Genomic DNA, 100,271 nt, shown 5'->3' on the forward strand with positions numbered 1-100,271 from the left:
AGTGAGACAGAGGCTCTCCATTTTCTTTAGGTCAGTCCAGCTGTCGCTTATCGTGTTGGTATCTGTCCAGTTCTTTTTTGAGATAACCGTTACGCACATGATCAGGCACATCAAGAAGCTTCTCATTCTCCTCTTGTGTCACGTTGACCATTCGGTCTTTTTTGTCTTTGCGGCCAATGTTGAGCTCACTCATGAGATCATCAGGGCTGGAGACCAGAACGTTTTGCGGTGCTACATCCAGAACCACACCAAAAGCGCCATATACAAAACACTTTTCGTCACTCACAACAGAGGTGCAAATCCCATCTTTATTGTCTAGATATTCGGTTCCCTGAGCTGAAAAGCAGCCTTTTTGATTGATAAAATCATCCATGGAACCAGTACGCACAATAAACTTGAATGGCGCAGCACAACCACCTCGCTTTTGCAGGTCTGGTCTTGCAGCGGGGTCAGTGAAGTTCTCTCGTTCCCAAGTTTCGAGAAAGGCCTTCGTCTTCTCGTCCGGCTCGGCTTTGACCAGCTCAACTTTATGCTCTTGGGACTTTTTTCGCATAAATACTGCGCCGAGTTTGTCGAGTTTGGACACATGTGGACTTTCGCTAGCTCCGACGCCGGTAACTTCGGGCAGAGCGTGCAGCCAATTGACTTCCTTTTGATAGTTCTGAAGCGTTTTATTGAGTTTCTTCAGGATCTTGTTCGCAGAATCCACCTGAAAGTTCTCACAAAGCGTCTCTGCTTCACTGATCAAGCCGTTGGCTTCTTGATCAAGACTGAGGAATTTCTTGTGCCTTTTGCTCGGGATCTTCTTAGCAATGGCAAGGCTATCAACAATAGGTAATTCAATCGCCAGCTGAGCGAGGTCTTCCTTCACCCAGGGGATCTGCGCTTCCAAACCTTTATGGTTGGACTGAGCAACAGCAATGAGCTGCTCCATAGAGGAAACATTCTCTTGAATTTTGGAAAGCCTCGCCTCCGCGTTTTGGGGCTTTCGGCCTTTCAGCTCTTTTCGTGCAGCTGCAATACCCGAGCGTGCAGACTGACCTGCTTTTTTGAAAGGTGAGAAAACAGCGCTTTGGTTCTTGATCAACTCCGTGTTTGCGTACAGAGCATCTGCCGCTTTCTCCATAGAAGCGAGTTTTTCCAGTAGACTTGTAGGAGCGTTCACAACGTCGGCTTGGTGATGTTGTCCGACCTGCTCGCCCCCCTCTTCAGCAAAGGTCAGGTTCAAGTGACGAGCCATGTCGTTGGCCCATTTATGCTCTTGTTTGCTCAGTGTTTGCGGGGGCATCCATCAACTCCAAAGCATGAGTGTTTGCCTCCCACCAACTATTTAATGAGGCGAACACCAGTATTTTTCACGCTTTCAGTAAAGTACTACGCCCTCTCAAACGAATGATTTCCAGAATTTACGTATTTTCCCTCAAACTGGAGCTAAATGCTGTGATGGTGTGCAGAGGCTTTTAGCAAGCCTCTACTCGATCCACTCTACTGACTGCCCGTGCGGCCCAGTCCAGGCACGGGGTGTGCCGTTTTCGCAGAGGAGGAAGCGGCCTGAAGGGCGCGGGCCGGAGACTTTGTCGGCGAGTTGAGGAAGGACACCGGGGGCCTCGTTAGAAATCCAGTGAGCGTTGGAGTTGAGCATCAGATCGACAAAAGCATCCCGCTTGCTCGTGTCTCGGATGTAGTAGAGGACGGCGCTATGGAAGACCACTGATGTAGTGCCTGCTGGGATTTGCTCCAGCAAGGCTGGCAGATCAGCGAGAAGATCTCCTTTAACGAGTTGGATTTTCTGCTGCTTTGCCACTACGGTTGCTTTTTGTAGGCGGTGTAAGCGGTCCTCCTGCCCCGGCCAGATGAGCGTTTGGAGCCATGCTGAGGTGTCCTCATCCTGAAGGTTCAACGGGTTCAACTCCACCCCTGCACGCCAGGCGACTTCTGGTAGTTTGGTTGGCAGAGGGACATTACCAGCCGCCTGGCAATGCAACACTGGTGTATCGGGTGAATTCGTCTCAGGCGCCAGTGTGTGTGCGCCGTTGTTGTAGTCATAGGCATAGCGGTCGGGCAGCAAGCAGAGACCCGCGGACGCACCGACTTCGATCAATGAAAGTGGTTGTGGGAGGCGGGCGAGGAGTGGAAGAAGAACAGCGCAACGGCCAGCTTCGTTGGTCTGCGTGCTGCGCTTCATCATCTCTTGTTTGATGGCAGCGCTATGTCGTTGCAGAATTTCATCCAGCTCTGCCACTTCAGGAATGCGTCCTGTAACCCATCTTATAGCCGCAAAAAGGAGGTTGGGTTGCTGTTTGGCTTCCGGCAAAAGCATCAGGAAATCGTGGAAGATTGGCGAGCCGGCTATATGTGTCGCCCATTCTTCATAAATAGGTGAATTATCTTTGGCTTCATTAGAAGCAAAACCCAAGTATCCACGTTCAATCAATGAGGATAATATAGTCATGAAATTCCCTTTAAAAACATAAGGAAAGTCTAAGCTGGATATGCCTTCTGACGCAAATAAGCCCTTAGTGGAATGGGCCTGAAGAACCTCGTGCCGCCAGCGTTAGAGGAAGGCAGCACGAGGGGTGCTGGGAGGCCTTAGATTGGGTCTGCCAGCAGGTTCTTTTTGATATGGGCCAGTTCCTCGTCAGAAATGCCCAACGCATCGCGGCGATAGTTCTCAAAGCTGCCGTAGTCTTCTTTCATCGCTGCCAGCGCAGCAGTGATCTGCTCTTTGTGAGCACCAAAGGTTGGGCGCAGGGAATGTGGGCCGTTTGCGACCAGTTTGCTGAGTTCATCAAAGGTGTAGAGATTGGTGGTGAGGTAGTCACGCATGACATCTTCCTCGGAAAAGCCGAGAGACAACATCAGTACTGCTGCAACATAACCGGTGCGGTCTTTGCCACCAGCGCAGTGGAACATGAGCGGGTAGTTCTGCTCTTCCAAGAGCACGTGCATGAAACATGAGATCTGCGGCGTGAACTTGCGGGCGAAGTCCTTATAGCGGTCAATCCGAATGCGGTAGATGTCTATATCGTGGTCTTTGAGAAGCTGGTCAATCTCCTCAAACTTACCACTGAACCAGAGCGGACGGATTTGAGAGGCCACGTCCAGCGGCATGATTTTGGCGATGTCTGCCGGATCTGAACCGATTGGTAGGTTGATGTTAAAATCAACGGAGGAGATATGCTTATTGGGGTGCTTGTCCAACTCATCCAGAGCGCGCAGGTCAATGATGGTTTCGATGCCCAATGCGCTCAACTTTTCCTGATCAGCTTCAGTCAAGTTGTCCAACTGGTCAGAGCGGAAGATCAGCTGAGGCTTCAAAACCGGGCCATCTTTTGAGGTAGTCAGAGACCGGAAGTTCTCCAGTTTCTCGATTGGTTTAATAATCTCGATGGCATCGCAGTTGGATGGAATATCGATTGGCAGTTTGGTCTCACATGGCGCTGATTGTGCCATGGCAAGGCCTGCAGTCATGAGTGAGCCAATCATTGTTGCCGTTGCCAGCCCGATTATTCTTCGCATGGTCAATCCTCTCTGTTCGCAAATTTGGGTGACATAAAGATCAGTTTGACCTATGCAGTAAAGTTGAACTCCATCAGAATTTCAGATCGTGTTGAGGTTGGATGCCCAGTGTTGACCAGTTGGAAGCGTTTGTGACTGCCGCAGAGTTAGGGTCTTTCTCTGCTGCTGCACGACGGTTGGGTAAGGCTCAATCCGCTGTAAGTGCTGCAATTTCCAATCTGGAGATTGATCTTGGCTCCGATCTTTTTGATCGCAGCAGTTACCGTGCAGAGCTGACTGTCTCGGGTGTTTCCTTACTGGATTATGCAAGATCTATTTTGCAGAGCAGGCAGGACTTGCTTGTGAAGGCTGGCGCCCTTAGTGAAGGGGCAGAAGGCAGCCTCAAAGTGGTGTTTGAGTATGGGACCTATGTTTCTGAGATTAATCAGGTTTTTCATGATTTCGACAAGCAGTTTTCGAAGGTAGAGTTGCATGTCCAAACCACCTCTTTTGGTGATGTATTTTCCAGGCTGACGGAAGAGAGCGCTCAACTGGGGATTATTATCGAGCGGCACCCCTACAAGGAAGGCTACCACTTCCGTGGGCTTGGATTTGAGCGCCGGATTCCGGTTTGCCACAAGGACCATCCTCTCGCCGAGCTGAAAGAAGTCCGGTTGGTGGACTTGCGCGGGTACAGACAGATTATTTCTGGGACAGAGACTGACCGAAACTCACCTGAGTTTTCACGCCAGAAAGGGCCGCATCTGCTGATTACAGATAATCCGCGCGTGGCACACACCATGGTGCATGGCGGTGTGGGCTGGGCAGAGTTGCCTGCGCAGATGGTGGATGATGAGGTGAAGGCTGGTGCGCTGAAAGAGCTTTTCTATGATTTTCAGCAGAATGCCATTCTTAACAAGGTCTCTCTTGTCTGGGGCAAACAGCAGGCGCAAGCCCCTGCCTGTAAGTGGCTGATCAACCGGGTGTGCCAACTGCACCAGAAGACTTGGGTTTAGCGTCAGCGACCTTCTCAAAATACATTGCGAGCCTCTTTGTGCGCCTTTATCAGCTCTTCTACAAACACCCTGGTCTTGGCTGGGCGAAAGCGGCTGTTTGGGAAGAGCGCGTAAATTCCGCCTTCCTTATGGTGCCAATCCGGCAAAACCCGTTGCAAGCGACCTGATGCCAGATCTTCGCGGACCTGAAAGGACGGAAGGAGACACAGACCGCCGTGACTGAGAGCACATGCGTGCGAAGTCAGTGTGTTCCGGACTGTGATCGGCGGATTTTGGAGTACAAATTGCACCTCCTCCCCTTCAGCTGATTGCCACGATATTCCCGCAGGCAGCTTGCAGTGGTAGATCCAGTCTTTATCTTGCAGATCGGTTGGTGTTGAGATCGGTCCCATCGCTTCAACATATTGCGGTGAGGCCACAGTAAACTGCTGGAAACTGCCTATTTTCCTTGCGATGGCAGAGCTATCTTCCAACCAACCAACGCGGATGGAGACATCTATTTTCTCTTTAAGCTGGTCCAGTTTTTCATCCGTGAAGACCGCATTGACCCTGATTTTTGGATATTTTACCCTCAATCGCATGAGCGCTTTGGCGACGACGCACTGGCCATAATCTTCTGGCGCTGTCACTGTGAGTAAACCGCTGGGAACCTCTTGTTCATGCTGGAGTTCCTGCACCGCTCGTTCTGCCTGATCGAGAATTTCTGCGGCGTTTTCATAAAACCGCTGCCCTGCTTCTGTCACTTGAAGAGAGCGTGTTGTGCGCACCAGTAAGGCTGCGCCGAGCTCGTCTTCCAGTTTTGCGACTTGGTGACTGACGATGGCTTTTCCCAGGCCGAGCTTTTTCGCCGCTGCGGTGAAGGAACCACTTTCGACGACTTCAACAAAATGGCGGAGGCGATTGAGATTGTAGAGGCTCATATAATTGTCTCTATTTTGCAGACAGTATGTCGAAATTATCTGCATTCTACAGATAGTCAAGTTGTCCTAGGTTCCCCTGCAACAAGGAGAAACTTATGACGCACTCATTCCTCTACATCTACGATCCGCTATGTGGGTGGTGTTACGGCACAACTCCCAGACTGGCGGACTTGGCGAAGGACTACGAGGTTGAGATGTTACCAGCGGGCTTGTTTAGCGGTGCTGGAGCTCGCCCTCTGGATCGTTCTTTTGCCTCTTATGCATGGGCTTCTGACCAGAAGATTGCAAAGTTGACAGGGCAGACTTTCAGCAGTGCTTATCAAAGTCAGGCCCTGAATGGTGACGGGCAAGCACTAGATTCAACATTTGCGACACTCGCTATGACCGCATACTCGATCGTAGAACCAGCACGAGGGCCAGAGGCGCTGAAACTCATCCAAAAAGCGCGGTATGTGGCTAGTGAAGACATCACTGATCTTTCATTGCTGGTAGGCCTGCTCTCCGGTTCAGACTTTGCAGATGCAGCTGCCCTGCTTCAAAGCCATATGACGTCTGTTGAAGCAGAGACCGCACGGCGTGTTGCTCATGGCCAGATGGTTTTGAACCAGATGGGTGGGCGTGGTGCACCAGCACTTATTGCAGACGCACACGGCGAACGCATGCTGCTGCCCTCTGATCTGCTTTTCGGCTCTCATGAACAGCTAATGGGGGCTTTGAACAGCTTCTCTCACAGCATTCAGCAGGATTTTCCTGCTCTTTAACCCCAAGGAAAACAAATGATTAAATCTCTTGCTCTTGCTGCAAGCCTTGCAGCAACCGCTACTCTTGCGCCTGTTGCAACCTATGCTCAGGATACGACCGCCCTAACTTTTGAGGTCTACAACCCGGGTGATGAAGGTCTTTTCCCTGTTACCTCCACATTGATTGAAGGCCCAAGCGAAGCTGTTCTGGTAGATGCGCAGTTTCAACGCGGTGATACTCAAAACCTGATTTCAATCATCAAGGAGAGCGGTAAAACACTGACGTCCATTTATATCAGCCATGGTGATCCTGATTACTACTTCGGGTTGGATGTGCTGCGCGCAGCATTTCCTGATGCCAAGATTATTGCCACGCAGCCTACTGTCGAGAAGATCAAAGCCACTATTGAAGGCAAGTTTGCTTTTTGGGGGCCGATCCTGAAAGAAGATGCACCTCAGGATTTGGTCATTCCAGAAGCGATTGGCGGTAACGAGCTCAAAGTGGATGGAACACCAATTGAGATCTTTGGTCTTGAGGGACATGATCCATCTCACACCAGCCTTTGGGTTCCTTCAGAACGCACTGTTCTGGGTGGGGTACTTGTCTTTGACAACTCTCATATCTGGCAGGCTGATAACCCAACATCAGAGAAACGCGAAGACTGGCAGAAGAGCCTTGATGATCTTCTTGCTCTGAATCCGAAACGTGTGATCCCAGGTCATTTTATGGGCAAGACCAACAGCCAGACGGTGGGTTCTATTGCGTTCACAAAAGCCTATATCGCTGCGGTTGAGAAGAATGCAGCTCTTGCGAAAAACTCTGAAGAACTGGTGACATTGATGAAAGCAGAGTTTCCTGCACTGGAAGAGCGCAGAACCAGTGACCTTGCTCTTGGAGCCAAGGTGGTGATGGGCGAGATGAAATGGCCTGCTGAATAATCGAAGGCTTCAAGCCCTCGCAGTTTTCTGCGGGGGCTTTCCTGTCATTGTTTTCTAATTGAGCTTACTCAGGCACAAGTACGTTTCTTTCTACTCGCTCTTCTTACAGCAGAGCAATCCAGCGGCGGGAGATTTCCAGTCCCAACGCGTCGGTTCTTGGGCCGAACTTTGGGCCCTGCTCTTCCAGAATTTCGTTCCAGTGCGGCACCAGTTCGTTGATTGGGCCATGGAAGCAGCCGTTCCAATGGTTCACCTGATCGACAGAGCATTCGAAATGGAACTGGATGGCGTATGTGGCGCGGCCCATTTTGAAGGCCTGATTGGGTGTCATCTCGCTGGATGCCAGATGTACGGCGTCTTTTGGCAGAGTGTAAGTGTCTGTGTGCAGAATGAAGATGTGGTCGTCTTCCTCGAAGGCGGAGATGACGGGATCTTGTTTGCCTTGCTCTGAGACTTGCAGTGGTAGCCAGCCAGCTTCCACCGGATTGCCCAAAATGTTCTCACCGCCGAATGCACGTGCGATCAACTGGCTCCCGAGGCAGATGCCCATCACTGGTTTATCGGCTTCGTGAAATGCAAGGATCGTGTCACACACATCTTTCAGGAATGGGAACTCTTCATCCGCTCTGGCATGTTGCAAGCCGCCCAGAACAACCAGTCCGTTGAACTTTGAGATGTCAGTGGGAAGCGGATCATTTTGTGCCATGACACGCAGATCAATGGGCATTTTCGCGTGATCCAGCGCCTGTCCCAACAGGCCAAGCGTTACGTTTTCGCAGTTTTCAATAACGAGAACGGTCATTCCAACTTCCTGTCATAAGCAGCTGTGCTTTCTTTGTTGGGCATGCCGCATTTATCATTGTTTTGTAGAAATCCGACCTAAAGCCTCTGTGGGCTTCTTAAGGACGGGTTCTAAGCTTCGTTTTCAAAGGCTCGCTTCATGCGTTGTTCCAAACCGCGAACGACCAGAGACAGCGAGACTGTCATGATGAGGTAGAGATACGCAACCACATTGTAAGTTTCGAAAAACTGAAATGTGGAGGCAGAATAGATTTTGCCAAGCTGGGTGATATCTTGCACACCAAGCACGGAAACCAACGCACTTTCCTTGATGAGTGCGATGAAGTCATTTCCAAGTGGCGGCAGGATGTTCTTGAATGCTTGCGGCCAGATGATGAAGCGGAACGTATGCCATCTGGAAAGGCCAAGTGCCCGGCCTGCTTCCAGTTGACCGTCATCCACGCTCTCAATACCTGCGCGAAAAATCTCCGCAATGAAGGCAGAGTAGCCGATGGATAGTGCAATGATCGCACGCCAAAGCATGGAAAGATCGCGCACCCGCAGCTTGTCGACGATCTCCCATTCAATCAGCGGCCCCATGAGCCAGTTGTAAGCTGCAACCATTTGTGGGGCACCGACAAAGGCAATGTAGAAGAGCAGCACCAGCATGGGTACACCGCGCATGATCTCGGTATAGAACGAACACAACTCACGGATAGCGCGGTGTTTAGACCCTCGTCCTAATGCGATGACGAGTCCTACAATGCTGGCGATGATGAAAGAGACAAAGGTGACAAACAGGGTAATGCCGACACCTCTGAGAAGGGTCTCAAAGATCTGGCGATAATCACCGTTGGCGGCGATGAGCCAGAGAAAGAAAACTGCAAGAACAAATGATGCGAGCAACCACCAGGGAAGCTTGTTCAACCGGGATCTTGTGGCAGAACGCATGCCCATCGCGTTTCCTTTAAATCTCGTTTGAATTTCCTGAAGTGATGCGGAAATCCGTAGTCATACCAGAAGCAGATTGCTGGGTGTATTTGCGTGCGAAAATCGGTTTTGACGCTTCTGCAATACCCAGACACAAAATGGCGGGTCGCAAGTACCCGCCAAAATCAACCAGGTTATTGCTAGTTCTTGGACTTATAGTCGAAGAACCATTTTTGGTTCAGGGCATCCATGGTGCCGTCTTCGCGCATGGAGTTAAGTGCTGCGTTGATCGGCTCGCGCAGATCAGAACCCGGTGTCAGAATGAAGCCGAAATCTTCAGAGCCGATTGGACCGCCAACAACTTTAAAACTGTCTGGCGATGCACCCATGTAGCCTGCTGCTGCAGTTGCATCCATCAGCACCATGTCGACATCATCAGCACGCAATGCCTGAACAGAAGCACCAAAGGTTTCGAACAGTTGGATGCGCTTGTTGTTTTCATCGCCATCCAACACAGCATAAACAGCGGTGTAGAAGTTTGTGGTACCCGGCTGCGCGCCAACCAACAAGCCCGGATCGTCAGCAAAAGCTTTAGAGTTGTCGAAGCGGTCTTCATTCGCCCGCACCAGCATGAACATCTCGGAGGTCATGTAAGGATCGGTGAAGTCGATCTGCTTTTCACGCTCTTCGTTGATGGTGATACCATCCATGCCCACATCAAACTGACCCTGACGAACAGCTTCAATCATGCTGTCCCATGAGGCCAAGCGCCAGTCGACCTTCATGTTGAGGCGTTTCGCAATTTCGTTGAACGCGTCATATTCCCAACCGATGCCTTCACCGGTCTTGGGGTCTGCAAAGTTCAAAGGTGTGTATGCATTTTCGGTTACTGCAACAACGATGCGGCCCTTCAGATCTGGCAGATCCGTAGCGGAAGCTGCTGCTCCAAAACCGACAGAAAGAGCAAGAGTTGCTAATGCTAGTTTAAATTTCTTCATCATCGGGTATGTCCCCTCCAAGGAAAATTTGGCCACCACGTAGAAAAAACTGGCAGAATCACACCCGGCAGATGTTGACAGTTAGCCGATCTGTGAGCAATAGGATGCAGGTGATTGACCTGTAAAATACCGTAGTTAGCTTGAGTATTTACCCTGCAAATGCAGAGGCGGTCAACGAAAGCCTTGGTGATTTCCTAGGTTGTGCTACTGGTGTTAGAAGATACGGCTAAATGTCGTGGTGAACTTTTATAGACGGATATGTCGGTGCAAAAAGATCCCCTGAACAACGACGAGCCCTATCTTGAGGATGAGCACCACATGCCACTGGGCATAAGTTTGCTCAACTGGATCTCTGTCGGATTCCTGATCTATTTTCTTCTTTGTGCTGTAGGCCTTATTGAAGCGGGCTTTGTTGCTATTGGTCATCAGACAGCCGAGCAGATTTTTTCCTATGCTACCAATCCAATTGCAGGCGTGCTGGTTGGCGTTCTCACCACATCTTTAGTGCAGAGTTCTTCTGTCACCACGTCTATTGTGGTTGGCTTAGTTGCAGCAGGAATGCCGATCTCCATTGCTATTCCTATTGTGATTGGGGCCAACTTTGGAACGACACTCACAAACACATTCGTGAGCCTTGGTTATGCGCGGGATCGTGCAGATTTCCGGCGCGCCTTTAGTGCGGCGACGGTTCACGATGCGTTCAACCTGATTTGCCTGCTGATCTTTCTCCCGCTGGAGTTGGCCTTTGGCTTTTTGCAGAAGATCGCTATGGCTGTTGGTGAATTCTTTACGGCGCTCGATCCTGCCGACAATCTGATCACCGCAAACTTCAACTTCGTCAATTACTTAACCGAGCCCGTCATTGGAGAAATCCGTGAGCTAGCCTATGGGCTGGCGCAACCGTGGAACGGCCTCGTGATTGCGGCAATTGGTTTTGTGATGATTGTTATCAGCATCACGTTTGTGAGCCAGCTGCTCAAGCTATTGCTTGCCGGACATGCACGTCGTCTGGCTGAGACGATGACGTCTGTCGCTCCGTCCTCCGGCATTTTCACAGGGCTGATCGCGACCTTGCTGCTGCAGTCATCTTCAGCAACAACCAGTCTTATTGTGCCGCTGGCGGGTTCTGGTGTTCTGACAACAAAGCAGGTTTATCCGTTCACACTTGGCGCAAATATTGGCACTTGTTTAACAGCAATTCTGGCTGCATTTGCTGTGACTGGTCAGCGAGAGCTGGCGTTTGAGATCGCGATTGTTCATCTGGTCTATAACGTACTGGGTGTTGTGTTGATCTACAGTTTGCCATTCACGCGCTATTTGCCCGTACGCCTTGCCGAGTTTGTTGGTGACTTGGGTGCCCGTCGGTTTGTAGTTGCCGCCAGTTATGTGGTCGGTATTTTCTTTTTGATCCCCGCTCTTGGCATCTTCCTACTGAGCAGATAACCTAGCTCCAGTCATCTTTCCTTATTGCAGCGCTGTGCTCTTTCGTGTGCCAAAAGCTGCTCTCTATTTACATGAGCTTGTTGTTATGCCTTTGCAAAACCGTGTTGCTCCCAATGGTGAGCTGTGTGCTGTCCCTGCCCGTGGCATGTTCATGGGCAATCGTGGTGGCCGTATTCATGATCCAGAAACGCAGAAACTGACTGGCCGAACGCATGCCTCTCGCAGGTGGCTGTGTTGCTCTACCACCTATAAAGACTGGCACCGTGATGTCTGGGGCAAGTTTTATACGGAACTCTTCTTCTTTGACGAGGTGACTGCGCTGGCCGCAGGCCATCGGCCTTGTTTCTTTTGCCGCAAGGAGGATGCACGGCGCTTTGCAGAGCATTGGAAGTGCTGCGAAGGATTAGAGGTGCCGCCAAGCTCTGACGAAATGGATCTGGTTTTGCATTCGCAACGGTGCGGCCACAAGAAATCACCGGCTTCCCTTCCGCAGATCAATCCGCACGAGAATTGGCCGGAAGGTACTGTGGTTCATTGTGGCGACAAGTTTTATGCTCTGAGGAACCGTAAATGGTGGAGCTGGAGTTTTGAGGGATACACGGCGGCTGCCCGGGAGTTGCCCGAGGACGTTACTCTTATTACGCCGCCACAGATCATTGCGATCCTGAGAGATGGCTACAGCCCGAAATGGGGCATCTTTAATCTCTAATACTGACCTATAGACCTCTAAAGCATTCGTTTTTCAAATGAATAGATGACGTTTATTCATTTGTTTCATCTCGCGATTTCATGCAGGAAGTTGCTTGGAACACTTTGAATTGGCAGGAATATTTCATGACAAGTGCTAGCGACGTTGATGCAGGCATTGCTATTTCTCAAAAGCCTCAAGCACTTAGTATGTTCGATCTCGCCCTTTATGGCACAACCGTATTTGCGTGGGGCTTCAGCTGGTACGCCTTGAAGTTGCAGGCGGTCATTACCCCTGAGATTGCACTTTTCTGGCGGTTTCTGTTTGCGACAATCCTAATGTGGGGCTGGGCCATTTTTGGCGGCCATAAGATGGCCTTTCCGCTGCGGGCTCATCTGAGCTTTGCGGGGCTTGGTCTGCTGCTGTTTTCAACCAACTTCCTTTTGTTTTATCACGGCTCAAGAGAGCTGCCTTCAGGTTTGCTATCAGTGGTGTTTTCGCTTGCATCCGTGTTCAACATCGTACTTGGCTTCGTTTTATTCAAACAGAAAGTAAGCCGTGCGCTTGTGGTTGGTGCCATTCTTGGTTTCTCGGGTATTTGTCTGATGTTTTATCAAGAGATTGCGGGCAATACCTGGAATATCGCAGCGTTGGGCGGGCTTGGTCTGTGTGCTTTGGGGACCTTAAGCTTCTGTTTTGGCAACATCGTCTCTGCACGTGCGACTGCCAAAAAGATCTCGGTTATCTCAGCCAGTGCATGGGGTATGGTGTACGGCACTGTCCTTCTTGGTGTGAACGGCCTGCTACAAGGTGCCAGCTTTGAGGTTCCGTTTACGCCGGAGTTTATCTGGAGCTTCCTTTATATGGTGGTCATCGGCTCCATCGTTGCCTTTGGGGCTTATCTGACATTGCTCGGCCGGATCGGTTCTGCACGCGCAGGCTATGCGACAGTGATGTTCCCGATTGTGGCGCTTGGCGTTTCCACCGCGATGGAAGGTTACACCTGGACTGCAACATCCATTCTTGGCCTGATGTTTGCGCTGGGTGGCAACTGGATCGTGCTCAGCCGTTCTGCCAAAAAATAAGCCCGGCGTTTTGAACCACCAGACTTAAAGCACTTCAGTAGAGAAGTCGCTTATTCAGCGGCTTCTGTTTCCATTCCGTTATACTCCATCGTAACGTTGCCAATGGACGCTACGATGTGATGGCAAAGCGCATCATGAACCGGCTCGATTGCCATTTGAGATCTGATGATGGTGATATCGCAAGGTGGCAGTGGCGGCAGGCCTTCTTTTTCTCCAAGAATACGCTGTCCCTGACGCAACGCACTGGCTGGCAGGATCGCGATGGCCAGTCCGGCATTCACAGCACCAGCAAGAGCTGCGGCGCTGGCGCTGGTATAAACCACCTGATGCTGAACGTTCAGATGATCAAGCGCAGCAACGCCTGCCTGTCTCCATGAGCAAGTTGTTGGACCAACCGCAAGGCGCAATGGGCGCTGATCATGAACGATATGCTCACGAGAGCCAATCCATTGTAGAGGCTCACGGCGCACAATCTGTCCCGGTACACTGGTACAGTCACCGCTTGTGACGATTCCCACATCCAGATCACCCTTTTGGATTCGGCGCCCAATTTCGTTAGAGCTGGAACATTCCACATCCAAATTGATGCAAGGGTTCAGCCGATTAAATGCTGCAAGTACTTGTGGCAACAGTCGTTCTGCGTAGTCATCAGGTAAACCTAACCGGATTCGTCCGGCGATCTCAGGTTCATGAAACGCAGAGAGCGTTTCATCATTTAAAGCAACCATGCGCCGCGCATATTCGACAAGACGTCTTCCGTGCTCTGTTATCCTAGAGTTACGTCCGTCTTTCACAAATATTGGTTGTCCGATACGTTCCTCAAGCTTCTTCATTTGCATGGAAACAGCGGACTGAGTTTTATGTACGGCATCGCCAGCCTTGGTAAAACTTCCCAATTCTGCGACGGCCAGAAATGTTCTCAATTGATCAACATCGATCGAATAAGGCATGGGCTCCCTCCCATTTAACGATGATCAATCAATCACGATCTTGAATGGATTTCAATCGAAAACATTCTCTTGTTTGTCTAGAACTTTTCGGTGATATTTGACTCATCGAACGACACCGTTCCCTCTTTTTTAACCCCCTATACCAGTTCCAATGGATGGCCAGAGCAGCCTATCCAAACGGGAGAGTGATACCATGACGCTTGCATTCCCTACCCCTTCTGAATATCGCAACCCAAATCGCGCTAATGCAGGCACCTTTGAACCACTGACGCTGGCTCACACGTTGCACGTGCTGACAGCTTTGCCTCTAAAGCTCTGGAAACACTACCAGGATCGTCGCGCAATGGTTGAGCTTACACGCTTGGAAGACCGTATGCTGGACGACATCGGCATTACCCGCGATGACGTTTTCAGCGCGCTTTCTGCTGGAGATGGCAAAGACCCAAGCTGGCATCTGCGTATTCGCGCCAGTGAACGCCGCTGTGCCGAAATGGAAAAGCGCCGCCAACGCGCATAATTTTGTGGGAGCCTCAATTGGCGGCTCTACCCCTAATTGAACCGCCAAAAATTCATCACCCACATATGAAAAGGGCCTGCATTGCGCAGGCCCTTTTTCTTTTCCAATAGACGGAACTTATTCTTAGCAAGCTACTCAGGCAGAGGCTGCGGTTTTCTCGAAGGACTTCGCCAGATAATCACTCAAAGCGTTTGCTGCTTTGAAATGGCTTTCCTTACCGCGAACCAGCTTCACCACGTAGTTTGGCAGCATTGGCAGGCCTTCCAGTTCCAGCAGCCCGGCATCCGATGCAACAAGGGATGAACGCGGCTGAATTGTAATTGCCATGCCACTTGCTGCTGTCATTTCAACAAGACCTGGGTTGCTTGAACTGTATTGGATACGGAATGCGCGTTCGTCATCCTCAAGCGCTTCAACAGCTGCTTTTCGAATTCGACATTGTTCCAAGCCAACAGCCAATGGCAGTTCTCTTTCACTGGCAAGTTTGAAATTGCTACCAGCTGCCCAGACGAGACGCTCGCTGGAAAGAACACTCCCCTCACCAGCTTCAGCTTCGTCTGCAAGGCTGCCGATGATGGCAAGATCCAGTTTGCCTTCTCCCAAAGCCTTACGAAGATCTGCTGCCGGTGCGCAGACGATGGATGCTTCAGCTTTTGGATTGTTCTTAGAGAACTCGAAGATAATCTTTGCAGTTCTGGTTTCGTCAATGCCTTCCGCAAGACCAAGACGAACCTTACCGGTCACTTCGCGCTCCGAGAACATAGCTAAAGTCTCGTCATTCAAACGCAGCATCTGACGGGCATGGCGCAACAATAGCTCACCATCCTCTGTCAGTTTTGAGTGCCGCCCTTCTCTCCGGAAGACCGTGCGCTCAAGCTTATCTTCCATGCGACGCATTTGCATGGAAATCGCTGATTGCGTTTTATCAAGTTCTTCTGCTGCTCGTGTGAAGCTCCCAGTATCCGCAATCATTACCAGAGTTCGCAGAGAATCTAAGTCTAATAGTGCTGTCATGTCCCCAATCCATAACAATTTGATATGAATATACAGCAAACTGGTGGAAAGAAAACCGAGAGTTGGAATATATTACTTTATTATCGCAGTCTTTTCCCTCTCTTAGGGAGTTTAGAGCGACTCATCACAATAATTAATATAATCAAACTTGCTCTTATATTCGATTAGACTCTCGAAAGAATCCAATAGTCAAAATAAAAACCGAACGAGAACAATCAATCTGGAGTTACGATATAAAAAACATCTAGTAATTCTCTCTAGGATAGAGACTTATGCTAGATTAATTCATGTAAGTTTATATCATCTTGGACGATCAGGCTAGTTCTGAACTCTCGATCTGAACGGAAACGGAGGAAATTGCAGTAAACAACTTCCTCAATTCGTGATCTTTATCACAAAAAGTTATCCTCAGGTATATGTGAAATATTGTTACCTATGTGGTCGATTTGGCCAAAAAACGTCGCAATATTGCTGCCAAGCCTTGCTCTGAGCTTGTTGCATTGCTGCCAAACCTCCAGACAAAGATGGTACATGCGAATCCTTCGCAGTGGATTGATGCGCCTGACAGCTTGATCCGTTCTCCGGAGACGATGGCTTCTTGGCTCGCGTGTTTTGCGTTGTAGATTCTTCTGGTGACTCATTGTGCTCATCAGAAGCTGAGCTCGTGCCCTGCAGAACATTTGTCCAGAATTCGAGCATCGGATTTTCTAAGGGCATCATCTGCGACCAGAAAGCTTCCTGTGCATCCAAGATTGGGTTACGAGCAGCATCCGTGTCCTGATGTAACTCTGGACACCCTTTTGCAAAGCCTTGCAAGTAGGCCTCCATCATAGTGCGCTGCGGCCCTGCCAGATAATTCTTCAGCATGTTGCCGTAGGATAGCATCAACAGAATCGGCATCAACTCCATCCAGCTTTCGACATTCATGGCATCTTTGCGGTTGAGATGACGTTGCATGGCTGCACTGATGTTCTTATCACCTGAGAACATGCTCATGATTTGAGAGAACATTGCCTGTTGTGGCAACCCGGTCATCCCTTGCCACTTAGACGGATCAGCCCAATTCATGTATGGAAACTCGGCTGCACCAGCAGATGTTGTTCCCGACTTTCCAGAGGGCGTTCTCTCTGTCTGCATAAAGGGCATTAAGCCGTGGCTGGTTTCGCAATAGTCCCTATAGGCTTTTGCATAGTTTTGGCTGAACATTTCCATAAGGGAAAACATATTGTTATTGGGGTTTCGTAACATGAGGTTTTCCCCTCGTAAGCTTCTCACGGCTATTTAATCACTCAACAGACGTAACGTCAGTTCCCTAATTTTGGATGTAGTATTCTGCAATTATTATGTCTAAGAGACGAAATTTGATTGAACTGGGTTCAATAGTGGTACCCGCACTAAACAATCCGGTAGACATCAACTGCCTCCTCACGCCCACGCAACTGATAGTCTCCCAAATGGTTCGTATGAGATTTATCACTGAGATGGTCCACAGTCGCGTTGCTGGCAAGGGCGATCACTCTGGCCTCCGGATCAACCTTCTTTCCAAGCTCCTGAAGGCGCGCGGCCACATTCACGGCATCTCCGACCACAGTATAGTTCATCCGCTCAATCGCGCCGATGTTGCCGACAACCACCGTTCCTGTGTGAACGCCAATGCGCAATCGCGGCTTCTCAATCGTCCCTTCTTCGCTTTCAAGCTCTGTCTCCAACCTTTGCGCAATGAGGCGTACCGCATCAATGGCTGATTGCGCGTGGTTTTCCATAGTTTCCGGTGCACCCCAAAATGCCATGCATCCATCACCGATGTATTTATCGATGGTTCCATGGGTTTGGCTGATGCAATCCGCAAGCTCCTGAAAATGGGTATTAAGTAAGGACGTAGTTTCCTCCGCTGTCAGCTTGGAGGCAACGCCTGTGAACCCGGCTATGTCAGAGAAAAGGATTGTCATTTCACGCAGCTCGGTGCTGTTGAGGCCTTCGAACTCTCGCTCCAACAACACTCTTACAAGGTCTTTTGGTACATATCTTGAGAAGGCGCTGAGGGCTACAGCTGCTGAGTTAAAAGCCTGGTTTGCCTGATCTACCTCTTTAAGACGCGACCTAGGTAATGCATTCAACCCTTCCATGTTCAATTTTCTGATTGCATTTGCTTGCGTTCCAAGAGCCACAAATGGTCCTGCAAGTCTTCGACCAATCAAAAACATAAGAAGCACACCGACAGCCAGAAAAGCAGTGGCTGCAACAAAGATTTTGTGCAAGTTCTCGAACGGAACACTGAACTCAGACGCTAATACATAGCTTCCGATGATTATAGGGAACCGATTTCCGTTTCTCAGGTCGTCATAAAGATACAGATAGGTGCCATGGGTGGTTGTGTCGATGTGGGCTTCATAACTGGTATTGAGAGACCTGCGCTTGGCATTTTCGGACCAGATACTGCTCAGAGGTGTGTCTTTCAGATCTGAGATCAATGGGATCGGCTTGGCTTTGCTCGGCTTGAAGCTCAGAAACGCTTGCTCTGAGCTCGCCAGGACCTGATCTCGTCCGTAGAGGATAAACGGAATCTGAGAAGCCCGCCATTTAATGCGAGCCATCAGTTGACCGAGTAGAGATATTGGGTAATCCAACGTGAGTTTAGAGATTGTATTGTCGACCGGATTTCTAATGTAGACTGCAAACTGCATAAACGTTTCGCCTATGCCCTCATCATAATACGGCGGAGCCCAGCGATGATTGCCAACTTCCATATCCTGTTCATTAGGAGGCATGACCATCGCTTGCTGAACCGGTTGGTCCGCATGATCCAGCTGTACTGAAATCTGACGCCCCGTCGGGAAGGTGTAGGAAATCCGCTTAATGTTGGTCTGGCGGGACAGGATGGAAATCAACTGCTCACGCAAAGCAACAGGCGCGTTGTAGATCAGTGGGTCTGACAAGACTTCAGCTGCCAGCAGCCCCATCCGTTCTTCGTTACGGAAGAAATCTTCAACAACCTCAAGACCACGTTCGACAATGAGAGCCCCAGTTTCGCGCATAATGACGGTTGTCTGACGGTTTGTGGCATCAGATACATAAAGGAGCATGGAACCGCCAATTAAGGCCAGCAGCATCGCCGCACCAATGCTGAAGACGGCGGAGATGGACAGGCGCCATCTCTTGCGGTCTTTCTTTTTTGAGCTCTCTTTTTGGGGCTGCTTTTCAGCGTTAGCAGTCTTGTTGTTCAGGTCCATTCAGGCCTCCATTTAGAGGTACCTTAGAACCAATCTCCCAATTTTGCCTGAACAACGGCCAAAGCCGCGACGGCAGCTGTGTCTGCTCTTAAAATCCGTGGGCCAAGCGGGATAGCATGTACAAATGGTTTGTTATGCAAAAGCGCACGCTCTTCCTCAGAGAAACCGCCTTCCGGGCCGATTAATACGGCCAGAGGTCCTTTAGGAACATCTTTCAGTGCCTCCAACGGATTGTGCGTCCCATGGCCTTCGTCACAGAAGATAATCTGACGATCACCTTCTTCTTGCTCCCACGCAGAAAGAAGTTTCTTAAGTTGCTGCGGCTCCAATACGGAGGGGATTGAAAGCACGCCGCACTGTTCACAAGCTTCAAGCGCATTGGATTCCATGCGCTCCAGCTTCACCTTTGGGTTTTGGGTGAACTGGGTGAGCACCGGGCGTAAGCGCCCTGCTCCCATCTCCACGGCCTTTTGAACCATGTAATCCAGACGCGCCAGTTTCAGCGGTGCAAACAGATAGTCCAAGTCTGGCATTGGTGTCTGCTCACGCAGCTGCTCAGTCACAATCAGCTGACAGGACTTACGCCCCGTCGGCAGTATCTGAGCCCGCCACTCTCCATGCTTGCCGTTGAAGACGAGCACATCGCCTCCCTCCTTCATGCGAAGGACATTCAGAAGGTAGTTGGCCTGTGCGCGGTCTGCCTCCAATTGAAGGCCTGCGCGGAGATCTTGATCGACAAATAAGCGTTGCATGCGAAACTCATAGCGGGACATGGGGGCACCATATGCCAAGCACACGGCAGATGCCACTTTGCGCTTAAAGATTTGCTGGTGAGAACTCAATGTCTCAACAGGTGGAAGCGCTTCTCACGGTTCCCCTTTGCAATTGTCGCGGGCTACACTAAGAGAGAATGGTTTACTTTTTGCCGCATATGAAAGAAGTCTGACATTGTCTGAGCGCTCCAACATTGCTGAATATACCGTCTCCGAGATTTCCGGTGATATCAAACGCGAGCTTGAGGACAAGTTTGGTTATATCCGTGTGCGGGGCGAGTTGGGTCGTGTGAGCAAACCAGCTTCAGGGCATATCTATCTTGATGTAAAAGACGACAAGTCCGTGCTTTCCGGCATTATCTGGCGTGGTAATGCTTCACGGCTCAAAGTTCAGCCAGAGCAAGGTCTTGAAGTCATTGCAACGGGTAAAATCACCACCTTTCCCGGGCAATCCAAGTACCAGATGGTGATTGATAGCCTTGAACCAGCTGGCGCTGGAGCGTTGATGGCACTGCTGGAAGAACGCAAGCGCAAACTGGCGGCAGAAGGTTTGTTTGCAGAAGAGCGCAAGGTTGCCTTACCACGTATGCCACGCGTGATTGGTGTTGTTACGTCCCCAACTGGCGCGGTTATTCGCGATATTTTGCACCGCATCAGTGACCGTTTTCCTCTGCATGTTTTGGTTTGGCCAGTTCGCGTTCAGGGTGAGAGCTGCGGCTCCGAAGTTGCTGCTGGTATTCGTGGTTTTAACGCACTTGAGGCAAACGGAGCGATCCCACGCCCTGACGTTCTGATCGTTGCGCGTGGTGGTGGCTCGATTGAAGACCTCTGGGGCTTTAATGATGAAGCTGTGGTTCGTGCGGCAGCAGACTCTCAAATCCCACTGATTTCAGCTGTTGGCCACGAGACAGATTGGACACTGATTGATTTGGCCGCCGATGTGCGCGCACCAACACCAACTGGTGCGGCTGAGTTTGCAGTTCCGGTAAAGGCTGAGATGACGGCTCAGGTAGATGATTTATCTCGCCGTCTTTCAACGGGTCTGTTACGCTTGATCCAAACGCGCCGAACAGAACTGCGGGCGGCAAGTGCTGCACTTCCTGCTCCACGAGACCTTCTCGCTCTTCCACGCCAGCGCTTTGATATGGTGGCAGGTCGTCTTGAGCACGGCCTGAAGATGAACACGCAAATCCACCGGAACTCTTTGACAGCAGTTTCTTCCGGATTGCGTCCAATCACACTCGAACGGCAAGTTACGCAAGGCCGCGAGCGGCTGCAGGTCTTGAAAGGTCGAGCCATTGCAGCATTTTCCAACCAGGTGCATCGACAGCGTTTACGTCTCACCAACTCTGCCGGACTTTTAGGATCACTAAGCTATGAACGAGTGATCGAACGTGGTTACGCTGTGGTGCGTGATGAGAATGATGTTCCACTGGCCGGCGCTCAAGAGGTTCAGGCAGGGCAAGCCCTGAAGCTGGAGATGAAGGGCGGTACTGTTGGAGCTGTGGCTGATGGAGGTGGTGTAACACCAACACCAACACGAGCAGTAAAGCCGGTGTCAGAACCTGTCGTGGAGGCTACTGCGAAGCCAACTTCTCCTCCAAAGAACTTAGAGGAACACGTGGCTCAGACGAAAGCAAAGCAGGCTAAACCCGCTCCGAGAAAGAAGAAAAGTGTGGTTGATCCAGACGCACAAGGCAGCTTGTTTTAGAAGTTATTACGGTGGAATACCCACTATATCCTCATTATTGCGTGATTAAGAGATCAGGACTATATTGAGGAAGAGAAAGGGAGCTACCGCCCCCTTTCCCGATGGCTTATTTTAGAATTGCACGGAACTAGAGTACCAGTCTGTTCCGTGCTTTTTTTATTTTGAACTTAAATTCAAGCTTCATCCAGCTACCACCTCCTTCACCAGACATTGCTACAATCGGAGTGCCTAATCTCTCCGATTGCGTGGACTGGCTCACGCTGCTGCTTTGCAAAGGAGATGGGTTTCTGGATGCTATCGAACCTCGGTAGAAATCAATATCCGAGAGAGTTGGGGTATGCGTCACTTCGAGCGCCCCTAAAGAAGATCAGGCTGAGACACTCGATAACTCAACAGGCTCCTTAAGCAAGGCAAGATGGAAGCTTCCGTTTTGCTTGAAACCGATAGCCTCATAAGCTTTTGCTGCCGCGGGATTATCGGTGAACAGAACCGATCTCCGTACACCTTGCTTCTTCACAAGATCCAGTGTGAGTGCAACGACGGCTCTGGCATATCCATTGTTGCGATGTTCTGGTGGTGTCCAGACAGGGCCAACTTGCACGATTTCTGCGAGGGTTGCATTAAACCCACTCAGCGCAACAGGTTGCTCTCTGTCCAGCAAGACCCATGCATTGCCGCTTTTTTGCATTTCCATTACGCGATTTGTGATGTGTTTGTCATGCTCTTCGCTGGCTTCACCGTCAAAGGCTTCCAGCTCATACGCTTTTAGCCAATCGAACAGTAATGACGCATCAGCTTCTGATGTTGCAATCAGACTGAATTGATCACTAGTTGATTTCTCAGAGAGTTGCAGGTCCTCCAAGGCCAGTTGATAGAGGCCTTCACTGCGGTTGGTATTATAGGCATTTGCGGGAAAGTTCAGTTTGTTCAACACAAAACTGGCTTGCTCACCATCAGCAACCATTCCGGCAACCGGGCGATTAACAACTTCACGGAAGTACGTGGTGAGAGTTTCCAGAGCGTTCAAGTCAGGTGCCTGAGACATCAAGTTACCGTTCCAGAACTGTGCCAAAACACCCTTTAACTCGTCGGCTTCATCATAAGCGCCCCAATACTCTCCCGAGTAGAGCTCACTCGTGTACTCAAGGCCCGCTTTTTCGATGTTGTTGAGCAAAAACATTGAGCTGTAGACGTGGTTCATCAAGAACGACCAGACTACCTCTTGATGTTGATTGGATAATTTTTTGATTTTCATGGCAATGCTCTTTGTTGGAAACCACAGAGTATGGCGCAATAAAAAACCCCGGTCCACGGACCGGGGTTTCCCATTATCTCAATTGATCATCCATTTTACATCAAGGATGGCAAGAAGGTGATGATTGCCGGAAAGGCCACCAAGACAGCTACGGTCACCACATCCGCTACAAAGAACGGTGTCGCGCCGCGGAAGACTTCCTGAACCGGAATGTCTGGACGCACACCGGAGACCACGAAACAGTTCAAGCCAATGGGCGGTGTAATCAAGCAGAGCTCTGCCATCTTCACAACGATGATGCCGAACCAGATTGCACAGGCTGCACCGGACATGCCGAGTGTGCTTTCTGCCGCGCTGACATCGAGACCACCATTCAGTGCCATGATCGCCGGGAAGACTACTGGAAGAGTGAGAACCAGCATACCGATTGCATCCATGAACATTCCAAGCACAGCATACCCAAGCAGAATGCAAACAATGATCATCATTGGTGGATAATCGAGTGCAACAATGAACTCACGGAATGCATCCGGAAGGCCTGCGAAGCCGAGGAAACGGACATAGACGAGTACGCCCCAGATGAGCGTGAAGATCATCACCGTCAGCTTTGCTGTCTCGTGAAGGGCCAGGAAAAGCTGCTTGGTACGCATGCCTTTGTAAAACGCAGCCAACAACACCACGAACGCGCCACATGCACCAGCTTCTGTTGGTGTCGCAAAGCCAAAATAGAGGCTGCTGAAAATGATCAGGATCACGCCAATGATAGGGAACGTGCCAGGTACAGATTCAAAGCGCTCTTTCCAGCTGTAGCCACCGATGGCAGGTGCTCCGCCCTGCCATGCAGCGATGACGTAAATGATGGCTGCATAGATGAGAACGGAAACAACACCGGGCAAGAAACCTGCCATGAGGAGTTTACCAACACTCTCTTCCACCAAAATGGCGTAGATCACGAGGATCGCACTTGGCGGGATAAGCGAGGCCAATGTTCCACCAGCTGCAACCACTGCTGCAGAGAGGCGTTTGGAATAGCCTGCCTCCAGCATTTCAGGGATCGCAACACGGGCGAACACAGCGGAAGTTGCGGTTGATGCGCCTGATACAGCCGCAAAACCTGCTGTGGCGAAGACAGTTCCGATTGCCAAACCGCCCGGAAGCCAGCCCAGCCAGCGTTTTGAGGCTTCAAACAGCTGCTTTGTCAGGCCAGCGTAATAGGCCAGAAAGCCGATCAGGATGAAGGTGGGCAAAACGGACAGTGCATAGGTCACAGACTTGGAATGCGGGATCGTGCCAGCCATTTTTGCAGCGGTCATGACACCGCGTTCAAACCCGAGGCGCATGGAAAAGATCGCGACCATGCCCATAATGCCGACGAACGCTGCCGCAAAGGCAACGCGAACACCAATGATGACGAGAAGCAAGAGCATCCCGGTCATGATGAGACCGATATCAAACGGGGTCATGATGCACCTCCATGGGCAGGTGTTCTCATTTCAGGCCCTTCTTCTCCGTTTTCAGCAGAATGGAATGTCTCCTCAATCTCAGCTTTTGCATGCTGAGCAGCATCCATCACGTGTGGCAAATCCAATACTGAGGCTGACGGGTTGATGATCAGGCGGGAGTAGCCAAACAGCTGAAGAACGAGACGAAGCCACAACAATGACAATGCAAGTGGAACAATAAACTTGGACGGCCAGGTCGGGATGGAAATATCCATCGTGCTGTCCCCAAAGGTCCATGCACGATCAAAGTGCAGGAAGGAGCCATACATCAATACCGATACAACGAGCAGAATTGCCAGCACGCCAAGGAACTCTGCAATCCACTGAGTACGGCCTTTGAAGACGCCGATTACCAACTCCATACGGATGTGGCCGCCAACACGCTGGCAATAAGCGATGCCCATGAACGCGAATACGGCCATGGCTTGCTCTGTAATATCAATAAAACCGGGTACGGGCTGGTTGAACAAGTTGCGTCCAGCGACTTGAACGACAGCCAGCAACATCAAGACGAGGATGGACGTCGCAGCAATGAGATTGAACAGGTTTTCGATTTTCCCCAATACACCATTAAAGCGGAGATAGGCCATATCCGACTTGGGATATGCGGGGCCGTTTGATTTGGACATATTATCAGCCCGATTTTAAGAGAAATGTTGTGCCCTGCTCTGAGCGAATACATTCGAGCAGGCTCTTAAATAAACCTCCGATGTGCAGCGCCATCGGATTAAAAAAGGCGCACCAAACAAAGTGCGCCTTTTGATAGGTAATTACTTACCTGCAATTGTGTTTTGTACAAGCGTGAGAAGTTCTGCTGCTGGAAGACCCTTTGCAGACATGTCTTCAACCCACTTGTCCCAGATAGGCTTGCCGGCAACAGCCTTGAAGCCTTCAAGCTCTTCTTCGGTAAAGGAGATTTGCTTTACACCGTTTGCTTCCAGAGCTGGATAGAACTTGTCGTAGACCTTTGCGTAGGTGTCCAGGTAGTGCTGAACTGCAGGAGCTACACTTTCATCCAGTGCCTTTTGGAACTCAGGTGACAGCATGTCGTAGGCGTCATTGCTGACGACAACCGGGCAGCTCACGGTGCCTGGGTTCAGGTTGTTGGTCCACCAGCTGCCAGCTTCAACTGTTTTGAATGACAGGTGTGCATGAGGCGCAAAAGCAACTGCCTGCACGGTGCCAGAATCAATCGCCTGATACGCCTCAGAAGCTGTCACGGTTGTTGGAACAGCGCCAATGGTCTTCATCGCATTACCAACGCCACCAAGAGCACGTACACGCATGCCTTCAAAGTCGGCCAGCTTTGCAGGTGCATCGCCCTTACCCAGCAGGTTGTACTGCGGCATTGGAGATGGCATCAACAGCTTTGCATTCCAACGACCCAGGTCTTTTTGAACTGCAGGGTGATTGTAGAGCGCGAAATCTACCTTTACCTGAGTTTCCAGATCCGGCACGCCGAGGAATGGCAGATCGGTGGTGGTCAATGTCGGGTTTTTGTCTGCATGGTAAGATGCACAGAACTGTGCCATCTCGAACGCACCGATGGAGATACCATCAAGGTTTTCGCGAGATTTGGAGAGCGCTCCACCGTAATGCAGCTTGATTTCGAATTTGCCGTTTGTGCGTGCTGCCACTTCTTCCGATAGCTTTTCAACGTGCTCGGTAAATGCACGTCGTTTGCCCCACAACGAGACATTCCAGGTCACATCTGCAGCCAGAGCTTCGCCCACAAATGCGGAGTCCATTGTTGCTGCGAGCGCAGCTGTCGCAACCTTAAGATTTTTCATTTATAAACTCCCGAAAATAAATTGGCCGTCCTTGCAATAGGCGCAAATCCAGCCCCTCCCTGAATTCCGTCAGATATAGAAATATCACAATTTTCTCAGTAATAAACCTTAGTAATTCGAAGATTTAATGACTATTCACATGCCCCTAGGTTCATTCGTTTAAAATATCTTTGCAGGGTGCAAGTGTATAAAAACTCTGCTTTTATTCAGCCAATGAGTTCTTCTTTGCCTAAAGTATAAAGACTTTAAGTATACCTATTTGGGTCGAAACTGGACTACCTTACACTCCCTAACTTATAATAATAGTGAAACTGCATTATTTTTCAAAACCTTATCCCAATGATTAAGGTTGATAAGGATCAAAGCAGCTATTGCAATGCTGACCTAATATTTCAGGCGAGGGACAACCTCCCGTACCGCTAAGAAATAGAGGGCAAGGAGACAAGGCTTATGGCAATCAAGGACATTCTCACCATTACAGACCTGAACGGCGATCAAACAGCATCTAAGGTTGCTGTTGAATTTGCCCGTCAAGCAGGTGCACATGCGACGGGGCTTGCGCTGGCATTCGAACCAATCGTGCCCGGTTTTCTGGCTGCACCAATGCCAACCGATTATTTGCAGGTTGCTAAAAATCAGGCCATCGATGCTGCCAAGACTTCTACTGAGAAGTTCAAAGGCTATGCAGAACTCGCTGGGATCTCCACTGAAACTCGTGTGGAAGAGATCGTCACTGGTGGCAGCCTTGAATCCATCATGGGTCATTGCCGCTTGAGCGACATGGTTGTGATTGGTCAGGACAACCCTGAAGCACCTGAGCCAATGCGCGAAATGCTGATCGAAGGTCTGCTGTTCGAATCTGGCGTACCTACGCTGATCGTTCCATTCATCTCCAAAGGTGATTTTAAGCCGAAGAAAGTTGTTTTGGCTTGGGATGGCAGCGCGACAGCAGCACGTGCAGTGCATGCAGCGCTTCCAATTCTGGAAATGGCAGAGCATGTTACAATCGTGATCGTGAACAAAGGTCTGCCTCTTGAAGGCGAACCAGGGTCCGACATTGCAACGTATCTTGCCCGCCACGATCTTGAGATCAATGTTGATGTGATCAACAACCCACCAATTGGTGTTGGCGATGCGCTTCTCAACTACGTCTCAGAAAATGGAACAGACCTGCTTGTTATGGGTGGTTACGGCCACAGCCGCATGCGCGAATATCTCGTAGGTGGAGCGACCCGTGACATTCTGCATTCCATGACTATTCCAGTTCTGATGGCTCACTAATCTAGTCGGGGGACGTCCCATTTTGTCTCCCGATCCTTGCCCATTTTGAAAGGAAGAGAGGTGTCGCTTTGCTGTCGCACCTCTCTTCTATTTTGAAGATCGAACGCCCTTCAGCTCCTTTATGAGAGGCATCGGTCTGAATTGAATGCCTGAGTAACAGCACCTAAAACTCAACAGAGTTTGACGGGAAATGCGCTATGACGATCTGCAATCTAGAGGGTTTGACCTCTCCACGCTCCATTGCCATTGTTGGCCCAAACAGCAAGCAGGAGGTGGTCCTGCAGCGTCTCATCGACAGCCTTGTCGGTTGCGGTTTTTCTGGTCCAAGAGCATTTATTGGCTTGTCCGGAACTTCGGCAGATGGATTTAGGAGTATCGCTTCTATTCCAGAGGTGGATGGCAAAGCAGATCTTGCCATTTTACTGGGAGATCATACTACAGCAGCAGATGACATCAGGCTTCTCGGCGAGCAAGGCACACGCGCAGTGGTTATTCCCGCAAGCGGCTTTGACAGCTGGCGCGATGAACATCTTGATGCGCTTTTGAAAGCGGCACATCCATACAATATTCGAATTCTCGGTCCGGGTAGCCTCGGGATCGCCTCCCCGCATTCCAAGCTCTCTACGCTCCTGACAAGCGAGCAAGCTTTGAAGGGGGAGCTGGCGCTTATTTCCCGCTCCGGCACCATCTTCAACACCACATTGTCCTGGGCCAAAGCTAACTCCATCGGGTTCTCCGGCGTTGTTTCTCTTGGCCGCCGTTTGGATGTAGACGTCTCTGACTTGCTGAACTGGTACGCGCAGGATTATCGGACCAAAGCGATCCTTGTGCACCTTGAAACCATTGCAAACCCGCGCAAGTTTATGTCAGCTGCACGGGCGGCAGCCCGGTCTAAACCAGTAATCGTTATTCGCAGTGGTGCGAGCCGTGACCAACACATTTCAGGTACCGCCCACTCCAGCCGTCTGGCAACGCGCGATTCTGTTTATGATGCCGCTTTGCAGCGTGCTGGCGTGCTTCGTGTTTACGACCTAGATGAGATGTTTGAAGCAGCAGAGACTGTCACCCGTGTTGCTCCATCAGCGGGGCGGCGTCTTTCTATCATCGCGAATGGTCGTAGTCTGGCAACGCTGGCTGCTGATCGCCTTGCGAAGGTTGGTGGCAAGCTGGCTCCTATCAGTGAGGAAACCAAAGAGAAGCTGTGCTCTTTGACACGGACTGACGCGCGGCCGGACAATCCGATGGTCTTGCCTGAAGCAGCAAGCCCTGAAGAGTTCAAAGAGGGTATCAGCGCTCTTTTGAAAGACCCGAACTCTGACGGTGTGCTGGCGATAGCTGCACCAACAGCATTTGAAGATTTCTCTAAGGTTGCAAAAGCCTTTGCTGAGGCCGGTCAGGAAGATCGCAAACGGCTTGGCAAGCATCAGGCTTTTGTGACTACGCTGGCTGGTGGTGCCAATATTCCGCGGCAGGTTCTGGATGAAGCGCGTGTGCCTTGTTATCCAAGCCCGTCTGGCGCAATTCGTTCCTTTATGCATCTGGTTCGATACAAGGAAGCAAAGGATCATCTTTCTGCTGTCCCAGACAGCCTGCCCAGCGATTATAAGCCCAACTTGCGGCTGGCGAAAGAGACTATCCGCGTTGCGCTGGAGAATGGACAGAAGTGGCTTACACCTTTGCAGACGCGGGAACTTCTGCGAGCCTATTCAGTCAATCAGGTAGAGTTGCATCTGGTCAAAACCGTTGAGGAAGCTGCCAAGGTTGCTGAGGTTTTGTTCGACAAACATGATCAGCTTGTTCTTAAAGTCAGCAGCCCTGATTTAACCTTCAAGTCTGATGTTGGCGGCGTGCATCTTGGCGTTGACAGCGTTGCTGGCGTGAAAGCAACTTTTGAGAAGATCCTTGGCAATGTGAAGCACTCCTACCCGCATGCTGACATTACCGGTGTTGAAATCCAACCAATGGTGACACGCAGGTTTGGATTAGAAACCTATGCTGGCCTTGCAGATGATCCGGTGTTTGGTCCTGTGGTCGTGTTTGGCAAAGGCGGCACATCCGTTGAGGTGGTTGGTGACCGGGCGATTGATCTAGTGCCGATTGACCTTAACCTCGCCAAGGCAATGATTTCACGTACGAGCACAGCCAAGCTGTTGAAGGGATTCCGTAATCGACCGTCTGCCAACGTTGCAGCGGTGGAGCACCTTTTGGTGAAGCTCTCTCAAATCGCCGTTGATTTCCCGGAAGTGCGGGAGCTGGATCTGAACCCAGTTGTGGTCGATGAGAATGGCATTGTTGTCCTTGATGCGCGTGTCGCGATCAGTGCTCCGGAAAAACGTCCGGGACGACAAGGCGCATCTCGCCTGTCTATCGTGCCATACCCTGTTGAATGGGAACACACACACAAGCTGAAGGACGGTAAGACGATCCTGATCCGGCCAATCCGACCTGAAGACCAAGGCAAACTGAAGAACTTCTTTGAGAAGGTTTCGGTTGAAGACTTGCGCCTGCGTTTCTTTGCTCCAGTCAAAGAATTCTCGCACACGTTTCTAGCTCGTCTCGTGCAGTTGGACTATGCGCGGGCTATGGCATTTTCGGCTATTGATCCTGAAACGGGCGATATTTTGGGAGTAGTCCGGCTTCATGCAAACCCAGACCATACTGAGGGCGAGTATGCGGTGATGGTTCAGTCCAACCTCAAAGGCATGGGCCTTGGTTGGGTTTTGATGAAGTTGATTATTCGTTATGCGAAAGTGGATGGTATCCAGACCGTCAAAGGCGAGGTTTTACGCGAGAACACCACCATGCTGGATATGTGCCGCAGTCTCGGCTTCCGCGTAAAGCGCTCTCCTGATGATGATGCGCTTGCGGATGTTGTTCTGGACGTCACTACGCTTGATCGGGAGACGATGAGTTAGATCACCGTCTCCGATATTTTCAGATTAACTGGTCGCCATAGAGGCTTCGCGGATCTGCGACAGCGAACGGATTGGCGTGATCGCTTCTGGGTCCAGATGCAGATGCAACAGAGCTGGCTTGCCGCTTGCTTTTGCAGCTTCAAAGGCGGGACCGAACTCATCAGCCGTTTTCACTGTGCTTGAGTGGAAGCCATAGGCTTTTGCAACATCAGCAAAGTTTGGATTGTGCAGTGTGGTTGCGCTGATGCGCCCTGGATACTCACGTTCCTGATGCATGCGGATTGTGCCGTAGATGCCGTTGTCGACAACAACTACAATAATGTTTGCACCCTCCTGCGCTGCAGTACCCAGCTCCTGAATGGTCATCTGCAGACATCCGTCACCCGCAAAACAGACCACATCACGCTCAGGGAACTTGAGCTTGGCTGCTACGGCTGCTGGTAGGCCATAGCCCATTGAGCCGGAGGTTGGAGCCAGCTGCGTGTTATATTTGCGGAAGCGATGGAAGCGATGCACCCAAGTGGCGTAGTTGCCCGCACCATTGGTGAAGATGGTGAAGTCATCGAGGTTGTTCTCAATCCACTCCATCACCTCAGCCATTTGCAGATCACCCGTCACCGTTGGGCGAGCACCTGACCATGCCAGATAATCCGCATGCGCTTCTTCAACCTGTGCTTTCCAGCCAGCTTGCTGCTTTATGTCTAACTCTGCCAGAGCTTCGCAGAAGCCTGCAGGGCTGGCGTTGATACCCAGCGTTGGCATGTACATGCGCCCAAGTTCCTCTGCACCCGGATGGATGTGAACGACCTTTTGTGCCGGTACTGGAATGTTCAGCATGGAATAAGACTGGCTTGGCATCTCGGAGAGGATATCGCCGAGCAGAACAATGAGATCTGAGTTCTCGATGCGAGCTTTGAGCTTCGGGTTGATGCCAATGCCCACATCACCAGCGTAGCAGGTATGGCCGTTGTCAAAGAGCATTTGGCGGCGGAACGATACGCCAACCGGCAAACTGGGCTTTTCAGCAAAAGCCTTAAAGGTGTCACAGGTCTCTTCTGACCAGCGGGAACCGCCGAGAATGAAGAATGGACGCTCAGCCCCTTCCAGCAGTTGTTTAAACTCTTCCATCTGATGATTGGACGGATAAGTCTCAATTGGGCGCATAGCCGGAACACGTTGTGCTTCTGCCAGTTCGATCAGCATATCTTCTGGCAAGGCCAAAACGACAGGACCGGGACGGCCTGATGTTGCGACATGGTAAGCGCGCGAGATCATTTCCGGGATGCGGTCCGCTTGATCAATCTCAGCAACCCATTTGGCGATGCTGCCAAACATCTGACGGTAGTTGACTTCCTGGAAGGCATCCCGCTCGCGCATATCGCGGGCGATCTGGCCAACAAACAGGATCATCGGCGTGGAATCCTGCTGCGCAATGTGCACGCCAGCAGATGCGTTGGTTGCACCCGGACCGCGTGTCACCATGCAAATGCCCGGTTTGCCGGTCATTTTACCCCAAGCCTCTGCCATCATGGCGGCGCCGCCTTCCTGACGGCACAGGGTTATTGGAACGGAGGCATCATACAGCGCATCCAGAACAGCAAGATAGCTCTCACCCGGCACACAGAAGACACGCTCGGCGCCCTGATCTTCCAGCGCATCCACGATTAACTGACCACCGGTCCGCATTGTCTGGCTCATCCCTCACTCCAGTCCTAATTCGATTGAGGCGAAGATACGCGGATTATGCTCTCGTGAAAATCTGCAGTATTTCTCTTTATTATTCCTAGATGGAATGAACTGGGCAAAACACAGTGTGAATGATGAAGCCTGCATGACAGATTGAGTAGTTTGTTGAGTTACCCCTGTTTTTCACTTTCACAATAAATCTATGGCCCTAGAATACCTCCTAAGCTCGATTGATAGATTGGCAATTGCAGCCTGAAGGTGCACAACACCTCCAGAGAGTTTGCTTTCGCGTAGTTTTGATGGATGGACTCATGACCGCTGACAGTTTTGACGTGGATACTCTGACCCAAAGCGACATCATCAGCTTTTTCACCTCTCCGGAGGCGCACCGGGGGCAAGAGGTCAAGCGCATCGACACACATGCCAATATTGCCTTTCTTGTTGGAAATGATGCCTACAAGATGAAGCGGGATGTGAAGTTTCCGTTCCTTGACTATTCCACTTTAGAGAAGCGGAAAACGGCTTGTGAAGCCGAGATCAAACTCAACAGTCAGTATGCCCCGCAGATTTACCGCAGCACTCTGCCGATCACGTTGGAGCAGGATGGCTCTTTGGAGCTGGCCGGTCATGGCGCTGTCGTTGAATGGGTGGTCCATATGAACCGCTTTAACGAGCACCTCGGGCTGGACAGGGTTGCTGAGGAAAAGGGTATCAGCAGAGAGCTGGCGGTAGACTTAGCGAAACTGATGGTAGATGCCCATAGCCGGACAACACAGCGGGAAGCCCAGCCGTGGATTGATGATCTGCTCAATTACACCAACCAAAACCTTGAGGCATTTCAAGAGTTCCCGCAGTTTTTTCCCAGTGACCAAGTGTTGGCACTGGACGAAGCTGCACGCAAAGAGCACCAGCATATCGAGGGCATGATCCGGGACCGCGGCGAGTTGGGGCTCGTGCGTCTCAATCATGGCGATGCTCACCTTGCCAATATCGTTATGCATGACGGGAAGCCGCTTCTGTTTGATGCGGTTGAGTTTGATGATGCGATCGCGACGGGAGATGTTCTTTATGATCTCGCCTTTTTACTACTAGACCTATGTGAGCGAAAAGAGCCCGAAGCAGCTAATGTGGTGCTATACACCTATCTCCAGCTGGCGCGACAGCCAAAGCATCTGGAGGACATCCGCGTCTTAAGGTTCTACCTGATGATGCGAGCTGCGATCCGCGCCAAGATCGGGGCAGCGGCGTCATTGCACCAAGAAGGTGAAACACGGCGGAAGACAGAGTATCAGGCACAAGAGTATTTTGAGATTTGCCAGAGAGCACTTGAGCCGACTCCACCCGTGCTTTGTGTGATTGGCGGTCTTTCCGGCACTGGTAAAACCACGCTTGCTCAAGGGCTGGCCCCCTTACTTGGGCGCATGCCGGGAGCCGTGCATCTGCGTACGGATGTTTTGCGTAAGGAGATGCTGGAGATCGGTGAGGTGGAGACTGCTGGTAAAGAGACATACACACCAGAGTTTTCTAATAAGGTCTATACTGAGTTGCTGCATCGGGCTGAAGTGGTGTTGGCAGCCGGGCACTCCGTCATTATCGATGGGGTTTATAGCAAGCCGGCAGAAAGAGACTCAGTTGAGCAACTTGCCATAAAGACGGGTGCAGAATTTCAGGGGATCTGGCTGGAAGCTGATGTGGAGACGCTTATCAACCGTGTTGATGCGCGACACGGCGACGCATCAGATGCAGACTCTGAGGTGGTGCGGCTGCAGCAAAGTTACGACCTGGGCGAGATTCACTGGGTTAGGCTGGATAGCGCTAAATCCAAAGAAGCTGTTTTAGAACAAGCGCGTAGAGTGACAAGGCTGCCTCAATTACAGTAATATTCAATTTTTTATAATAATTCCAAAGTGATAGCAGCACTCTATTATGCGGGAATCTTCCCTTTTTGTTTGATTCCCGTCATTGCAAGTCATTCGCAATTGCAGTTTTATGTCTTCAAGAAATAAGATTTTGGAGACGTTGATGTCTTTGCTAGCCAGAGAAACATTCGAGCAAGCACCCCATAAAGAAGTCTTCGCGCCTTACCGCGAAACATTCGTTCCACCTGTACAGGCCAAGCCGCTGACAGAAGCGCGTGCAGGTGTTGAGTTGAAAGTTGTTCGCCTTGGGCGAAACCGGGCAGATGCCCTGAAGTTGCGCTCTCTTGGCCTGACGAGTGACCGTCCACTTTCTATTTTTGAAGGCAGCGGCAAGCGGGCACGTATCCTTTCCATCGGCTCTCAGCGCGTGGCAGTTGGCGTTGATCTGGCTGACACCATTTTGGTGGAAGAGGTTAGCCAATGAGCTGCCACGACACCGGCTCTTGTCGCTGTGAAGACAAACCCCAAGTTCATTTGCTTGGAACTGCCAACTCCGGCAAATCCAGCCTGTTCAACAAGTTGACTGGCCGCAGTCAGGTTATCGGCAATTGGCCCGGTGTTACTGTTGATCGTAAGACTGGCATTTGCCAGACTCAGACCACCACGCTCGCCCTGCTGGACCTGCCGGGTGTTGCGACACTTTCCTCCCCTGAAGATGACCGAATTGACGAGCGTATAACCCGTCAGGCGCTTTTGTCTGATCGCCCGGCTGCACTGGCCGTTGTGCTTGATCCGATTGCGCTGGAGCGTTCTCTCGCTATTTTGCTGCAGGCCCTCGCATTTGATGTGCCAATCGTTGCAGTGATGACCAAAGCAGATCTTTGGCCTGCAGGTGTTTTGCAGTCAGCTGCTGATCGCCTCTCAGCTGCACTTGCTATGCCGGTGATCGCAACTTCAGTACACGACGAACATTCTCTGGCTGGTTTGCGTGATGAATTGTCGACTGCCGTTCGCTCACCAGATGTCCCTTCCCGTTTGCTGACAGATCCGTTTGATCTGATTGAGCCTGTCAAAGAGCTCGCAGATGAGATCGCCAGACTAGCTCCGGCCTTGTCAGATCAATCCATGCCATTAGCGCATCGGTTGATGGAAGGAGACAAGCTGGCGCGTGAGATGGTGCCTGCTGCTGTGCTGGAGAAGGCTCAAGCTGTTTCCAATAGATGTGAGCTTCGCCTGCAAGATCCAACTGAGCTGGTGATGGCGACGAGTTACTTCAATCGTGCTTATTCCCTCGCGCAATTGATGGAACTGCCTGAGCCACAGGATGTGCGCAGCTTCTCAGATAAGATTGACCGCTTTGTGCTTTCCAAGTGGGCTGGCCCGTTTGTGTTCCTTGGTGCGATGTATGCGATGTTCTTCATCGCGATTAATGTTTCCTCCTACTTCATCGATCTGTTTGATGGATTGGGAGACGCCTTGTTTATTCAGACGCCGTTGAGCCTGCTTTATGCAGTTGGGCTTGAAGGTGGTGCCCTGGAAATGCTGATCACAGCGCTTGGCGGAGGTTTACAAACTGTCGGTACGTTCGCCCCTATCGTCGGTTTGCTTTTCCTCTGTCAGATTTTCCTTGAACAGAGCGGCTACATGGCTCGTGCAGCGGTGGTTGCAGATGGCCTTATGCGCCGGATCGGACTGCCTGGTCGTGCCTTCCTGCCGCTTATTCTGGGTTTTGGTTGCACTGTACCTGCTGTTGTGGCGACCCGTACGCTGGAGACGGAACGCGAGCGGGTGGTGACATCCATGATGGCGCCGTTCATGTCCTGCGGTGCACGTCTGCCGGTTTATGCGCTGTTTGCTGCTGCGTTCTTCCCAGTCAATGGCCAAAACATCGTGTTCGCGCTTTATCTGCTGGGCGTTGGCGTTGCTGTCTTTACAGGCTGGGCGCTGTCCAAATCCTTCTATAAAGGGCAATCCACCAGTCTTGCGATTGAGCTGCCGACCTATCAGATGCCACAGTTTGCGCAGGTGATGAAGTTGGTCTGGACGCGTCTGAAGGTTTTCCTGTTTGGCGCTGGTAAGATCATTGTCACGGTAGTCGCTGTTCTGACTATTTTGAATTCCGTTGACTTCAAAGGAAACGTTGGCAACGAGGCCAATGGCAACTCTGTTCTGGCAGTGGTTTCCAAGCAAGTAACCCCAATCTTCGCTCCTATGGGTCTGAGTGAAGATGACTGGCCAGCCACAGTCGGTCTGGTAACTGGCATCTTTGCGAAGGAAGCTGTGGTCGGTACCTTGCAAACGCTCTACGTCACCACTGATGAAGAAGGTGGAGCTCCTGCACCGCTGGAAACCGCGCAAGAGGCCATCAATACCTTTACGACCAGCATTGTGGATTTGACTTCGCAGATGCTTGATCCGCTTGGCATCGACATTGGTGATACCTCCAGCTTCAATGTGGCTGCAGAAGAGCAAGAGGTTGAGGTTGGCTTGTTCACTGCACTTGCAGCGCACTTTGACGGAAAGGTCGGTGCATTCGCCTACATGGTTGCTGTGCTGCTTTACATTCCCTGCACTGCGGCTCTAGCAACTATCTGGCGTGAGGTTGGTCGCAACTGGGCTCTGTTTGCTGCAGGTTGGACCACCTTGCTGGCTTACTCCGGCGCTTCTCTGGCTTACCAGATTGGCACCTTTGCCCGTCACCCAACATCTTCTGCGCTCTGGATCATTGGACTCCTGGCCGCGATTGCCAGTGTGCTGGTCTTCATGCGCCAGAAAGCAGAGAGTACCATTGCTCATCAGGCAGCACTGGAGGCAGCAGAATAAGATGTTGCAACAGATCGAAGGTGTTTTGGCAAAGCGCGGCGGCGCCACCGTGGGTGAGATCGCTCAGGATATGAACATCCCAAGTGACTTTGCCATGGCGATGGTTTCGCAGCTCAAAGCATTGGGGCGCATTGAGGAAGTGGGATGCTCCTCAAGCTCCGCCTCCAGCAGCTGTGCAAGCTCCTGTGGGGGATGCAGCTTTGCGCCGACGGTTCAGTATCAGCTCAAACAGTAAGCTCTGCTTAAGCAAATAAACACAAACAGGAGAGTAAAGACCGGTTCTTTGCTCTCCTGTTTTGCATTTGGGCTTTCAATTGAACCACAGTCACAGGCCCCTTGCATCTCAGTAATTGCAGTTGAAACACGTTGCTTGGCATTCTGACCTTCGGACCGTCATAGATTTGGCAATTAACGTGAGGATGCGATGACCTTTAACCAAGCTGTCAGAACCTGTTTCAAGAAGTATGCTCACTTCTATGGTCGTGCATCCCGCTCTGAGTTCTGGTGGTGGGTCCTCTTCAGCGTCATTATGAGCATGCTCGCAGCTGGTGTTGACGGGTTGATCCTTGAAAGTCTTTTTCAGCAAATTCCTGAGAGCAATCAGCACACCACGCAGCCAATAGGTTTGATCATCTCAGCTATATTGCTCCTGCCGGGGTTAGCCGTGGGCGTTCGTCGCCTTCATGATGTGAATTATTCCGGGTTTTGGTTATTTCTCTGGCTCTTGCCAATCATAGGCTGGGTGTTCTTACTCTATCTTCACATCCTGCCATCCCGAGAAGTTGTGATTGCCCGTTATCAGTGTTTCCGCAACATCTCAGTGATTGCCGAGAGTTTGTGTTCCTTGGCATTCTGGCATTCAGGCTGCGAGCGCAGCAGAGCAACAATATGAGGACGCGATGACCTTTGAACGAGCTATCAGAACTTGTTTCAAGAAGTATGTGCAGTTCACAGGCCGCGCACCGCGATCCGAATACTGGTGGTGGGCACTGTTCGTTTTCATCGTGATGGTTGCGTCTCACCTAATCGATAATTTTGTGATCGCCCCTACTCTGGGATTGCCTGCGGGCAGTGTACAGGACGGGGCCCCGTTGAGCTCCATCTTGAGCATCGCGCTCTTCCTGCCCAATCTGGCTGTGGCCGTGCGGCGGCTGCATGACATCAATCGATCTGGCTTTTGGTTGCTGATCGCTTTCATACCGATTCTAGGTGGTTTGCTGCTGCTTTACTGGTTTGTGCAGCCATCATTCCATGGCAAAACGAAATATTAGAATTAATACAAACTGGATAGTGCTATGTCGGATCGGGCATAAGCAGAAATTATGCGACACTTTGCATAGCGCATAGCTCCTAATGCAACTCACTTTTTCAAGGAAACAGTTACTACAGCAAAGACAAGTGCCCTATCTTTTGGGGTGCACTGGTCATGGATCGCGGAAAAAACATAATTATTAACAGTGTTCCGCTACGGAATTCCATGATTTAAAATTAGCACATCCCATCGACAGGTGGTCACATGGACAGTTTAGCAGTTGATCTAGCTCGATTCCAATTTGCTTTTACAATCGCGTTCCATATCATATTTCCGGCCTTTACTATAGGCTTGGCGAGTTTTCTTGCCGTGCTTGAAGGCTTATGGCTATGGACAGGTCGCGATGTATACTTGCGGGTCTTCAAGTTCTGGATCGTAATCTTTGCACTATCTTTTGCCATGGGTGTCGTTTCCGGCATCGTCATGGCGTATCAATTTGGCACCAACTGGTCTGCCTTTGCAGACAAAACCGGATCGGTCATTGGGCCGCTCATGGGGTATGAGGTGCTCACTGCCTTCTTCCTGGAAGCTGGTTTCCTCGGTATCATGTTGTTTGGTATGAACCGCGTGGGCAAGAAGCTGCACTTCTTTGCCACTGTGGTTGTTGCCATTGGCACCGCCCTTTCCGCTTTCTGGATTCTTTCCGTCAACAGCTGGATGCAGACACCAGCAGGCTACGCCATGAATGACGTGGGCCAGTTTGTGCCCGCCGATTGGTGGGAGATAATCTTCAACCCCTCCTTCCCCTATCGGCTCGTGCATATGGTGCTGGCAGCTTACCTGACCACCGCCTTCGTGGTTGGTGCCGTGGGTGCCTATCATCTGCTGAAGAACCGCTTTAATGCGGCGGCGCAGGTGATGTTCTCCATGGCCATGTGGATGATGATTGTTGTCACGCCAATCCAGATGCTTGCCGGGGACTATCACGGCCTCAACACTCTGGAGCATCAGCCTGCCAAGATTGCAGCTATGGAGGGTCACTTTGATTCTCAGGGCCCTGCCCCGCTCATCCTCTTTGGATGGCCGGATACGGAAGCTGGAGAAACAAAGTACAAGATTGAAGTCCCTTATCTCTCCAGCATTATTCTGACCCACAGCCTCGATGGTGTTGTCCCTGGTTTGAATGAGTTTCCACGGGAAGACTGGCCACCGGCAGCGATCGTGTTTGTGTCTTTCCGCATCATGGTTGGTATTGGTGTCTTGATGTTGCTGGTTGGCGTATGGGGCCTATGGTCTCGGATCCGTGGCCGGCTTTATGAGAGTGAATGGCTTCAGCGAGCTTCCATCGTTATGGGGCCTGCTGGTTTCGTCGCTGTCATAGCTGGTTGGACAACAACGGAAGTTGGCCGCCAACCTTACACGGTCTACGGGTTGCTCAGGACGTCAGAATCCGTCTCACCCGTTGAAGCGCCTGCCGTCTGGGCTTCGCTGGTCATCTTTGTAGCGGTGTACTGTATCGTCTTTGGCGTTGGTATCTTCTACATCTTCCGATCCATGGCGAAGTCTCCGGACGCGAGCCAGGGCGTTGAGGAAGGCGTACCCGTCAGAACCGCAGGCATCACTCCTGCGCAGGCCCTGCAACCACATGAGGGAGATCGTTCCCATGATTCTTGATTATCCACTCATTTGGGGTTTTCTCATTGCAGTCGCGATCTTCGCCTATGTGATTTTGGATGGCTTTGATCTTGGCATCGGGATCTTGTACCCGACCACCAAAGACGCTGATGAACGCACATTGATGATGAACAGTGTTGCCCCTGTCTGGGATGGCAATGAGACCTGGCTCGTCCTTGGTGGCGGTGGTTTGTTTGCCGTGTTCCCGCTGGCCTATTCAGTCATCATGCCTGCGGTCTACGCACCGATTATTGGCATGTTGATCGGGCTGATCTTCAGAGGCGTTGCCTTTGAGTTCCGCTTCAAGTCATCTGTTGAGCGCAGACCTTTCTGGGATATATCTTTCTTTGCAGGGTCTATCGTTGCTGCGTTCTGTCAGGGACTGGTGCTTGGCACGCTTGTGCAAGGCATTGAGGTGGTTGACCGCACTTATGCCGGCGGCTGGTGGGATTGGCTGACACCATTTTCTGTCATGACCGGTTTTGCCGTGATCTCCGGCTACGCCCTGCTTGGCGCTACATGGCTGGTGATGAAGCTGGAAGGTGTGCCGCAAGCGCATTTCCGCCGTGTCTCGAAGTACGCCGCTCTTATTCTGATTGGCTTCCTTCTGCTGGTCAGCATGTGGATGCCATTCATCAATGAGAGCATTATGGAGAAGTGGTTCAGCTTCCCATATCTGCTTTACACATTCCCGGTTCCACTTCTTGTGGCAGTCACCACGCTGGTGCTGTGGCGGGCTTTGATGAGCGATGCGGATTACACACCATTCCTCGCGTCACTTGTGATCTTCCTGCTGACCTATGTGGGACTTGGGATCAACATCTTCCCGTATGTGGTGCCAAATGTTTACACCCTTTGGGAAGCAGCTGCGCCTGACAGTAGTCTGAAATTCCTGCTTGTGGGAGCGGTCATCCTCATCCCGATGATCCTCGCCTATACGGCCTACGCGTACTACGTGTTCCGTGGCAAGATCAAATCAACGGAAGGGTATCACTGATGAGCCTCGATAAAACCGGCGAAATTGACCAACCTTTATGGAAGCGGTTGCTTTGGTTTGCAGCCCTTTGGGTGGCAGGCGTTGCCTCCATCGCAGTGGTCTCTTACGCCTTAAGAAGTCTGATCATTTAACAGACCCAGCAAAAAATAAGGGCGTGCTATCCCCACAGCACGCCCTTCTCCCAATGAACCGCTCGCGGTTCCTCCTCCGCTACGGCTCGAACCTGTCCTGAGCCGAATATCTCCCGAAAATTCGCCTCTCATATTTCAGGGGTGTACTGTGATATGTTTTAAAAATCCTTTCAATGCGTCAAAACCCGCAGTTAGGCGATTTTATTGACTAAAACTGGCGAAAAATGAGCAAATCAAGGAGATGCTAATATGTGGGAGGTCTGTGGTTGTATTGCGCTCATCGCCTGCCCACCCCTTCTGATTGTCCAGAGTGATGTCTTGCAACCATGCCCCTGTCATGAAAAGCTCACTTGTTGTTTGAGGTAAGACGGATTAGTCAGCAGCGCAATTTCCGCTGATGCAGGCTTATTCATCGCTTCGAGTTTATTCTGACTTGCAGCCTATTTTTTGGGGTACCACACATGATCTTTGCGCAGCTTACCGACATTCACATCAAGGCTGACGGAAAATTCGCCTACAACTGTGTTGATACGCTTTCTCATTTGCGTCAGGCCGTTGCGCACCTCAACGCGTTTCGTCCACGACTTGATTTTGTGGTGATCAGCGGCGATTTAGTGGATTTGGGCAATGCAGATGAGTATGAGCTGTTCCGGCAAGAGATCGATCAGCTGGATATGCCGTTTTACGTGATCCCCGGTAATCACGATCACCGGGATGCAATGCGGGATGCGTTTGCGGATCATGACTACCTGACTTCAGAGGGTGCGCTTCAGTTTTCCATTGAGAAAGACGGCCTGCGCATTATCGGGCTGGATACGACAATTCCGGGCAAGCATGACGGCCATTTTGATGCTGATAAGCAAGCATGGCTGCGCGATGAACTGGAAGCACACAAAGAACAGCCAACTTTGGTGTTCATGCATCACCCACCGTTCAAGACGGGTATTCAGCATATGGATGATATTATGCTGATGCGCGCTGATGAGGATTTCTGGCCTGTGGTTACAGGGCAATCACAAATCCGACAGATTGCTTGTGGTCATGTTCACCGGGCAATCGAGGTCTTCAAGAACGGCATTCCAGTGAGCATCTGCCCTGCTTCAGGCCATCAGGTCACGCTTGATTTGGATCCGGACGGGGAACCTGGCTTTGTTATGGACCCACCAGCGGTGCGTGTGTTCCGCTGGTCCGAGGGCGAACTGATCAACCATTTGAGTTTTATCGGCGGTTTTGGTGGTCAACACCCATTCTTTGATAAGGATGGCAAACTGATTGATTAGGCTGGGTCTTTCTCAGTTATGAGATTAGCTTCATTCTCAACAATATTCCATGAGACGGCAGCGCCCATTTCCTGCAGTGCCTCCTTCTGCAGTTTCCATGCCTTCTGATTTTGGGCGAGAATGGCGGGGTCGCAAAGTTCGACGCGGTACCCTCTGTTAAGCGCACCGATTGTTGTATTCTTGACGCAGGCATTACCGTCCAGACCTGTCATGATCAGGTGGTCAATTTCATGATCTCTCAGGAACTCAGAGAGTGCCGGCTCGCCAAAAGCGTCACTCTTTGATTTCACGAGATCCAGATCTGGCTCAATAGTTATGCGTGGATCTATCTTTAGGCCATCAGAGCCTTTTGCCCCCAAACCTCCTCCCAACAGGCGGACCAGAAGGTTGGTGTACCATCCCTTGTAAACTTGCCGGATGGAGATGACGGGCCAGCCTTTTTGCTGTGCCAGCTCACCAAGCGCGTTTATGTAGTTGAGGCGGGCTTGCAAATAGTCGGGCTCCCAACTTCGAGAGCTTGTTTTCTTGGTGAAGTCACTTTGAACATCAATCACCAGCAGCGCAGTGCCTCTGCGGCCTTCGAACATGATCGACGGGCCGTTGGTTGGCGTTTGAATGTTGAGGACACCCCAAAAGGTATAGGCAGCAAGTGCTGCCACGCAAAGTAAAGCTCCTAAAACCAGAATAAGCACCGTTTGCTCCCCCAAGCCAAGACATGCCAGTTCCCACACCATATCATGCTGCTGAGGGGGTCTGACATTTCCAAATTTTGGGGAGCAAAGCCGTCAGGACCTGCACACAATCCAGCTGGTGCTATTGGTACCGACGGCGGTCTTCGATCTTAGTAAGTTTCGTTCTCAGCCGGAAATTGCTCGCGGCGAACGTCATTTGCAAACGCCTTTACACCTTGCTCGATCTGAGATTTCAGTTCAGCGTACTTGCGTACGAACTTTGGTGTCTTGTCGAACATCCCGAGCATGTCATCGGTGACGAGGATCTGGCCGTCGCAGTCAACAGAAGCACCGATACCGATGGTCGGGATTGGCACGCTGTCAGAAATTTCGCGGGCGACTTCGTCTTTTGTGCCTTCAACAACAACACAGAATGCACCAGCATCGGCCACCTGACGTGCGCATTCCAGCTGTTCTTTGCGGCTTTCTTCGCTTTTGCCAGCAACCTTATAGCCGCCTTCAACATGCAGATACTGCGGGCGCAGGCCGATGTGAGCCACGACAGGAATGCCGCGGTCTACGAGAAAGCGGATGGTTTCTGGCGCTGCGGAATTGTATTCCAGCTTGACGGCCTGACAGCCGGTTTCCTGCATCACGCGCAATGCGTTGCGGTATGCGGCCTGTGGGCTTTCTTCAAAGGAGCCGAAAGGCATATCAACGACAACAAGTGCGTTTTGAGAGCCACGCATAACGGCTTTGCCGTGCATGATCATCATGTCCAGCGTGACTGCTGTCGTGTCTGGCAAGCCGTGGAGCACCATGCCGACACTGTCGCCCACCAGCAGCAGATCGCAGTGCTCATCCAGCATCTGTGCGATTGGTGCAGTGTAGGCCGTGAGGCAGACCAGCTTGTGATGGCCTTTTGCCTTCATGATGTCTTTAATGGTTTTCCGCCGAGTCGCAGATGTATGAGACATTGTTTTAGGTGCCCGTTTCGTTCATCCAAAGCAGCTGGCCCTTTGTCTGGAGCAATCCAACTGCCTTCATTCTTTGTTATTCCGCGCACTCATTGCCAGTCCGTTCAGCATCAAACCGGCGTACGCCTATTATTATTGGTTTTTGATCTGTGCCTGTGCTTTCAGACTTATGTCTTTGCGCGACCTCACCGAAAGCCACTCTTTGTCTTTCGGAATTGCGCAGCGCAACATGTGCTTCCTGCGCCTTTATAAGGAATTTTCGGAGAATATAAAATAACGTTGAGATACCCAATGGGACTTTTGGTGCGGTATGTGCCATTCACAGTTGAATTGCGGACTTTCTAAACTGGCTTGGTGTCTCCCCTGTCCATTGCTTAAATGCCCTTCGAAACACCCTTGGATCCGAATAGCCGAGCTCTGCTGCGATCTGTTCAGATGACAAGCGCGACCATAAGAGCAGCTCCATGGCTTGCGACTGGCGGATCTGCGAGAGGATATCGCGGAAGGAGACTTTAAAAGCGGCTAGTTTTCGCCGAAAACTGCGTTCACCCATGGAGAACCCACCCGCAATTTCTTCGATAGATGGGTTGCTTTTCAGGCTACGGCGGACTTCTTCTTCCACGGTTTTAAGGAAGCCCAGACGGTTGCTTTCTTCCTGCATCATGCCCGCCAGAAGTGTTTCAACTTCCTGCACAACAAACTTGTCTGCGGTTGCCAGCGGACGTTGCAGGTGCTCTGCGTCAAAAAATATTGCATTTCGTGACGCATCAAACCTGACAGATGGTCCGAGTGCCTCCTGATAGAGGCTTTTCTTTGCTGGCGGTGCCTGCATCATCTCAATGCGCCGGATGGCTTGCTTGCTTCCTGTTGTGAAGCGGACAACACCCACCATGGCGGCAAACAGTTCCTGCACAAAGAACGTGAGCAATACTGGCTCATGGAACCGGCTGCGCGCAATCATTTTGATCGCATTATCTGTTGCAGGTTCCAGATCAATCTCCAGCATGCTTCCGGTCAGGCGGTGGTACTTGATGCCGAACTCAAGCGCCGCTCTTCCCGTTGCACTTGCCATAACACCAAGGCTGACGAGCCCGAGAGAGGTGATGGACTGACGGTGGCCGACAGCAAGGCCAAGGCTTTCATCTCCCGTCAACGCCAGTGCCTTGAGGATGATGAGACGGCTCTGTTGATAGGTCAGGCGGGCCTCATGAGACAGAAGCACCGAGGGGTCAGTGTTTTGGCTCAGGAATGTGTGAGGCAGCACCTTTTCTGCGGCGATGCCGCGTTGCTCCAGCTCCTGCAACAGATAGCGCAACAGGTGTGGTGGAACCTTTGAATGCTGCGCCACTTCTGGCGGTGCCAACTGGCCGAATTCAGAATGCATGTCCTCTCCCAATGCAGTCATGCTACGGAAACACGGGAGTGACCGCAAGATATGACCGAATTTGTCCGCCCTACGTCCGTATATGTCCTTCTAAAACTGCCTTCTCTTGCCGTAGGGTAAGATTTTCACAGTTCGGGGAGGGAACGGTGGAGATTATAGATAGGGGTGACGCGGTCTGCATTGTTGGTGCAGGCCCGGCGGGGCTTGTGATGGCCCGGGCATTACAGCACAACGGCATTGAATGGGATCAGTTTGACCCAAACCCGGATGTGGGTGGTCTCTGGGACATCAAGCACGATGGTACAGCCATTTATGAGAGCGCGCATTTTATCAGCTCTCGCAGCTTGTCTGGCTTTGCAGATTTTCCGATGCCAGACCATTTCGCAGATTATCCCAAGCACACCGAGATCCTGAAGTACCTGCACGACTTCGCTGAGGCTTATGGGCTGCGTGAGAAGATTACCTTCTCAACTAAGATCGAAAAACTGACCAAGACCGAGAAGGATCGCTGGCAGGTTCATCTCTCCAACGGGGAGTGCCGCGAGTATAAGGCCGTGGTTTGCGCTACGGGCTCGCAATGGCAGGCCAACATGCCGGAGCTGCAAGGCTCCTTTGATGGTGAGATCCGCCATAGCCAGACTTACAAGAACATTCGTGAGTTTGACGGTAAGCGTGTGCTGGTGATTGGAGCGGGCAATTCTGGCTGTGATATTGCCTGTGATGCGGGTGTCTTGGGGGAGAAGGCTTTCATCTCCATGCGGCGCGGCTATTACATCATTCCCAAGCATGTGTTTGGCATGCCTGCGGACGTGTTTGCTGATGGCGGCCCTGATCTGCCTGTCTGGATGATCCGCCCGTTCTTCACGCTGTTGCTGCGTATGTTCAACGGTACTTTGCAGCGGTTTGGCATCCCCAAACCGGATCATAAGCTGTTTGAGACGCATCCGTTGCTCAACACTCAACTGGTGCATTCATTGCAACATGGTGATGTGACCGTGAAGCCGGATGTGGACCATCTGGATGGCTCAGACGTGGTGTTTAAAGATGGCAGCCGGGAAGAGATTGACCTGATCCTGTGCGCGACCGGTTTCAACCAGCATCTGGACTTTGCAGGCGAATATTTCAGCTATGAGGGTGGGCGGCCCAAGATGTTTATTCAGGCAGCCTCCCGCGAGCACAAAAACCTGTTTGGCATCAGCTATATCGAGACCAACTCCGGCGCCTACAAGCGGTTTGACTATATGGCTGGGCTGGTTGCCAACTATCTGAAGGACCAGCAAGACAATCCATCTCGTGCCAGCCAATTGGCCGCAATCATCCGCAGTGAAACACCGGATCTTTCTGGTGGCATCCACTTTTTGAAGACGGACCGACATGCAGGTTATTGTGATGCCACAGCGCACACCAAGTATGTGAAGAAGCTTTACAAGCGGATGGGCTGGACCTTCCCGGAGGATATTCGCTTCAAGCGGGCTGCGCCTAAGCCAAAGGGTTCGTCGAGCCCGAAGAAAGCGGAGGTGGCTGCATGAGCACCTATCGTTTTCAGGGGCGTACGGCGGTGATCACTGGTGGTGGTGGTGACATCGCAGGGCACATCGCCACGCGTTTGCATGAGCGGGGAATGAACCTCGTGCTGGCAGACAAGAATGGCCGGGCTGCGCGGGAACTTCAGGCCCGGCTGGATAACTTGCGGGTTCATGTGTTTGAGGGAGATCTGACACAGCGCGAGGAGATGGAACGTCTTTTGCGCGAGGTGGAAGAGAACTTTGGCGTGCTGGATGTGCTCATCAATAATATGGCGATCACCAAGGTTGATCGCTTTCATGAGCGCACGCCAGAGAGCATCGAAGAAGAGATCACCATCAACATGGTCGCCCCTTTGTTACTGAGCCGATTGGCGGTGCCTTATCTGCTAAAGGGCGATGATCCACGTATCATCACAACCACTTCGCTTGGTGGCATACAGCCGCTTCGCGAAACACCGATTTATGCGGCAACTAAGTTTGGTCTACGAGGCGCCATGCTTTCGTTCGCGCTGGATGAAGACCTGCACGGCATCAAAGTGAGTTGCGTTCTGCCAACTGCTACAGATACTTACATGCTGCGGCAGGAAGCGTTGGAAGGTGGCAGCGTGCTCAACTTCATTGATGAGCCACAATCGCCCAGCGTGGTGGCTGATCAGTTCGTGAAGCATCTGGAAAAGCCATGTCTGGAGCGCTACCCAAAAGCCAGCGACTCCTGGCTGACACGTCTGGCCATGCTGTTGCCCAACATGATGCCTCGTATTCTGCCGTTCTTTGAAAAGAAAGGACGACGAGGCATGGCCAAATATGTGGCTTCACTGCGCAGACAAGGATTGCTGGTGGAAGTCGACGGCAAGCTTTATCAGCGGCAACGGCTTTATCTGGACAAGCCGGAAATGGAGCAAGAGCTGGAGAAGAGCTGAGTGCCAACGACAGACTGCCAAGAATAAATGCAAGACGCATAGTCCTGTAAGGCAAAACGCAAATCACATAACTCAAAGACCTGAGTGTCCTTACCGGCCCCATCGCCATATGCAGGATGTCTTAAATGTCACAGTGCACGCATAAGTAGGCCTCTATGGTTGGCATCTAATCTATAACATTGGTGCCTCATGCCTATTTCGAATTTAGCCCCATCACCGATCTCCTCCTCCAGTGAACAGGTGCATACTGCGCCTGATGTTCGTCCTTCTGACGCTCAGGAGGTAACTCAGCCGCGTGCAGAACCTTCGAAAGACAACAAAACGGGGTATTTCTACGCACCGTTCGCCTCTGACGATATACTCAAAATGGTTTCTGGCACCAATTTATCGAGGGACAAGGCAGGCAAAGATTTGCGCTCTCTTATTGTTGCGACAAACGCTGACAAGGCTGAACTCGAAATACAGAAGTATCAACTCGCTGAGAAAATCTACCAAGAAGCTGGTGACCTTGCCTCTGGTTTTAACTCCTACATGGCGGACAATGATCTCTCGGAAGATGGCTTCATAGCCGCGTGTGGTCCTGATAAATTTGAAGACATGCTGAGTGCTGCAAGTGATCATGCATGGCGTGCTGATGCACTATTGCGAGTCAACGTAATCAGTAACGAGGAAACGGGCATCCTAAGTACGCTGAAAAAGGGCGAAGACAAGCTCTATATTGCGGGACATGGACTACAGGGTGCAGCAGGTATTACTTCAAAGACGAGCTCAAGCGAAATAGGCTACAAAGTTGCATGGTCTCAAGACATAGCCAAAGAACTTGCGCATGGAGGGTTGAACAAGTCTTTTTCTGATATTCGCGTGGTATCATGCTTTGGTGCAGATGCGCGATTGCCCACATCTTTCGCGCCAGAAGATTTGGCAATCGCATCCGAAACAAAAATCAATAGTTTTCTGTTCATCGAAGTAGACAGAGAACAGGCATTTGCTCAATACTTAGCGAATGACCTTAAGAAGGCTGGTTTTGAACACCCAGAGGTTTCTGGCTACCATGGCGCAGGAAAAGGTTACTCCGATGACACTCATAATTACCAATCCCTTTCCACAACACACGGCGAAGAAATGGTAAGAAGTTCATCCGTGCGGCAGGTTTTTATTCCGGTCTGAACTCGCGTCTAAAGCCTGTCCCGCAGGCTGTAGTAGAGCATGCCGAGGACCATCAGGGGCCATCGTAAATGGCGGCCACCGGGGAAGGCGTGGGTTGGGACTTTTTCCAGGATGTCAAACCGGCTGGCTTGCCCGTCGATCGCTTCTGCCATGAGCTGACCTGCCAGTGTTGCCATGGCGACACCATGACCGGAGAAGCCGCTGGCGTTGAGCATGTTGGGGGCCAGTTTAGCGAAATATGGCATGCGGTTGAGCGTGATGCCCAGTGTTCCGCCCCAGCCATATTCGATGGGTACGTCCTTGAGCTGCGGATAGACCTGCAGCATAGGTTTGCGAACGAAAGCCTTTATATCGCGCGGGAACTGGAAGCTGTAGCTTTCCCCTCCCCCAAACAAGAGACGGTTGTCTGCTGACAGATGGTAGTAGTTGATCACGAACCGGGAGTCTGCCACGGCGACATCATTGGCGATCAGCGAGCGGGCCAGATCGTCTCCCAGTGGTTCGGTGGCAATGATGTAATTGTTGATGGGCATAACCCGCGCCGCGACGCGCTTCTCAAGGCTATCAATATAACCGTTGCAGGCAAAGACCACGTAGCGGGCAGTGACTTGTCCATTGGCGAGCTTCAACTTAGCTGGCTCGCCCTTTTCGACCTCCAGCACCTCTGACTTTTCAAAGATCTGTACGCCAGCATTCTGGCAAGCCCCAGCAAGACCCAACGCGAAGTTGAACGGGTGCAGGTGAGCTGCCCCCATATCCAGCGTGCCACCATGATACGCCGTTGTATCTAGCATCTCTTGTATTTCGGCAGAGTCTACGAAGCGGATTTCATCGTAGCCGTAGGTATCTGCCAGCTTTTCAGCATAGGCCTTGCTGTGACTTACATAGCTTTGTTTGTGATCTGCGTGGAGAATTCCCGGTTTCAGGTCGCACTGGATCTGGTGTTTTGCAATGAGATCTTTCGTCAGGGACTTGGCGATTTCAGCAAGGTTCCAGAGTTCTTTGGCACGCTCCAGACCAACAAGGCTTTCCAGCTCGTCCTGATCTTTTCGCTGGCCGCTGCCAAGCTGGCCACCGTTGCGGCCTGAGGCTCCCCATCCAACACGGTGCGCGTCGAGAAGATGGACTTTGTAACCACGTTCAGCCAAATGCAACGCAGAAGACAGGCCCGTATAGCCAGCGCCGATGACGCAAACATCGCAGGTATGCTCACCTTCCAGCGTTAGAAAGGAGAGTTGCTTGTTTGCTGTCGCAGCGTAGTAGGAGGCTGGGTATTGGCCTGCCTTATCATTGGCGTGAAGAAAACCTTGCGAAATAGCCATGTACATCCCTGAGGAGGCTCAGGGCCTATACCCGAGCCTCTGAAACGCTGCAGGACAGGAGTTAGTGCCCTTCTTGCTTTTCTTTCACTGCTGCCTGCTGAATGAAGTTTACGATCATGTGTGCGACCTCGCCAATCTGCATGGGCGCTTCCGAGGAGGCGATTGCATGATCGGCAATGTCTTCAGGCAGTGTGTCACCGCGGCGTTCTTTAAACAGGGCGACAGAGTAGTCTTTATTAAACTCAGGATGCCCTTGTAGGGTGAGTGCCCTGCCCTTGTAATCAATCGCTGCAAACTCGCAGAAATCTGAGGACGCGATAACCTCTCCATCTGCTGGCAGTTTTGTCACCTGATCCTGATGATAAGCTTCAATGGAGAAACTGGTCAGCCCCTCTGGCACCCAATTGGGATTTTCCAGAACATAGTAGGTGAAGACCCCGCAGCCCCAGCCTTTGTTGGACTTTTCGGCTTTACCGCCCAGCGCTTCTGCAAGGATCTGATGTCCGAAGCAAATGCCGACAATTGGCACGTGCTCATCATAGGCTGTTTTCAGAAAGGTCTTAAGCCGGTCGATCCACTCAAGATCATCATAGACACCGTGCTTGGAGCCCGTGATCAGCCAGCCATCGCAGTCATGAACGTTTTGAGGCAGTTGGCCATCCACTACAGGGTAAGACATGTAATGCCAGTTGCCCCCCTGATCCTTCAGGAGCGTTTCGAACATTGACGGGTAATCACCGAATGTCTTGCTCAGGTTTTCGGGTGGTCGGCCAACTTCCAAAATTCCAAGTTTAAAGGTCAAAGAGCACTCCAAAATTCAAAGAGGCAAACGCCGCATAATATATCGGATTGGACTGCTTAGTTATATCCTGTCGGCTTTGCCTATGTAAACTCTTGGAGGCCACATCAGGCAAATTCTCATGCTGCACTTTTGTGCTGCCTCGTCAGGATCAGTTTGCTCAGCTGGAAGGCAGGCAAGTGACTGATCGCATGCTTCAGGGCTTCCTGCTCTGGCGTTGCTTCAAAGTCAGGTAGCAGTTCGTCAAAGCGGATGGTGTCCATCCAGTGCGGGGTATCCCAGAGATATCGCATCTCCAAAAGGTGTTTTGCCAAGGGCCAGAAAGGCTGGCTCAGGCGGATCATCCACCAGCTGAACTGTTTGATGGTCACATTCTGTTTGGTGACAGTGGTGAGCGTTTTGCTGAGTTCGTTGCCCGTCCAAGTGTAACCGGGGAAGGAGATGTCTTCATAAGCGTTCAACTGATCTCGCATTTCCAGCAGTTGAACGGCAGCACGCGTCATATCCGGCAAATACGCCCATGCATGAGGAACATCGGTTTTGCCGGGATAGATGAGCTTTCCCTTCTCCAACCTGGTGGTCATGATCAGATCAAACCAGTTGCCGCTGGCGGAGGTGTCGATGAAATCTCCAGCTCTGAGCAGAATAGTCCGAACGCCTGATGTCTTGTAAAGGCGTTCCAGTTCTATTCTGATCACGCCCAGCTCATTGGTTGCATTGTGGGGTGTTTGCAGGCCGATGGGTGAGTGCATGCCTGGGCCAAAGCAGTAGTTGTTTCCCGGGATGATAACCGTGGCATTGGCATGTTTGGCTGCTTCTATCACTTGGTGGGTAAACGGAAGCACATCCCGCTTCCATTGCGGGTATTGCGGGTTTGCACCATTCACGATGACATCAACGCCTTCTGCCGCCTTTTTCATATCTTGATTAGCACGATCAAAGGCTCGGGTTTCCCAGCCAGCAGCTTTCAACTGCTCAATCATATTTTTTGAAAATCTGCCAGAGGCACCTAAAATCAAAGCTACAGGTCTCATGACCGCTCCTGTCCAACACACTTTTCTAAATTGCGTATTCTTAGCCGAAGACCGGCACTACTTTTCGGGAATACGCTTTACGCAAGATAGTAGGCGCTTCATTTACTATGTAAATTCGAATGAATTGCAGATATGATATTCAATTATGAATAGTAGACTACATCATCTTTCCTGGGATTTGATCGGTGTTTTTGTGGTCGTTGCGGAGACGGGCAGTCTTTCGGCTGCAGCCAAGCAGATGAACCAGAGCCAGCCGACAATCGGGCGGCAAGTGAAGGCGATTGAGGTGGAGCTGGGCGTCTCCTTGTTCTACCGTCATCAACGCGGGCTTGGCTTGACTGAAGATGGCCAAGCATTGCTGCCACACGCCAAGGCTATGCATTCAGCAGCAGCACAGTTTCTGCTTCATGCAGAAGAGCGCAAGCAAAGCGGGTTTGCTGGGCCTGTGCGCGTCACGGCCAGTCAGGTGATTTCTAACTATGTGTTGCCAAAGCTGATCGCCGAGTTTCGGCAGAGCTATTCTGAGATCCAGATTGACCTCCTCCCCTCTGACGATGCGCAAAATCTGTTGTTTCAGGAAGCTGACATCGCGGTGCGCATGTTTACTCCGACACAGCTGGACATCGTTGCTAAGAAGATTGGTGAGACACCGCTGGGGTTATTTGCAAGCCGCACGTTTATTGAGCGGGTTGGTATGCCGACAACGCGAGAGGAGCTGTTTGCGCTGGACTGGATCGGCTATGACCAATCTGACCTGATCCTGCGCGGGATGCGGGAAGCTGGCCTGAACGTCAATCGGGACTTCTTTAGTGTCCGGTGTGATGACAGGGTGACTTACTGGGAATTGGTGCGTGCCGGATGCGGGGTTGGTCTTGGTCAGATTGGAATCGGCCTTGAGGATGACAGCCTTGTGCGCCTTGATCTGGTGGACCCATTGCCTGCTTTGCCTGTTTGGCTAGCTTCGCCGCACACTCTCAAGCAAATTCCGCGCATAAAGCTGTTTTTTGACTTCTTAGCCGGGAAACTGCCTAAGCTATTGTGATTGAGGGGTTCTGGGTGCTGAACCTCACTGGTCTCGCGTTTTACCCCTAAGAATGCATGGGATAACTTGCCGTAGGGGAAATTATCCCACTATCCCCTTTCGTACACACGCTCACTCTCAAACTTTCGGATATGTTGGTTTGGAGAGAAACGCTGTGTTCATTGAGAAACTTGAGATTCCGGACAATCAGAATTTTAAGGCGCTGATCTTATAGCGAATGCTTTGGTAAATACACTCCTGCTATTTTTGCCCCCTTATTTGACAGTACAAGTTCCCGAGATTGCCACATTTTACTCAGGGTGTTTTCTTAGATCCCACAAGAACACCGAAACTTCTTAGCGGGAACTGAGAGATTACTTGATACCTGTAATGCTTTGTATCTACTAATCTTTCTGCTTCTCGCAAGAAGACCAAACAAAGCGTGGCCCCTCGAAAGACAAATAAATGAAACTGCGATTACTGTCATAAATCAAGGGAACACGCCGTGAGTGATTTTCGCTTGTCCAGCCCTCATGCCCTCAATACTGAGGAAGGTAGCCATCCAATGCATGAGGTGCTGGACGCCCTGATTGAAAGCGTCGCTTATGTCTCCCGCGCCCATGGGAATTTCCTCAGTAAAACAGCGTTGACTGCCGGGCTTCCGCTGATCAATGGGCGGTTACAATTCTCTCAGGTAGAAAAAGCCTCCGAGAATTGCGGGTTACAAGCCGAAAAGCAACAGATTGCTCTTAGCAAGATCTCCAGCAGCAGCCTTCCGTGCCTGCTGGTGTTTCATGACAGAGCCTTGCGCCTGCTGGTGGGCTATGATGCAACCACACGGCAGGCCAAACTGCTGGATCCTTTAGATTTAGAAAGACCGCAGTATCTCAGCTTGGATATTTTACAGCGGGCGTACTCCGGGTATGCGATCCTGTTTTCCTCTCTTCATGCACGCGACAACAGTGGGCAGGTTCATCAAAACGACAAGCATTGGTTCTGGTCCGAATTCACGCGGTTCTGGCCTGACTATGGAAATGTTGCGCTCGGGACCTTGCTGATCAACTGCCTTGCCCTCGCCTCTCCCTTGTTCATCATGAATGTCTATGACCGCATCCTGCCCAACTTCGCTGTGGCGTCGCTATGGGCTCTGACGATTGGCGTGGCGTTGGCGCTGGCGGGAGATAGTTTGCTGAAGGTGGCACGATCATCCATCCTCAACAGCCTTGGTAAAAGGGCAGATCAGCGGCTGGCTTCCAAGATTTTCTCTCATGTGCAGAACATTGATTTTTCTGCCAAAACCAAGAGTGCCGGAGAATACGCCGGGACTGTTCATGACTATGAAAAGCTCCGCGAGTTCTTCAGCTCAACAGCGTTAATCGCCCTGCTGGACTTCTGCTTTGTCGGGCTTTTCATCTGCATCCTGTTTTTCATCGTTGGCCCTATCGCCTGGATTCCTCTGCTTGCCGTGCCCGTGGTTTGCCTGCTTAATCTGGCGGCTCAATTGCCTTTGGAGCGAACCGTTCAAGCTTCAAGCCTTGAGGGGAATAAGCGGCAGAACATTTTGATGGAGACATTGGGCGGGCATGAGACAGTGCGTGCTCTCAATGCAGAAGCTCATATGCAATCCCGCTGGGAGCAGTCTGTCGAGCGCAGCAGCGAGATCCTGTTGCAGAACCGTCATTGGTCCAATCTGGCGATGGTGGGAACAGGGCATGTGCAGGGCATGGTGTCGGTGCTGATTATTGTCTGGGGTGTTTATCAGGTTGAGGCGGGTGCCGTGAACATGGGCGGGCTGATTGCTGCGATGATGCTGTCGTCGCGTGTACTGGCACCGATCTCCTCTATCGCCAATGCACTGGTTCGGTTTCGTCAAGTGCTGCACAGCTATCACCAGCTTGGAGATTTGCTGAACCAGCCAACAGAACGCAAAACAGGGAAAGCAACTGCAAATCTGCGGTGCTGCCGTGGTGAAGTTCAGTTTCAAAATGTCAGCTTCTCTTATCCCCTCAGTGAGAAAGCCAGCCTGACCCACTGCAATTTCTCGATTGAGCCTGGGGATACGATTGGGCTGGTTGGGTGTGTCGGGTCCGGAAAATCGACCGTAGGCCGGCTGATGAGCGGGCTTCGGTATCCTTCTGAGGGTGCTGTTCTCATTGATGGAATTGACACGCGCCAGTTTGATCCATCAGACCTGCGCCATTTTGTTGGGTATCTGTCTCAGGACAACACGCTGTTTCAGGGCACGTTGAGAGACAATCTTTGCCTTGGATTGCCACATCTTACCAACGAGGAGATCGAGGAAGTTTGCCATGTAACGGGGCTACATAGTCTCGTGAACAGGCATCCGGCTGGTTACAATCTGATTGTGGGTGAAAACGGAGTTGCGCTTTCTGGTGGGCAGCGGCAATGTGTGGCGTTGGCTCGTGTTCTTTTGCGTAAACCTAAGATCCTGTTTCTGGATGAGCCTTCCAGTCAGCTGGACCTTTCTGCGGAGCAGCGTTTGTTGCGTGGCTTGCGGCGCTATAACAACGGCTCTCTGACACTCATTATCAGCACGCACCGCCCTTCCCTCCTGAAGCTCACCAATCGGCTGATCGCTCTGGATCAAGGCCGCATCATTGCAGATGGGCCGAGCGAGGAAGTGAAGCAATCCATGCAGCAACCGCGTCTGCATGAAGTGCCACAGCCTGCGCAGGTTCCGATTGAAGAAAGGCTGAGAGCATGAAGGGCTGGTCGCTTCCCGTTACACCGCTGCATTTACCAGAGTTTCACAGCCCAAAGCAGTCCAGAATTCTGATCTTCACATGTGCCGCAATTATGCTGCTGTTGTTCGTCTGGTCTGCATTTGCCCATGTGGAAGAAGTCACACGAGGCAATGGACGCATCATCCCTTCCCGTCAGATGCAGATTGTGCAAGCTCCAGAACGCGGGATTGTCTCTGAGGTGTTGTTCTATGAAGGCGAAATCGTTGAGCAAGGCGCGGTTCTGGTGAAGTTGGATAATACCGGCTTTGCTTCTCAATTAGGGGAGCTACTGCAGAAGAAATATGCGTTGCAGGCTCGTCTTGCACGGTTGACCGCTGAGGCCCGTCAGGCAAATCTTGCGCTTGATCTTTCAAACACGCCTGCCGATATTGCCGCATTCTTGCAGCGAGAGCTGGCGGTTTATAAGGCTCGTAAAGAGCAACTCACTGCGGAAGTTGCGGTGCTTCGAAGTCAGTTTAGCCAGAAAGAGCAGGATCTGAAGCAGCTTGAAGCTGAAGCACAGATGCTGAGCGCCAATCTGACCATCATTGCGCGGGAACTGGAGATCAACCAGCAGCTCTATAAACGTGGTGTCCTGCCAGAAATCGAGTTTTTGCGGCTCAAGCGACAGTACATAACTCTGGAGGGGGAGCGGCAGATGCTGGAGGCTTCTCTTGCAAGTGCCCGCTCTGCCAAGGAAGAGGTTCTACAAAAGGTAGCGTCTGCGCAGACGGCGTTTGCCTCTCAAGCACAGTCAGATCTGGTGGCGACCAAAGCGGAACTTGCTGTGATTGAGGAGCGGCTGCGTGGGGCGGAGGATCGGGTGCATCGCAGTGCGTTGGTGGCACCCGTTCGCGGGGTGATCAACAAACTTAATGTCAGCACCATTGGGGCGGTGGTTCAGACTGGTGAGCCACTGATAGAGATTGTTCCGCTGGAAGATACTTTGCTGATTGCTGCAAAAATCCAGCCGCAACATGTGGCCTTCCTGCATCCGGGTCAGGATGTGAGCGTGAAGATCACGGCCTATGATTATTCTATCTATGGCGGATTGGACGGGGTGTTGGAGCGGATCAGTCCGGACACGTCAGAGGACGATCGGGGACAGGCGTTTTTCAAGGTGATTGTGCGCACGAAGCAAAACCATCTGGGATCAGAGCAAAACCCACTGCCCATCACGCCGGGCATGACTGCGAGCATTGATATTCTGACCGGTGAGAAAAGCGTGCTGAGCTATCTCGCCAAACCACTGCTCAAGGTGAAAGCGGAGGCATTTCGCGAGCGGTGAGACAGCAACTCTTCTCGCAACAAACTAGAGCATATGCGAGAGGAATGAGAAGGACTTGTAGTCCGGTGCCAGCAACAGCATATCGGCTAAGTCAGTGTTCTGCAGAGAGGCCACGGACTGTTGAAGTCCCATCAGCGCAGCTGGATTGGACAGGCTCATGCGCAGCACTTCTTCTGCCGGAAACTGAAGCTCAGTTATCATGCGCGCAACAGACTCCAGCATGGTGACGTGTGCCCCTGCCAGAGACCCGGCTTTGTTGATGAGCTTGCCGTCTTCCAGATAGACCTGATGACCGTAAAGGTTGAAGTTTTCCGGTCCGCCGACAGTTGGCATCGCATCGCTGATGATGATCATATGATCTTTGACAGGGCGCGCACGAATGGCAAGGCGAAGCATGTCGTCAGCCACATGGTGCCCGTCTACGATCAGCGAGCAATAGGCGGTGCTGTTAATGCCCGTTCCAACGGCTCCCGGCTCTCGGTTGACCATCTGGGACATGCCGTTGAACAGGTGTGTGAAGAGGTTTGCGCCCTCTTCCAGAACTGGTTTAATCTGCGCTGCGCCTGCATCAGTATGGCCGATAGAGACAACTGCGCCCATCTCGACCAGTCTGGCAACACCCCCTTTGGCAACGCCTTCTGGTGCGAGCGTCATGAGAACCGGGATGTCCCGATCTCGCAGGTCGCGGACCAACTGCAAACTGCGCTCATTGAGCGGACGAACCCAGCTGGCTTCGTGGGTGCCTTTACGCTCTACGCTGATATGCGGGCCTTCGATATGGATGCCTTTGATGCCATGCGTGCCGTAAGCATCCTTCATGGCCTCAACGGCGTCCTCCAGCACATTTGGCGCGTCGGTGATGACTGTTGGCAGCAAGGCTGTGGTGCCGAATTGGCGGTGCGCCGCTGCAATAGCAGCCAGACCTTCGGGTGATGGAGAGGTGTTGTAAAGAACACCGCCGCCACCGTTGATCTGGATATCAAAGAAGCCCGGTGTAATGAGGCCAGAGAGCTTTTTCACGATCGCATCGACGGGCAACTGGTCTGCTGAAGACAAGCCTGCGCATTTGCCATCCACGAGATGAATGGCGGTATCGGTCAGCAGGTTCTGGCCGTCAAACAGCTTATCTGGACACAGCCAGATATCTTGGTTGCCCGGTGCGGTGCTCATAGAGCCTCCTCAAGCTGAGGTGCCTCAACTCTCTCAAAGAAATATGGGTCCAATGCCTGCTGGATTTCAGCAAGCACCAGCGCCTTCTCTATGCCAAAACCATGGCGCTGCAAAGCCCGTGCACGTTCAACAGTGCGAGATGCAAACAGTTGAAGCTGCAGTACCTTTGGAATCTCATGGGTTTGGAGGGCAGCAAAGAGTGCCTTAAGGGCATCCTGCACCTTCTCCTGAGGCCAGTAATACCGGATGCGATCTGCATAACTGAAGTGGCGCAGCAGGCGCAGTTCCTGATCAGATCCCTGATAGTGGGAGCGCCAGTACTTGGGCTCTGACAGCATTTCAGCTTCCAGAATCTTTGAGATTTTTGGCGCAGTGCGCTTGTCCTCTTCCAGCCAGTCCAGCATCTGGTCCAGCGCATAGATAGCCTGCCTGTAGGCGAAGGTGAGCGCAGGGCCGACTTTCAGGATCGCAAAGCCCATGTTGGCAAGGCGTGGGAACGCATTGTCCAGCTGGTAGTCGGTGCTGTGCGCTTCGAACACAACGTTCTGGAACGCGTCAAGCGCTGCTCGCAGAGCTTTGCCGTCATCAGCGGGTAGATGATCGATGTGGAAGGGTGAGAACTCGACGCCCGGCTGCACGACGAGACCGCAGATACGGCCTTTTGCATCCTGCAGGCCCAGCTCATCGAACTTCTCAAAATGCATTTGCAAGGTACGGGAAGCACGCGCGGGTGGGGTTGGCTCAATGATATGAGCCTCGCCTTCTTCACGCGCGCCTCCGGGAGGAGGAACTTCCGTACCGACGATGTAACTGAGACGGCTTGGGTCTGGTGCATATTCTTCGCAAACAGCAGCCAATTGCGCAGCACGGCTGGCGCTGAGTTCGTCACCGACCTGAGCCTCTTCGCCTGCGCACCCTTCGGAGCAATCCAGATGGATTTTGGTGAAGCCGGCCTGAACGTAGGCTTTCATCAACTCCTTGGCTTTTGCCATGGCCTGATCGGCTGACATAGAGCGCCATGCTTGCGGGCCGAGATGGTCACCGCCGAGGATGAGCGCGTCCTCCGGCAATCCGGCAGTTACGCAAATGCTTTTGACGTAGCTGACAAAGTCGGCTGGCTTCATGCCTGTGTAGCCGCCGTCCTGATTGACTTGGTTGCTGGTCGCTTCCAGTAGCAGGGTCGTGCCTTTTTCTGCTGCGAGCAGAGCGGAGGCAAGGATGACATCCGGCTGAGCGGAGCAGATGGAGGGAAGCGCGGCTCTGGCGCCTGCGCGGTTGGCAGTGATCACCTCAAGCAAAGGGTTGCTCATGACGGCTCCTCCAGTATTTGATAGTTTTGGACAGCAGCAAGCGCTGCTCCGCGTGTACCACTGCTATCGCCATATTCTGCAACACGGATTTCCGGCGGTTCAGTCTGGTCCAGCAAATGGCCGGGCAGAGCTTGCGCAATGAGACGATCAATGTTCGGGATTTTGGAAAGGCCACCACCGAGCACAATGCAGTCCGGATCTACCGTGCATTGAAGCGCCGCAACCAGTTCAGCTGCGATGTGTGCCCACATGCGTAAGACCTCTTGCATCTGCGGATCGCCTGAAGCTGCGGCGGTGGTGATGGTCTTTGCATCCTCTTCTTTGCCGGTGACATGTTTGGCGAGGCGGCGCATTCCGGGGCCAGCCAGATAGGTCTCAAAGCAGCCGGTGCGACCACAGCCGCATTGGATGCCGTCGAGCCCGAGTTCCTTCATAGTCATGTAGGGAATGCCGAGGTGACCATATTCTCCAGCCGCGCCATTCAGACCCGAGATCAACGTGCCGTTGGAGCAATAGCCTCCGCCGACGCCTGTGCCGATGATCAGGCCGAAGACGCTGGCGTAGCTGCGCCCAGCGCCGAGCATGGCTTCAGAGAGGGCAAAGCAGTTGCAGTCGTTTTCAAATGCGACGGCTCTGCCCAGTTTATCGATCAGGTCCTGATGGACGGTGCGGCCTGAGGCCAGCAGATTGGCGGTGAGGAACTTGCCGGTTCGTTTGGAATGGAAGCCGGGAATACCGACGCCAACCGGCAAGCCTTTTGAGCCTGCGGTTTCTTCCAGCCACACGACCATCTCACAGAGGGCATCAACCAGATTTTCGTAGGAATCCTGAGGGGTTGGAATGCGTTTGGTTTCAACCACAGCCCAATCACTATCAAAAGCGGTTGCCTCAATTTTGGTGCCGCCCAGATCAATGCCGCCAGCTCGAACCATATCAGGCCTCTTCCAATGCGTAGAGCTTGACGCCCGAGACAACGCGGGTCAGCGTGCCCTGCCCTTCAAACGGATTGTCGACGTTGAAGTCAAGCTGATCAGACCATGCCACACCCAGCCATTGGGCAATAAGTACATGGAGCACAGACATCCAGCCATCCTCCAGTTTGCATGGAATGTGCACATCTGCCTTCGCAGAGTTGCCAATGGCGATGACCGTGTGCTCGCCAAACTGCGCCCTCACCTCGTCTGCCAGATCTTCGTCATAGCGGCGGGAATGCAGGTGGTTGGAGAGGAACACGAAGACCGTGGTCTGTGCATCAACAAAAGACTTTGGTCCATGCCGGAAGCCGAGGGAACTATCCCAGATAGACGGGATTTTGCCTGCAGCGAGTTCCATCACCTTCAGCGCGCTTTCGCGGGCAACAAAGGCAAGCGGGCCGGAGCCTACGAAGACGGCGCGCTGTGGGATGGTGAGTTTGCCTGCCAATTGATCCGCTGCAGCCAGAACAATCTCAGCTGCATGGCTGATCTCGTGGATGTTGGCGGTAAATTCTTCCGGCGTTTCCTGCCCAAACACTGCCATGGCTGTCAGGATCATGGTGGTGAAACTGGAGGTCATAGCGAAGCCGCTGTCGTGGCATTCATCTGGCAGAACGATCACGCGTTGGCTGGCCTTTGAAGCAGGCTGGCGGGTTGCCAGAGCGCTGTCCTTGTTGCAGGTGATGTTAAGCCGTGGCGCTTCGGGGAAGATCGCGTCCAGCAAGTCCAGCGTGCCGATGGACTCGGTGGAGTTGCCGGAACGACCAAAAGAGACAACCAGCGGGATCACGCCATTGCGTTTAAACACGTGCGGGGCACTGACAAGATCTGTTGAAGGAACGGAGCGCATTGGAAGAACGGAGGTTGCGTCCAGCGCTCTGCACAGAAGGTCGCCAATATAGGCGGATGTGCCTGCCCCGCAGAACCAGACTTCCGTGGCTCCGGAGTTGGCAACCCATTCGCTCAGATCACTCAGACGCGCAGCGAATTCCTGTCCCCAACTTGCCCAGATTTGCGGTTGCGCCTGAATTTCGCGCGTAGTTGCCCATTTGGTCAGATCGACCATCGCAGCATTCCTTCATAAAATCAAATAGTTAAAGTTACCTTAGAAAGTGTTTCCGGTTGGTCTGGATCCAGACCCAACTGGAGAGCAGTTTCCAAAATCACTGGGTACAATGCACGCAGCAGCATGGCCGAGCTTGCTGCGGGGGTAAGGCCCTGCGCACCAACGGTTTCTGGTGTCAGGCGAAAAACATTTGCGCCGACAGAGCGGAACCGCTCTTCAGCCAGGCTCAGGCTCTGGTTGCTGACCTCTTCCCCCGTATCCAGGATGAGGACACAGAGCGGTTTTGTGGCCAGTTGCAGCGGGCCGTGCAGCACTTCAGCAGCGGAATACGCTTCTGCATGAATGGCTGTTGTTTCCTTCAGTTTCAGCGCAACTTCCTGCGCTGCACCAAAGCCACACCCGCGTCCGATCACATACACATGCGGTGTGGATTTCACGGCTTCAATGATCTCGTCAGCCTGCTCAAGTTTCGCCTCAGCGCTGGCCAGCATGGCTTTTGCTGCTGCTTCACAGGCTTTGGCGTAGTCTGGTTTGAGCGCGGCCAGCATAGCCATTCCAGCGGCAATGGTGCAGATGACTGTTTTGGTGGCTGGAACGGCTTGTTCCAGCCCTGCTTTGATATCAACGCAGGCGTCCGTCTCAGTTGCTAACGGAGAACCCGGTGTGTTGGTGATGGCGAGCGTTTTGCCGCCGCCGTTTTTGAACCCGATTGCAGCACTGGCCAGATCTTTGCTTCCTCCGGATTGGGAGAAAATAAGGGCGCCAGCATTGCCCAACTGCAATCCATTCCCCAGACTGAACACAGAGGGCGGCAGTGTTGTTACCGGCTTTTGCAGTTCAGCCATCAGTTCATAGGAGATCAGGTTGGCGGCTGCATCTGAGCTTCCACGCGCAATGGTGTAGAACGTGTCGAGCTTGTCCAGCGCTGCTGCTTTGACACTCTCAGTGAGGTCCTGACGGACCCCTTCTGCGAATGCCGGAATTGCCTGATCTATCTCAGCGCGCATGTACGCGCCGGGGAGTTTGGTCACTGTATTGATTCCATCTTTTTTGTTGTTGCTGCGGTTTCCCGCAGGTTGAAACTGTCGAATTTCTGCCAATAGGACGTCAGGTCCACGACCTGACCAGTTGTGCGCGCCTGATCCAGTGCCAGTGCGGCAACGCCTGCTTCCAGCGCATCCACGACGGAAACTGGCAGGCTGTCCATTTCACCGCGCAGATAGGCGCAGAGGTCCTGACACATCATGTCATCAGCGCCGTAGTGCGCGCCGGGGCGGTCAATGGACTTGTTGTAATCTTCGTCCACCAATGTGCCGCGGGTGTGGGCATCAGTTACTTTCAGGTAACCACGCACGAAGTCACCTTCTGCCATGCCCTTGGTGCCAATCACGCAGAACCGGCGGTGTTCGTCCGGTACGTTGATGTTGGTGTGGAAGGCCATGGTGGCGCCGCTCTCGTATTCGAGGATCGCGGTCTGGTGATCAACGATATCTCCATCAGAGAGGAACGGGTCTTCCGCAGCTTCCCAGATGGACTCTTTAACATGATACACTTTCGTATCTGTTTCTTTTGCTGGTGCATTGCTTGGGACAAAGGACTTTCTGCCGCCAAAGCTGGCTACACGGCTTGGGCGTGAGCCGGTCACCATGTTGTAGATATCAAGATCGTGGCAGCATTTTTCCAGCATAAAGCCGCCGGAGTATTTTTCATGACGGCGCCAGTCACGCATGAAGAAAGCCCCATGATACGGCGCAATATGCTCGTTGGCCTCAATGGAAACCACATCACCGATCTGGCCAGCCGCCTGCGCTGCGCGCAGATCTCTTGCATGCTGGGCGTAGCGGAGAACCAGACCGATGAGCACCTGATCTGCACCGTGTTTGGAAAGCAGCTCTGCCAGTTCCATGGTCTCGCTCATGGAGATCACAACAGGCTTTTCTGCAAACATGCGGATGCCAGCTTCCAGCCCGAGGCGGATGTGCTCCAGATGCATATGGTTTGGAGAGCTGACGAACAACAGGTCCGCCTTTTCACCAGCCAGCATCTCTTCCAGCGTGCCATAAGGCTTGATGGCCTCGTGGTTTCTGAGGCGTTCAATCTGGTGCGGTTTGGGGTCTACATAGGCCACCACTTCCGCTTCACTCATGTGAGCCTGCAGTCTTTCCAGAACACTGACAGCTCGCAAACCCAAACCAACAACGATGATACGCATGTGTTTCTCCTATGCGAGTTCCAGAGCACCAAGGCGTTGCAGTGCAATACCTTTTTCGTCAAAGACGTAGGCATCCTCCGGCTTGATACTGAGTTTTATAGATGTGCCTTCAGGGATCTCTGCCATGCCTGGCAAAGATGCACAAAACGCACCGTCACCCTCTACTTTACCGTAGGCGATGGAATGCGCTCCCAAGCGCTCCAGCACTTCTACATGCATGGAAACTGGTCCATTCTCATCAAGCTGCATATGCTCAGGGCGGATGCCAATATCCACATTGTCACCGGCCTTCACGCCCTCAGACGACACTGGCATGCTCATGACACCACCATTGGCAAGTTTCACGTGCAGCATGCGATCTTCAACGCAGCTGACGATGGCGGGCAGGAAGTTCATTTTTGGATGGCCGATGAAGCCAGCCACGAATTTGTTGCGCGGGCGCAGGTACAGGTCCATCGGGGTGCCGCACTGTTCCACCACACCGCCGTTGAGCACCACAATGCGGTCGGCCATGGTCATGGCTTCCACTTGATCGTGGGTGACGTAAATCATTGTGGTGTCTAGGCTTTTATGGAGCTTGGAGAGTTCCACACGCATGTCCCCGCGCAGCGCTGCATCAAGGTTTGAGAGCGGCTCGTCAAACAGGAACACTTTTGGATTGCGAACAATAGAGCGGCCAATGGCAACACGCTGGCGCTGACCACCGGAGAGCTGTCCCGGCTTGTGGTTCAGGCGCTCTTCCAGTTGCAGGATAGCGGCGGCCTTGTTGACGCGGTCCTTGATCTCCTCTTCCGGGCGTTTTGCTACGCGCAGCGGAAAGGCGATGTTTTCGAAAACTGAGAGGTGAGGATAGAGCGCGTAGCTTTGGAACACCATGGAGATGCCACGGTCAATAGGGTGGTCATCGGAAACGTCTTTGCCATCAATGATGATGGAGCCTTCAGAGGCTATTTCCAAACCTGCCACGATCCGCAGGAGCGTTGTTTTTCCGCAGCCAGAAGGGCCAACGAAGACGACGAATTCCTTATCCTCAATGGACAGGTTGACGTCTTTCAACACGGTTGTTGGTCCAAATGATTTTTCGATGTTTTGTAGCTGGAGCGTGGCCATAATATTCGTCTTCTCGCACTAATGAACGGGGAGAGGCTGTCGCCAGCCTCTCCGGGTTTTGCTTACTTGAACTCTTCGAGTTCTTCAGCGGCGATTGCCACTAGGTTTTCAGCGGTATCGTCTTTCAGGATGATGCCCTGAATCATGGAGTTGATGGTTGTCTGCATCGCTTTGTAATCAACAAAGAGAGGCTCCGGACCACCAGTTGGGATGGAGTCTACAAAGACTGCCCAGTATGGGTCATCCATGTAGTAAGGCTTCTCGTAGCCCAGCTCTTCGTATTTCAGGATTGGTGTCAGACCCCAACCGTCTGGTTTGTCCAGTGTGTACTGAGAGTCGCCTGTGGTCATCATGCGCGCAAATTCCATCGCCAGTTCTTCATGGCCAGAGCCTTTGAAGACAGCGAGGGAGTCGGTGATGAGAAGCGTACCACTGACACCACTTGGACCTGCTGGAATTGGTGCAGCCTTGGTGGTGATGCCTTCTTTATGCTGACCGCGTGCCCAAGGGCCGTCGATGTACATGCCGACTTTGTTGTCGTTGAACAGATCGCGGACCTGCGTGCGTTCAAATGCGGTTGGGCCTTCCTGAGCAACTTCCACCAGCTTGCCGTAGAACTTCAGAGTTTCCAGAGTGTTCTTGGAATCCAGAGTGATTTCGTTGGTGGATGGATCGATGACCTGACCGCCGTTGGAATACAGGTAGTTCAGGAACTGGTGCATGGTGTTGTCGAAGTCTTTGCCCGTCAGACCGACACCTGCTTTACCAGTTTTGTCCTTGATGGTCTTCGCAGCCGCATACATTTCGTCCCAGGTCTTTGGTGCTTCACATGCAAGACCGGCTTCCTCGAAGATGTCACAGTTGAGGAACAGACCCTTGGTGGAAAATGCACGCGGGAAGCCCCAGAACTTGTCGCGATAGCTCACGGTGTTCAAAACGCCTGGCTGATAGGCTTTCTGCTGATCTTCTGAGATCTTCACGTCAACAACGAGGTTGTTGTCTGCCAGCTGTTTGAGCGTACGAGAGCCCATGTACGACACAGATGGCGGGCTGCCAGCAGATGCAAGTTTCAGAGACTTATCCTGACAGGTACCCCATGGAAGGCTTTCCATGTTGACTGTGTTGCCTGGATTGGCAGCTTCGAATGCAGCGATAACCTTGCGATCTTCATCCAACCCGTTGTCCCCACAACGGATGAAATGTAGCTCAGCTGATTGTGCAAATGTTGCTGCCATCATTGCGCCTGCCCCTGCAGCCGCTGCAAATAGTAGTTTGGTTCTCATGGTTTCTCCTCCCAGTAGTAACCATTGACACTTTTGAAAATCACTCCTTGATCGCACCGGCTGTGAGGCCGGCCACCAAGTAGCGCTGTAAAAATAGGAAAATTACGAGTACGGGCAGTATTCCAACAATGCTTGCTGCCATCATCTGGTTCCATTTGACTGACTGATAGCCAATGAACTCGAGGATGCCCGCTGGCAGAGGCATGAACTCCTTGACGCTGTTGAACGTGATAGCGAACAAGAACTGCTGTGCGTAGGCTGACAGGAACACAGCCACACCCACGACAATGAGACCGGGAACCGCCAAAGGCAGAACAACGCGGCGCAGAGTGTACAGACGGCTGGCGCCATCCATGAAAGCTGCTTCTTCCAGTTCGCGCGGGATTTTCTCCAGATAGGATTTCAGGAGCCAGATTCCCATTGGCACCAGAAACGCTGCACCGGGAACAATCATGGCGAAATAGGTGTTCAGCAGGCCGTAGTTTCTCAGGAGCTTGTACAGCGGAATAAGCAGGACAGCACCGGAGAACATGTTAACCGCCAGAAAGATGCCGAGGCTGAGTGATTTGCCTTTGAAATCAAACCGGGCATAGGCATAAGCGGCGGGAATGACGAAGGCCAAAGCCAGAGCTGTCACCGAGATGGAGATCAGCATGCTGTTTGCGATGTAGCGCGGCAGCATTGGCACTGTCTCCCACATCTGGGAGTAGGCTTTGAACGAGAAGTCGTCTGACCAGAACTGATAGGGCGAGCGGAACAGGTGTTCCAGTGGCCGCAGCGAGGTCATGAACATCTCAAAAAACGGCAGCAGAATGAAGCCGAGGAATAGCACCACGCAGAAGTAGAGAAATACTTTATGTGGCAGCGAGTAACGATCCATCATTTTAGGCTGCCTCGAAACGTTTTTTGATCTGGTGAAGTGCGAACAGATAGACCAGCGAGAACACGCTAAGCAGTGTCACCACGATCACAGCACGGGCTGCCCCCTGCCCGAACTTGAAGTTAGCAATGGCCATCTTGTAGGTGTCAATGATCAGCGTTGTGGTTGCGTTGCGCGGGCCGCCTTCCGTCAAGATCCAGATGATCTCAAAGGAGTTGAAGGTCCAGATGATCGACAGGATCGACATGGTGATGATCACCGGCAAGATTTGCGGAATGGTGATGCGGCGGAAGCGGTACCATCGGGACGCCCCGTCCACATAGGCTGCTTCATAAAGATCGCGCGGCACGCCCTGCATGGCTGCCAGCATGAAGATGGTCACCATAGGCAGGCCTACCCAAACATCGGTCACAACAGCGGAGTAAAACGCGCTTTGCTTGTAGGCGAGGAACTCAAACGGGCCATCCAGAATGCCTACGTATTGCAAGGCTCCTGAGATGATGCCGAAGTGGCCGTTGTAGAGCCACAACCAGCCGAAACAGCCAATCGCAACAGGCACGATCCACGGCGGCATGACCAGCATGCGGAACAGCGCCCGCCCCGGAATTGCCGCGTTGAGCAGCGTTGCACCGATCAGGCCGAAAATGATTTTGAATGAGACAGACAGGAACATCCAATAGAACGTTCTGGACACTGTCTGACCGAATTTGCGAGAGCTGAGCAGCTTCTCATAGTTGGCAGTGCCGATGTAGGCTTCGCCGCCAATGTTGGCGTTGGTGAAAGACAAACGGACTGTCTCTACCAGCGGCCAGGCCACGACTAATACGAGATACAATGCTGCCGGAGCAATCAGTAGCCATGCAAAGGTTGCCTGTGAGCGCATGAGCCCTTGCAGCATCCCTTGTTTCTTTTGTGCCGAACCGCCGCGCTCGCCCTGATAAGGCAGCAGGTCCCCTGACGCATGTGTCATGCGCTCTCCCCAATTCCCAAAGGTGATCGCTTGTCACTCGCCGCTTGCGTCTTGTTATCGCCAGGGAGACGAACCGCGTGTTTTTTGCGAGCACCAAAATAATACCAAAACAAATCCATTTGTCTACCATTTCAGTACCTCCTGTGAAATATTTCTGTTTCGGACGAAAAAACTCCGATTTTTCAAGAAAATCGCAAGGGGATAAGCTTCATTTCTTTCATTGGTATCCCATCGGTATTGTTTTGCATTGGTATCAAAAAGGTATTATAGATAATACGGATTCACATAAAGAAGAGCAGAATGAGCGCACAAGAAGATACCCATACCGATCTGTTCTCAACGACATCCTGGCAGCAGAGGAGTGGCGGTCCACGCTACTTACAGCTTTACCGACACCTTGAATCTGCCATTAAAGATGGACGGTTAGCAGCAGCGACCACTCTGCCAGCCGAGCGTGAGCTGGCGACACTGACCGGGCTGTCCCGCGTGACGATTCGCAAGGCCATTTCGCAGTTGGTGGTGGATGGTCTGGTGATTCAGCGCCGAGGCTCAGGTTCTTATGTGGCTCCGCAGATGAAGCGCATGGAACAGTCCTTGTCGGCGCTTACCAGCTTTACCGAGGACATGCAGCGGCGCGGGAAGACATCCTCCTCCGAGACACTGTCCTGCGGGATTTACCTTCCCTCACCTGAGGAAATTGTTGCGCTTGGGCTTGCGTCTGACGGTCAGGTTTCGCGGATTACCCGTCTGCGCCGTGCGGATGGTATTCCGTTAGCAATTGAGACCAGTTCGCTCTCAACCGAGTTTGTGCCTGATCCGTCACGGATTGAAACGTCTCTCTATGAGAAATTGTCTTTGAACGGTATGCGCCCTTCCCGTGCTATCCAGCGTATCTCCGCCTGCAAGCTGACAGAAGAGCAAGCTGACTTGCTGGAAGTTTGTGAAGGGGATGCGGCGCTTTACATTGACCGCACGGCTTATCTGGCGAGTGGCCGGGCGATCGAGTTGACCATAGGCGTTTATCGCGGTGATATCTATGATTTTGTTGCAGAATTGCGCAACGTCTGAGATGTCGAAAGCCCCGCATCATAGACCATAAGCGGGGCTTTTGCTGTTTAGTCCCTTACATCCTGACCCCACCCGATGGCAGAGAACAGCTTGCTGTAGCACGCAGCCTTTTGTGTGATCTCATCTGCATCCGGTTTGTTGGCGCGGGTCGCCCAGCCGATTTCAGAAATACCCAGAATGCGCGGAGTCATCATGGTTTCCATGTTGGCGTCTCGCAGGACGACCTCTGACCACAGGCAACCCTGAGCGCCGATGATCTTGTCTTCCAGCTCGGGCTCATTTTCCGGCACCGGATCCCAGCTCACACTGTCTGCAAGGCTGGTGATGCCGGCCCAGTTGAGGCCCATCTCGTTGAAGTTGCTGGAAGGTGCAATGTCCCAATAGGCGTGCGCAGCTGGGGTCATCACCACCGAGTATCCTTTACGGGCTGCTTCCAGCCCCGGTCCTTGTTGTGTCCACGAGAACAGGATGGAGTCATTGTTGATGCCTCCATTGGCACCTTTGGCCGCTTCTTCCCACGCTGCGGGGCGTACGCCCAGCGAGCGCACATACAACGCCAGCTTGTCCATCATCCAGCCTTGCACATCATCCGCTGTTTTGAGGCCCTGCTCTGCCTTCAACTGTTCGATGGCAGGAGACCTGGTCCATGCTGCTGGCGGGCGCTCATCACAGCCAAGGTGCAAGTGAGCAAACGGGAAGATGCCAGAGATTTCCCTGGCCAGCGCTTCCATATAGGTCCATGCTTCTGGCAAGGCGGGATTGATAGTGTTGTTCAGGTAGCCGTGGACGGAGATTTCACCGCTTTCATCCGCAGCATCGCGCAGTTCCGGGTGGATTTGAAGAACCGCCCAGGAGTGAGCTGGAACTTCGATTTCCGGCAGGATTTCGATGTTCAATGCTTTGGCGTGGTCCACCAGTCGCTTGGCGAAGGCTTTGGAATAGGTGCCGCCTTGTGGTCCGTCTGCTGCACCGTAAATGCCCGGTACGACACGACCTTCACCGCGCATGCCTGACTTCTTCCAAAGTTCCGGATAGCTGTCCACTTCCAGACGGAAGGCTTCATCATCACAGAAGTGCCAGTGGAAGCGGTTGAGTTTGAACAAGGCCAGCATATCGACAAGCCGAAGCAGTGTCTCCGGCTCGTAGTAGTGGCGTGCGCAATCCAGATGCTGGCCGCGCCATTCAAACCGTGGTGCATCGGAAATCTGGCCGCAAGGGATGGTTCCACCGTAGATCAGCTTGAGGTTGAGCAGTGTGATGGAACCGTAAAAAGCACCGGCTGCCGCTGATGCAGAGAGTGTGATGCCCTCTGGCGTGATTGTCAGTTCGTAGGCGTCTTCGGCGAGTTCTTCGTTTTTGGTAAAGCGAAGCGCAACGCCATCCTCAGATAGGAACGGACCAATGTTGTTGCGCTCTGCAAGGGCCTCCACAGCGTCCGTGCTGTCGGCCTCGCCTTCGGCATCCCAAGAACGGTCCAGCTTGTAACCTGCGCTTACGTCCAGCGCGTCACCGGAGGGCTGCCAGCTTTGCGGGGCTGGGACAAGCATCAATTCGCGGGATGTGGGATCGGCCTGTTGTTCAGGCAGTTTGGTGGTGAAGGCCTGATCAATGCCGCGCGGGGCGAGCTGGACTGGCGCAATGCTGCCATCCTCCATGCGCAGGTAAGCGCCTTTTGGCAGCCAGCTGCGGTTGGAGGGGTTCATGCTTCGCTTATATTTGAGCGTGAACGCCAGAGCCTGCCCTGTTCCCAGTACATCTCTGTCAAAGCCAAGCTCTATGTAGCCCGCAGTCATTTTCTTGACAGTGGCACCTTCAACCACCTCACAGGGCGCAAGCATGCTGAAGCACAAAGTGTAGTTGGAGATGGGTGCATCGCACTTGGCAGAGAGGATGCAGTTGATCTGCCGATCCTCCGTTCTCCATGTTTCCATTCTGATTGTAGTATCAGCACAGGCAGCAGCTTCCATGCCCACGTCTCCTCACCAATTTCAGGATGTTGCAGTGAGCACACCAAAGGCAACGGGTCGCCTGAGCGCATGCTCTAACTGCTTGAATTTGCGACTGTCCTTGTTAGAAAATCAGGTTTCATTTCCTAAAGAACACGCAGTAGCATAGCTTCTACTTGGCTGGGCCTGTCAACACCTTGGCAGACAAATAAATCCATAATTTTGAATTGGTATTACTTTCAAAGTTCGCGGATAGTTACTTTATTTTGCACAGCTGAAACTTACACGATCGCTCATGATGACAAATCCCTCACAAACTTTTCAGGTTGTGTAAGTCTTTGACTGCAATTCTGTTTTCCAACGCGGTCACCTACCTTGTTGCATCAATACCGGAGCAAGGCATGGTGGTTGTTAGAGCTTTCCGGCTGATAGGCGATCAGCCTGTAAAATTTAGGACCAGTTATTCAAGGTGGCGCTCCTCACTTCGCGATTAAGACCTCATTTGCGGCTGGGAAACGTGTTGGGTTCTATACTTGCAAGAGCGTGTTGAGTTGTCTGCGAAAGGCCAAAGAGGATGGAACGCAAGAGTGTACGGACCCGAGATGGGGTGAAACTCTCCTATCTGACAGGCGGGCAAGGACGGCCTGTCTTTTTGCTGGGTGGCTGGAGCCAGACGGCATCTGTATATGAAGGACAGTTCGCCGACTTTTGCCAGGGCCATACGGTTTATGCTCTTGAGAACCGGGGGCACGGCGCATCACAAAAGCCCACGGATGGTTATCGGATCCATCGGTTTGCCAAGGATCTGTTTGATGTGGTTGAGGCCTTGGACCTTCGCGATTTCGACGCGGTTGGCCATTCGCTTTCCGTCGCCATGCTCTGGGCATATCTTGATATGTTCGGGGCTGAACGCCCTGCGCGCCGTCTGATTTTTATCGACGAACCAGCGGCCCTCATGGCACGGCCCTCCTGGACACAACAAGAGATCAACGAGGCAGGTTCTATCCACCCCACTTTGGAGTCACTTGATGAGATGGTGGTGGCTATTCGCAGGACCCGCAGTGTTGAGGATCATCTTGAGATTATTAGCGGAATGTTCACCAGCAAGGTTAGTGATGCTGCCTTGCGCGCATTGGCAGCCGAGAACCTGACATTGCCCCGCGTGCATGCTGCTGCTCTTATCGAAAACCTCATGATGCAAGACTGGCGGGCCTTTTTGCCTAACATTCACCAGCGCACTCTGGTGTTTACAGGCGAGGCCAGTTGGCATCCGCTGGCTTCACAGCAGTTCATCGCGGAGACGATGCACAATGCCTCTCTTGAGGTGATCCGCGAGGCCGATGGTGGGAGCCACTTTCTGATGTTTGAAACCCCAGCGCTCTTTAATGAGAAGGCTCTGGGGTTTCTTAATGACTGATTAGCTGCCTCAGCATATCAGTCCATTATCAGGGACTGAACTTGCGGTCATTTCTGCTGTTTGTTCAACATCTGCTAATCTGGGTTTCCAGTTGCTTACCGTCTCGGAGAAAGAAGAAAGTGCATCTTGCAGTTCTACATGCTCCAACGCTTTGAGCGGATGGCGCCACACCAAAGCAACGATATCTTGCTCGATTGCAAAGCATGCGCCCTTTGTCTCATCCCAACTGAAGTTTGCATTGAGCAAGCGCAGCAGAAAATTGGCATTTCTGGTTTGCGAGTCCAACGTGATAACTGGAGCGAAGAGAACCAGCTGCTCAGTAAATGGACAATAATCTGCTGAGGCCGTCAGGTCTTGCGAGAAAACAAGAAGCCAACTGGCATCGTCTAACTCACGGCAATAGGCACCCTGCCATGAGGCCGAAAGCTTTTCCATGGTCTCTTTGAAGAAAACTCTACTCATCTTTTCTTCAAACACCTTGAAGCGAGCAGCCACCGGTTGCTAATCATACCGCTTTCCAAGCTTCTGTTGTCAGTGGCGGTTGGCTGGCTATTATCAACTGTTGCATCTTGAGGACTGTTGATGTTTTAAACACTGCAAAGTCCTCTCTTCCTTCAGGTGTCTCAAAACGCAACTCATTTCCGAGTGTCAACGCAAGGGTCTCCTTTTTGCTATCGAAGTTTGGTAAGCGATCATCAACACCGATCAGCGAAAGGGCTGTGTTGGCTACGCTCTGAGAGTTTTGCTCTGAGATATAGATATGTTGCTGCAGTCCGATATCAGTACCACCACTTTGGTTTGATGATAGTTTCATTACTTCGTTGGTTGGAAGATTAGCTGGAGAATTTAGGTAATCTAAGCGGGCAGAGAGCGCATAAATATTCCGTCCATAGGCTTTGGTTTGAGGGTTAGTAGAAACCCATGCACCTGTTGCACCCGTGCCTGACCTTGGCTGTATTTTTTTAATTTTCCCTTCAGAGGCAACACCAAACAGGCCATCCTCTTTAGTACAGTGATAATACTTGGGAATGTTCACTGACTGACCTGCGTCAGCTTTCTTTTCTAAATCCGACAGGAAATCATGGGCGCGCCTTTCATCAAGAACTGAAAGATCAAGACCGGATTTTACCTCGCGCAGGACTTCACTCTGCGTTTTAATTCCAGTTTCGCCGTATAAGAGCTTTTCAGAGAGAGCATCAACTTTCCCTCCAGTACGAGCCTGGACGGACTGGGCAAATTGAGCGTACTGGCTTCCCTCCCAGCTTGCCTGCTTATGGTGAGCTTTGTCATCTGCAAGATTGGCCAGCACATCAAGGCTTTCTAAACGGCCTGCGATAGACGCACGATGGGCATTGGTTAGTGTCTGCGACTGAGAGACCAGTTTATGAAGGTTTGAAAGTTTGTGCAAATCAGAGGCTCGATCCAAACCACCCTGATTTTTCTCAATCAAGCTAACCAGTTTATCCAGTTTTTTATAAACGCCAGCTTCCTGCTTTAAGTCTGGCTGGGAACTGCCCGATATACCGGAGGCATCACTGACAACAAGTTTGTGCTTGTTACTCAGCAAGGTCCGGTGGGAAGTCTCTAAGTCAAAATCCAGCTTGGCGCTGCCGTCGGACTGAAAAACTCCAAGTTGAGTGATGGCTGCACGTACGTTTTCAACGGTCAAAGTATGCTCCTCAAATCAAATCGACAGAAATCTCGATCTGAATGAAAGCATTTGTTGCAAAACTGATCAGTTACAATCAGCACACTAAGTAAGATATTGACAGTTCAATTCTTGGTTGACGTCATCAGAGACCACTTACTGTGTTTTCAGCGTGCTTTTGGAGATCATGTAGGCTGCTCCGGCCAATGCTGTGCCGGCGAAGGCATCCATAGCTGCGCGAGAACGGGCGGAGACTGCGAATTTGGAGGCCCGAGTTCCGAGATAAGCGTAAAACAGCAGTGCCGGATATTCGAGCGCGATGTTGAAGACGGCCAGTGCCATCATGCGCAGGGCCATGCCATCACCTTCGCCAGCAAACACAGGCAGCATTGCGCCAAATGACAGGACGGATTTCGGATTTGCACCCTGCATTGCGAATGAGGTGAGGAACAGCTTCAGAGTGGATGCTGGCTTCTGTTCTTTTGCTTCGCCCAGCGAGGCTGAGAAAGCGGCTTTGAAAGAGCCATATGCAAGATACAATAGATAAGCTACGCCAATCCATTTGACCGTCTCAAACAGAACCGGGAAAGACAGCAGCAGCGCGCTCATGCCTCCCGCAGCGAGGAGCGCATACATGAGGTTGGCTCCGAACACACCCGCCATGCTGGCGTGGGTTTTACCAATACCGTTTGTGATGCTGTCGCCAACCACTTTCAGGACCGCGGGACCGGGTGTGAAATTGAGCGCCATGAAGGTGACGATAAAACCAAAAATGAGTGTGGCATCAAAAGAGCGAAGAAGCTCCATGGTTTTTCCAATTCAACGCTAGAAACACATAAATAACGCAAAGCAACGCACATACGAACGCAACCCCAATTCTGGAATGCGAAGGGGAGATGACTGATGGTTCATCTCCCCTCGCGCGCGGATTAGAAATTCACTTGCCGTAAGCCTTAAGGCCCGCCTCTCCAAACGTGGCACTGTGAGTTTCTGTAGCCGCCCCCTCTCCGCGCGCTGTCTGTGCAAACTCTGTTGGTCGGCACATTCGCAAGGGGCATGCCAAACTAACGATGACGCACCGATCTTCTGATAACTCATTGATGAATATGTGTATATTTCCGGATGTAACTCATTGAAGGAGGATCCAAGAAATCGATAATACTGCCCATTGTTTGATCAGATTGCCCACCGGCTAAGCAATCAGGCATAAAGAAACCCGGCGTTTGAGACACCGGGTTTGTCTTTTTCTGAGATGCAGCAGGTCTGTTCAGGCAGGCTCTGTGATCTTTACAGGTTCGGCCATTTTGCAGGTCTGGCTGATTAGATTGCGCAGTTTTTGTCTTGTCTCCGAACAGGTTAGCTGACCGTCGTCATTGGTCTTTGATGCCATATTACCGACAGCGACATATCGCGGATGCACCCAACAACCGTGGTCAGCTGCAAACGACGCCAGACGCGGAAGCATTCTTACACCCCCGAATGGACCCGGTGCGGCGGCTAGCAGACTGACCACTTTTCCCTCAAGCACGGAGTGGGATTTGCCAGCTGCCCGCCTGGACGCCCAGGTGAATATGTTATGGAGATGCGGGGTGTGGAAGCCGTTGTATTCGGGAGAGGAGATCAGAATTACATCAGCAGCTTCAATCTGTTGCCGTAGCATCGAGAGCTGGTTCTGAACGGCGGCATCTGCTTCAAGATCGGAATGGTAGAGGGGAAAAGAGGCAAGCTGGTGCGGCAGGCTGGTCGTTTGATGGTTCAGGTTATGCGCTTCTTCTTCAGCCGCATCCAGCAGGCTCTTATTCAACGAGCCTTCTCTGGTGCTTCCTGAGATGAGGAGGATATTCATGGGAAACTCCATATGACAATATTTTTATTTTTATATACATTTTTGTTTCTTTATTATGCAAGCACAAAAAAAGCGGCACTGAACTTCAGCACCGCTTTTTGAAATTTGACCGTAAACACTTCTTTATTCCAGCGAACACTTAAAGCAGTTTGCATTTAAGCTGAAACACTTGCACTGCTTTAGTCTTTGTTTTTGCGTACCTTTATCCGAAAACCGGTTTCCACTTTTCGGAGATACGCTGTAGGGTTTGATTGGCCTCAATCAAACCGAACGCACTTTAGGAGAAGAAGCGCTCAGTGATCTGCAGCATGATCTGATGACCACCCCAAACGCCAAGGATCGCTACACAACCAGACAGAACTGGTGGAGCGGGAATAGGCAGTTTGATTGCGGTGAAGATCGCTCCAATAATGAAGCCAGCAAGTGTTGACATAAGCAGTTCAGCCATGGTGTCTCCCGTTAATTCTTTCTTATTGTTCAGAAAACTCTGTTTTCTTTGAACTACAGCCCTTGCTTTTACTGCGCGCCCATACCCCTGCAGTCCCCTGAGTGTATGACCGAAAACCGTGAAGGACAGCCAGCTAAGGTCCTTGAATATTCAGGTCGCCCGACAAGGCGGACCCTACCCTGTAATTGCACTTTTAACGCAAAAAAAATCATTTGCAGAAAAAATATTCAAAATGCGATCAGTTACCGCACTGTCATTTTCATTAGTTCATTTAAATCAATATGTTGGACAGCAATCATTTATGTTAGTTCTGCGTAAAACTCCTGCATCTTCTTGCAAAACTTCTACTTATCGCCATTTTCATGAGCTCAGAATTGTGTTGTCAGCCCATCTCTCTGCCTTTACGTTAAAGTCAACATAAGCGCCTTTGCGGTCCTTTACTGGTATTCGCTCAGGCCTGCAGCTCGACGCTTTTTTGTTGCACGACCATTCTTTTGGAATGCAGTGCGAGGGGGAATAAAATGGCAGAGTATAATGTGACGGCGCTGGCTATTCCGCTGTTTCTGTTTTTTATGCTGATGGAATACGCCTACCTGCGCATGAGCGGGCGGGACCTGCACCGGTTTAGCGATAACATTGCCAGCCTTTCCATGGGCATTTGCCTGCTGGTTTCAGATGCGCTGCTAAAAACCTTTACATTCTCGGTGTTTATCTGGGCGTGGTCATCTTATCGGCTGTTTGACTTTGGCTCAACCAGTTGGGCCACATGGGTCCTGTTCTTCTTTGGTGTGGACTTCTGCTATTACTGGTTCCACCGCATTGCACACACCTACAATTTTCTTTGGGGCGCCCATGTGGGGCATCACCAAAGTGAGGAGTATAACCTGACCACGGCGCTGCGGCAGAGTGCGTTTCAGTATGCGTTCTCGTGGGTCTTCTATCTGCCTCTCGCCTTCCTCGGCTGCCCGCCGGAAGTGTTCCTTGTGCAATTTATGCTGCTGAAGGCCTATCAGTTCTGGCTGCACACCCAGGCGATTGATCGTATCCCCCTGATGGAAGGTGTGTTTTCCACGCCCTCAAGTCACCGTGTCCACCATGCCAAGAACCCAATTTACATCGACAAGAACTTCGGCGGCACGCTGGTGATTTGGGATCGGATGTTTGGCAGCTGGCAGCCGGAGGAGGCAGAGCATCCTTGCCATTATGGCACCACAACGCCGCTGAAAACGTGGAATCCGGTGAAAGCCAACTTGCAGCACTGGTCCATGCTGTTTCGCGACAGCCTTCATACGCGCAGCTGGTGGGACAAGGTCCGGCTGTGGTTCAAACCAACGGGATGGCGACCAGAAGACAGGCGGCGAAACACCAGTAAACTGCAGAAAACAGGCGTCACCAACCGCCCTAAATTTGATCCGGTGATCTCACCGCTGACCAAGCTGTATTGTGGCATTTCATTCGCGTTGCTGGTGCTGCTGGTGACCATGTTTATCTTCCTGTCCCCTCAACTGAGCGCGCGGGAGCTGGCGTTTGGTGTGGTGCTTATTCTGGCTGGTCTCGTGATGATCTCGCAGTTTCTGGAGGGCAAGTATCAACTGCGCTTTGTTGAGGTCCCACGCGTACCAGCTCTGCTCTGGTTTCTCACCGTGCTTTGGACTTTGCCGATTTCGACGCAGGTCTCGCAGCGGATGGATGTTGCAAAAGGGGTTTCGCCTGAGATTAAACTCTCTGAAGAAACAACGCTTTCTGCACTGCCGTGGCTGGAGAAGCCAGCGGTTTTGGATGGCAGCACACCTGCGGTGCAGCAGGTGACGTGGCATCCTGACGGGGAGCAAGGACAGCTGGAATATACGCTGCGCTATGAGCTTTCCTCTTTCCCGGAGCATGTTGCGAACATCATATCAGCTCGCAACGCGCTGGAAGAAAGCAGTCGGGTCTGGTTGCAGGAGCAGCTTTAGGCGGTCCTCTTATCCCCCTTGCGGGGCAGTGACATAGGGGAGGTGTCCGGATTTGATCCAGAGCTTGGCGCCCTCTTCACCTGCTGTGATGTTGAGGTCATAACCGACGGGAACGCGGAGCCATGCGTGTTTGGGAAGGTCCTCTCCGTCTTCGATGATTGAGCCTTCCAGCACGAAGATCTCTGCTCCGCCTTCGGCCTCAACCGCGTGGTTTGCACCTGCCTGCCAGTGCTCCATGCGCACGTTCTCGCGCTCATCCTGAAACAGAGGGGAGACGGCAACACCTTCGCGCGTAGCATCGTTTACGCGGCCAAGTTTGTTGGTGTCCACGCGCACATGGGTGCGGTCTGCAAGGTCGAACTGCCAGAGTTTGACGAGGATGGTACAGCCGGGTTCAGAGGCTGGTGTGTGTTTGGATTCAGGTGGGTTGCGGATGTAGGAGCCAGTTGGGAAATCCCCGTGCTCATCCTGAAATACTCCCGCCAGAACAAAGAACTCTTCCCCGCCTGTATGAACATGCTCAGAAAAATGGCTGCCGGGTGCGAAGCGGACAACGGTGGTTGCTCGTGCAACTTCATCTCCCAAACGATCAAGCGGCCTGCGCTCAACGCCTTTCATTGGGGACGCGACCCAAGGAATATCATCGCTGAACTCAACCACTCGCTTTGAAAAATCACCGTTGATCTTCACTGAAGCCTCCATCACATGATGCTCTCAAGTTAAGCACACTTGTCGCTCATTTACAGATGTTAGCGTGCTGTTAGGGATCACTTCATTGTTAAGCTGTTTGTTGCATTCCGTTCCCAGCAGTCCCTTGTTAGGCTTCCGGCGATTTTCTGATGCACTGCACTGTGCAACTACGGGACGCCTGACCATGAGCCTGCTGGCAGATTTACTTTCTACCCTTTTTGATCGTCGTTATGTTTTTATGGGCAAGCGGGATGAGCGCCCCCTTACCGAGCTTTGCAATGCCTTGATGAGCAGTCAGGGAGACGTTTCCGGAGCGGCCATTGCTCACGAGATTCTGGATGGTTATGCCACCACAGACACTGAGGGAAAGCGGGCGTTTTTTGAGCATTTGAACCGCGAAATGGACATCGATCCAGAAAAGCTGGAGAGTGTTGTTTCCAGTTATAAAACAGAGCGGACGGAAGCCAATTATCGAAAGCTTGTGGAAGCTGCAGAGCCTAAGCGGCAAGAGTTGGCACGGCGGCTCAATCAGGTTCCCGGTGCCACTCATCAGCTGGTACACATGCGCAAGGATTTGCTGGGCTTCATGAAGGAGCAGCCGAATCTGGCGCGCACCGATCTGGATTTCCAGCACCTGTTCAACTCGTGGTTCAACCGTGGTTTTCTGGTGCTGCGGCCCATCAGCTGGGACAGTCCGGCGCAGATTCTGGAAAAGATCATCGCCTATGAGGCCGTGCATGCCATTGATAGTTGGGATGATTTGCGCCGTCGTTTGCAACCGGAAGACCGGCGGTGTTTTGCCTTCTTCCATCCCTCATTGCCAGATGAGCCGCTGATCTTTGTGGAAGTGGCGCTGACCAAGGGGGTGCCCTCGTCCATTCAAGGCGTGCTTGCAGAAGAGCGGGATATTGTGCCGGTTGATGAGGTGGATACGGCAGTTTTCTATTCGATCTCCAACTGTCAGAGCGGGCTGGCCGGTGTTTCCTTTGGCAACTCGCTGATCAAGCAGGTGGTACAGGACCTTTCGCGTGAGCTCAGTCAGCTGAAGACGTTTGTGACGCTGTCCCCGCTCCCTACTTTCTGCAAGTGGGCCAAAGAGCAAGAGATTGAGCTGCCGGAGACTGATGCAGCCCTTAAAGAACTCGCTGCTTATTACCTTCTTGAAGGCAAGCGGAAGAACGATATGCCGTTTGATCCGGTAGCACGGTTCCATCTTTACAACGGCGCGCTGGTGCATGACGTGCATGTGGGGGCGGATACTTCTGAGAACGGCAAGAAGCAATCGGCGGGGGTAATGGTGAATTACCTGTATGATCTACAGAAGATCTCACAGAACCACGAAGTGTTTGCAAATAAGAAGGAAATTGTGGCGTCCAAACGGGTGCAGACGCTCGCGAAGGCTGGTGTGGTGCAGACAGCATCCCAGCCCAAGAGCGATGTTGCCTAGTCGACAATCTTTCTGAGTGCTTTGTTCAGCGGGGCAAGCCTGCGCGGCATGGGCAGGTAGACATCCTCAAACAGCTTCTTGTAGAGCTGAACCGTTTTCGGGTCCGGCTGAAACACTTCATTCTGCCGTGTCATGGCTTTCATGGCCTGCGTGAAGTCGGGATGGACTCCAGCGCCAACACTTGCAGCAATGGCAGCGCCCAGACCAGCGGTCTCAAAAGTATGCGGGCGCTCGGTGGGCAGGCCGAAGATGTCTGCGGTGATCTGCATGATGGCGTCAGACTGAGAGCCACCGCCGGAGACACGTAAGACTTTGATCTTCTCACCGCTTTTACGTTCGATCCGCTTCAATCCACGATGTAATTCCAGCGTTATGCCCTCAATGATCGCGCGGTAGATGTGGCCTCTGGTGTGCACATCCCCAAAGCCGATAATCGCGCCTTTGACTGGCGTGGAACGTCCGTTGTCACGGCCCCATTTGGGCAGTAACGTCAAGCCATGGGACCCGGGAGGCGTGCTGTTGAGCAAGTCGTCAAAGAACACTTCGACCGGACTGCCAATCTCTTTGGCTTTCTCCTGCTCCGGGTGGCCAAACTCTTCCTTGAACCAGTTGACCATCCAGTACCCCAGAATGACAGAGGTTTCTGGTGTGAACATACGCGGCATACCCCCGGCATAGGCAGGTAGAGGGCGCTCCACTTCGAAGTATTTTCTGGAATGAATGGTCGCCGTTGCCCGTGTGCCGTAGCTCAGGCAGCCGACGCTGGCATCCACTGCGCCGCAGCCGACGGCTTCACATGCCTTATCAGCAGCTGCGGAGATGACTGGTAACCCTTCTGGCAGTCCAGTGTGCTGGGCAGCTTCTTCACTCACATAGCCGATTGGATTTCCGGGCTCGATGAGTTCTGGCAGGTGGCTGCGTTTGAAGGCGAAGAGCTTCCAGAGAAAGTGGTTATCACTCGCCCATTGCTGCTTTTTGTAATCGTAGGGAATGTAGCCAACCTGTGCGCCAGTTGAATCGCGAAAAAGGTCTGTCAGCTTGAAGTTGAGGTAGCCGGAAACCTGCAGGAACTTATAGGTTTTCTTCCAAATTCCGGGCTGGTTGACTGCGATCCAGTTCACTTCACATTCGCTACGTACGCTCTTGATAGATCGGGACAAGCCTGCCACGCCAAAGATTGTTTTCCAAAGCAGTGGCAATGGTTTCTGTTGGTCTTCAATGCGCTCGTCCATCCATGTGATGGCAGGACGCAGAGGGATGCCTCTCTCATCAACTGAGATTTGCGTGCCGCGCTGTGTGGTGACACTCATGGCTTTGACGGCAGCGGGGTCAGCTCCTCTATCCCACAGTTCACGGCAGCAGCGGCCCAGCAGCTCCCACAGGATTAGCGGATCAATTTCTGACCAACCGGGATTATCACTTCGATAATCCGTGATCGGCTTTTGTACTTTGGACAGGAGTGTCCCGTCTGGAGAGAACAGCAAGGCGCGGATGCTCTGGCTGCCGCAGTCGATGGCGAGAAGCGTTTCCGTCATCCTGCGGTCACCTCATGCATCATTTCCTGCTCTTGGGATGCCTGTGTTGTTGGCAAGCTGTAGTGGTCTCGCCAAATCTTCTGATATCGCGACCACTCATCCTGCCATTTGTCCATGGACCACCCCAGTTTATCTCTCAGTTGTGTTTCCAGCTCATCAGCTAATGCGGCCCCGCCGTTCTCCAACACTAAGCCAATTCGTGTGCGGCGCAAAAGGAGATCGTCCAAATGCACGACTTCTTCATTCACGACGGCCCATTCAAGCTCTGCCCAAATGCGGTTTGTGCCACTGATGAAGGAAAGCCCCTTGGGAGACATTGCTGCGATAAGCGCTGGAAAATCAGCACCATAGTAGCCCTGTAATCGCTTGAGTTCGGCTTCTGGTAACCCGATATTGCCCTTCGTTTCAATGGGAGGTTCGAACACACACTCGCCTGCCCGCGCAATGCTCTTGCCTTTCAGATAAGTCGTACAGGTTTCCAGCACTTGCTCGGCCATCACGCGGAAGGTGGTGAGCTTTCCGCCTGTCACGGTGATGATGCCATCATCATCCCACACCACATGGTCGCGTTTGGCTTTTGACGGCTGTAATTCTTTGGGGTCTTCGCCCTCATTGCCTACGATTGGCCGGACGCCGGACCATGTTGAAATGACGTCTTTCTCAGTAAGCTTTGTGCCGGGGAAGTTGTGGTTGGCACCATCAAGCAGATACGCCACCTCCTCCGATTTGATGGCGGCTTCCTGATCCAGATCCGCAGAGTGATCCAGATCGGTCGTCCCGATTACCGTACGGCCCAACCACGGGTAGATGAAGACGCCGCGCTTGTCCTGCGGGTGCAGATAGGTCAGGCATTGATGCACTGGCATACGCCAGGACGGGACGACTATATGACTGCCACGTAAAGGGCGAATGCGTTTGGTCTGGCCCAGTTGCTCACGCAGGCCATCCGCCCAAACTCCGGTCGCGTTGACGACTGTTTTGGTTGAGATGGCAAAGACTTCGCTGGTTTCCTGATCTTGCACTTCAAGGAGTTTTGATCCTTCCCCCTCACTATGGATCATCTTCACGGCAGCATAGTTGAGCGTGGTTGCACCGCTGCGTCTGGCATCAGCAAGGACGCGCAGGACAAGGCGGCTGTCATCTGTGAGGGCATCAGTATATTGCGCTGAGCCAAGCAAACCGGTTTCATTGAGCCCCGGTAACGCAGCGATGGTCTGGTTGCGGTCCAGATATTTGTGGTCGCGTTTCCTGGCGAAGTATCCGTAGATGTTGAGGAGGACAGAGAAGGCACGGCGGGTTGGAAACTGCTTTTCACGGAACGGAAAAAGGTAGCTCATGGGCTCGATGAGACCGGGGGCTTCCTTCATCAACCTTTCACGTTCCCGTACAGATTCCCGTGCCAGCCGGAACTCGCCCTGAGATAGGTAACGTAGGCCGCCATGCACCATCTTGGAGGAGCGGCTGGACGCGCCCCATGCATAGTCCTGCTTTTCCAGCAGCAGAACATCGAGGCCAGATCGTGCTGCCATCAATGCAACACCAGCTCCGGTGATGCCACCGCCAACAACAACCATGTCCCACGGCTTGCTGCGCTCTCTTATGAGTGACAGCTTTTCGTGCCTGCTAAGTTGTCCTGTATTCGCCATTGCCCCCTCCTCTAATACTGAGATTTATGCGGGTTCTGTGTTGCCTACGGTTTCCTCGGAGATCAGAACACCGGGGTTCATGCGGTGGTCTGGATCGAAGTTGTTGCTGAGGGCTTTCAGAGCACTCATGCCCAGCACGCCTTTTTCCGCTGGCAGATACGGGGCGTGGTCACGTCCGACACCATGCTGGTGGCTGATGGTTCCGCCGTGGGCAACCACGGTTTCAGATGCGACTTTCTTGATGATTTTCCAGCGTTCCAGTGTCTCTTCATAGGTGCTGGCAACTGGGAACAGATAAGTGGTGTATGCGCTGGAGCCTTGCGGATAGACGTGAGACAGATGCGTGAAGGCGAACACGGGAATGCCTTGTTCCTTCAGTGCTTTGGTGACGCTTTGTTCGACCACGTTGATGTATGGACGCAGGGCTGACCAATCCATTGCCGTCTCAAAGGTATCGACGCCCACACCATGCTCCCACAAGGGGTGGCGCAGGTAGGGTCCTTTGAAGCGGCCTTCCTTCCATTTGTCGCCCAACATCTTGGAGAGAACGCGCTTGGCACCATGTTGCTTCAGGTAGGTATTCGCGAGTTTCAGGTTTACGGAGACTTGCTTCTTTGATCCTGTCAGCCCGAAGGTGAGCATGCATTTTTGATCTGTCAGGCCCTTGAGCTTGAAGAGCATGTTGAGCTTGGAGAGCTTCTTCTCTGGCACCGCCAGTTTCAGGCTCACATCGGTTTCTGTTGCGTTGCTCAGGCGCATCATGGAGAGCGGAACGCGGCCTTGCGTGATGGCTTGGACAGCAGCGACACCGCTTTCCCAATCCGGCATGAAGACCGTGTAGAACTGCTCCGCCTCAGCCAATGGCGTGACGCGCAGTTTTACTTCAGTCAGGATGCCAAGTGTGCCTTCTGAGCCGAGCACCATTTCCCGCAGATCAGGGCCAGCAGATGATGCGGGGAGACTTGGAATTTCCAATGTTCCCTTTGGCGTTTCCAGCGTACCACCGGCAAAGAGCTGCTCAATGCGGCCATACCGCAGAGATTGCTGGCCAGAGGAACGTGTGACGACCCAGCCACCTGCGGTGGAAAGCTCAAAGCTTTGCGGGAAGTGGCCGAGCGTGTAACCGATGGCTGCCAGTTGAGCTTCCAGATCCGGCCCGCGCACGCCAGCTCCGAAAGTCGCGATCTGACTTTCCTTATCGAAGTCCAACAGACGATTCATGCGCGTGAGTGCAATGGTGATCTGTGGTTTCCCACTGGCAGGACATGCCAGATGGCCGACAACGGACGTGCCTCCACCATACGGGACGAGGATGACATCTTGCTGCGCTGCCCAGTCCATAAGCTCACGGATTTGCTGGGAGGTTTCCGGGAAAGCGACTGCATCGGGGATGTTTTCAAACATGCCACTGCGCATTTGCAGCCAATCCGAAAAGCTCTGCCCAGATGCATGCCTTATGCGCGTTGAGGGCGTTTTATCCAGTAAGGGATGGTCTGGTGCGCGAGACGCCGGAACACGCTCAATGGCGCTTTGCAAGGTGGCGTCAGATAACGGATGTGTCTCGCCTAAAAGCTCTGCGATCAAGGCCTTAGCAAAATCGGCCAGCTCCGCCTGGTGCGTATCATCGCCCCAACCGTTCCATCTTCTCATCTTCGTCGCTCCCCCACACGTATAAACTGTGCTGCGTGACGCATGCTACACAGAGTTTACGCATAGGGAAACTATGCAAGTGGATTATTTTGAGTGATGGCTAAAATACGCCGCGTTACACGATAATCTTCTGGCTCATCTGTTTGCCGACCCCAAAAACGCGCTTATAGCGTTCAATTTCTTCTCGTGATCCCATAGCCTTATTGGGATTGTCGGAGAGCTTGACCGTTGGTTTGCCGTTTGCAGAAATGGCTTTGCAAACCAATGAGAACGGCGCCAAGGCATCATCTGGCACCAGACCGCGGAAGTCGTTGGTAAGCATGGTTCCCCAACCAAAACTACACCGGACGCGGCCATGGAACTTGCGCTGGAGGTGGGCGATCATGTCTTCGTCCAACCCATCAGAGAAGATGACGCGCTTTTGTGTTGGATCCTCTCCGCAGGCTTTCCACCATTTGATTGCTGCTTCTGCGCCTTTGACTGGGTCACCGCTGTCGATGCGGATGCCTGTCCAGGAAGACAGCCAGTTCGGAGCACGTTTCAGGAAGCCTTCGGTCCCAAACGTGTCTGGCAAGATAATGCGCAGGTTGCCGTCGTGCTCTTCCTGCCAGTCATTCAGCACCTGATACGGTGCGTCGGCCAGTTCCTCGTCACTTTCTGCCAGAGCGGAATAGACCATTGGCAGTTCGTGCGCGTTGGTGCCGATTGCTTCCACTTCGCGGCGCATTGCGATCAGGCAGTTGGATGTGCCGACAAACTTTTTGCCGAGGCCTTCCATCATGGCCTGCACGCACCAGTCCTGCCACAGATAGGAGTGGCGGCGGCGGGTGCCAAAATCTGCCAGTGACAGGTCTTCAACCTTGCGCAGGCATTCGACTTTTTCCCAGAGTTTGGTCATGGCGCGGGCATACAGGACCTGCAACTCAAACCGGCCCATGTTTTTGAGCACCGCGCGGGAGCGTAGTTCCATCAGCACGGCAAGAGCCGGAACTTCCCAGAGCATCACGGCAGGCCAGTCGCCTTCAAAGGTGAGCTCGTACTGATCGTCTTTGACTTCCAGATGATAGGGCGGCAGGCGCAGGTTTTCGAACCACTCCAGAAACTCGGCACGGAACATGGAACGCTTGCCGTAGAACATGTTGCCGCGCAGCCATGTGCTTTCCCCGCGAGACAGGGAGAGCGTGCGGATGTGGTCCAGCTGGTCCCGAAGTTCCTTTTCATCAATGAGCTTTGCCAGCGGAATGTGCTGCGCTCTGTTGATGAGGCTGAAGGTGACCTGCGTGTTCGGCTTTTTCAGAAAGACCGACTGTGCCATGAGCAGCTTGTAGAAGTCGGTGTCGATCAGGGAGCGAACAATCGGGTCGATTTTCCAATTGTGGTTATAAACGCGGGAGGCAATATCAATCATTGTGCAACCATCTCGCCAGAGAATTTGACGCCGTGGCTTTGCATCTCATTCAAAGCCTCTTTCAGGGATCCGTTCAGGTCAATCGCTCTGCAGGCATCCAGGTGTACAATCACGTTGAACCCCAGCTTTGCCGCATCCACAGCTGAGAACCGGACGCAGAAATCTGTCGCCAGACCAACCATGTGTAGCGTATCGACCCCGCGCTCACGCAGGTAAGCCGACAGGCCTGTTGGGGTAGTGTGGTCGTTCTCGAAGAACGCGGAGTAGCTGTCGATGTGCGGGCGGAAGCCTTTGCGCAGGATAAGGTCCGCGCTGTCGGTCTTCAGGTCTTTGTGAAACGCTGCGCCGTTTGTGCCCTGCACGCAATGGTTTGGCCAGAGAACCTGCGGGCCATAAGGCATATCGGTCATATCATATTGCTGCTTGGCGTCGTGATTGTCCGCAAAGGATTTATGGTGCTGCGGGTGCCAGTCTTGCGTCAACACTTTGACGGAAAACTCGTTTTGCAGCTCATTGACCAAGGGGACGATCTGCTCACCGTGCTTCACAGCCAGAGCTCCGCCCGAACAGAAATCGTTCTGAATATCAATCATAATCAGAGCTTCGTTTGCCGGTCGTGTCATGGTTGCTTCCTGTTCGCGATGAGTAGTCCTGTATGAGTTTCGCAGAGCAAAATGCGAGGACGTTTAGATACACCGAAGTGGCCAGCGCGAAATATTGCGATAATCTCCGCCAAACTCAAGCAAAATATGCGGGATTAATCCGCAACCAGAGGTAAAATCTATAATTTAGGCAATGTGTGTCTTGGGCGCCTTACTCCAAGGCCATCTTTGTGCACAAGTCACTGCGAACACAGCGTCCGGTTACTGCTTCCAGAAGGCAAACTGAAAGCCAACAACGAGCTGACGCAACCCGATTGCTGCTCCGGCGATGATAGAGAGCATGACAACAGGTGCGCTGACTGCGAGTGTTGAGAAGGCTGATATGCCCTGCCCGATGGTACAGCCCAGAGCAATCACGCCGCCAGTGCCCATCAGAAAACCACCAAGGATCTGGCGTCTGAGTTCGCGTGGGTCGTCACAGGCTTCCCATCTGAAATGGCCTTTGATGAGTGAGCCAAGGAATGCTCCGCTGAGGACCCCGAAGACTGAGCCCACGGCGAAAGACAGACCACCCCCAGATGCGGTCATGAGATACATGAGGGTATCGCCCACCGGGACTGTGAAGGAGTGACTGGCCACTGCAACTTCTTCAAAGCTTTCTTCAAAGAGATAGCTGGTTGCAACCCAGCCGAGGAGGATCGCAAGAGCAACAGTCAATGAAGCGATAATGGCCTTTGGACTTTGGCGGAACTCTTTGTTGCTGACAGCGAAAAGGCCAATTGCTCCGGCAATGACCAGGGCAATTGTCAGTTCGGAAAGCTCCAGTCGTTGGGCAAGAGCGTGCGCGATGCCTGTTGAGCTTGCATCCGAGACTTCGGTCGGGAACAAGAACACACGCAAGTAAGCTGTTGGGCCACCCACGGCCATGGCCGCTGAAATGGCGATCACCAGAGAGAGCACGAAGTACCGCATATCTCCGCCGCCCAAGCGTGCCAAAGCGCCAAAACCGCAGGAGCCAGCCATTGCCATGCCATAGCCAAACATCAGGCCACCGACGATGCAGGCGAGCGGGTTCCAGCTTTGGGTGAGATAGATGGTTTGGTCCAGCGCGATCAGGCCAAGATCCGCCAGCAGAAACGTCGATGCGATGGAGATGGCAATGGCGAAGGCCCACATGCGCATGCGCAGCCATTCTTTGCCATAAAGGGCGTCTTCAATTGCGCCAAGTGTGCAGAAGCGGCCAAGACGTGCAGCAAGGCCAAGCAAAACACCACCCGCAAGGCCTGCGAGTGCCGCCAGAATATCCTCGGACATTTGATCCCTCCCAAGACCAAAACGCCGGAGCTTAAATATTACTTATCGCTGTTTTCTTCGGTGCAGAACAACTCGAAAATCAGGTCCAAAACCCGAGCAGCGCGTTCATCCTTGAGGCTGTAATAGACTGCCTTGCCGTCCCTTCGGCAATTTACCAGACCATCCAGGCGCAAACGTGCAAGTTGCTGACTGACCGCAGACTGACGAGACGACAGAAGCTGCTCCAGCTCTGTTACAGACTTTTCGCCCGTAACGAGATGACACAGGATCATCAATCGGCCTTCGTGTGTCAATGCTTTCAGGAAATCAGTTGCATCCTTGGCATGGCCGACCATGCGCTCGATGTCTTCTTCTTTCATCCCACGTTCAATCATGGGTATAGCCATTAAACCAAATCCTGCAGACCATTTGGAACGGAGTGAGCAAGGTCAGTTAAAGTTGAATAAATTACAGCTGACCTTGCAGCACACCTTTGAAGTGGTGGCATACGCTGAATGCAATCATTTTTCAACCATTGCACCGCGAATACCTTTTAGAAGTCCAGCAAATCCGAGATTTCCTCTAGGCCACTTTGGGCACATTCCTCATCAACTTTTGGAGAGGGCGCACCGGAGACACCAATTCCACCAACAATAGCGCCTGCAGATTCGACTGGGAGGCCACCACCCAGTGCCACAGCACCCGGGATGTCACGCAGTCCTGCCGACAGATTGCCTGCCTTGATCTCCTGCTGAATTTCCAGTGTAGATCCGCGGAAACTGACAGCCGTCCATGCTTTTCCGCGGGCTGTGTCGACTGTATGAACGCCTGCATAACGATCCCGGATTGCCGCTTGTGTCTGGCCGAAGCGGTCAACGACAACAGCAGAGATCTGATAGCCGCCTTCACGGCAGGCTTCCATGGTGGCGACGGCAAGCTTCATGGCGATTTCCGGCTTCAATGACTTGAAGCTGACAAAGGCGGATTCATCTTCGGCCTGCGCAACGCTGAAGCCTGCGGACATTGCGAGCAATGCCGCCCCTGTGATGAATGATTTCATGGAGTTCTCCCAACTGAATTATGCCCCGGACTGGCCGGGAAAGATGAATTTCTTTTCAATATTGTTATGGAGCAGACTGAAGCATCTGGTTCAGGGCGGGGTAGAAGAAGTCTTCTCCCGGGTAACCTTCAATCCGCTGGACTTCGGCGCCGTCAATTAAAAGGATGAAGGTCGGTGTAAACCGCGCCTTTCCTTTCAGGGTCACGTCTTTGGGAATCGGATCATCAATATCCATCCGCATCAAAGGGGCTTTTTGCCCCTCCTCTGTTTTGCCGTAGGCGCCACCAATTTCCTCTTCCCAGCGTTCACACCAAGGACAGATTTCGTCCTCGACCATGAGCAATTTCATGGTCGAACCAGCCGCTTGAGCGCTGCTGAAAAGAAGGGCGAAAATGACAAATGAGATCCAACCAAAATTGCTCATGATATCCACGATTGACATTTTAAAATCTATGATATCTAAATATTCTAATAATAGAATGTGTTTTTAGCAAGTGCCCATATGTATCCAGATCTAACTATCATTGCGGCGGGGAGCGCGGGGTTACTCTCGTTCCTATCGCCTTGTATTTTACCAATTGTACCGTTCTACCTTTGCTACATTGCAGGTATTGGAATGAACGAGCTTTCCGGTGACGGGGTTACTCCTGCCATCCAGCGACGTGTTGTTTTTACGTCGTTTTTCTTTGCTGCTGGCATTCTCACAATCTTTGTCGGCCTTGGTGCAACGGCAACGGTCTTCGGCCAGTTGCTGCGAGACTGGTTTGATGTGCTGCGCTACATGGCTGCTGCTGTCATCTTCATTCTCGGCCTGCATTTTGTCGGCATCATCCGGCTCAACCTGCTGCTGAGAGAAGCCCGGCTCGACAGCTCTTCGGCCCCGGCTGGAATCGTTGGCGCTTACTTTGTGGGACTGGCTTTTGCCTTTGGCTGGACGCCCTGTGTTGGTCCGGTTCTGGCAACTATTTTGTTCACGGCTGGCGCCAGTGATGATGTTTCTCAAGGCATGTTGCTGCTGTTTGCGTATGGGGTTGGCATGACGTTGCCGTTCATTCTGGCAGCTGTTTTCTCAAAGCCATTCCTGAGTTTCATGGGCCGTTTTCGAAAGTACCTTGGTGCCATCGAAAAAGGCATGGGCGTTCTTTTGATTATTTTTGCGGTGTTGATTGGGACGAACACCGTTTCCTGGATTGCAGAGCAAATGATTGAGTATGCGCCAGGATTGACATCTTTAAGCTGAGGCGTTTCCGCGTCCTGAAACCATAGAGGGGTTCTTGGGAGTGGTGCGTTATGGGAGGGATCGATGCTTAAAAAATTAATGCTTGCTGCAGCGATGATTTTCGCCAGCATGACACTGAGCTTTGCTGAGGTTGGAGAGGACGGTCTCCACAAACAGCCATGGCTTCGCCTTACCTTCAAAGACCTTAGAGAGGACCTTGCCGCTGCCAATGAAGAAGGCAAACGCATGGTCATTCTCTTTGAGCAACGCGGCTGCATTTACTGTTCGCGCTTGCATAAGAATGTCTTCAGCGATCCGGAGGTTCGCAAATTCATTGAAGACAACTACTTCGTGGTTCAGATGAACCTGTTTGGCGATGAAGAGGTGACGGACTTCGACGGGGAAGTTCAAACCGAGAAGAACATCGCACGTCGCTGGGGCGTTGTGTTCACGCCCACCTTCCTGTTCCTGCCTGAAGAGGTTGGAACTGGCAAAACAGCAGGGACTGCCTCTGTGCAGACCATGCCTGGTTCATTTGGAAAATGGACCACCCTCAACATGCTCCGCTGGGTCAAACAGAAGGGCTATGAGGGCGAAGAACATTTTCAAAAATTTCATGCACGTGAATTTTTGAAACAAAAAGCAGCCTCAGAATAGCGTTTTCACTCAATTACTTAGACTAAGGTCGATATATTAACATATTCAATTATGTGAATTTTAAGTTGAGTGTTTCTACGTATCTGAGTAGCATAAAAATATTGAATCGCTGTAATTGGGAGGGAGCAATGAAGGCGATTGCCAAAACTATAGCGGCTGCAACGCTGCTAATTTCAGGAAGTGCCGTTGCCGGAGTTGTTGCTCCAGGTGACGTTCAATTTGTCGAGGCGGCTGTGCCGGTGTCTTTGACCGGTGCGGTTGGTGACCCAGCCAAAGGACGGGAATGGTTCACCAACCGGAAACTGGGAAACTGCCTTGCCTGTCACGCGAATGATGATCTTGCTGAAGAGCAGTTCCACGGAGAGATAGGTCCGTACCTTGAGGGTATCGGAGACACTTATACCGAAGCGGAATTGCGGGCGATTGTTGTGAACTCGAAGGAAGTCTTCGGGGAAGCGACCATTATGCCTGCCTTCTACAAGAGCGAAGGTTTGAACCGCGTGGCAAAGAAGTTTGCGGGAAAGACCATTCTTTCAGCAGAACAAGTTGAAGACATCGTCGCTTATCTGGCGACTTTGAAAGAATAGGCGCGTTTGCCTTGAGCGTGCTGCGTTGCTGACCGGTTACGCATCACGCTCAGAATTATTGCTTAAGCGTATTTTCCCAAAGAGTGCTCAGCGCCTGTTGGGGAGATACGCTCCAAGGAGGATTTTTAATGACTGTTACCAGACGTGAAGCGCTTGGTTTGGCAGTGGGAGGCGCAGCCGCTCTGACGACACTGCGTTTTACCGCGCCGGCGTTTGCAGCAGGCAATGCTGTTGAAGATGCAATTGTGGAGTTCACTGGCGGCGCAAAGCCGGGAAGCGGTGACATTACCATTGGTGCGCCAGAGATTGCTGAAAACGGGAACACTGTTCCGATTGAAGTATCTGCGCCGGGTGCAGCCTCCATCATGCTGCTTGCAGCAGGCAACCCGAGCCCAGGTGTTGCGACATTCCATTTCAGCGCTCTTTCCGGTGCTCAGGAAGCCAAGACCCGTATTCGCCTTGCGAAAACGCAGGACATTGTCGCCATTGCAAAGATGCCGGACGGGTCCGCCATCATGACAAAGCGTAGTGTCAAGGTCACCATCGGTGGCTGTGGCGGTTAATCAGAAAAGGCATTGAGAAACACATGGCAAAGGTAAAACCACGCGTCAAAGTGCCTAAGAAGGCAAGCGTAAACGAGGTCGTGACCATCAAGACACTGATCTCGCATCCGATGGAATCTGGTCAGCGCAAGGATAAGAAAACCGGCGAGACCATTCCACGCAAGATCATCAATAAGTTTGCTGCCAGCTTCAATGGCGAGCCCGTGTTCATGGCAGATATTGAACCTTCTGTTTCTGCGAACCCTTACATCGAGTTTCAGATGCGGATTCCAGAGTCTGGAGCGGTTCGGTTTGAATGGACCGATGATGACGGCTCGGTCTACGACATGGAAAAGAAAATCACGGTCGCCTAGGCAGCCATTCTTTGGGAGGAGAAGGGTATGAAAAGGACGGTTTCAATACTCGCTGGGGGGCTTCTTTTCGGCACACTTAGCACTGCTACGCTTGCTGATGACGGACGCGAACTTGTCATCGACGGCGAAACAATTGCAACCACTGCTGTTCCGGCGGATGACCATCCACTGGACGAGCTGATTTCAGGTTGGCGTTTTCGCTCTGCTGAAACTCAGGCACTGCAAATGGATGATTTCGAGAATCCAGCGTTTGTGGCCATTGAGTATGCTGAGGAACTTTGGGAAACGCCTGCCGGAAAATCCAATCAGTCCTGTGCGGATTGTCATGGAGATGCGGATAACTTTACCGGTTTGCGGACCAAGTTGCCGCGTTGGAATGACGAGATGGGCAAGCCTGCCACCATGGAAATGCTGATCAATGCGTCCATCGAAACACATCAGGGAGCAGAGCCGTGGAAATGGGAGAGCGCCGAGATGCTGGCCATGACGGCTCTGATCGGTTTGCAATCTCGTGGCATGCCGGTTGCCATGAAGACTGACGGGCCGATTGCGGACTGGGTCAAGAAGGGGGAAGAGCTTTACTACACCCGTGTTGGCCTGCTGAATATGGCCTGTGCCAACTGCCATGAAGACAATTACGGCAACATGATCCGTGCTGACCACTTGAGTCAGGGTCAGATCAACGGGTTCCCGGTGTATCGTCTGAAATGGGGTGGGCTTGGGTCCATTCACCGCCGGTTTAAAGGCTGCATGGATCAGGTGCGAGCTGAGCCTTACAAGCGCGGGAGTGATGAGTTCATTGCTCTGGAAGCTTATGTAACATCTCGCGGGATGGGACTTTCAGTCGAGACCCCATCTGTTCGTAACTAGGCGCATTCCACTTGATTGAGAAATCAAGTGATAAGAATTCGCTCATGCTAAATAGTGGTTTTGGAGGTTGCTCTTATGCAGCAACCTCCTGATCTAAAACAATTTTCGAAATTCTAATAACCTACGGAGGGTGCGGAGATGATCTCGCGCCGTGATTTCTTGCAGGCTGGTGTCGCTGCAGCCGCTATTTTTGGGGCTGGGAATTTTCCAGTGCTGGCCGCACGCCAGTCCCTGACACAGAACCAACTTCTAGACTTCAAAACCACCGGCAACGTGACCATCATCCACTTTACGGATTGTCATGCTCAGGTGAAGCCTGTCTGGTTCCGTGAGCCCTCCGTGAATATTGGTGTGGGTGCCCAAAAGGGATTGCTGCCGCACATCACCGGTCAGGATTTGCTGAGCGCGTTCAACTACCAGACTGGTACGCCGGAAGCCTATGCCCTCACCTCTGAGGACTTTGTCTCACTGGCCCGCAGTTACGGCAAGATGGGCGGGCTGGACCGGGTGTCGACCATCGTGAAGTCGATCCGGACAGAACGTCCAGATGCGCTGTTCCTTGATGGTGGTGATACATGGCATGGGTCCATGACGGCCACGAAGACCCAAGGTCAGGACATGGTCAACCTAATGAATGCCTTGAGCCCCGATGCGATGACCTCGCACTGGGAATTCACATACGGCGTTGACCGGGTGAACGAGATTGTTGAGGAACTACCCTTCCCGTTTTTGGGTGCCAACATCTTTGACAATGAATGGGACGAACCAGCCTTTGAGCCCTACAAGATTTTCGAGCGTGGCGGGGCCAAGATTGCTGTAATCGGTCAGGCCTTCCCGTATATGCCAATCGCCAATCCGGGCTGGATGTTCCCGAACCTTTCCTTCGGCATTCGTGAAGCACGGATTCAGGAGATGGTTGCGGAAGTGAAGCAGGAAGGCGCTGATGTTGTCGTTCTGCTCAGCCACAATGGCTTTGACGTAGACCGCAAGGTGGCGCAGCAGGTTTCCGGCATTGACGTGATCCTGAGCGGCCATACACATGATGCGGTGCCGGAGCCAGTGAAGGTTGGTGAGACCATGATCATCGCATCTGGCTCCAACGGTAAGTTTGTGTCTCGTCTGGATCTTGACGTCGACAAGAACGGCATCAAAGACTTCACTTACAAGCTGATCCCGGTGTTTGCCGATGTGATTGCTCCCGACCCTGAGATGGCAGCTCTGATAGAGAAAGAGCGCGCGCCGTTCAAGGAGGAGCTGGAAGAAGTCATCGGCACAACCGACAGCCTGCTTTACCGCCGTGGCAACTTCAACGGTACGTGGGATGACCTGATCTGTCAGGCGCTGATTGAGGAGCGGGAAGCAGACATTGCGCTGTCTCCGGGCTTCCGCTGGGGACCATCCCTGCTGCCGGGTGACAACATCACCCGCGAAGACATCCACAATGCCACCAGCATGACCTACCCAAATGCCTACCGCTCTGAGATGACCGGGCAATACCTGCATGAAATTCTGGAGGATGTGGCCGACAACCTGTTCAACCCGGACCCTTACTACCAGCAGGGTGGTGACATGGTTCGCGTGGGCGGCATGGGTTACTCCATCGACGTTTCCAAGCCGGTGGGTGAGCGCGTGACCAACATGACGCTGCTGAAAAACGGCGAGACCATTGATCCAGCCAAGACCTACGTGGTTTCGGGCTGGGCCTCTGTTGGAGAGGACACCGAGGGGCCTGAGATCTGGCAAGTGGTTGAAGATTACATCAGCCGTAAAGGCACCATCACAATGGACCCCAATTCTACCGTTCGCGTTACAGGCGTGTGAGGCGAACCCTGACAGATTTTGAGATGACGAGTAATTGACATGAGTGAAAGACTAAAGTCACCTACCCGCCGAAACCTCCTGAAAGGCGGGGCCTTACTGAGTGGAGCTGCCTTGACTGGCGCTGCACTTCCAGCACGGGCGAATGACCCTGCCATCACCAATCTGCAGCCGTGGATGCAGGAGCTGGGAGACGGTGTTGATGCCATGCCTTATGGCGTGCCCTCGCAATATGAAGCGCATGTGAAACGGCGCACTGTGGAATGGCTGACGGCTGACCGCGTGAGTTCGATCAACTTTACCCCGCTGCATGAACTGGACGGCATCATCACGCCGAACGGCCTGTGCTTTGAGCGGCACCATGGCGGGGCTGCTCATATTGATCCCGCCCAGCATCGTTTGATGATCAACGGTCTGGTGGACAAAGAGCTTGTGTTCACCATGGAAGACATTCTGCGCTTCCCACGGGAGAACCGGATCTACTTTCTGGAATGTGCGGCCAACTCCGGCATGGAGTGGCGCGGGGCGCAGCTCAACGGATGCCAGTTCACCCATGGCATGATCCATAACGTGATGTACACCGGAGTGCCTCTGCGGTTGCTGCTGGAAGAAGCTGGCCTGAAGACCAACGCCAAGTGGTTGATGCCGGAAGGCGCTGATGCCTCTGCCATGACCCGCTCCATTCCTTTGCAAAAGGCTCTGGATGACTGCCTTGTCGCCTTTAAGATGAACGGTGAAGCGCTGCGTCCTGAGCAAGGTTACCCGCTGCGACTGGTGGTTCCGGGTTGGGAAGGCAATATGTGGATCAAGTGGTTGCGCCGCATCGAGGTGGGCGATGAGCCGTGGCACCACAGGGAAGAGACCTCCAAATACACTGACCTGATGGAAAACGGGAAGGCGCGTCGCTTTACCTGGGAAATGGACTGTAAGTCCATCATCACCAATCCAAGCCCTCAGGCCCCTATTTTGCACAAGAGCGGTCATACGGTTCTGACTGGTCTGGCATGGTCTGGTCGCGGCACTATCCCGCGCGTGGACATCACGTTGGACGGCGGCAAGAACTGGCATGCTGCCCAAATGGATGGCCTGAGCTTCGACAAGTCCATGCATCGCTTCTATTTCGAGTTTGACTGGGATGGAAAGCCGCTGCTGCTGCAATCGCGTGCGCATGATTCCACGGGCTATATCCAGCCAACGAAAAACGAGCTTCGCGCTGTTCGCGGCGAAAACTCCATCTACCACAACAACGGAATCCACACCTGGTACGTTGGCGAAAATGGTGAGGCGGAAAATGTTGAAATTTCTTAGTGTTCTTGCGACTGGAACGCTGCTGCTCACCAGCGCGGCGACAGCCGGTTCTTTCAATATTGGCCGTGCAGCCACCCCTGCTGAAGTGGCCGCATGGAATATTGATGTACGCCCTGATGGACAGGGATTGCCTTCCGGGCGCGGAAACGTGGAGCAAGGCGAAGAGATTTTTGCCGAGCGTTGCGCCGTGTGCCACGGTGACTTCGCAGAGGGTGTTGATCGCTGGCCGGTTCTTTCCGGCGGAGACGGCACGCTGACATCCGATCGCCCGGTTAAGACCATCGGCTCTTACTGGCCGTATCTCTCAACCGTGTTTGACTATGTGAACCGCGCCATGCCGTTTGGCGAGGCGCAGTCTTTGAAGCCAGATGAAGTCTACGCCATCACGGCCTTCCTGCTTTACGCCAACGATCTTGTTGAGGATGACTTTGAGCTGAGCCAGGAGAACTTCACCTCCGTTCGCCTGCCAAATGAAGACGGCTTTTACATGGATGATCGCGAAGAGTCGCCGGTCTTCAAGAAACGCGATGTCTGCATGAAAGACTGCAAAGCGGAAGTCAAGATCACCGCACGGGCTCAGGTTCTGGATGTGACACCGGAAGAGACGAAAGCAGCTGAGGAAGCAGCAGCTGCGACTGAAGCCCCAAAGGCTGAAGACGTTGCTTCTGCAGAACCAGCACCAGTTGCAGAGCCTGCTCCGGAGCCCGTTGCTCTTGATGATGCACTCATCAAGAAGGGTGCTAAGGTCTTCAAAAAATGTAAGGCCTGCCATCAGGTTGGAGAGAAAGCCAAGAACAAGGTTGGCCCGATCCTGAACGATATCATCGGTCAGCAGGCCGCTGTGGTTGCCGGCTTTAAATACTCCAAGGCCCTGAAAAAGCTCAATGGCGACGGCCTTGTCTGGTCTGACGAAAATCTGGATGTTTTCCTGACCAAACCGAAAAAGTTTGTGAAGGGCACCAAAATGACATTCGCTGGTTTGAAGAAGGAAAAAGACCGCATTGCTCTTATCGAATTCCTGAAGAGCCACTCCCAATGAGAGCGTTGATACCTGCCCTCGCCCTCACACTTGGCTTTCTGTCAGGGGCAACTTCGGTTGCCTCTGCTCAGGATATTGCGCGCGGCGAACGCCTGTTTAATGCTTGTTTGCGATGCCACGATGTTGGCAAGGATGCCAAGAACCGCATTGGCCCTCACCTGAATGGTGTGTTTGACCGGAAGGCTGCAACCATTGAAGGCGCGACATATTCAAAGGCCATGAAGCGTGCTGGCGCTGATGGCCTGCGTTGGACAATCGACACGCTGAACATCTACATTCAAAACCCTAAGAACCTCGTCTCCGGTACACGCATGAACTACCGGGGAATGAGAAAGGAAAAAGATCGCTCTGATCTGCTCGCTTATCTACGCCAGTTTTCCGTGAGCCCTGCCAACATTCCAGAGGCTTCTGCCAGCCTTTTGCAGCAGGATGCTCCAAGTCTTCACGAAGAAACTTATCTGGACGGAGATGCTGAATATGGCGAATATCTATCAGGTGAATGTACCAGTTGCCATCAATCCAGCGGAGCGGACAAAGGGATCCCTTCCATCACGGGATGGTCGCAACCAGACTTTGTGATTGCGCTGCGGGCCTACAAAAAGGGGCATAGGCCTCATCCCGTCATGCAGATGATCGCCAAACGGCTCTCGGAGGAGGAGATTGCTGCGCTGGCGGCTTATTTTAAAGAATTGCATTAGAGCGGGACCTTTTTGACTGGCTTTGCTCAAATAATTGTTTTCACGCGTATTCCTATCAAAACCGGAGATACTTCCGGGCATACGCTTTAGGGGAGGAATTGACATATGAGACTGAACCGACGTCGTTTTTTAGGGACTGCAGCTGCAAGCGCGGCGCTCTTGTCCTCTCCTATCGCCCTTGGGCAAAAGCGGCCCCGTGTGGTCATCATTGGCGGCGGTGCTGGCGGGGCAACTGCTGCCCGCTACATTGCCAAGGATTCCGATGGTGCGATTGAGGTGATCCTCATTGAACCTTCCCGCACTTACTACACCTGCTTCTTCTCCAATCTGGCCATTGGCGGTTTCCAGCCTATGTCCAAGCTGGCACACTCCTACGGCACGTTGGCCAGCGAGTATGGCGTAACCGTCGTGCATGACTGGGCCTCTGCCGTGGACCGCGAGAAAAAGGTGGTTCGGCTCGCCGGCGGCGATGCCATCTCCTATGATCGCCTTGTCCTGTCTCCGGGTATCGACTTTGTAAAAGGGGCGATTGAAGGCTGGGATGTGACTGCCCAGACCAAGATGCCTCACGCCTATAAAGCTGGCACACAGACCCAGCTGCTGAAGGCACAGGTTGAGGCTATGCCAGAAGGTGGCACCTTTGCCATGGTCGCTCCGCCCAACCCGTACCGCTGTCCTCCCGGCCCCTATGAGCGCGTCTCCATGGTTGCTCATGTGCTGAAGCAGCGGAATCCGACTGCCAAGATCCTCATTCTTGATCCAAAGGAGAAGTTCTCCAAGCAAGGTCTGTTCATGGAAGGCTGGGAGAACCATTATGCAGGCATGGTGGACTGGCTGACCGACGAGTTTACCGGAGGTGTTCAGCGTGTTGACCCGAACACCATGGAAATTGTGTTGGAAGACGAGACCATCAAAGCGGATGTTTGCAACGTGATCCCGGCGATGCAGGCTGGTAGCATCGCACATCAGGCAGGCCTGACCAACGAGGCGGGTTGGTGCCCGATCGTTCCGGCAACACTGCAAAGCCAGATGGATGAAAACATTCATGTGCTTGGTGATGCGACCCAGAACGGCGACATGCCAAAGTCCGGCTATTCTGCCAACAGCCAGGCCAAAGCTGCCGCTATGGCGATCCATCACGCCCTCACCGGCTCCCGCGCGTTCAAACCACGGTTCTCCAACACCTGCTGGTCGCTGATCTCACCAGACAACGGCGTGAAGGTTGGCGCAAGCTATGTGGCCACGGATGAGAAGATCGCCAAAGTGGATGGCTTCATCTCCCAAAACAACGAGGACGACGCCCTGCGTAAGCAAACCTACGAGGAAAGCCTCGGCTGGTACGCTGGCATGACTGCGGACATGTTTGGGTAAGGAACTGGGTTGCGGAGCGCTCAGCGGGTTTGAGGTGATGCTGAGAGGACTGCTGAGCGTCTTGTTGGTGGTGGCCGAACTGGGCTGAAGTGAATTGAACACCTGCTTATGTGTGGGACGCTTGATCTGGCTGGTTTCTCAGAGCTGCGCGCACGTGACCGACGGTTTGTGAGAGCTGAAGATTCACGGAGCGGCATGGCTCTCTTGCTGGGTGTGCAAGGATAGCCACAGCAGTTGTCTCGGACACGTATCAGGAAGGTGCCATGCTATCGCTGTACATGTGAGGAGCTCACAAGCTGGCAGGGTAGAGTTGCAGCGTTGTTAGATGACTGCACTTGGCACTCAATGAGCTCAAATCACTTATCCCCAGCGTGCATTACCGAGCATTTCATCGACCTCATCTGAGATAGGAGGATAGATTAATTCTATCCCCTTTTCGTGGCCTCAGTGCAGAGCCTATGCTTGCTGGAGTTATCCTACAGAACGTGGTCTATCGTTGACGTGTTGCCGAAGTTACTTTCGCGAGCTGTATAGACATAGCAGCGCATTCCCAACGCTAATAACGCAAACGAACGCACGATTGCTGTCAGTGCTGGATGTATTTTCCCCATTTGTGCTGCTTGA

General features: G+C 52.4%; 90 protein-coding genes. 41 read left to right on the forward strand and 49 right to left on the reverse strand.

Translation table 11 applies throughout. The features are described from left to right. Positions 1–31: 31 nt before the first annotated feature. The 3 genes from PsWM33_RS09085 to PsWM33_RS09095 all read right to left on the reverse strand — a co-directional run bounded on the left by PsWM33_RS09085 (position 32) and on the right by PsWM33_RS09095 (position 3,519). Entirely contained in the window at positions 32–1,288 is a 1,257-nt protein-coding gene (locus PsWM33_RS09085) for a hypothetical protein (protein ID WP_063300003.1), read from the reverse strand. Between the two features lie 183 nt (positions 1,289–1,471). Further along, positions 1,472–2,452, reverse strand: coding sequence for a DUF2332 domain-containing protein (locus PsWM33_RS09090; protein ID WP_063295422.1), 981 nt, complete (start codon positions 2,450–2,452; stop codon positions 1,472–1,474). A gap of 137 nt (positions 2,453–2,589) precedes the next feature. Next, positions 2,590–3,519, reverse strand: a complete 930-nt coding sequence (locus tag PsWM33_RS09095) for a tyrosine-protein phosphatase (RefSeq protein WP_063300004.1) — start codon at positions 3,517–3,519, stop codon at positions 2,590–2,592. A gap of 101 nt (positions 3,520–3,620) precedes the next feature. Between PsWM33_RS09095 and PsWM33_RS09100 the strand changes: the two genes are divergently transcribed. Next, a complete protein-coding gene (locus PsWM33_RS09100; RefSeq protein ID WP_063300005.1) occupies positions 3,621–4,514 on the forward strand; it encodes a LysR family transcriptional regulator in 894 nt (297 codons plus the stop codon). A 14-nt stretch (positions 4,515–4,528) separates the two neighbouring features. Here PsWM33_RS09100 and PsWM33_RS09105 read toward each other — a convergent pair whose 3' ends face one another. After that, on the reverse strand, positions 4,529–5,434 hold the full coding sequence (locus tag PsWM33_RS09105) for a LysR family transcriptional regulator (RefSeq protein ID WP_063300006.1): 906 nt from the start codon (positions 5,432–5,434) through the stop codon (positions 4,529–4,531). Positions 5,435–5,529: 95 nt separating this feature from the next. Between PsWM33_RS09105 and PsWM33_RS09110 the strand changes: the two genes are divergently transcribed. Both PsWM33_RS09110 and PsWM33_RS09115 read left to right on the forward strand, forming a co-directional pair. Further along, positions 5,530–6,195 (forward strand): DsbA family protein, encoded by a 666-nt coding sequence (locus PsWM33_RS09110; protein ID WP_063300007.1) that lies wholly within the window; start codon positions 5,530–5,532, stop codon positions 6,193–6,195. Between the two features lie 15 nt (positions 6,196–6,210). Then, a complete protein-coding gene (locus PsWM33_RS09115; RefSeq protein WP_063300008.1) occupies positions 6,211–7,113 on the forward strand; it encodes an MBL fold metallo-hydrolase in 903 nt (300 codons plus the stop codon). A gap of 103 nt (positions 7,114–7,216) precedes the next feature. Here the strand turns inward: PsWM33_RS09115 and PsWM33_RS09120 are convergent, their stop codons facing one another. The 3 genes from PsWM33_RS09120 to PsWM33_RS09130 all read right to left on the reverse strand — a co-directional run bounded on the left by PsWM33_RS09120 (position 7,217) and on the right by PsWM33_RS09130 (position 9,821). Then, a complete protein-coding gene (locus tag PsWM33_RS09120; protein ID WP_063300009.1) occupies positions 7,217–7,915 on the reverse strand; it encodes a type 1 glutamine amidotransferase in 699 nt (232 codons plus the stop codon). A gap of 110 nt (positions 7,916–8,025) precedes the next feature. Then, complete coding sequence (locus PsWM33_RS09125) at positions 8,026–8,850, reverse strand: amino acid ABC transporter permease (RefSeq protein WP_063300010.1); 825 nt, start codon at positions 8,848–8,850, stop codon at positions 8,026–8,028. Between the two features lie 173 nt (positions 8,851–9,023). After that, positions 9,024–9,821 carry a transporter substrate-binding domain-containing protein gene (locus PsWM33_RS09130; protein WP_208994486.1) on the reverse strand — a complete coding sequence of 266 codons (798 nt, stop codon included), beginning with the start codon at positions 9,819–9,821 and terminating at the stop codon, positions 9,024–9,026. Between the two features lie 258 nt (positions 9,822–10,079). On the opposite strand from PsWM33_RS09130, the gene PsWM33_RS09135 reads away from it, so the two are divergent. The 3 genes from PsWM33_RS09135 (at position 10,080) to PsWM33_RS09145 (ending at position 13,037) form a co-directional block, all read left to right on the forward strand. After that, the gene (locus tag PsWM33_RS09135) at positions 10,080–11,264 is read left to right on the forward strand and encodes a Na/Pi symporter (protein WP_057463765.1); all 1,185 of its coding nucleotides are present in this window, start codon (positions 10,080–10,082) and stop codon (positions 11,262–11,264) included. An 85-nt stretch (positions 11,265–11,349) separates the two neighbouring features. Beyond that, positions 11,350–11,973 carry a hypothetical protein gene (locus PsWM33_RS09140; protein ID WP_063300058.1) on the forward strand — a complete coding sequence of 208 codons (624 nt, stop codon included), beginning with the start codon at positions 11,350–11,352 and terminating at the stop codon, positions 11,971–11,973. Between the two features lie 125 nt (positions 11,974–12,098). Further along, positions 12,099–13,037 (forward strand): DMT family transporter, encoded by a 939-nt coding sequence (locus PsWM33_RS09145; RefSeq protein WP_063300012.1) that lies wholly within the window; start codon positions 12,099–12,101, stop codon positions 13,035–13,037. 50 nt (positions 13,038–13,087) lie between these two features. On the opposite strand, the gene PsWM33_RS09150 is transcribed toward PsWM33_RS09145, so the two are convergent. Next, entirely contained in the window at positions 13,088–13,987 is a 900-nt protein-coding gene (locus PsWM33_RS09150) for a LysR substrate-binding domain-containing protein (protein WP_057463767.1), read from the reverse strand. Between the two features lie 193 nt (positions 13,988–14,180). Here PsWM33_RS09150 and PsWM33_RS09155 point away from each other — a divergent pair, with 193 nt between their 5' ends. Beyond that, positions 14,181–14,504 carry a DUF1127 domain-containing protein gene (locus PsWM33_RS09155; RefSeq protein ID WP_063300013.1) on the forward strand — a complete coding sequence of 108 codons (324 nt, stop codon included), beginning with the start codon at positions 14,181–14,183 and terminating at the stop codon, positions 14,502–14,504. Between the two features lie 135 nt (positions 14,505–14,639). Here the strand turns inward: PsWM33_RS09155 and PsWM33_RS09160 are convergent, their stop codons facing one another. The 4 genes from PsWM33_RS09160 to PsWM33_RS09175 form a co-directional block, all read right to left on the reverse strand. Beyond that, the gene (locus tag PsWM33_RS09160) at positions 14,640–15,518 is read right to left on the reverse strand and encodes a LysR family transcriptional regulator (RefSeq protein ID WP_063300014.1); all 879 of its coding nucleotides are present in this window, start codon (positions 15,516–15,518) and stop codon (positions 14,640–14,642) included. 429 nt (positions 15,519–15,947) lie between these two features. Continuing rightward, entirely contained in the window at positions 15,948–16,766 is an 819-nt protein-coding gene (locus PsWM33_RS09165; RefSeq protein ID WP_208994481.1) for a hypothetical protein, read from the reverse strand. Positions 16,767–16,912: 146 nt separating this feature from the next. Continuing rightward, the gene (locus tag PsWM33_RS09170; RefSeq protein WP_063300016.1) at positions 16,913–18,748 is read right to left on the reverse strand and encodes an adenylate/guanylate cyclase domain-containing protein; all 1,836 of its coding nucleotides are present in this window, start codon (positions 18,746–18,748) and stop codon (positions 16,913–16,915) included. 23 nt (positions 18,749–18,771) lie between these two features. Further along, positions 18,772–19,500, reverse strand: coding sequence for a 16S rRNA (uracil(1498)-N(3))-methyltransferase (locus PsWM33_RS09175; RefSeq protein WP_082826951.1), 729 nt, complete (start codon positions 19,498–19,500; stop codon positions 18,772–18,774). Between the two features lie 196 nt (positions 19,501–19,696). Between PsWM33_RS09175 and xseA the strand changes: the two genes are divergently transcribed. Continuing rightward, entirely contained in the window at positions 19,697–21,232 is a 1,536-nt protein-coding gene (xseA, locus tag PsWM33_RS09180; protein ID WP_063300017.1) for an exodeoxyribonuclease VII large subunit, read from the forward strand. 367 nt (positions 21,233–21,599) lie between these two features. Here the strand turns inward: xseA and PsWM33_RS09185 are convergent, their stop codons facing one another. The 4 genes from PsWM33_RS09185 to PsWM33_RS09200 all read right to left on the reverse strand — a co-directional run bounded on the left by PsWM33_RS09185 (position 21,600) and on the right by PsWM33_RS09200 (position 25,779). Then, the gene (locus tag PsWM33_RS09185) at positions 21,600–22,487 is read right to left on the reverse strand and encodes a GNAT family N-acetyltransferase (RefSeq protein WP_063295429.1); all 888 of its coding nucleotides are present in this window, start codon (positions 22,485–22,487) and stop codon (positions 21,600–21,602) included. Between the two features lie 95 nt (positions 22,488–22,582). Beyond that, positions 22,583–23,950, reverse strand: a complete 1,368-nt coding sequence (locus PsWM33_RS09190; RefSeq protein ID WP_057463773.1) for a TRAP transporter large permease — start codon at positions 23,948–23,950, stop codon at positions 22,583–22,585. Further along, on the reverse strand, positions 23,947–24,618 hold the full coding sequence (locus PsWM33_RS09195; RefSeq protein ID WP_063295408.1) for a TRAP transporter small permease subunit: 672 nt from the start codon (positions 24,616–24,618) through the stop codon (positions 23,947–23,949). Before PsWM33_RS09195 ends, PsWM33_RS09190 begins: the two co-directional genes overlap by 4 nt. A 141-nt stretch (positions 24,619–24,759) precedes the next feature. Beyond that, positions 24,760–25,779 (reverse strand): C4-dicarboxylate TRAP transporter substrate-binding protein, encoded by a 1,020-nt coding sequence (locus tag PsWM33_RS09200; protein WP_063300018.1) that lies wholly within the window; start codon positions 25,777–25,779, stop codon positions 24,760–24,762. Between the two features lie 450 nt (positions 25,780–26,229). Between PsWM33_RS09200 and PsWM33_RS09205 the strand changes: the two genes are divergently transcribed. Next, on the forward strand, positions 26,230–27,060 hold the full coding sequence (locus tag PsWM33_RS09205) for a universal stress protein (protein WP_057463776.1): 831 nt from the start codon (positions 26,230–26,232) through the stop codon (positions 27,058–27,060). Between the two features lie 197 nt (positions 27,061–27,257). Continuing rightward, positions 27,258–29,975, forward strand: coding sequence for a bifunctional acetate--CoA ligase family protein/GNAT family N-acetyltransferase (locus PsWM33_RS09210; protein ID WP_063295405.1), 2,718 nt, complete (start codon positions 27,258–27,260; stop codon positions 29,973–29,975). A gap of 24 nt (positions 29,976–29,999) precedes the next feature. Here PsWM33_RS09210 and PsWM33_RS09215 read toward each other — a convergent pair whose 3' ends face one another. Further along, on the reverse strand, positions 30,000–31,673 hold the full coding sequence (locus PsWM33_RS09215) for a thiamine pyrophosphate-binding protein (RefSeq protein WP_063300019.1): 1,674 nt from the start codon (positions 31,671–31,673) through the stop codon (positions 30,000–30,002). 299 nt (positions 31,674–31,972) lie between these two features. Between PsWM33_RS09215 and PsWM33_RS09220 the strand changes: the two genes are divergently transcribed. The 10 genes from PsWM33_RS09220 to PsWM33_RS09260 all read left to right on the forward strand — a co-directional run bounded on the left by PsWM33_RS09220 (position 31,973) and on the right by PsWM33_RS09260 (position 41,677). After that, positions 31,973–33,541, forward strand: a complete 1,569-nt coding sequence (locus tag PsWM33_RS09220) for a bifunctional aminoglycoside phosphotransferase/ATP-binding protein (RefSeq protein ID WP_208994482.1) — start codon at positions 31,973–31,975, stop codon at positions 33,539–33,541. A gap of 142 nt (positions 33,542–33,683) precedes the next feature. Continuing rightward, positions 33,684–34,004, forward strand: coding sequence for a FeoA family protein (locus tag PsWM33_RS09225; protein ID WP_063295402.1), 321 nt, complete (start codon positions 33,684–33,686; stop codon positions 34,002–34,004). Beyond that, on the forward strand, positions 34,001–36,343 hold the full coding sequence (feoB, locus tag PsWM33_RS09230; RefSeq protein WP_063300021.1) for a ferrous iron transport protein B: 2,343 nt from the start codon (positions 34,001–34,003) through the stop codon (positions 36,341–36,343). Before PsWM33_RS09225 ends, feoB begins: the two co-directional genes overlap by 4 nt. 1 nt (position 36,344) lies before the next feature. Further along, complete coding sequence (locus PsWM33_RS09235; RefSeq protein WP_063287111.1) at positions 36,345–36,578, forward strand: FeoC-like transcriptional regulator; 234 nt, start codon at positions 36,345–36,347, stop codon at positions 36,576–36,578. Between the two features lie 189 nt (positions 36,579–36,767). After that, on the forward strand, positions 36,768–37,235 hold the full coding sequence (locus PsWM33_RS09240) for a DUF805 domain-containing protein (protein WP_063300022.1): 468 nt from the start codon (positions 36,768–36,770) through the stop codon (positions 37,233–37,235). 7 nt (positions 37,236–37,242) lie between these two features. Continuing rightward, on the forward strand, positions 37,243–37,614 hold the full coding sequence (locus PsWM33_RS09245; RefSeq protein WP_063295399.1) for a DUF805 domain-containing protein: 372 nt from the start codon (positions 37,243–37,245) through the stop codon (positions 37,612–37,614). Between the two features lie 245 nt (positions 37,615–37,859). Beyond that, positions 37,860–39,269, forward strand: coding sequence for a cytochrome ubiquinol oxidase subunit I (locus tag PsWM33_RS09250; RefSeq protein WP_082826948.1), 1,410 nt, complete (start codon positions 37,860–37,862; stop codon positions 39,267–39,269). Next, positions 39,259–40,266: a cytochrome d ubiquinol oxidase subunit II gene (gene cydB, locus PsWM33_RS09255; protein ID WP_063287108.1), complete on the forward strand. Its 1,008-nt coding sequence runs from the start codon at positions 39,259–39,261 to the stop codon at positions 40,264–40,266. The genes PsWM33_RS09250 and cydB overlap by 11 nt, the downstream gene beginning before the upstream one ends. After that, a complete protein-coding gene (locus tag PsWM33_RS27125) occupies positions 40,266–40,397 on the forward strand; it encodes a DUF2474 family protein (protein ID WP_152986720.1) in 132 nt (43 codons plus the stop codon). The genes cydB and PsWM33_RS27125 overlap by 1 nt, the downstream gene beginning before the upstream one ends. A gap of 461 nt (positions 40,398–40,858) precedes the next feature. Then, entirely contained in the window at positions 40,859–41,677 is an 819-nt protein-coding gene (locus tag PsWM33_RS09260) for a phosphodiesterase (RefSeq protein WP_063300023.1), read from the forward strand. Here PsWM33_RS09260 and PsWM33_RS09265 read toward each other — a convergent pair. The 3 genes from PsWM33_RS09265 to PsWM33_RS09280 all read right to left on the reverse strand — a co-directional run bounded on the left by PsWM33_RS09265 (position 41,674) and on the right by PsWM33_RS09280 (position 44,709). Then, positions 41,674–42,336, reverse strand: a complete 663-nt coding sequence (locus tag PsWM33_RS09265) for a cysteine hydrolase family protein (RefSeq protein ID WP_208994483.1) — start codon at positions 42,334–42,336, stop codon at positions 41,674–41,676. The two genes, PsWM33_RS09260 and PsWM33_RS09265, sit on opposite strands and share 4 nt — an antisense overlap. Before the next feature lie 182 nt (positions 42,337–42,518). Then, positions 42,519–43,325 (reverse strand): 3-methyl-2-oxobutanoate hydroxymethyltransferase, encoded by an 807-nt coding sequence (gene panB / locus PsWM33_RS09270; RefSeq protein ID WP_063287105.1) that lies wholly within the window; start codon positions 43,323–43,325, stop codon positions 42,519–42,521. Positions 43,326–43,644: 319 nt separating this feature from the next. Next, positions 43,645–44,709: an AraC family transcriptional regulator gene (locus tag PsWM33_RS09280; RefSeq protein WP_082826949.1), complete on the reverse strand. Its 1,065-nt coding sequence runs from the start codon at positions 44,707–44,709 to the stop codon at positions 43,645–43,647. Between the two features lie 146 nt (positions 44,710–44,855). Here PsWM33_RS09280 and PsWM33_RS09285 point away from each other — a divergent pair, with 146 nt between their 5' ends. From PsWM33_RS09285 to PsWM33_RS09295, 3 genes are all read left to right on the forward strand, one after another. Beyond that, complete coding sequence (locus tag PsWM33_RS09285) at positions 44,856–46,238, forward strand: flavin-containing monooxygenase (protein ID WP_063300027.1); 1,383 nt, start codon at positions 44,856–44,858, stop codon at positions 46,236–46,238. Beyond that, positions 46,235–47,155, forward strand: coding sequence for an SDR family NAD(P)-dependent oxidoreductase (locus PsWM33_RS09290; RefSeq protein WP_063293660.1), 921 nt, complete (start codon positions 46,235–46,237; stop codon positions 47,153–47,155). Before PsWM33_RS09285 ends, PsWM33_RS09290 begins: the two co-directional genes overlap by 4 nt. 366 nt (positions 47,156–47,521) lie before the next feature. Further along, the gene (locus tag PsWM33_RS09295; protein ID WP_208994484.1) at positions 47,522–48,322 is read left to right on the forward strand and encodes a hypothetical protein; all 801 of its coding nucleotides are present in this window, start codon (positions 47,522–47,524) and stop codon (positions 48,320–48,322) included. An 8-nt stretch (positions 48,323–48,330) separates the two neighbouring features. Here the strand turns inward: PsWM33_RS09295 and PsWM33_RS09300 are convergent, their stop codons facing one another. From PsWM33_RS09300 to PsWM33_RS09310, 3 genes are all read right to left on the reverse strand, one after another. Next, positions 48,331–49,644, reverse strand: a complete 1,314-nt coding sequence (locus tag PsWM33_RS09300) for an NAD(P)/FAD-dependent oxidoreductase (RefSeq protein ID WP_082826950.1) — start codon at positions 49,642–49,644, stop codon at positions 48,331–48,333. Positions 49,645–49,705: 61 nt separating this feature from the next. Further along, positions 49,706–50,446 carry a glutamine amidotransferase-related protein gene (locus PsWM33_RS09305; protein WP_057463794.1) on the reverse strand — a complete coding sequence of 247 codons (741 nt, stop codon included), beginning with the start codon at positions 50,444–50,446 and terminating at the stop codon, positions 49,706–49,708. A gap of 116 nt (positions 50,447–50,562) precedes the next feature. Continuing rightward, positions 50,563–51,477 carry a hypothetical protein gene (locus PsWM33_RS09310; RefSeq protein WP_063300029.1) on the reverse strand — a complete coding sequence of 305 codons (915 nt, stop codon included), beginning with the start codon at positions 51,475–51,477 and terminating at the stop codon, positions 50,563–50,565. 145 nt (positions 51,478–51,622) lie between these two features. On the opposite strand from PsWM33_RS09310, the gene PsWM33_RS09315 reads away from it, so the two are divergent. From PsWM33_RS09315 to PsWM33_RS09325, 3 genes are all read left to right on the forward strand, one after another. After that, a complete protein-coding gene (locus PsWM33_RS09315; RefSeq protein WP_063300030.1) occupies positions 51,623–52,519 on the forward strand; it encodes a LysR family transcriptional regulator in 897 nt (298 codons plus the stop codon). A 484-nt stretch (positions 52,520–53,003) separates the two neighbouring features. Beyond that, positions 53,004–55,223 carry a type I secretion system permease/ATPase gene (locus tag PsWM33_RS09320; protein WP_208994485.1) on the forward strand — a complete coding sequence of 740 codons (2,220 nt, stop codon included), beginning with the start codon at positions 53,004–53,006 and terminating at the stop codon, positions 55,221–55,223. Next, on the forward strand, positions 55,220–56,530 hold the full coding sequence (locus tag PsWM33_RS09325; RefSeq protein WP_063300032.1) for an HlyD family type I secretion periplasmic adaptor subunit: 1,311 nt from the start codon (positions 55,220–55,222) through the stop codon (positions 56,528–56,530). Before PsWM33_RS09320 ends, PsWM33_RS09325 begins: the two co-directional genes overlap by 4 nt. 24 nt (positions 56,531–56,554) lie before the next feature. Here the strand turns inward: PsWM33_RS09325 and nagA are convergent, their stop codons facing one another. The 10 genes from nagA to PsWM33_RS09375 form a co-directional block, all read right to left on the reverse strand. Next, positions 56,555–57,700: an N-acetylglucosamine-6-phosphate deacetylase gene (nagA, locus tag PsWM33_RS09330; RefSeq protein ID WP_063300033.1), complete on the reverse strand. Its 1,146-nt coding sequence runs from the start codon at positions 57,698–57,700 to the stop codon at positions 56,555–56,557. Beyond that, positions 57,697–59,010 carry a class II D-tagatose-bisphosphate aldolase non-catalytic subunit gene (locus PsWM33_RS09335; protein WP_063300034.1) on the reverse strand — a complete coding sequence of 438 codons (1,314 nt, stop codon included), beginning with the start codon at positions 59,008–59,010 and terminating at the stop codon, positions 57,697–57,699. The genes nagA and PsWM33_RS09335 overlap by 4 nt, the downstream gene beginning before the upstream one ends. Next, a complete protein-coding gene (locus PsWM33_RS09340) occupies positions 59,007–59,942 on the reverse strand; it encodes an ROK family protein (RefSeq protein WP_063300035.1) in 936 nt (311 codons plus the stop codon). Before PsWM33_RS09340 ends, PsWM33_RS09335 begins: the two co-directional genes overlap by 4 nt. 1 nt (position 59,943) lies before the next feature. Further along, positions 59,944–61,050 carry an SIS domain-containing protein gene (locus tag PsWM33_RS09345; RefSeq protein ID WP_063300036.1) on the reverse strand — a complete coding sequence of 369 codons (1,107 nt, stop codon included), beginning with the start codon at positions 61,048–61,050 and terminating at the stop codon, positions 59,944–59,946. Between the two features lie 20 nt (positions 61,051–61,070). Then, entirely contained in the window at positions 61,071–62,081 is a 1,011-nt protein-coding gene (locus PsWM33_RS09350) for an SIS domain-containing protein (RefSeq protein ID WP_063300037.1), read from the reverse strand. Then, positions 62,078–63,262, reverse strand: coding sequence for a Gfo/Idh/MocA family protein (locus PsWM33_RS09355; protein ID WP_063293649.1), 1,185 nt, complete (start codon positions 63,260–63,262; stop codon positions 62,078–62,080). Before PsWM33_RS09355 ends, PsWM33_RS09350 begins: the two co-directional genes overlap by 4 nt. Positions 63,263–63,271: 9 nt before the next feature. Beyond that, a complete protein-coding gene (locus PsWM33_RS09360) occupies positions 63,272–64,372 on the reverse strand; it encodes an ABC transporter ATP-binding protein (RefSeq protein WP_063300038.1) in 1,101 nt (366 codons plus the stop codon). Between the two features lie 62 nt (positions 64,373–64,434). Next, complete coding sequence (locus PsWM33_RS09365; RefSeq protein ID WP_063300039.1) at positions 64,435–65,655, reverse strand: ABC transporter substrate-binding protein; 1,221 nt, start codon at positions 65,653–65,655, stop codon at positions 64,435–64,437. Between the two features lie 40 nt (positions 65,656–65,695). After that, the gene (locus PsWM33_RS09370) at positions 65,696–66,538 is read right to left on the reverse strand and encodes a carbohydrate ABC transporter permease (protein ID WP_057463806.1); all 843 of its coding nucleotides are present in this window, start codon (positions 66,536–66,538) and stop codon (positions 65,696–65,698) included. 1 nt (position 66,539) lies between these two features. Further along, positions 66,540–67,433, reverse strand: coding sequence for a carbohydrate ABC transporter permease (locus PsWM33_RS09375; RefSeq protein WP_193775920.1), 894 nt, complete (start codon positions 67,431–67,433; stop codon positions 66,540–66,542). A 372-nt stretch (positions 67,434–67,805) separates the two neighbouring features. Here PsWM33_RS09375 and PsWM33_RS09380 point away from each other — a divergent pair, with 372 nt between their 5' ends. Then, positions 67,806–68,573, forward strand: a complete 768-nt coding sequence (locus tag PsWM33_RS09380; RefSeq protein WP_063300040.1) for a GntR family transcriptional regulator — start codon at positions 67,806–67,808, stop codon at positions 68,571–68,573. 47 nt (positions 68,574–68,620) lie between these two features. Here PsWM33_RS09380 and PsWM33_RS09385 read toward each other — a convergent pair whose 3' ends face one another. Continuing rightward, a complete protein-coding gene (locus PsWM33_RS09385; RefSeq protein WP_063300041.1) occupies positions 68,621–70,540 on the reverse strand; it encodes a beta-N-acetylhexosaminidase in 1,920 nt (639 codons plus the stop codon). A 553-nt stretch (positions 70,541–71,093) separates the two neighbouring features. On the opposite strand from PsWM33_RS09385, the gene PsWM33_RS09390 reads away from it, so the two are divergent. Further along, positions 71,094–71,936 (forward strand): alpha/beta fold hydrolase, encoded by an 843-nt coding sequence (locus PsWM33_RS09390; protein ID WP_063300042.1) that lies wholly within the window; start codon positions 71,094–71,096, stop codon positions 71,934–71,936. Positions 71,937–71,945: 9 nt separating this feature from the next. On the opposite strand, the gene PsWM33_RS09395 is transcribed toward PsWM33_RS09390, so the two are convergent. The 5 genes from PsWM33_RS09395 to PsWM33_RS09415 all read right to left on the reverse strand — a co-directional run bounded on the left by PsWM33_RS09395 (position 71,946) and on the right by PsWM33_RS09415 (position 75,878). Continuing rightward, positions 71,946–72,398 carry a type III secretion system chaperone gene (locus PsWM33_RS09395; RefSeq protein ID WP_153039679.1) on the reverse strand — a complete coding sequence of 151 codons (453 nt, stop codon included), beginning with the start codon at positions 72,396–72,398 and terminating at the stop codon, positions 71,946–71,948. 43 nt (positions 72,399–72,441) lie between these two features. Further along, positions 72,442–73,605, reverse strand: coding sequence for a hypothetical protein (locus tag PsWM33_RS09400; RefSeq protein ID WP_063300043.1), 1,164 nt, complete (start codon positions 73,603–73,605; stop codon positions 72,442–72,444). A 135-nt stretch (positions 73,606–73,740) separates the two neighbouring features. Beyond that, positions 73,741–74,391, reverse strand: coding sequence for a LysE family translocator (locus PsWM33_RS09405; protein WP_208980514.1), 651 nt, complete (start codon positions 74,389–74,391; stop codon positions 73,741–73,743). Between the two features lie 460 nt (positions 74,392–74,851). After that, the gene (locus PsWM33_RS09410) at positions 74,852–75,430 is read right to left on the reverse strand and encodes an NADPH-dependent FMN reductase (RefSeq protein WP_082826952.1); all 579 of its coding nucleotides are present in this window, start codon (positions 75,428–75,430) and stop codon (positions 74,852–74,854) included. Between the two features lie 277 nt (positions 75,431–75,707). Continuing rightward, entirely contained in the window at positions 75,708–75,878 is a 171-nt protein-coding gene (locus PsWM33_RS09415; RefSeq protein ID WP_057463812.1) for a XapX domain-containing protein, read from the reverse strand. Positions 75,879–76,399: 521 nt separating this feature from the next. On the opposite strand from PsWM33_RS09415, the gene PsWM33_RS09420 reads away from it, so the two are divergent. Next, positions 76,400–77,833, forward strand: coding sequence for a sterol desaturase family protein (locus PsWM33_RS09420; RefSeq protein ID WP_063300044.1), 1,434 nt, complete (start codon positions 76,400–76,402; stop codon positions 77,831–77,833). A 9-nt stretch (positions 77,834–77,842) separates the two neighbouring features. Here the strand turns inward: PsWM33_RS09420 and PsWM33_RS09425 are convergent, their stop codons facing one another. Continuing rightward, positions 77,843–78,523 carry a cupin domain-containing protein gene (locus PsWM33_RS09425; RefSeq protein ID WP_063300061.1) on the reverse strand — a complete coding sequence of 227 codons (681 nt, stop codon included), beginning with the start codon at positions 78,521–78,523 and terminating at the stop codon, positions 77,843–77,845. A gap of 184 nt (positions 78,524–78,707) precedes the next feature. Here PsWM33_RS09425 and PsWM33_RS09430 point away from each other — a divergent pair, with 184 nt between their 5' ends. Further along, positions 78,708–79,970, forward strand: coding sequence for a malonyl-CoA decarboxylase (locus tag PsWM33_RS09430; protein WP_063300045.1), 1,263 nt, complete (start codon positions 78,708–78,710; stop codon positions 79,968–79,970). On the opposite strand, the gene PsWM33_RS09435 is transcribed toward PsWM33_RS09430, so the two are convergent. The 9 genes from PsWM33_RS09435 to PsWM33_RS09475 all read right to left on the reverse strand — a co-directional run bounded on the left by PsWM33_RS09435 (position 79,967) and on the right by PsWM33_RS09475 (position 89,606). Then, positions 79,967–81,505 carry an FGGY-family carbohydrate kinase gene (locus PsWM33_RS09435; RefSeq protein WP_063300046.1) on the reverse strand — a complete coding sequence of 513 codons (1,539 nt, stop codon included), beginning with the start codon at positions 81,503–81,505 and terminating at the stop codon, positions 79,967–79,969. The genes PsWM33_RS09430 and PsWM33_RS09435 overlap by 4 nt on opposite strands. After that, complete coding sequence (locus PsWM33_RS09440; RefSeq protein ID WP_063300047.1) at positions 81,502–83,151, reverse strand: glycerol-3-phosphate dehydrogenase/oxidase; 1,650 nt, start codon at positions 83,149–83,151, stop codon at positions 81,502–81,504. Before PsWM33_RS09440 ends, PsWM33_RS09435 begins: the two co-directional genes overlap by 4 nt. 24 nt (positions 83,152–83,175) lie before the next feature. After that, positions 83,176–84,801, reverse strand: a complete 1,626-nt coding sequence (locus PsWM33_RS09445; protein WP_063300048.1) for an FAD-binding oxidoreductase — start codon at positions 84,799–84,801, stop codon at positions 83,176–83,178. A 115-nt stretch (positions 84,802–84,916) separates the two neighbouring features. Continuing rightward, positions 84,917–86,209, reverse strand: a complete 1,293-nt coding sequence (pncB, locus tag PsWM33_RS09450; protein WP_063287079.1) for a nicotinate phosphoribosyltransferase — start codon at positions 86,207–86,209, stop codon at positions 84,917–84,919. Further along, positions 86,206–86,832, reverse strand: a complete 627-nt coding sequence (pncA, locus tag PsWM33_RS09455) for a bifunctional nicotinamidase/pyrazinamidase (protein ID WP_063300049.1) — start codon at positions 86,830–86,832, stop codon at positions 86,206–86,208. The genes pncB and pncA overlap by 4 nt, the downstream gene beginning before the upstream one ends. A gap of 240 nt (positions 86,833–87,072) precedes the next feature. Continuing rightward, positions 87,073–88,125 (reverse strand): YeeE/YedE family protein, encoded by a 1,053-nt coding sequence (locus PsWM33_RS09460; RefSeq protein WP_063300050.1) that lies wholly within the window; start codon positions 88,123–88,125, stop codon positions 87,073–87,075. 38 nt (positions 88,126–88,163) lie between these two features. Continuing rightward, the gene (locus PsWM33_RS09465) at positions 88,164–88,511 is read right to left on the reverse strand and encodes an ArsR/SmtB family transcription factor (protein ID WP_063287076.1); all 348 of its coding nucleotides are present in this window, start codon (positions 88,509–88,511) and stop codon (positions 88,164–88,166) included. Positions 88,512–88,657: 146 nt separating this feature from the next. Then, complete coding sequence (locus tag PsWM33_RS09470; protein WP_063287075.1) at positions 88,658–89,164, reverse strand: GlcG/HbpS family heme-binding protein; 507 nt, start codon at positions 89,162–89,164, stop codon at positions 88,658–88,660. A 64-nt stretch (positions 89,165–89,228) separates the two neighbouring features. Beyond that, positions 89,229–89,606 (reverse strand): thioredoxin family protein, encoded by a 378-nt coding sequence (locus PsWM33_RS09475; RefSeq protein ID WP_244276678.1) that lies wholly within the window; start codon positions 89,604–89,606, stop codon positions 89,229–89,231. 60 nt (positions 89,607–89,666) lie between these two features. On the opposite strand from PsWM33_RS09475, the gene PsWM33_RS09480 reads away from it, so the two are divergent. The 11 genes from PsWM33_RS09480 to PsWM33_RS09530 all read left to right on the forward strand — a co-directional run bounded on the left by PsWM33_RS09480 (position 89,667) and on the right by PsWM33_RS09530 (position 99,647). After that, positions 89,667–90,404 carry a cytochrome c biogenesis CcdA family protein gene (locus tag PsWM33_RS09480; RefSeq protein WP_057463821.1) on the forward strand — a complete coding sequence of 246 codons (738 nt, stop codon included), beginning with the start codon at positions 89,667–89,669 and terminating at the stop codon, positions 90,402–90,404. A 63-nt stretch (positions 90,405–90,467) separates the two neighbouring features. Next, positions 90,468–91,040: a SoxW family protein gene (locus PsWM33_RS09485; protein WP_063287073.1), complete on the forward strand. Its 573-nt coding sequence runs from the start codon at positions 90,468–90,470 to the stop codon at positions 91,038–91,040. A gap of 128 nt (positions 91,041–91,168) precedes the next feature. Then, on the forward strand, positions 91,169–91,627 hold the full coding sequence (gene soxX / locus PsWM33_RS09490; RefSeq protein WP_063300051.1) for a sulfur oxidation c-type cytochrome SoxX: 459 nt from the start codon (positions 91,169–91,171) through the stop codon (positions 91,625–91,627). Between the two features lie 128 nt (positions 91,628–91,755). Further along, positions 91,756–92,190 (forward strand): thiosulfate oxidation carrier protein SoxY, encoded by a 435-nt coding sequence (gene soxY, locus PsWM33_RS09495; RefSeq protein WP_063287072.1) that lies wholly within the window; start codon positions 91,756–91,758, stop codon positions 92,188–92,190. 23 nt (positions 92,191–92,213) lie between these two features. Beyond that, positions 92,214–92,543 (forward strand): thiosulfate oxidation carrier complex protein SoxZ, encoded by a 330-nt coding sequence (gene soxZ, locus PsWM33_RS09500; RefSeq protein WP_057463825.1) that lies wholly within the window; start codon positions 92,214–92,216, stop codon positions 92,541–92,543. 27 nt (positions 92,544–92,570) lie between these two features. Beyond that, the gene (gene soxA, locus PsWM33_RS09505; RefSeq protein WP_063300052.1) at positions 92,571–93,413 is read left to right on the forward strand and encodes a sulfur oxidation c-type cytochrome SoxA; all 843 of its coding nucleotides are present in this window, start codon (positions 92,571–92,573) and stop codon (positions 93,411–93,413) included. Positions 93,414–93,551: 138 nt separating this feature from the next. Beyond that, entirely contained in the window at positions 93,552–95,234 is a 1,683-nt protein-coding gene (gene soxB, locus PsWM33_RS09510; RefSeq protein WP_063300053.1) for a thiosulfohydrolase SoxB, read from the forward strand. Between the two features lie 39 nt (positions 95,235–95,273). Continuing rightward, a complete protein-coding gene (gene soxC, locus PsWM33_RS09515) occupies positions 95,274–96,539 on the forward strand; it encodes a sulfite dehydrogenase (protein WP_063300054.1) in 1,266 nt (421 codons plus the stop codon). Then, a complete protein-coding gene (locus PsWM33_RS09520) occupies positions 96,523–97,578 on the forward strand; it encodes a c-type cytochrome (protein ID WP_063300055.1) in 1,056 nt (351 codons plus the stop codon). Before soxC ends, PsWM33_RS09520 begins: the two co-directional genes overlap by 17 nt. Then, the gene (locus PsWM33_RS09525; protein ID WP_063300056.1) at positions 97,575–98,276 is read left to right on the forward strand and encodes a c-type cytochrome; all 702 of its coding nucleotides are present in this window, start codon (positions 97,575–97,577) and stop codon (positions 98,274–98,276) included. The genes PsWM33_RS09520 and PsWM33_RS09525 overlap by 4 nt, the downstream gene beginning before the upstream one ends. Positions 98,277–98,381: 105 nt before the next feature. Continuing rightward, positions 98,382–99,647 carry an NAD(P)/FAD-dependent oxidoreductase gene (locus tag PsWM33_RS09530; RefSeq protein WP_063300057.1) on the forward strand — a complete coding sequence of 422 codons (1,266 nt, stop codon included), beginning with the start codon at positions 98,382–98,384 and terminating at the stop codon, positions 99,645–99,647. The last annotated feature ends 624 nt before the right edge of the window (positions 99,648–100,271 follow it).

This window comes from Pseudovibrio sp. WM33 (genome assembly GCF_001623165.1).
In the GTDB taxonomy this organism is placed as follows: Bacteria; Pseudomonadota; Alphaproteobacteria; order Rhizobiales; family Stappiaceae; genus Pseudovibrio.

What these genes read in the sequence shown, in the direction of transcription:
- PsWM33_RS09085 (WP_063300003.1), bottom strand. Translation starts at nt 1,288, where the DNA reads ATGCCCCCGCAAACACTGAGCAAACAAGAGCATAAATGGGCCAACGAC.
- PsWM33_RS09090 (WP_063295422.1), bottom strand. Translation starts at nt 2,452, where the DNA reads ATGACTATATTATCCTCATTGATTGAACGTGGATACTTGGGTTTTGCT.
- PsWM33_RS09095 (WP_063300004.1), bottom strand. Translation starts at nt 3,519, where the DNA reads ATGCGAAGAATAATCGGGCTGGCAACGGCAACAATGATTGGCTCACTC.
- PsWM33_RS09100 (WP_063300005.1), top strand. Translation starts at nt 3,621, where the DNA reads ATGCCCAGTGTTGACCAGTTGGAAGCGTTTGTGACTGCCGCAGAGTTA.
- PsWM33_RS09105 (WP_063300006.1), bottom strand. Translation starts at nt 5,434, where the DNA reads ATGAGCCTCTACAATCTCAATCGCCTCCGCCATTTTGTTGAAGTCGTC.
- PsWM33_RS09110 (WP_063300007.1), top strand. Translation starts at nt 5,530, where the DNA reads ATGACGCACTCATTCCTCTACATCTACGATCCGCTATGTGGGTGGTGT.
- PsWM33_RS09115 (WP_063300008.1), top strand. Translation starts at nt 6,211, where the DNA reads ATGATTAAATCTCTTGCTCTTGCTGCAAGCCTTGCAGCAACCGCTACT.
- PsWM33_RS09120 (WP_063300009.1), bottom strand. Translation starts at nt 7,915, where the DNA reads ATGACCGTTCTCGTTATTGAAAACTGCGAAAACGTAACGCTTGGCCTG.
- PsWM33_RS09125 (WP_063300010.1), bottom strand. Translation starts at nt 8,850, where the DNA reads ATGGGCATGCGTTCTGCCACAAGATCCCGGTTGAACAAGCTTCCCTGG.
- PsWM33_RS09130 (WP_208994486.1), bottom strand. Translation starts at nt 9,821, where the DNA reads ATGAAGAAATTTAAACTAGCATTAGCAACTCTTGCTCTTTCTGTCGGT.
- PsWM33_RS09135 (WP_057463765.1), top strand. Translation starts at nt 10,080, where the DNA reads ATGTCGGTGCAAAAAGATCCCCTGAACAACGACGAGCCCTATCTTGAG.
- PsWM33_RS09140 (WP_063300058.1), top strand. Translation starts at nt 11,350, where the DNA reads ATGCCTTTGCAAAACCGTGTTGCTCCCAATGGTGAGCTGTGTGCTGTC.
- PsWM33_RS09145 (WP_063300012.1), top strand. Translation starts at nt 12,099, where the DNA reads ATGACAAGTGCTAGCGACGTTGATGCAGGCATTGCTATTTCTCAAAAG.
- PsWM33_RS09150 (WP_057463767.1), bottom strand. Translation starts at nt 13,987, where the DNA reads ATGCCTTATTCGATCGATGTTGATCAATTGAGAACATTTCTGGCCGTC.
- PsWM33_RS09155 (WP_063300013.1), top strand. Translation starts at nt 14,181, where the DNA reads ATGACGCTTGCATTCCCTACCCCTTCTGAATATCGCAACCCAAATCGC.
- PsWM33_RS09160 (WP_063300014.1), bottom strand. Translation starts at nt 15,518, where the DNA reads ATGACAGCACTATTAGACTTAGATTCTCTGCGAACTCTGGTAATGATT.
- PsWM33_RS09165 (WP_208994481.1), bottom strand. Translation starts at nt 16,766, where the DNA reads ATGTTACGAAACCCCAATAACAATATGTTTTCCCTTATGGAAATGTTC.
- PsWM33_RS09170 (WP_063300016.1), bottom strand. Translation starts at nt 18,748, where the DNA reads ATGGACCTGAACAACAAGACTGCTAACGCTGAAAAGCAGCCCCAAAAA.
- PsWM33_RS09175 (WP_082826951.1), bottom strand. Translation starts at nt 19,500, where the DNA reads ATGCAACGCTTATTTGTCGATCAAGATCTCCGCGCAGGCCTTCAATTG.
- PsWM33_RS09185 (WP_063295429.1), bottom strand. Translation starts at nt 22,487, where the DNA reads ATGAAAATCAAAAAATTATCCAATCAACATCAAGAGGTAGTCTGGTCG.
- PsWM33_RS09190 (WP_057463773.1), bottom strand. Translation starts at nt 23,950, where the DNA reads ATGACCCCGTTTGATATCGGTCTCATCATGACCGGGATGCTCTTGCTT.
- PsWM33_RS09195 (WP_063295408.1), bottom strand. Translation starts at nt 24,618, where the DNA reads ATGTCCAAATCAAACGGCCCCGCATATCCCAAGTCGGATATGGCCTAT.
- PsWM33_RS09200 (WP_063300018.1), bottom strand. Translation starts at nt 25,779, where the DNA reads ATGAAAAATCTTAAGGTTGCGACAGCTGCGCTCGCAGCAACAATGGAC.
- PsWM33_RS09205 (WP_057463776.1), top strand. Translation starts at nt 26,230, where the DNA reads ATGGCAATCAAGGACATTCTCACCATTACAGACCTGAACGGCGATCAA.
- PsWM33_RS09210 (WP_063295405.1), top strand. Translation starts at nt 27,258, where the DNA reads ATGACGATCTGCAATCTAGAGGGTTTGACCTCTCCACGCTCCATTGCC.
- PsWM33_RS09215 (WP_063300019.1), bottom strand. Translation starts at nt 31,673, where the DNA reads ATGAGCCAGACAATGCGGACCGGTGGTCAGTTAATCGTGGATGCGCTG.
- PsWM33_RS09220 (WP_208994482.1), top strand. Translation starts at nt 31,973, where the DNA reads ATGACCGCTGACAGTTTTGACGTGGATACTCTGACCCAAAGCGACATC.
- PsWM33_RS09225 (WP_063295402.1), top strand. Translation starts at nt 33,684, where the DNA reads ATGTCTTTGCTAGCCAGAGAAACATTCGAGCAAGCACCCCATAAAGAA.
- feoB (WP_063300021.1), top strand. Translation starts at nt 34,001, where the DNA reads ATGAGCTGCCACGACACCGGCTCTTGTCGCTGTGAAGACAAACCCCAA.
- PsWM33_RS09235 (WP_063287111.1), top strand. Translation starts at nt 36,345, where the DNA reads ATGTTGCAACAGATCGAAGGTGTTTTGGCAAAGCGCGGCGGCGCCACC.
- PsWM33_RS09240 (WP_063300022.1), top strand. Translation starts at nt 36,768, where the DNA reads ATGACCTTTAACCAAGCTGTCAGAACCTGTTTCAAGAAGTATGCTCAC.
- PsWM33_RS09245 (WP_063295399.1), top strand. Translation starts at nt 37,243, where the DNA reads ATGACCTTTGAACGAGCTATCAGAACTTGTTTCAAGAAGTATGTGCAG.
- PsWM33_RS09250 (WP_082826948.1), top strand. Translation starts at nt 37,860, where the DNA reads ATGGACAGTTTAGCAGTTGATCTAGCTCGATTCCAATTTGCTTTTACA.
- cydB (WP_063287108.1), top strand. Translation starts at nt 39,259, where the DNA reads ATGATTCTTGATTATCCACTCATTTGGGGTTTTCTCATTGCAGTCGCG.
- PsWM33_RS27125 (WP_152986720.1), top strand. Translation starts at nt 40,266, where the DNA reads ATGAGCCTCGATAAAACCGGCGAAATTGACCAACCTTTATGGAAGCGG.
- PsWM33_RS09260 (WP_063300023.1), top strand. Translation starts at nt 40,859, where the DNA reads ATGATCTTTGCGCAGCTTACCGACATTCACATCAAGGCTGACGGAAAA.
- panB (WP_063287105.1), bottom strand. Translation starts at nt 43,325, where the DNA reads ATGTCTCATACATCTGCGACTCGGCGGAAAACCATTAAAGACATCATG.
- PsWM33_RS09280 (WP_082826949.1), bottom strand. Translation starts at nt 44,709, where the DNA reads ATGCATTCTGAATTCGGCCAGTTGGCACCGCCAGAAGTGGCGCAGCAT.
- PsWM33_RS09290 (WP_063293660.1), top strand. Translation starts at nt 46,235, where the DNA reads ATGAGCACCTATCGTTTTCAGGGGCGTACGGCGGTGATCACTGGTGGT.
- PsWM33_RS09295 (WP_208994484.1), top strand. Translation starts at nt 47,522, where the DNA reads ATGGTTTCTGGCACCAATTTATCGAGGGACAAGGCAGGCAAAGATTTG.
- PsWM33_RS09300 (WP_082826950.1), bottom strand. Translation starts at nt 49,644, where the DNA reads ATGGCTATTTCGCAAGGTTTTCTTCACGCCAATGATAAGGCAGGCCAA.
- PsWM33_RS09310 (WP_063300029.1), bottom strand. Translation starts at nt 51,477, where the DNA reads ATGAGACCTGTAGCTTTGATTTTAGGTGCCTCTGGCAGATTTTCAAAA.
- PsWM33_RS09315 (WP_063300030.1), top strand. Translation starts at nt 51,623, where the DNA reads ATGAATAGTAGACTACATCATCTTTCCTGGGATTTGATCGGTGTTTTT.
- PsWM33_RS09325 (WP_063300032.1), top strand. Translation starts at nt 55,220, where the DNA reads ATGAAGGGCTGGTCGCTTCCCGTTACACCGCTGCATTTACCAGAGTTT.
- nagA (WP_063300033.1), bottom strand. Translation starts at nt 57,700, where the DNA reads ATGAGCACCGCACCGGGCAACCAAGATATCTGGCTGTGTCCAGATAAG.
- PsWM33_RS09335 (WP_063300034.1), bottom strand. Translation starts at nt 59,010, where the DNA reads ATGAGCAACCCTTTGCTTGAGGTGATCACTGCCAACCGCGCAGGCGCC.
- PsWM33_RS09340 (WP_063300035.1), bottom strand. Translation starts at nt 59,942, where the DNA reads ATGGTTCGAGCTGGCGGCATTGATCTGGGCGGCACCAAAATTGAGGCA.
- PsWM33_RS09345 (WP_063300036.1), bottom strand. Translation starts at nt 61,050, where the DNA reads ATGGTCGATCTGACCAAATGGGCAACTACGCGCGAAATTCAGGCGCAA.
- PsWM33_RS09355 (WP_063293649.1), bottom strand. Translation starts at nt 63,262, where the DNA reads ATGCGTATCATCGTTGTTGGTTTGGGTTTGCGAGCTGTCAGTGTTCTG.
- PsWM33_RS09360 (WP_063300038.1), bottom strand. Translation starts at nt 64,372, where the DNA reads ATGGCCACGCTCCAGCTACAAAACATCGAAAAATCATTTGGACCAACA.
- PsWM33_RS09365 (WP_063300039.1), bottom strand. Translation starts at nt 65,655, where the DNA reads ATGAGAACCAAACTACTATTTGCAGCGGCTGCAGGGGCAGGCGCAATG.
- PsWM33_RS09370 (WP_057463806.1), bottom strand. Translation starts at nt 66,538, where the DNA reads ATGATGGATCGTTACTCGCTGCCACATAAAGTATTTCTCTACTTCTGC.
- PsWM33_RS09375 (WP_193775920.1), bottom strand. Translation starts at nt 67,433, where the DNA reads ATGCTGCAAGGGCTCATGCGCTCACAGGCAACCTTTGCATGGCTACTG.
- PsWM33_RS09380 (WP_063300040.1), top strand. Translation starts at nt 67,806, where the DNA reads ATGAGCGCACAAGAAGATACCCATACCGATCTGTTCTCAACGACATCC.
- PsWM33_RS09385 (WP_063300041.1), bottom strand. Translation starts at nt 70,540, where the DNA reads ATGGAAGCTGCTGCCTGTGCTGATACTACAATCAGAATGGAAACATGG.
- PsWM33_RS09390 (WP_063300042.1), top strand. Translation starts at nt 71,094, where the DNA reads ATGGAACGCAAGAGTGTACGGACCCGAGATGGGGTGAAACTCTCCTAT.
- PsWM33_RS09395 (WP_153039679.1), bottom strand. Translation starts at nt 72,398, where the DNA reads ATGAGTAGAGTTTTCTTCAAAGAGACCATGGAAAAGCTTTCGGCCTCA.
- PsWM33_RS09405 (WP_208980514.1), bottom strand. Translation starts at nt 74,391, where the DNA reads ATGGAGCTTCTTCGCTCTTTTGATGCCACACTCATTTTTGGTTTTATC.
- PsWM33_RS09410 (WP_082826952.1), bottom strand. Translation starts at nt 75,430, where the DNA reads ATGAATATCCTCCTCATCTCAGGAAGCACCAGAGAAGGCTCGTTGAAT.
- PsWM33_RS09415 (WP_057463812.1), bottom strand. Translation starts at nt 75,878, where the DNA reads ATGGCTGAACTGCTTATGTCAACACTTGCTGGCTTCATTATTGGAGCG.
- PsWM33_RS09420 (WP_063300044.1), top strand. Translation starts at nt 76,400, where the DNA reads ATGGCAGAGTATAATGTGACGGCGCTGGCTATTCCGCTGTTTCTGTTT.
- PsWM33_RS09430 (WP_063300045.1), top strand. Translation starts at nt 78,708, where the DNA reads ATGAGCCTGCTGGCAGATTTACTTTCTACCCTTTTTGATCGTCGTTAT.
- PsWM33_RS09435 (WP_063300046.1), bottom strand. Translation starts at nt 81,505, where the DNA reads ATGACGGAAACGCTTCTCGCCATCGACTGCGGCAGCCAGAGCATCCGC.
- PsWM33_RS09440 (WP_063300047.1), bottom strand. Translation starts at nt 83,151, where the DNA reads ATGGCGAATACAGGACAACTTAGCAGGCACGAAAAGCTGTCACTCATA.
- PsWM33_RS09445 (WP_063300048.1), bottom strand. Translation starts at nt 84,801, where the DNA reads ATGAGAAGATGGAACGGTTGGGGCGATGATACGCACCAGGCGGAGCTG.
- pncB (WP_063287079.1), bottom strand. Translation starts at nt 86,209, where the DNA reads ATGATTGATATTGCCTCCCGCGTTTATAACCACAATTGGAAAATCGAC.
- pncA (WP_063300049.1), bottom strand. Translation starts at nt 86,832, where the DNA reads ATGACACGACCGGCAAACGAAGCTCTGATTATGATTGATATTCAGAAC.
- PsWM33_RS09460 (WP_063300050.1), bottom strand. Translation starts at nt 88,125, where the DNA reads ATGTCCGAGGATATTCTGGCGGCACTCGCAGGCCTTGCGGGTGGTGTT.
- PsWM33_RS09465 (WP_063287076.1), bottom strand. Translation starts at nt 88,511, where the DNA reads ATGGCTATACCCATGATTGAACGTGGGATGAAAGAAGAAGACATCGAG.
- PsWM33_RS09470 (WP_063287075.1), bottom strand. Translation starts at nt 89,164, where the DNA reads ATGAAATCATTCATCACAGGGGCGGCATTGCTCGCAATGTCCGCAGGC.
- PsWM33_RS09475 (WP_244276678.1), bottom strand. Translation starts at nt 89,606, where the DNA reads ATGTCAATCGTGGATATCATGAGCAATTTTGGTTGGATCTCATTTGTC.
- PsWM33_RS09480 (WP_057463821.1), top strand. Translation starts at nt 89,667, where the DNA reads ATGTATCCAGATCTAACTATCATTGCGGCGGGGAGCGCGGGGTTACTC.
- PsWM33_RS09485 (WP_063287073.1), top strand. Translation starts at nt 90,468, where the DNA reads ATGCTTAAAAAATTAATGCTTGCTGCAGCGATGATTTTCGCCAGCATG.
- soxX (WP_063300051.1), top strand. Translation starts at nt 91,169, where the DNA reads ATGAAGGCGATTGCCAAAACTATAGCGGCTGCAACGCTGCTAATTTCA.
- soxY (WP_063287072.1), top strand. Translation starts at nt 91,756, where the DNA reads ATGACTGTTACCAGACGTGAAGCGCTTGGTTTGGCAGTGGGAGGCGCA.
- soxZ (WP_057463825.1), top strand. Translation starts at nt 92,214, where the DNA reads ATGGCAAAGGTAAAACCACGCGTCAAAGTGCCTAAGAAGGCAAGCGTA.
- soxA (WP_063300052.1), top strand. Translation starts at nt 92,571, where the DNA reads ATGAAAAGGACGGTTTCAATACTCGCTGGGGGGCTTCTTTTCGGCACA.
- soxB (WP_063300053.1), top strand. Translation starts at nt 93,552, where the DNA reads ATGATCTCGCGCCGTGATTTCTTGCAGGCTGGTGTCGCTGCAGCCGCT.
- soxC (WP_063300054.1), top strand. Translation starts at nt 95,274, where the DNA reads ATGAGTGAAAGACTAAAGTCACCTACCCGCCGAAACCTCCTGAAAGGC.
- PsWM33_RS09520 (WP_063300055.1), top strand. Translation starts at nt 96,523, where the DNA reads ATGTTGAAATTTCTTAGTGTTCTTGCGACTGGAACGCTGCTGCTCACC.
- PsWM33_RS09525 (WP_063300056.1), top strand. Translation starts at nt 97,575, where the DNA reads ATGAGAGCGTTGATACCTGCCCTCGCCCTCACACTTGGCTTTCTGTCA.
- PsWM33_RS09530 (WP_063300057.1), top strand. Translation starts at nt 98,382, where the DNA reads ATGAGACTGAACCGACGTCGTTTTTTAGGGACTGCAGCTGCAAGCGCG.